Source organism: Agrobacterium tumefaciens, assembly GCA_025559845.1.
GTDB lineage: Bacteria > Pseudomonadota > Alphaproteobacteria > Rhizobiales > Rhizobiaceae > Agrobacterium.
Genome location: CP048470.1, coordinates 1,973,952 through 2,088,832 on the forward strand (window position 1 = coordinate 1,973,952; position 114,881 = coordinate 2,088,832).

General features: G+C 56.3%; 111 protein-coding genes and 1 pseudogene (2 of these 112 cut by a window edge). 79 read left to right on the forward strand and 33 right to left on the reverse strand.

The window, feature by feature from the left end; all coding sequences use genetic code 11:
* Positions 1-928, reverse strand: partial view of a preprotein translocase subunit SecA gene (secA, locus tag FY156_25400; GenBank protein ID UXS04785.1) — the 5' portion only. The gene continues 1,778 nt to the left of window position 1, outside the view; only the first 928 of its 2,706 coding nucleotides appear in the window; the start codon lies at positions 926-928; its stop codon lies beyond the left edge, outside the window.
* A 208-nt stretch (positions 929-1,136) separates the two neighbouring features.
* Here secA and FY156_25405 point away from each other — a divergent pair, with 208 nt between their 5' ends.
* From FY156_25405 to FY156_25430, 6 genes are all read left to right on the forward strand, one after another.
* Positions 1,137-2,033, forward strand: coding sequence for a peptidylprolyl isomerase (locus FY156_25405; GenBank protein ID UXS04786.1), 897 nt, complete (start codon positions 1,137-1,139; stop codon positions 2,031-2,033).
* 81 nt (positions 2,034-2,114) lie between these two features.
* Positions 2,115-3,356: a bifunctional glutamate N-acetyltransferase/amino-acid acetyltransferase ArgJ gene (gene argJ / locus FY156_25410; GenBank protein ID UXS04787.1), complete on the forward strand. Its 1,242-nt coding sequence runs from the start codon at positions 2,115-2,117 to the stop codon at positions 3,354-3,356.
* Between the two features lie 18 nt (positions 3,357-3,374).
* Complete coding sequence (locus tag FY156_25415; GenBank protein ID UXS04788.1) at positions 3,375-4,148, forward strand: GNAT family N-acetyltransferase; 774 nt, start codon at positions 3,375-3,377, stop codon at positions 4,146-4,148.
* Positions 4,145-4,558, forward strand: a complete 414-nt coding sequence (mutT, locus tag FY156_25420; protein ID UXS04789.1) for an 8-oxo-dGTP diphosphatase MutT — start codon at positions 4,145-4,147, stop codon at positions 4,556-4,558. The genes FY156_25415 and mutT overlap by 4 nt, the downstream gene beginning before the upstream one ends.
* 160 nt (positions 4,559-4,718) lie before the next feature.
* Positions 4,719-5,039, forward strand: coding sequence for a hypothetical protein (locus FY156_25425; protein UXS04790.1), 321 nt, complete (start codon positions 4,719-4,721; stop codon positions 5,037-5,039).
* Between the two features lie 115 nt (positions 5,040-5,154).
* Positions 5,155-5,331 carry a Flp family type IVb pilin gene (locus FY156_25430; GenBank protein ID UXS05247.1) on the forward strand — a complete coding sequence of 59 codons (177 nt, stop codon included), beginning with the start codon at positions 5,155-5,157 and terminating at the stop codon, positions 5,329-5,331.
* A 13-nt stretch (positions 5,332-5,344) separates the two neighbouring features.
* Here FY156_25430 and FY156_25435 read toward each other — a convergent pair whose 3' ends face one another.
* The gene (locus FY156_25435; GenBank protein ID UXS04791.1) at positions 5,345-6,226 is read right to left on the reverse strand and encodes a methyltransferase domain-containing protein; all 882 of its coding nucleotides are present in this window, start codon (positions 6,224-6,226) and stop codon (positions 5,345-5,347) included.
* Positions 6,227-6,321: 95 nt separating this feature from the next.
* On the opposite strand from FY156_25435, the gene FY156_25440 reads away from it, so the two are divergent.
* Genes FY156_25440 through FY156_25460 form a run of 5 tightly spaced genes read left to right on the forward strand, consistent with a single transcriptional unit; the run spans position 6,322 to position 9,296 of the window.
* Entirely contained in the window at positions 6,322-7,101 is a 780-nt protein-coding gene (locus FY156_25440) for a ComF family protein (protein UXS04792.1), read from the forward strand.
* Between the two features lie 59 nt (positions 7,102-7,160).
* Positions 7,161-7,415 carry a glutaredoxin 3 gene (gene grxC / locus FY156_25445; GenBank protein UXS04793.1) on the forward strand — a complete coding sequence of 85 codons (255 nt, stop codon included), beginning with the start codon at positions 7,161-7,163 and terminating at the stop codon, positions 7,413-7,415.
* A gap of 17 nt (positions 7,416-7,432) precedes the next feature.
* Positions 7,433-8,293, forward strand: a complete 861-nt coding sequence (locus FY156_25450; protein UXS04794.1) for a carbon-nitrogen hydrolase family protein — start codon at positions 7,433-7,435, stop codon at positions 8,291-8,293.
* The gene (locus tag FY156_25455; GenBank protein UXS04795.1) at positions 8,290-8,718 is read left to right on the forward strand and encodes a DUF1178 family protein; all 429 of its coding nucleotides are present in this window, start codon (positions 8,290-8,292) and stop codon (positions 8,716-8,718) included. Before FY156_25450 ends, FY156_25455 begins: the two co-directional genes overlap by 4 nt.
* A gap of 20 nt (positions 8,719-8,738) precedes the next feature.
* Positions 8,739-9,296: a DUF3291 domain-containing protein gene (locus FY156_25460; GenBank protein UXS05248.1), complete on the forward strand. Its 558-nt coding sequence runs from the start codon at positions 8,739-8,741 to the stop codon at positions 9,294-9,296.
* Positions 9,297-9,303: 7 nt separating this feature from the next.
* Here the strand turns inward: FY156_25460 and ubiG are convergent, their stop codons facing one another.
* Complete coding sequence (ubiG, locus tag FY156_25465; GenBank protein ID UXS04796.1) at positions 9,304-10,050, reverse strand: bifunctional 2-polyprenyl-6-hydroxyphenol methylase/3-demethylubiquinol 3-O-methyltransferase UbiG; 747 nt, start codon at positions 10,048-10,050, stop codon at positions 9,304-9,306.
* A gap of 269 nt (positions 10,051-10,319) precedes the next feature.
* On the opposite strand from ubiG, the gene FY156_25470 reads away from it, so the two are divergent.
* Positions 10,320-11,069 (forward strand): SH3 domain-containing protein, encoded by a 750-nt coding sequence (locus tag FY156_25470; GenBank protein UXS05249.1) that lies wholly within the window; start codon positions 10,320-10,322, stop codon positions 11,067-11,069.
* Positions 11,070-11,141: 72 nt separating this feature from the next.
* Here FY156_25470 and FY156_25475 read toward each other — a convergent pair whose 3' ends face one another.
* Complete coding sequence (locus tag FY156_25475) at positions 11,142-11,384, reverse strand: DUF2934 domain-containing protein (protein UXS04797.1); 243 nt, start codon at positions 11,382-11,384, stop codon at positions 11,142-11,144.
* A gap of 278 nt (positions 11,385-11,662) precedes the next feature.
* Between FY156_25475 and FY156_25480 the strand changes: the two genes are divergently transcribed.
* The 5 genes from FY156_25480 (at position 11,663) to FY156_25500 (ending at position 16,711) form a co-directional block, all read left to right on the forward strand.
* On the forward strand, positions 11,663-12,733 hold the full coding sequence (locus tag FY156_25480; protein ID UXS04798.1) for an enoyl-CoA hydratase/isomerase family protein: 1,071 nt from the start codon (positions 11,663-11,665) through the stop codon (positions 12,731-12,733).
* Positions 12,734-12,904: 171 nt separating this feature from the next.
* The gene (locus FY156_25485) at positions 12,905-13,891 is read left to right on the forward strand and encodes a sulfate ABC transporter substrate-binding protein (GenBank protein UXS04799.1); all 987 of its coding nucleotides are present in this window, start codon (positions 12,905-12,907) and stop codon (positions 13,889-13,891) included.
* Positions 13,892-13,967: 76 nt separating this feature from the next.
* Entirely contained in the window at positions 13,968-14,789 is an 822-nt protein-coding gene (gene cysT / locus FY156_25490; GenBank protein ID UXS05250.1) for a sulfate ABC transporter permease subunit CysT, read from the forward strand.
* 2 nt (positions 14,790-14,791) lie between these two features.
* Positions 14,792-15,676 (forward strand): sulfate ABC transporter permease subunit CysW, encoded by an 885-nt coding sequence (gene cysW, locus FY156_25495; protein UXS04800.1) that lies wholly within the window; start codon positions 14,792-14,794, stop codon positions 15,674-15,676.
* A gap of 3 nt (positions 15,677-15,679) precedes the next feature.
* Positions 15,680-16,711: a sulfate/molybdate ABC transporter ATP-binding protein gene (locus tag FY156_25500; GenBank protein ID UXS04801.1), complete on the forward strand. Its 1,032-nt coding sequence runs from the start codon at positions 15,680-15,682 to the stop codon at positions 16,709-16,711.
* Here FY156_25500 and FY156_25505 read toward each other — a convergent pair.
* Positions 16,708-17,814, reverse strand: a complete 1,107-nt coding sequence (locus FY156_25505; GenBank protein UXS04802.1) for a DNA alkylation repair protein — start codon at positions 17,812-17,814, stop codon at positions 16,708-16,710. The two genes, FY156_25500 and FY156_25505, sit on opposite strands and share 4 nt — an antisense overlap.
* Positions 17,815-17,938: 124 nt before the next feature.
* Entirely contained in the window at positions 17,939-19,375 is a 1,437-nt protein-coding gene (locus FY156_25510) for an NAD-dependent succinate-semialdehyde dehydrogenase (protein UXS04803.1), read from the reverse strand.
* Positions 19,376-19,815: 440 nt separating this feature from the next.
* Here FY156_25510 and FY156_25515 point away from each other — a divergent pair, with 440 nt between their 5' ends.
* The gene (locus FY156_25515) at positions 19,816-21,747 is read left to right on the forward strand and encodes a HAMP domain-containing protein (protein ID UXS04804.1); all 1,932 of its coding nucleotides are present in this window, start codon (positions 19,816-19,818) and stop codon (positions 21,745-21,747) included.
* A gap of 67 nt (positions 21,748-21,814) precedes the next feature.
* Here the strand turns inward: FY156_25515 and FY156_25520 are convergent, their stop codons facing one another.
* A complete protein-coding gene (locus tag FY156_25520; protein ID UXS04805.1) occupies positions 21,815-23,047 on the reverse strand; it encodes an acyl-CoA dehydrogenase in 1,233 nt (410 codons plus the stop codon).
* Positions 23,048-23,099: 52 nt separating this feature from the next.
* Between FY156_25520 and FY156_25525 the strand changes: the two genes are divergently transcribed.
* The 10 genes from FY156_25525 (at position 23,100) to FY156_25570 (ending at position 32,438) form a co-directional block, all read left to right on the forward strand.
* Positions 23,100-24,026, forward strand: a complete 927-nt coding sequence (locus FY156_25525; protein ID UXS04806.1) for a LysR family transcriptional regulator — start codon at positions 23,100-23,102, stop codon at positions 24,024-24,026.
* Between the two features lie 118 nt (positions 24,027-24,144).
* Complete coding sequence (locus FY156_25530; GenBank protein ID UXS04807.1) at positions 24,145-25,200, forward strand: LacI family transcriptional regulator; 1,056 nt, start codon at positions 24,145-24,147, stop codon at positions 25,198-25,200.
* On the forward strand, positions 25,197-26,219 hold the full coding sequence (locus FY156_25535; protein UXS04808.1) for an ABC transporter substrate-binding protein: 1,023 nt from the start codon (positions 25,197-25,199) through the stop codon (positions 26,217-26,219). The genes FY156_25530 and FY156_25535 overlap by 4 nt, the downstream gene beginning before the upstream one ends.
* Positions 26,220-26,389: 170 nt before the next feature.
* A complete protein-coding gene (locus FY156_25540) occupies positions 26,390-27,217 on the forward strand; it encodes an ABC transporter permease (GenBank protein ID UXS04809.1) in 828 nt (275 codons plus the stop codon).
* The gene (locus FY156_25545) at positions 27,214-27,993 is read left to right on the forward strand and encodes an ABC transporter permease (protein UXS04810.1); all 780 of its coding nucleotides are present in this window, start codon (positions 27,214-27,216) and stop codon (positions 27,991-27,993) included. Before FY156_25540 ends, FY156_25545 begins: the two co-directional genes overlap by 4 nt.
* Entirely contained in the window at positions 27,986-29,011 is a 1,026-nt protein-coding gene (locus FY156_25550; GenBank protein UXS04811.1) for an ABC transporter ATP-binding protein, read from the forward strand. Before FY156_25545 ends, FY156_25550 begins: the two co-directional genes overlap by 8 nt.
* A 2-nt stretch (positions 29,012-29,013) precedes the next feature.
* A complete protein-coding gene (locus FY156_25555) occupies positions 29,014-29,940 on the forward strand; it encodes a nucleoside hydrolase (GenBank protein UXS04812.1) in 927 nt (308 codons plus the stop codon).
* Positions 29,937-31,730: an adenine deaminase gene (locus tag FY156_25560; protein UXS04813.1), complete on the forward strand. Its 1,794-nt coding sequence runs from the start codon at positions 29,937-29,939 to the stop codon at positions 31,728-31,730. Before FY156_25555 ends, FY156_25560 begins: the two co-directional genes overlap by 4 nt.
* Before the next feature lie 142 nt (positions 31,731-31,872).
* Complete coding sequence (locus tag FY156_25565; GenBank protein UXS04814.1) at positions 31,873-32,250, forward strand: hypothetical protein; 378 nt, start codon at positions 31,873-31,875, stop codon at positions 32,248-32,250.
* Positions 32,247-32,438, forward strand: coding sequence for a helix-turn-helix transcriptional regulator (locus FY156_25570; GenBank protein UXS04815.1), 192 nt, complete (start codon positions 32,247-32,249; stop codon positions 32,436-32,438). Before FY156_25565 ends, FY156_25570 begins: the two co-directional genes overlap by 4 nt.
* Before the next feature lie 23 nt (positions 32,439-32,461).
* On the opposite strand, the gene FY156_25575 is transcribed toward FY156_25570, so the two are convergent.
* Positions 32,462-33,370 carry a LysR family transcriptional regulator gene (locus FY156_25575; GenBank protein ID UXS04816.1) on the reverse strand — a complete coding sequence of 303 codons (909 nt, stop codon included), beginning with the start codon at positions 33,368-33,370 and terminating at the stop codon, positions 32,462-32,464.
* 91 nt (positions 33,371-33,461) lie between these two features.
* On the opposite strand from FY156_25575, the gene FY156_25580 reads away from it, so the two are divergent.
* Positions 33,462-34,718: an MFS transporter gene (locus FY156_25580; protein UXS04817.1), complete on the forward strand. Its 1,257-nt coding sequence runs from the start codon at positions 33,462-33,464 to the stop codon at positions 34,716-34,718.
* Positions 34,719-34,735: 17 nt separating this feature from the next.
* On the opposite strand, the gene FY156_25585 is transcribed toward FY156_25580, so the two are convergent.
* Positions 34,736-35,908 (reverse strand): amidohydrolase, encoded by a 1,173-nt coding sequence (locus FY156_25585; protein ID UXS04818.1) that lies wholly within the window; start codon positions 35,906-35,908, stop codon positions 34,736-34,738.
* A gap of 195 nt (positions 35,909-36,103) precedes the next feature.
* Here FY156_25585 and FY156_25590 point away from each other — a divergent pair, with 195 nt between their 5' ends.
* From FY156_25590 to FY156_25630, 9 genes are all read left to right on the forward strand, one after another.
* A complete protein-coding gene (locus FY156_25590; GenBank protein ID UXS04819.1) occupies positions 36,104-36,787 on the forward strand; it encodes a phosphoribosyltransferase in 684 nt (227 codons plus the stop codon).
* Between the two features lie 207 nt (positions 36,788-36,994).
* The gene (locus FY156_25595) at positions 36,995-38,050 is read left to right on the forward strand and encodes a peptidase (protein UXS04820.1); all 1,056 of its coding nucleotides are present in this window, start codon (positions 36,995-36,997) and stop codon (positions 38,048-38,050) included.
* 35 nt (positions 38,051-38,085) lie between these two features.
* A complete protein-coding gene (locus FY156_25600; GenBank protein UXS04821.1) occupies positions 38,086-39,726 on the forward strand; it encodes an ABC transporter substrate-binding protein in 1,641 nt (546 codons plus the stop codon).
* 32 nt (positions 39,727-39,758) lie between these two features.
* The gene (locus FY156_25605) at positions 39,759-40,829 is read left to right on the forward strand and encodes an ABC transporter permease (protein ID UXS04822.1); all 1,071 of its coding nucleotides are present in this window, start codon (positions 39,759-39,761) and stop codon (positions 40,827-40,829) included.
* Positions 40,826-41,758 carry an ABC transporter permease gene (locus tag FY156_25610; protein UXS04823.1) on the forward strand — a complete coding sequence of 311 codons (933 nt, stop codon included), beginning with the start codon at positions 40,826-40,828 and terminating at the stop codon, positions 41,756-41,758. Before FY156_25605 ends, FY156_25610 begins: the two co-directional genes overlap by 4 nt.
* Positions 41,755-42,591 carry an ABC transporter ATP-binding protein gene (locus FY156_25615; protein UXS04824.1) on the forward strand — a complete coding sequence of 279 codons (837 nt, stop codon included), beginning with the start codon at positions 41,755-41,757 and terminating at the stop codon, positions 42,589-42,591. The genes FY156_25610 and FY156_25615 overlap by 4 nt, the downstream gene beginning before the upstream one ends.
* Complete coding sequence (locus tag FY156_25620; protein ID UXS04825.1) at positions 42,588-43,337, forward strand: ABC transporter ATP-binding protein; 750 nt, start codon at positions 42,588-42,590, stop codon at positions 43,335-43,337. The genes FY156_25615 and FY156_25620 overlap by 4 nt, the downstream gene beginning before the upstream one ends.
* A 93-nt stretch (positions 43,338-43,430) precedes the next feature.
* Positions 43,431-44,333 (forward strand): LysR family transcriptional regulator, encoded by a 903-nt coding sequence (locus tag FY156_25625; protein UXS04826.1) that lies wholly within the window; start codon positions 43,431-43,433, stop codon positions 44,331-44,333.
* Between the two features lie 136 nt (positions 44,334-44,469).
* Entirely contained in the window at positions 44,470-45,027 is a 558-nt protein-coding gene (locus FY156_25630) for a fasciclin domain-containing protein (GenBank protein ID UXS04827.1), read from the forward strand.
* Positions 45,028-45,122: 95 nt separating this feature from the next.
* On the opposite strand, the gene FY156_25635 is transcribed toward FY156_25630, so the two are convergent.
* Positions 45,123-45,914 (reverse strand): DUF4394 domain-containing protein, encoded by a 792-nt coding sequence (locus FY156_25635; protein UXS04828.1) that lies wholly within the window; start codon positions 45,912-45,914, stop codon positions 45,123-45,125.
* Positions 45,915-46,106: 192 nt separating this feature from the next.
* On the opposite strand from FY156_25635, the gene FY156_25640 reads away from it, so the two are divergent.
* From FY156_25640 to FY156_25675, 8 genes are all read left to right on the forward strand, one after another.
* On the forward strand, positions 46,107-46,658 hold the full coding sequence (locus FY156_25640) for a sigma-70 family RNA polymerase sigma factor (GenBank protein UXS04829.1): 552 nt from the start codon (positions 46,107-46,109) through the stop codon (positions 46,656-46,658).
* Positions 46,655-47,359 (forward strand): anti-sigma factor, encoded by a 705-nt coding sequence (locus FY156_25645; GenBank protein UXS04830.1) that lies wholly within the window; start codon positions 46,655-46,657, stop codon positions 47,357-47,359. Before FY156_25640 ends, FY156_25645 begins: the two co-directional genes overlap by 4 nt.
* Positions 47,360-47,524: 165 nt before the next feature.
* A complete protein-coding gene (locus FY156_25650) occupies positions 47,525-49,060 on the forward strand; it encodes an ABC transporter substrate-binding protein (protein UXS04831.1) in 1,536 nt (511 codons plus the stop codon).
* A gap of 177 nt (positions 49,061-49,237) precedes the next feature.
* Complete coding sequence (locus FY156_25655; protein UXS04832.1) at positions 49,238-50,188, forward strand: ABC transporter permease; 951 nt, start codon at positions 49,238-49,240, stop codon at positions 50,186-50,188.
* Entirely contained in the window at positions 50,185-51,006 is an 822-nt protein-coding gene (locus FY156_25660; GenBank protein UXS04833.1) for an ABC transporter permease, read from the forward strand. The genes FY156_25655 and FY156_25660 overlap by 4 nt, the downstream gene beginning before the upstream one ends.
* A gap of 62 nt (positions 51,007-51,068) precedes the next feature.
* Entirely contained in the window at positions 51,069-52,466 is a 1,398-nt protein-coding gene (locus FY156_25665) for an amidase (protein ID UXS04834.1), read from the forward strand.
* Between the two features lie 93 nt (positions 52,467-52,559).
* On the forward strand, positions 52,560-53,126 hold the full coding sequence (locus FY156_25670; protein UXS04835.1) for a DJ-1/PfpI family protein: 567 nt from the start codon (positions 52,560-52,562) through the stop codon (positions 53,124-53,126).
* A 73-nt stretch (positions 53,127-53,199) separates the two neighbouring features.
* Positions 53,200-53,550, forward strand: a complete 351-nt coding sequence (locus FY156_25675; protein ID UXS04836.1) for a ribbon-helix-helix domain-containing protein — start codon at positions 53,200-53,202, stop codon at positions 53,548-53,550.
* Between the two features lie 43 nt (positions 53,551-53,593).
* Here the strand turns inward: FY156_25675 and FY156_25680 are convergent, their stop codons facing one another.
* The 3 genes from FY156_25680 to FY156_25690 form a co-directional block, all read right to left on the reverse strand.
* A complete protein-coding gene (locus FY156_25680; GenBank protein ID UXS04837.1) occupies positions 53,594-54,514 on the reverse strand; it encodes an ABC transporter permease in 921 nt (306 codons plus the stop codon).
* Positions 54,507-55,517: an ABC transporter permease gene (locus FY156_25685; protein ID UXS04838.1), complete on the reverse strand. Its 1,011-nt coding sequence runs from the start codon at positions 55,515-55,517 to the stop codon at positions 54,507-54,509. The genes FY156_25680 and FY156_25685 overlap by 8 nt, the downstream gene beginning before the upstream one ends.
* Before the next feature lie 74 nt (positions 55,518-55,591).
* Complete coding sequence (locus FY156_25690; protein UXS04839.1) at positions 55,592-57,301, reverse strand: peptide ABC transporter substrate-binding protein; 1,710 nt, start codon at positions 57,299-57,301, stop codon at positions 55,592-55,594.
* Between the two features lie 309 nt (positions 57,302-57,610).
* On the opposite strand from FY156_25690, the gene FY156_25695 reads away from it, so the two are divergent.
* The 11 genes from FY156_25695 to FY156_25745 all read left to right on the forward strand — a co-directional run bounded on the left by FY156_25695 (position 57,611) and on the right by FY156_25745 (position 70,943).
* Entirely contained in the window at positions 57,611-58,774 is a 1,164-nt protein-coding gene (locus FY156_25695) for an amidohydrolase (protein ID UXS04840.1), read from the forward strand.
* Positions 58,775-58,822: 48 nt separating this feature from the next.
* Positions 58,823-60,673, forward strand: a complete 1,851-nt coding sequence (locus tag FY156_25700; GenBank protein UXS04841.1) for an ABC transporter ATP-binding protein — start codon at positions 58,823-58,825, stop codon at positions 60,671-60,673.
* 281 nt (positions 60,674-60,954) lie between these two features.
* The gene (locus tag FY156_25705) at positions 60,955-61,911 is read left to right on the forward strand and encodes a sugar-binding transcriptional regulator (GenBank protein UXS04842.1); all 957 of its coding nucleotides are present in this window, start codon (positions 60,955-60,957) and stop codon (positions 61,909-61,911) included.
* 142 nt (positions 61,912-62,053) lie between these two features.
* A complete protein-coding gene (locus tag FY156_25710; GenBank protein UXS04843.1) occupies positions 62,054-63,367 on the forward strand; it encodes a sugar ABC transporter substrate-binding protein in 1,314 nt (437 codons plus the stop codon).
* 173 nt (positions 63,368-63,540) lie between these two features.
* On the forward strand, positions 63,541-64,413 hold the full coding sequence (locus FY156_25715) for a sugar ABC transporter permease (protein ID UXS04844.1): 873 nt from the start codon (positions 63,541-63,543) through the stop codon (positions 64,411-64,413).
* A gap of 13 nt (positions 64,414-64,426) precedes the next feature.
* Complete coding sequence (locus FY156_25720; protein UXS04845.1) at positions 64,427-65,251, forward strand: carbohydrate ABC transporter permease; 825 nt, start codon at positions 64,427-64,429, stop codon at positions 65,249-65,251.
* Positions 65,252-65,266: 15 nt separating this feature from the next.
* Positions 65,267-66,265 (forward strand): ABC transporter ATP-binding protein, encoded by a 999-nt coding sequence (locus tag FY156_25725; GenBank protein UXS04846.1) that lies wholly within the window; start codon positions 65,267-65,269, stop codon positions 66,263-66,265.
* The gene (locus FY156_25730) at positions 66,262-67,038 is read left to right on the forward strand and encodes an L-iditol 2-dehydrogenase (GenBank protein UXS04847.1); all 777 of its coding nucleotides are present in this window, start codon (positions 66,262-66,264) and stop codon (positions 67,036-67,038) included. Before FY156_25725 ends, FY156_25730 begins: the two co-directional genes overlap by 4 nt.
* A gap of 63 nt (positions 67,039-67,101) precedes the next feature.
* Positions 67,102-68,586, forward strand: coding sequence for a mannitol dehydrogenase family protein (locus tag FY156_25735; protein UXS04848.1), 1,485 nt, complete (start codon positions 67,102-67,104; stop codon positions 68,584-68,586).
* Positions 68,587-68,591: 5 nt separating this feature from the next.
* Positions 68,592-69,308, forward strand: coding sequence for an HAD family hydrolase (locus tag FY156_25740; GenBank protein UXS04849.1), 717 nt, complete (start codon positions 68,592-68,594; stop codon positions 69,306-69,308).
* Between the two features lie 60 nt (positions 69,309-69,368).
* The gene (locus FY156_25745; GenBank protein UXS04850.1) at positions 69,369-70,943 is read left to right on the forward strand and encodes an FGGY-family carbohydrate kinase; all 1,575 of its coding nucleotides are present in this window, start codon (positions 69,369-69,371) and stop codon (positions 70,941-70,943) included.
* A gap of 7 nt (positions 70,944-70,950) precedes the next feature.
* Here the strand turns inward: FY156_25745 and FY156_25750 are convergent, their stop codons facing one another.
* A complete protein-coding gene (locus tag FY156_25750; GenBank protein UXS05251.1) occupies positions 70,951-71,784 on the reverse strand; it encodes a MurR/RpiR family transcriptional regulator in 834 nt (277 codons plus the stop codon).
* A 307-nt stretch (positions 71,785-72,091) separates the two neighbouring features.
* Here FY156_25750 and FY156_25755 point away from each other — a divergent pair, with 307 nt between their 5' ends.
* Entirely contained in the window at positions 72,092-72,817 is a 726-nt protein-coding gene (locus FY156_25755) for a sulfate transporter family protein (protein ID UXS04851.1), read from the forward strand.
* 54 nt (positions 72,818-72,871) lie between these two features.
* On the opposite strand, the gene nth is transcribed toward FY156_25755, so the two are convergent.
* Positions 72,872-73,654 (reverse strand): endonuclease III, encoded by a 783-nt coding sequence (nth, locus tag FY156_25760; protein UXS04852.1) that lies wholly within the window; start codon positions 73,652-73,654, stop codon positions 72,872-72,874.
* Between the two features lie 36 nt (positions 73,655-73,690).
* On the opposite strand from nth, the gene FY156_25765 reads away from it, so the two are divergent.
* Both FY156_25765 and FY156_25770 read left to right on the forward strand, forming a co-directional pair.
* Positions 73,691-74,167 carry a DUF2244 domain-containing protein gene (locus FY156_25765; protein UXS04853.1) on the forward strand — a complete coding sequence of 159 codons (477 nt, stop codon included), beginning with the start codon at positions 73,691-73,693 and terminating at the stop codon, positions 74,165-74,167.
* A 145-nt stretch (positions 74,168-74,312) separates the two neighbouring features.
* Positions 74,313-75,185: a methylated-DNA--[protein]-cysteine S-methyltransferase gene (locus FY156_25770; protein ID UXS04854.1), complete on the forward strand. Its 873-nt coding sequence runs from the start codon at positions 74,313-74,315 to the stop codon at positions 75,183-75,185.
* Between the two features lie 18 nt (positions 75,186-75,203).
* Here FY156_25770 and FY156_25775 read toward each other — a convergent pair whose 3' ends face one another.
* Positions 75,204-76,193, reverse strand: coding sequence for a sugar-binding transcriptional regulator (locus FY156_25775; protein UXS04855.1), 990 nt, complete (start codon positions 76,191-76,193; stop codon positions 75,204-75,206).
* A gap of 219 nt (positions 76,194-76,412) precedes the next feature.
* On the opposite strand from FY156_25775, the gene tal reads away from it, so the two are divergent.
* The gene (tal, locus tag FY156_25780) at positions 76,413-77,378 is read left to right on the forward strand and encodes a transaldolase (protein ID UXS04856.1); all 966 of its coding nucleotides are present in this window, start codon (positions 76,413-76,415) and stop codon (positions 77,376-77,378) included.
* A 113-nt stretch (positions 77,379-77,491) separates the two neighbouring features.
* Here tal and FY156_25785 read toward each other — a convergent pair whose 3' ends face one another.
* Positions 77,492-78,265 carry an IclR family transcriptional regulator gene (locus FY156_25785; protein ID UXS04857.1) on the reverse strand — a complete coding sequence of 258 codons (774 nt, stop codon included), beginning with the start codon at positions 78,263-78,265 and terminating at the stop codon, positions 77,492-77,494.
* 188 nt (positions 78,266-78,453) lie between these two features.
* Between FY156_25785 and FY156_25790 the strand changes: the two genes are divergently transcribed.
* The gene (locus tag FY156_25790) at positions 78,454-79,185 is read left to right on the forward strand and encodes an SDR family oxidoreductase (protein ID UXS04858.1); all 732 of its coding nucleotides are present in this window, start codon (positions 78,454-78,456) and stop codon (positions 79,183-79,185) included.
* A gap of 70 nt (positions 79,186-79,255) precedes the next feature.
* Here FY156_25790 and FY156_25795 read toward each other — a convergent pair whose 3' ends face one another.
* The 5 genes and pseudogenes from FY156_25795 to FY156_25815 form a co-directional block, all read right to left on the reverse strand.
* Complete coding sequence (locus FY156_25795; protein UXS04859.1) at positions 79,256-79,429, reverse strand: DUF1328 domain-containing protein; 174 nt, start codon at positions 79,427-79,429, stop codon at positions 79,256-79,258.
* A gap of 109 nt (positions 79,430-79,538) precedes the next feature.
* Positions 79,539-80,393, reverse strand: a complete 855-nt coding sequence (locus FY156_25800; protein UXS04860.1) for a metal ABC transporter permease — start codon at positions 80,391-80,393, stop codon at positions 79,539-79,541.
* Positions 80,390-81,250, reverse strand: a complete 861-nt coding sequence (locus FY156_25805; GenBank protein ID UXS04861.1) for a metal ABC transporter permease — start codon at positions 81,248-81,250, stop codon at positions 80,390-80,392. The genes FY156_25800 and FY156_25805 overlap by 4 nt, the downstream gene beginning before the upstream one ends.
* Positions 81,251-81,314: 64 nt before the next feature.
* A pseudogene (locus FY156_25810) lies at positions 81,315-82,172 on the reverse strand (manganese/iron ABC transporter ATP-binding protein).
* Positions 82,169-83,059, reverse strand: a complete 891-nt coding sequence (locus FY156_25815) for a metal ABC transporter substrate-binding protein (protein UXS04862.1) — start codon at positions 83,057-83,059, stop codon at positions 82,169-82,171. Before FY156_25815 ends, FY156_25810 begins: the two are co-directional and overlap by 4 nt.
* Before the next feature lie 311 nt (positions 83,060-83,370).
* On the opposite strand from FY156_25815, the gene FY156_25820 reads away from it, so the two are divergent.
* Entirely contained in the window at positions 83,371-84,267 is an 897-nt protein-coding gene (locus tag FY156_25820) for a hypothetical protein (GenBank protein ID UXS05252.1), read from the forward strand.
* Between the two features lie 129 nt (positions 84,268-84,396).
* Here the strand turns inward: FY156_25820 and lysS are convergent, their stop codons facing one another.
* From lysS to FY156_25845, 5 genes are all read right to left on the reverse strand, one after another.
* Entirely contained in the window at positions 84,397-85,896 is a 1,500-nt protein-coding gene (gene lysS / locus FY156_25825) for a lysine--tRNA ligase (protein ID UXS04863.1), read from the reverse strand.
* 19 nt (positions 85,897-85,915) lie between these two features.
* On the reverse strand, positions 85,916-87,370 hold the full coding sequence (locus tag FY156_25830) for a glutamate--tRNA ligase (GenBank protein UXS04864.1): 1,455 nt from the start codon (positions 87,368-87,370) through the stop codon (positions 85,916-85,918).
* 188 nt (positions 87,371-87,558) lie between these two features.
* Entirely contained in the window at positions 87,559-89,331 is a 1,773-nt protein-coding gene (locus FY156_25835; GenBank protein ID UXS04865.1) for an SLC13 family permease, read from the reverse strand.
* A 176-nt stretch (positions 89,332-89,507) separates the two neighbouring features.
* On the reverse strand, positions 89,508-90,266 hold the full coding sequence (locus tag FY156_25840; protein UXS04866.1) for a TerC family protein: 759 nt from the start codon (positions 90,264-90,266) through the stop codon (positions 89,508-89,510).
* A gap of 163 nt (positions 90,267-90,429) precedes the next feature.
* Complete coding sequence (locus tag FY156_25845; GenBank protein ID UXS05253.1) at positions 90,430-91,095, reverse strand: TetR/AcrR family transcriptional regulator; 666 nt, start codon at positions 91,093-91,095, stop codon at positions 90,430-90,432.
* Positions 91,096-91,201: 106 nt separating this feature from the next.
* Between FY156_25845 and FY156_25850 the strand changes: the two genes are divergently transcribed.
* From FY156_25850 to FY156_25900, 11 genes are all read left to right on the forward strand, one after another.
* Positions 91,202-92,455 carry an HlyD family secretion protein gene (locus FY156_25850; GenBank protein UXS04867.1) on the forward strand — a complete coding sequence of 418 codons (1,254 nt, stop codon included), beginning with the start codon at positions 91,202-91,204 and terminating at the stop codon, positions 92,453-92,455.
* Between the two features lie 21 nt (positions 92,456-92,476).
* Positions 92,477-94,060: a DHA2 family efflux MFS transporter permease subunit gene (locus FY156_25855; protein ID UXS04868.1), complete on the forward strand. Its 1,584-nt coding sequence runs from the start codon at positions 92,477-92,479 to the stop codon at positions 94,058-94,060.
* Positions 94,061-94,209: 149 nt separating this feature from the next.
* Positions 94,210-95,232, forward strand: coding sequence for a LacI family DNA-binding transcriptional regulator (locus tag FY156_25860; protein ID UXS04869.1), 1,023 nt, complete (start codon positions 94,210-94,212; stop codon positions 95,230-95,232).
* 38 nt (positions 95,233-95,270) lie between these two features.
* A complete protein-coding gene (gene xylB / locus FY156_25865) occupies positions 95,271-96,719 on the forward strand; it encodes a xylulokinase (GenBank protein UXS04870.1) in 1,449 nt (482 codons plus the stop codon).
* 141 nt (positions 96,720-96,860) lie between these two features.
* Positions 96,861-98,171, forward strand: a complete 1,311-nt coding sequence (gene xylA / locus FY156_25870) for a xylose isomerase (GenBank protein UXS04871.1) — start codon at positions 96,861-96,863, stop codon at positions 98,169-98,171.
* A gap of 234 nt (positions 98,172-98,405) precedes the next feature.
* Positions 98,406-99,779, forward strand: coding sequence for a beta-glucosidase (locus FY156_25875; GenBank protein UXS04872.1), 1,374 nt, complete (start codon positions 98,406-98,408; stop codon positions 99,777-99,779).
* A 159-nt stretch (positions 99,780-99,938) separates the two neighbouring features.
* Complete coding sequence (locus tag FY156_25880; protein UXS04873.1) at positions 99,939-100,568, forward strand: NAD(P)H-dependent oxidoreductase; 630 nt, start codon at positions 99,939-99,941, stop codon at positions 100,566-100,568.
* A 412-nt stretch (positions 100,569-100,980) separates the two neighbouring features.
* Positions 100,981-102,021 (forward strand): methionine ABC transporter ATP-binding protein, encoded by a 1,041-nt coding sequence (locus tag FY156_25885; GenBank protein UXS05254.1) that lies wholly within the window; start codon positions 100,981-100,983, stop codon positions 102,019-102,021.
* On the forward strand, positions 102,011-102,679 hold the full coding sequence (locus FY156_25890) for an ABC transporter permease (GenBank protein ID UXS04874.1): 669 nt from the start codon (positions 102,011-102,013) through the stop codon (positions 102,677-102,679). The genes FY156_25885 and FY156_25890 overlap by 11 nt, the downstream gene beginning before the upstream one ends.
* Before the next feature lie 44 nt (positions 102,680-102,723).
* A complete protein-coding gene (locus tag FY156_25895; protein ID UXS04875.1) occupies positions 102,724-103,503 on the forward strand; it encodes a MetQ/NlpA family ABC transporter substrate-binding protein in 780 nt (259 codons plus the stop codon).
* A 167-nt stretch (positions 103,504-103,670) separates the two neighbouring features.
* Entirely contained in the window at positions 103,671-105,914 is a 2,244-nt protein-coding gene (locus FY156_25900; GenBank protein UXS04876.1) for an EAL domain-containing protein, read from the forward strand.
* A gap of 103 nt (positions 105,915-106,017) precedes the next feature.
* Here the strand turns inward: FY156_25900 and FY156_25905 are convergent, their stop codons facing one another.
* The 3 genes from FY156_25905 to FY156_25915 form a co-directional block, all read right to left on the reverse strand.
* Positions 106,018-106,974 (reverse strand): rhodanese-related sulfurtransferase, encoded by a 957-nt coding sequence (locus FY156_25905; protein ID UXS04877.1) that lies wholly within the window; start codon positions 106,972-106,974, stop codon positions 106,018-106,020.
* Between the two features lie 112 nt (positions 106,975-107,086).
* Positions 107,087-107,995: a CHAD domain-containing protein gene (locus FY156_25910; GenBank protein UXS04878.1), complete on the reverse strand. Its 909-nt coding sequence runs from the start codon at positions 107,993-107,995 to the stop codon at positions 107,087-107,089.
* Positions 107,979-108,467, reverse strand: a complete 489-nt coding sequence (locus tag FY156_25915) for a CYTH domain-containing protein (GenBank protein UXS04879.1) — start codon at positions 108,465-108,467, stop codon at positions 107,979-107,981. The genes FY156_25910 and FY156_25915 overlap by 17 nt, the downstream gene beginning before the upstream one ends.
* A gap of 248 nt (positions 108,468-108,715) precedes the next feature.
* Between FY156_25915 and FY156_25920 the strand changes: the two genes are divergently transcribed.
* From FY156_25920 to FY156_25935, 4 genes are all read left to right on the forward strand, one after another.
* Positions 108,716-109,354, forward strand: coding sequence for a 2-dehydro-3-deoxy-phosphogluconate aldolase (locus tag FY156_25920; GenBank protein UXS04880.1), 639 nt, complete (start codon positions 108,716-108,718; stop codon positions 109,352-109,354).
* Positions 109,355-109,471: 117 nt separating this feature from the next.
* Entirely contained in the window at positions 109,472-110,167 is a 696-nt protein-coding gene (locus FY156_25925) for a DUF533 domain-containing protein (protein ID UXS04881.1), read from the forward strand.
* Positions 110,168-110,303: 136 nt separating this feature from the next.
* Entirely contained in the window at positions 110,304-110,990 is a 687-nt protein-coding gene (locus FY156_25930) for a GNAT family N-acetyltransferase (GenBank protein UXS05255.1), read from the forward strand.
* Positions 110,983-111,210, forward strand: a complete 228-nt coding sequence (locus tag FY156_25935) for an intracellular growth attenuator family protein (protein ID UXS04882.1) — start codon at positions 110,983-110,985, stop codon at positions 111,208-111,210. Before FY156_25930 ends, FY156_25935 begins: the two co-directional genes overlap by 8 nt.
* 42 nt (positions 111,211-111,252) lie before the next feature.
* On the opposite strand, the gene FY156_25940 is transcribed toward FY156_25935, so the two are convergent.
* From FY156_25940 to FY156_25950, 3 genes are all read right to left on the reverse strand, one after another.
* Positions 111,253-112,317: a nickel/cobalt transporter gene (locus FY156_25940; protein ID UXS04883.1), complete on the reverse strand. Its 1,065-nt coding sequence runs from the start codon at positions 112,315-112,317 to the stop codon at positions 111,253-111,255.
* Complete coding sequence (locus tag FY156_25945; protein ID UXS04884.1) at positions 112,311-112,952, reverse strand: DUF1007 family protein; 642 nt, start codon at positions 112,950-112,952, stop codon at positions 112,311-112,313. Before FY156_25945 ends, FY156_25940 begins: the two co-directional genes overlap by 7 nt.
* A gap of 78 nt (positions 112,953-113,030) precedes the next feature.
* Positions 113,031-113,924: a LysR family transcriptional regulator gene (locus FY156_25950; GenBank protein ID UXS04885.1), complete on the reverse strand. Its 894-nt coding sequence runs from the start codon at positions 113,922-113,924 to the stop codon at positions 113,031-113,033.
* Between the two features lie 534 nt (positions 113,925-114,458).
* Here FY156_25950 and FY156_25955 point away from each other — a divergent pair.
* Positions 114,459-114,881 carry the beginning of a type III PLP-dependent enzyme gene (locus FY156_25955; GenBank protein ID UXS04886.1) on the forward strand. The gene runs 711 nt beyond the window's last position, so the window shows 423 of its 1,134 coding nt (coding positions 1-423); its start codon is at positions 114,459-114,461; its stop codon lies off the right edge, out of view.

The following is a 114,881-nucleotide window of genomic DNA, read 5'->3' on the forward strand; positions in this document are numbered from 1 at the left end:
TGAAGAGCTTGTGAGCCTTCAGCGCGTTATTGATGTGATGAACAATCGCGACGTTTTCGATGTCGTAGAGCGATTCGCCCTTCAAAAGGCCGGCCTGTCGGAGCAGGTTTTCCAGCTTTTCGGTGCCATCCTCGGAGAAGTTGGCCGAACGCTGCTTTTCATCGATCTCATAGTCTTCTGGCGTCAGCAGCGGAATGAACGCGTCGATGGTGTTGTAAAGGTCGGAACGATCATCCAGGGGACCGGAGATGATGAGCGGTGTGCGCGCCTCATCAACAAGAATGGAGTCAACTTCGTCGACGATCGCGTAGTTATGGCCGCGCTGCACCATCTGGGCGCGATCATATTTCATGTTGTCGCGCAAATAGTCGAAACCGAGTTCGTTGTTTGTCGCGTAGGTGATGTCGCAAGCGTAGGCTTCACGGCGCTGGTCGTCGTCGAGGCCATGGACGATAACGCCCGTCGTGAGGCCAAGGAAACCGTAGAGGCGACCCATGATGCCAGCGTCGCGCTTGGCAAGGTAGTCGTTGACCGTAACGACGTGAACGCCCTTGCCGGACAAAGCGTTGAGGTAGACTGCGAGCGTTGCAACGAGGGTCTTGCCTTCGCCGGTCTTCATCTCGGCGATGGCGCCCTGATGCAGGATCATACCACCCGTCAACTGAACGTCGAAGGGACGCATGCCAAGCACACGGCGCGAGGCTTCGCGGGTAACTGCAAAGGCCGGGATCAGAAGATCGTCAAGAGACTTGCCATCGGCGAGCTGCTGGCGGAATTCCACAGTCTTTGCCGCGAGAGCTTCGTCAGAGAGAGCCTGCGTGGCTTCCTCCAGCTCGCTGATAGCGGCGATCTTGCTTCTGTACGAGCGGACGCGGCGATCGTTTGCCGAACCGAACAACTTGCGGGCGATACCGCCGAGACTGACCATCTTACTGGCCCTTTCTGAAATTCCGTTTTCCCGGGCTGTTCCGACTTTGCTGCTGGATATCACCAACAAATGACGGACTTCGCCCTGAAACGTATCTGGACGCGAGGTTGCGTGACAGATAAGAGGGGGGGCAAATGATGTCAACGGTTCTGCCCGTTACAGAATGGCCACAATCAGGTGTTTGGAAGTTTTTTCAGAGCCGGAAACCATGTCTGGAGCCGGCGTTGTCTCCGAAAGGTTCAATATGTTGCGCTATAATAAAATTGCGGCTGCGGTGATTGTGGCTACCCTCGGCCTTCAGCTTCCGGTTTTTGCACAGGAAGATGCAGTTGTTGCCAAGGTCGGCGATCTGGAAATTCACCAGTCCGAACTCGATCTCGCCATGAGCAATCTTGATCCTCAACTCGCGCAGCTTCCCGACGAACAGAAGAAGGTCGCCGCCCTTTCCGGCGCGATCGACGTGAAGCTTCTGGTAAAGAATGCCTCTGCCGAAGGGCTGGAAAAGACCGACGATTTCAAGAAGCGTATGGCCTTTATTCAGGACCGCGAGCTGCACAACGCCTACTTCCGTAAGCACGTGGTTGACGCCGTTACCAATGAAGAGGTGAAGGCCCGCTATGACAAGGAAGTCGCTTCTCTCCCACAGGAAGAGGAAGCGCATGCCCGTCACATCCTCGTAGCGACGGAAGACGAAGCCAAGGAAGTTATCAAGCAGCTTGATTCGGGCAAGGATTTCGCCGAAATCGCCAAGGAGAAGTCGACCGATTCCAACAAGGATGAGGGCGGTGATCTCGGCTGGTTCGGAAAAGGCCGCATGGTGCCGGAATTCGAAGAGGCCGCTTTTGGTCTTGAAAAGGGCGCCTACACCAAGACGCCGGTCAAGACCCAGTTTGGCTTCCACGTGATCAAGCTCGAAGACAAGCGCATCGCGCCTCCTCCGGCTTTCGAGCAGGTCGAGCCGCAGGTTCGTCAGCTTGTCATGCGTGACAAATATGTTGCCCTGATCGAAAAGGCGAAAGCCGACCAGAAGGTCGAGATCATGGATGAAGCGCTGAAGAAGGGCTATGACGAAGCCAGCAAAGAACAGCAGCAACCGCAGCAGTAATTTCCGATTTTTCAGGGCGGCCATTGGCCGCCCTGTTTCCATATCCGACAGTTCTTCCCAGAAAAACTTCAGGCGTCCCTAATGTCCGTTGCCGTTTCTCCGCTCGCTCCCAAATCCTATCCAGACATGCCGGCCCTGCGTGGCGTCCGCATGGCGACGGCTGCCGCCGGTATCAAGTACAAGAACCGTACCGACGTGCTTCTCATGGTCTTCGACAAGCCGGCTGCAGTGGCAGGCGTGTTCACGAAATCCAAGTGCCCGTCTGCGCCGGTGGATTTTTGCCGTGCAAATCTTGCTGGCGGTGTTGCCCGTGCGGTCGTTGTCAATTCCGGCAATGCCAACGCCTTTACCGGGCTCAAAGGCAAGGCGGCGACCGAACTGACTGCCAAATCTGCTGCCTCGGCAGTTGAATGCTCTGAGCGTGAAGTTTTTCTGGCATCAACCGGCGTGATCGGTGAGCCATTGGATGCGACGAAATTCGCCGGTGTTCTCGGTGATATGAAGGCTTCTGCCGCCGCCAATTTCTGGCAGGAAGCAGCCAAGGCCATCATGACCACGGATACCTACCCGAAGGTCGCGACCCGCACCGCAGAAATCGGTGGTGTAAAAGTCACGATCAACGGTATCGCAAAAGGCGCCGGTATGATCGCGCCTGATATGGCGACGATGCTTTCTTTCGTCGTCACGGATGCGGATATCGATGCGGCTGCGTTGCAGTCTCTTCTGTCAGCGGGAGTTGGACCAACATTCAACTCGGTAACAGTCGATAGCGACACGTCGACATCCGACACCCTGATGCTGTTTGCAACAGGTGCTGCAGCCGAGGATGGCCAACTCAAGGTCGTAAGTGCCGATGACGAGCGTCTTGGTTCGTTCCGGGCGGCGTTGAATGATCTTCTCAAGGAACTTGCGCTTCAGGTCGTTCGCGACGGCGAAGGTGCACGCAAGATGGTAGAGGTGACGGTTACTGGCGCCGAAAACGATGTCGCAGCCAAAAGGATTGCGCTGTCTATTGCCAACTCGCCGCTGGTCAAGACGGCGGTCGCGGGCGAAGACGCCAACTGGGGCCGCGTTGTGATGGCTGTCGGCAAATCAGGCGAAATGGCAGATCGTGACCGTTTGGCAATCTGGTTCGGCCATGTTCGCGTTGCGGTGAACGGGGAGCGCGACCCGGATTATTCTGAAGCTGAAGCAAGCGCGGTGATGAAGCTGGAAGATATTCCGGTGAAGGTGGATATCGGTCTTGGTAACGGCACAGCGACGGTCTGGACCTGTGACCTGACCAAGGAATATGTCGAAATCAACGGCGATTATCGGAGCTGACCGTTGGAGCCGAACAGAATGCATGAAAGTGCCGTCAACTTGCCGCTCGTTCGCCGTCTGGAAGCTGTCAGTTTCCGGGCATGGCCCGCTTCGTCAGTGATTTATGACGGTAGCTGGCAGATCCGCCTGACGGGATCTCATCCCTCCAAGCGAATTAACAGTGTTGTGCCGCTCGATCCATCCGACTACGGCAATTGCGCCATCAGGCTGGAAAAGGCACGCAAGCGTTTCGAGGATTTCGGGCGCCCGCTGGTGGTGCGTGAAACGACGCTGATGCCACCGCAACTGGCGGACTTTCTGATCGAAGACGGCTGGAACGTCTTTGAAGAGGTCAAGGTGATGACCGCTGACATCTCTGCTCTGGAGTTACCGGAAACTCTCGTAAGCCTGCCAAGTCACGATATCGGTCGTTTCGTCGAAGCGAGCCTCAAGGTCAGTGGCGGTGATCCTGCCCTTCGTCCTGCGGTTGCTGAGATCGTCAGTTCGATCAAGCCGACGCTTGGGTTGTTCATCAATGAAGAGGTCGAGGGCAGTCCCCTTGCGACCGCAATCTGCGTACAGGACAACGATCTCGCAGGCATTCTTTCGCTCGACGTTGCCAGCGGCCACCGGCGCAGCGGTCTTGGCACGCAAATGCTCGCATCGGCCTTGCGGTGGGCCCGTATCAGTGGTGCGAGAACGGCTTGGCTACAGGTCGTTTCCACCAACGCTCCGGCGATCGCGCTTTATGAAAAATTTGGCTTCACGCAGGCCTATACTTACCGCTATTGGCAGAAGGCAGGCGATAAGTGAGCGGAGCGGAGAGAAAAATCCTTCTTGTTGCTGCGTGCGCGCTTCTGGATCAGGACGGGCGTATTCTCTTGGCTCAAAGGCCGGAAGGTAAATCACTTGCAGGTCTCTGGGAGTTTCCCGGTGGCAAGGTGGAGCAAGGCGAAACACCCGAAGACACTCTTGTGCGCGAGCTGGAAGAGGAACTTGGTGTCAGCACGAAGGTCGCCTGTCTGGCACCGCTGACGTTCGCCAGCCACACCTATGAGACCTTTCACCTCTTGATGCCCCTTTATGTCTGCCGCCGTTATGAGGGCATTCCGCATGGTCGTGAAGGCCAGGCGATCAAATGGGTGAAGCCACAGGCTTTGCGCGACTATCCGATGCCGCCAGCCGATGAGCCTCTCATACCATTTCTTCAGGACTTGCTGTAACCGCCGAACGCGACATGGTCGCTAACGTAACAGCCTCGTGAAACGCCGGTTTTCCACAGGTTTGCCGTGCCAAAATGGGGCCTGCGTTAACAGATCATTCAGCACCATCTGGCAATTTCGTTCTGCATAAGCGGAAAATTGCACAGCATGAGGTTTGGCGATGAATGAGGATTTCTGGAAGACGGTTGAAGACCGTCATTCGTATTCCAATAAATCCCGCCGCACCGGCGTGCTTAATGTCGCTCTGCTATTCGGAACGGCTGCCATTGCGCTTTCCCTGATCCTGACGCCCATGCTTGCGGGTAAATCCTCGACACGGGTCGCACAGTATCCCGACAATATCGACATGATATCCACTGGATCTATCCGTAAGAACAATATCGATACGGGCAAGACGTATTCCATCCGTCGCAGTATCACCCAGCCTATGCCTGAAATGCCTTGCGTCGTCACAGGTTACAACAACGAGCGCGGCTGCTGATTTCTGCCAGATCGGTAACGAAATCCAAACGCAATGCCCCTAAGAATGACCGCGTTTGTAATAAGGCATATTACGTTTCGCGGGGGCGAGCCGGATGTTGGACGGTGAAAATCGACTGGCGGGATGTTTCCGCCGTTTCTTCAAAAATGAAAACGGTGCCACAATGGTCGAATATGGGCTGATTACGGCTCTGATTTCGGTTGGGATCATCGCGGGCATGCGCAGTATTGGCACCCAGATCGATGGCGTTTTTCAGATTATCATCGACACGTTCGCAGCCTATGTCAGCTGATTGATCGTTGCCTTCAGGACAGCTTGACCTCAGTGGTTTTCAGCGCATCGGCAAGCCGAACCTTGGCAGAGCCCGGTTTCAGCGGTTTCTGCTGGCTCTCATGCGGTGCCCAGCCAGAGACATAGATGATCGAAAATGTTGCTCTGATGCGGCCATCCGGATCTGAATAACGCTCCCCATAAAGCTCCGCAGCGCGCATGAAAAACGCGCGGTTAAGCGGTTTGCGACTGCGGTCCTTGAGTGGGTTTGCCATGCCCATGGCGCGCAGATCTCGCATCAGCGGAAAAATCGAATCGTAGCGAACCGTGTAGGATTCGGCATCCGTCACCGGGAGTGCAAAACCAGCGCGCTGCAACAGCGCGCCAACGTCACGCACATCAGCAAAAGGAATGACCCGTGGACTTGCGCCGCCAGTCAGTTCGGCCTCGGCGGCCAAGAGAACGTTTCGCAGCTCGTGAAGCGTACCGCTGCCCGGTATGGCAGCAAGAAAAAGACCATCCGGTTTGAGCGCCCTGCGGATCTGGATCAATGTGCCTGGAGTGTCGTTGGTCAGGTGCAAGGCCAGTGGTGATACGATGAGATTGGCGGACGCTTCCGTCAGCGGCAGGTGTTCCATCGAGGCAACCTGCGGCAGCTGTCCATCAAGTTCGAAACGAGCATCCGTCTCGATGCGCTGAATGCTGTCGATTTTGCCGGTTTCCGTCAGCCGTCTGGCAGTCACCCCGGTCGCGCCATGGAGTTCGATCGCGGTTTCGAACCGACGTTCGACGATGGCCAGGCGGTCAGCCAGTTCTTCCGCTGCCATATCGAGAAGAAACAAAGCCTTGTCGTCGCGCCTGTTCCACGCTCTCCGGCGGTTAGCTTCGATCAGCGCTTCGTCAAAAAGAATATCCATCGTCAGCCTGCTTCGGCTCTTTCGCCGTTTTATTCGGCAAGCCGTCTTTCATATCGCTCTCGCAAAGGCACCCGTTCGAAGCTAAAGTCAACCTCATGGGTGCTGGTGTACGGCTGTTTTCCATGTTCGGGACTGTTAAGGCGATGGGGCGATTTGCTCTTCGATCGGTCTTTCACATCGTCTGTCCGCCGACCTGTGCCGCCTGCGGCCGGATGACAGGTGCTGATGGCGCGCTTTGCCCCGATTGCTGGCGGGATGTGGGCTTCATAGAGCGCCCCTATTGCGAAGCTCTTGGAATTCCATTTTCCCTCGATCATGGAGACGGTGTTGTCAGCGGTGAGGCCATCGCCAATCCGCCGGCCTTTGACCGGTTGCGGGCGGTTGCGATCCACGATGGTGTCGCCCGCAAACTGGTCCACCGTCTCAAATATCAAGATCGGACCGACCTTGCTCCCTTCATGGCGTCATGGATGCTGCGGGCAAGTGAGGGGAGGGTGGGGCCATGCGATTACGTCATTCCGGTACCGTTGCATCGCCGAGATTTCACGCAGCGGCGTTTCAATCAGTCGGCGGAGTTGGCAAGACATCTTGTAAGGCTTGCCAAAAAGCAGTTGCTTGCGGGAACGCTTCTGCGCGTCAAGCCCACACAGCGGCAGGTTGGCCTTCCAGCGCGTGCACGGCAGGACAATGTGCGTGGTGCCTTTGCGATTGCGCCCGGTCATGAAACGGATGTCGTCGGAAAGCGCATTGTTCTCGTTGATGACGTTTATACAACCGGCGCGACGATGGCCGCTGCGGTCCGTGTTTTGAAGAAGGCCGGTGCCGCCGATGTGACCGTTTTGATCTTTGCAATGGCTGTTTCCGGCCCTATATGAATCACCAGTGAAAATGAAAACCGTGTGCTGTCGCACATCGGTTTGTGAGGCTGGAAAACATGGCATCGGTTACGATCTATACGCGAGATTTTTGCGGCTATTGCGCGCGCGCCAAGGCGCTGCTTGAAAGCAAGGGTGTCGACTACGCAGAATACAACGCCACCACCACGCCGGAATATCGACAGGAAATGATTGAGAAATCTGGCGGCACGACATTCCCGCAGATTTTCATAAACGGCCAGCATGTCGGTGGCTGTGACGATCTGCATGCACTGGATCGGGCCGGTAAACTTGACCCGATGTTGTCAAACTGATCCGAACGGAGGACGCGATGACATTCAAGGTTGCCGCTATCCAAATGCGTTCCGGTGTCGATCCGGTCAAAAACGCCGCCGACATGGAGCGTCTGATCCGTGACGCGGCCTCCCAGGGGGCGGTCTATGTGCAGACACCTGAAATGACGGGTGCTCTTCAGAAAAACCGACAGGAACTTCGAGCCGTTCTCAAAGACGAAGATGGTGATGTCATCGTTACGACAGCGGCTCGTTTGTCGCGGGAACTCGGCATCTACGTGCATGTTGGTTCGACGGCGATCGCCCGCTCCGATGGCAAAATTGCCAATCGCGGCTTCCTCTTTGCACCTGATGGCGCGCGGGTCTGTGCCTACGACAAGATTCACATGTTCGATGTCGATCTCGACAATGGTGAGAGCTGGCGCGAAAGTGCCGCCTATGAACCAGGTGGTGAAGCGCGCGTTGCCGACCTGCCGCTTGCCAAGTTCGGCTTCGCGATATGTTACGATGTTCGCTTCCCGCAACTTTTCCGCTCCGAGGCAATGGCTGGCGCCGAAGTGCTGACCGTTCCTGCAGCCTTTACCCGGCAGACCGGCGAGGCGCATTGGGAAATCCTGCTTCGCGCCCGCGCTATTGAAAACGGTGCATTCGTGATTGCTGCCGCGCAGGGCGGCGTGCATGAGGATGGACGCGAGACGTTTGGTCATTCAATCATTATCGATCCATGGGGCAAGGTATTGGCCGTGGCGGGCGGTGCGGGCGAGGAGATCATCTTCGCCGAGATCGATCCTTCTCTCGTTGCGTCGGCACGCGGCAAGATACCCAATCTTAAAAATGCCCGGGAATTCAGACTGGAAACCGTTGGCTATGAACGCCCGAGCGGAGGAGAGGCGGCGTGATACGCTATGCGCTGGCCTGTGATAAAGGCCATGAATTTGAAGGGTGGTTTGCCGGGAGCGAGGATTTCGACAATCAGTTGCAGCGCGGATTTCTCTCCTGTCCTGTCTGTAATTCGCTGAAAATATCGAAGCTTTTGATGGCCCCGTCGGTGTCGACTGCCCGCAAGAAGGACGAGCGGCAGTCATTGGCAATGGATACAGCACGCAAGGAGGCCATCGCCAAAATCAAGGAAGCCGTTGCCAACATCCGGGCCAGTTCGGAGGACGTCGGCGATAAATTTCCTGAAGAGGCGCGCAAGATACATTACGGCGAAGCTGATGAGCGTGGGATCGTCGGGCATGCTTCCATTCAGGAAGCCAAGGCACTTATCGATGAGGGCATCGAGATCGCACCGCTACCGATCCTGCCCGACGACGTGAACTGATCGCAGGGTTGCTGCTGGCAATCTATAATTTCGGGATACAGGTTGCACCATACGATGATCCCGCGGTCGTCGGTTTTGCCCGCCGAGAGCCGCTGAATTTCGAGGCTGCTGAGCGTGCCGAAGGCTTTGTGTCCAGATCTGGTTATGACGGTGCGCCTGGTCCTTATAGCTGGGGCAGGCAGATTTTTCCGCGCTTCCTTCAAGAAAACGGGGCCGTCAGCGGGGTGTCGTCACTTTCGATATGGCGCGATCCGGAATCGTTGATGGCCTATTCCTATTCGGGCGTTCACGCGGAAGCGCTGAAGCATGGTCGTAGCTGGAATGTGCCGCAGCGATGGCCGTCGCTGGTCCTGTGGTGGGTCGACGAAGGACACCATCCGACTTGGGAAGAGGCAGTACGGCGGTTTGAGCATCTGCATGACCAAGGCTCGTCACCTCATGCTTTCACCTTCAAACAGCCATTCGCCCCCGATGGTTCAGCCCTTGAAATAGACCGAGCCAAAGCAAAGGAAATTTCTGCAAGAAATGCACTTGGTCAAAAGGATCTGTTATCGGTCATAAAGTCGATCCCGGTCTGACGCGATCTCAGCCAGGCCGCTTCGCCAGCATCATGTAGTTCACGTCCATATCAGGCGACAGGTTCCACTTGTCCTGGAGAACGTTGTAGAACACGCCTGTGCGATGGATGATGTCCATGCCGCTCGCGACCATTGGCCTTTCCAGTTCCTCAGGGCGGACCAGCTTTTCATATTGATGGGTTCCGCGTGGCAACCATCGCAACACATTCTCGGCCGCAAAAATTGCAAGCGCGCGCGCTTTCAGGGTGCGGTTGATGGTCGCTGCGAACATCAATCCACCGGGGCGCACCATCTTGGCGCAGGTCGTTACGAAGAGGTCGACGTTGGCCACGTGCTCGACGACTTCCATGTTCAAGACCACGTCGAAGGTTTCACCTGCCTCCTGCAATTGCTCGGCAGTCACCGCACGATAATCAACAGCAACGCCACTTTCCTGCGCGTGTGTGGAAGCAATCCCAATGTTCTTTTCGGAAGGGTCTGCGCCAACCACGTCGGCACCCATACGTGCTACCGGCTCGGAAAGAAGTCCGCCGCCGCAACCAATGTCCAATATACGGAGGCCTTCCAGCGGCCGATGGGCCTTGGGATCTCGGCCAAAATTCTCGCAGATGCTGTTGCGGATATATTCGAGCCGCACAGGGTTAAACTTGTGCAATGGTCGAAACTTGCCTGTCGGGCTCCACCATTCGGCCGCCATTGCCGAAAAGCGGTCTACTTCGCTCTGGTCGACGGTTGTTTGTCCGGGTTCGCTCATGGGGCATGCTCCATCTTTTGTCTGACTGAAGTCGGATGAATGCCCTTTGAAGTCAAGGCCGGTCCCTCCGACGAGCAGTAAAAAACTGGGCGGTATGTCGTCGCAGGGAACTGAACGGGTCGGCATTTTGTTTCATGCTGTGTTCATGGTCGACCGGGTATTTTCGCTTTCGACAGTATCTGAATATGGCCGCTGTCCACCGGGCACGGTGAGGCTGAAGATGGCAAGGCGTGGCCTTGCCGGAGGAGAAGAACGTGAAGAAAAAACTTATGGGCGCAATCGCGATGCTGGCGATGCTTGCTGCTCCGGCGCTCGCCGAGGCTGCGACGCGCGGCTTCGCGACGGCCAATGTGAACATGCGCTCGGGTCCGAGCACGGCCTATCCGGCTGTTGTCGTCATTCCGGTCGGCGCACCGCTGGTGGTCAATGGCTGCCTTTCCGATGCCCCTTGGTGTGACGTTTCGTTCGCACGCGGTCGCGGCTGGGTTGCGGGTCGGTACATCGAGACCACCTACAGACAGAACCGGGTGTATGTCGAGCCGCGTTATTATCGCGACCTTGGCGTCCCGATCGTAACGTTTGAAGTCGGACGTTACTGGGACCGTTATTATCGCGACCGGGACTTCTACCGCGAGCGCGACCGCTGGCGTCGTCCACCGCCCTCCGGCGGCTACTGGAATGCGCCACCGCCGCGCGGAGACTGGGATCGCCCACGTCCGCGTGATGAATGGCGCGATGGTCGCCGTGACGAGTGGCGTGATCCCCGTCAGGGTGGTGGCCCAAACGATGGTCGCTGGGAGCAACGCTACGGTGACTGGAACCAGGATCAGCGTCCACGTCGTGACGATGACCGACGCGACGAATGGCGTCGCAGCGAGCAACGTCGCGATGAACAGCGTAACGATGATCGTGGCCAGGTTGAACAACAGCAACGCAACCGCAGCACCATGGAGTGGGATCTCAACAGAGACAAACCACCAAGGCCGCGGCTTTGCCCCGACGGTCAAAACTGCAACTGATCGATAGACAAGGCCCGACGCTTGCCCCGTCGGGCTTTCTTCATGAATTGCGCCGGAAGGTCGGCAGACAGCTTATTCTGCCGCAATCGCTTTTTTGGTACGTGTTTTGGATTTCGCAGCTGCTGTTGCGGCCACCTCTACCTTGGGAGCTGCTTTTTTGCGGGCAGCGGGTTTTGTCGCCTCGGACGTCTTCAGGAGCGCGTATTCGCTTTTGGCTTGCTCCCAATGTTCCGCGTCACGGCCATGCGGTTGGCCTTCTTTTTCCCACAGGGTGTAGGCTCGTTTGCTGATCCATTCGTGTTCCGAAACCTGCATGCTCGTCTCCCGTTGCTGTTAACAGCGCCTTGACAAGGCGGCACTCGCTTGGTCCGGCATACGCTCGACTGGACTCAATGCCGGCATTTCCGAGATCCATTACATGCCATGATTTCCAACGCGTCAAGCAAACATGCTGCGTTGCGAAATAGGTTTTCGAGCGTTTTTTGACAGATGCGAGGAAAATGCGGGAACGCAGGCCCTGCCGGAAGATCAACGTTGCGTGATCGTTCCCGCGCCGCCAAGATGCAAACAACAAAATTGGCAGGGAGGCACCGATGAATTCTGCAATACAGGCAGCGGAAAATATCCTCGTCGAAACAAGAGGCAAAGCTGGCCTTATTCGCCTCAACCGTCCCAGAGCGATTAACAGCCTGACGATTCCCATGGTTCTCGATTTTTCTCAGGCCCTTTCGAGGTTTGAGCAGGCGCAGGAAACGGTCTGCGTCATTGTCGCAGGAGAGGGAGAGCGTGGACTTTGTGCGGGCGGTGATGTCCGAATTATCCATGATCTGGGAAAGGCCAACGATCCCGATCTGTTGCGGTTCTGGCGCGAGGAGTTCCCGCTGAACTATCGCATTGCACACTTCTCGAAGCCTTACGTGGCGTTGATGGATGGTATCGTGATGGGTGGTGGGGTCGGGATTTCAGGGCATGGCAGTCATCGGATCGTCACAGAACGAACACGGCTGGCGATGCCGGAAACAGGGATCGGCTATTTTCCCGATGTCGGAGCAACCTGGCTTTTGCCGAAAGCGCCGGGCGAATGCGGTACCTGGCTCGGTTTGACGGGTAACACGGTGCTGGCTGCTGACGCGATCTACGCCGGGCTGGCAGATTGGTTCGTCCTTTCCAGTCAATTGCCGGATCTGGTTGAGGAATTGGCCTGGGTTGCCCATCAGGACGATATTGAGGACGTAATCCTGAAATATGCCGGAGACGCTGGTGAGAGTGTCCTCGAAGCCAATAGCAGCAAAGTCGACGCGGCATTCCGTTACGATACTGTCGAGGAGATTATCGACGCACTGAGAAAGAACGACGACACCTTCTCGCACGAAACAGTCGAGACATTACAGAAGCGGTCACCGACGAGCCTCAAGCTGACATTGCGACTGTTGCGAATGGGGCGTGAGAGCTCCAGCCTGATGGAATGCCTTGAGCGTGAATTTTCAGCGGGCGCTGAGGTTTTGCGTCAGCATGATTTTTACGAGGGGGTTCGCGCGGCAATTGTGGACAAGGACCGCAATCCGCACTGGTCGCCAGCGACGCTTGCAGACGTGACAGAAGACCACATTCGCACGTACCTGGACAAGCATGGTGTACGGCTCTTTCCTGACCACCGTCTTTGATGCTGCGCCGCAAAAGAAATTCCGTTTCAACTTTCAGAAGGAAATAACGTTTCGACAGACTGCTGTTTCAGGATGGAATTTCTCGTTGTTTGCAACGGAAAGAACGACTGTTTCTCGCGGCGCTGTCCGTCACCCGGTATTTTGTCGACCATTCGACTTTCGGGGGTATTCATGAAACGTCTTCTTATCATCGGCACTGCTATCGCCGCGCTTATCTCGGGTGTTGCGCAGGCACAGTCGCCGACAACCATTCTCAACGCGTCCTACGACATTGCGCGCGAGATTTTTGCCGCTGAAAACGAGGCTTTCATCAAGCTGCATCCTGGTGTCACAATTGACCAGTCGCATGCAGGAACATCCAAGCAGGCCCGCGCTATCGTTGAGGGATTGGCAGCCGATGTTGTGACGTTCAATCAGGTCACCGACATTGATTTCCTGGTGAAACAGGGTTTTGTCTCGGCTGACTGGCAGAAAGATTTTCCGAACGACGCGTCTCCTTTTTATTCCTTCCCGTCCTTCCTCGTCCGTGCCGGAAATCCAAAGAACATCAAGGATTGGGACGATCTCGTCCGCGATGACGTGAAAATTGTTTTCCCGAATCCCAAGACATCCGGCAATGCGCGTTACACCTATCTGGCCGCAACTGCGTTCGCGAAGGAGAAGTTCAACGGTGACGAGAAGAAGGTCGAGGAATTCGTCAAGAAGATCTTCGACAATGTTCCTGTGTTCGACACTGGCGGTCGCGCAGCGACCACCACATTCGTGGAGCGTGAAATCGGTGACGTCCTGATTACCTTTGAAGCGGAAACCCGCGGCATCGCCAAACAGTACGGCAAGGAAAAGGTCGAAGGTGTGGTGCCGTCCGTCAGCCTTTTGGCTGAGTTCCCGGTGGCTGTGGTGGACAAGGTGGTCGACAAGCGCGGCTCGCGCGAACTGGCCAAGAGCTATCTGGATTTCCTCTACACCGAGGAAGGTCAGCGGGTCGCAGCCGAGTTCGGTCACCGTGTTCATGATGAGAAGGTCGTCGGTGAATTCAAGGATCAGTTTCCGGCGATCCGTCTCGTCAATGTCAACGATGTGTTCGGTGGCTGGGAAAAGATCCAGAAAGAGCATTTTGCCTCTGGCGCCACGCTTGATACGCTGTACGGCAGCCGTTAATCGGTAATTCAATGAACGAAACACCAGGCCCGACGGGAAACCGCCGGGTCGCTTTTTCATGAGTGGGGGGCAAGGGTTGAAGCGCAATGTTCTGCCGGGACTGAAACTGTCCCTTGGCATCACCCTGACTTATGTCGCGATCATCGTCTTCTTGCCTTTGGCCGCATTGGTGTTCAAGGCGGCAAGCCTCGGCCCCACCGAGTACTGGTCCATCATCTCATCGCCACGTGCTGTCGCAAGTTATCGTGTCACCGTGCTTTGCGCGCTCGCCGCGACGTTGTTCAACGTCATTTTCGGATTGGCACTTGCGTGGGTTCTGACCCGCTACCGCTTCCCCGGCTGGCGTATTGTCGATGCAATCGTCGACTTGCCCTTTGCCCTGCCAACTGCTGTGGCTGGTATCGCGTTGACCGCACTGTTCGCTACGAACGGTTGGTTCGGCTCCATACTTGCACATGCCGGCATCAAGGTTGCCTATACACCGCTTGGCATTATGGTCGCGATGGCCTTCACCAGCTTGCCTTTCATCGTTCGCACAGTACAGCCTGTGCTCGAGGATCTCGATCCCGCGCTTGAAGAAGCGGCCCAGTCACTTGGCGGTTCGGACTTCGAAATCTTCCGCAAGGTGATCTTGCCGCTGTTGACACCAGCTTTGCTTGCTGGACTGTCATTGTCGTTCGCACGCTCCCTTGGCGAATTCGGCGCAATCATTTTCATTGCAGGCAACCAGCCTATGTCGACGGAAATCACCGCATTGCTGATCTTCATCAGGTTGGAAGAGTATGATTATCAGGCCGCCGCAGCCGTGGCGTCCGTGCTGCTGATCACAGCATTCCTCATGTTGGCTGTGACCAACTTTCTACAGGCGCGGGCGTTGCGCTACACGGTAAGGGGCTGATCATGGGCGCACACTCGAGCCATCCCAGGCCGCCGCGTGTCGGCGATAGCGCGCTTGTTCGCCGCAGTCTGATCGGTTTCGTGCTGGTCGTTGGGGCATTACTCGTTGTCGCCCCGCTTATCATCATCGGAGTTGAAGCGTTTTCACAAGGTTGGAAAGCCTATTCCGCGACGATCGCCCATCCCGATACCCGCCACGCTATCATGTTGACGGTGGTAACGGCGCTCCTTGCTGTCCCGATCAACACGCTTTTTGGGGTTGCCGCGGCCTGGTCGATTACCAAGTTCGATTTTCCCGGTAAACGCTTCCTGCTTGTGGTCATCGAAATTCCCTTTTCGATTTCGCCGATCGTGGCCGGTGTTGCCTATCTTTTCGTCTACGGTCTTCAGGGACTGTTCGGTCCCTATCTTGATGCGCATGACGTCAAAATCCTGTTTGCATTGCCCGGCATCGTGATTGCCTCGATGTTCGTCACAGCACCATTTGTAGCGCGTGAACTGATCCCGTTGATGCAGGCACAGGGACGCGATCTTGAGGAGGCGGCAACGTCGCTTGGTGCGTCAGGCTGGCGAACGTTCTTTTCGGTCACACTCCCCAATATCAAATGGGCCCTGCTTTATGGCGTGGTGCTTTGTAATGCCCGTGTGATGGGTGAATTCGGTGCTGTTTCTGTCGTCTCCGGCAATATTCGCGGCCAGACGAACACGTTGCCGCTGCATATCGAACTGCTTTACCACGACTACCAGACAGCTGGTGCGTTCGCTTCGGCTTCCATTCTCGCACTTCTTGCAGTCGTCACGATCATTGCCAAAGTGGCGTTGGAGCGACGCGGTGCTGGGCGCGGACGCAAGAAGACGAATAGCACAGCCACTGCTACGGAGACCTGATCCATGAAAATTCGCCTCGAAAACGTGGTGAAGACCTTCGATACATTTCGCGCCGTGCGTGACGTTTCGCTCGACATCGAAAGCGGAGAGCTTCTGGCGTTGCTTGGTCCTTCCGGGTCGGGCAAGACGACCATCTTGCGTATGGTCGCGGGCCTTGAATTTACTGATGGTGGGCGGATTTTCTTCGGGGATCACGACGCAACCGACATTCCGGTGCGTGATCGCGGTGTTGGTTTCGTCTTTCAGCACTATGCGCTGTTTCCACACATGACATTGAACGAAAACATAGCCTTCGGCATGAAGGTGTCAAAGGTGAAGCGCGACAAGGCGGCAATCGCGGCCCGCGTTGAAGAGCTTTTACGTCTCGTGAAGCTCGATGGTCTAGGGGATCGCTTCCCCGCACAGATTTCCGGTGGCCAGCGGCAACGCGTTGCTTTGGCCCGAGCGCTTTCCGTCGATCCGAAGGTCCTGCTTCTGGATGAACCTTTTGGTGCTCTCGATGCCAACGTGCGTCGGGATCTGCGGCGCTGGCTGCGAGAAATTCACGATGCGCTCGGTATCACGACGATTTTCGTTACCCATGACCAGGAAGAGGCGCTCGATCTCGCCGATCGCGTTGTCATTCTCAATCAAGGCGAAATAGTCCAGCAAGGTACGCCAAAAGACGTCTGCCGCCAGCCAAACAGTGCTTTTGTGATGAAGTTTCTGGGTGATGCCAACAAAGTCTCCGGCGAAGCTCGCGGTGGCAAGATTTACGTCGGTAAAAGCGAACTACCGTTTGCTTACGGTCAGGCGGATGGGGCGGTCGAGATTTATGCCCGTCCAGGTGATCTTGAATGGGACGATCTGCATGATGGCATTCCAGCGCGTGTCACCCGTGTTCTTGATAGAGCGGGCGAGCGCCGTGTGATTGCCAATACGGACAACGGGGATCAACTGGAATTCGATGTGCCGCCGGAAAGTAATGTGGAGGCAGGGGAACGCGGTTCGATCATCATCCGTCGTGCCAAGATTTTCCCGTCAAAGCAGGACTAGCTTTCCAGATCGAAGAACGTTTCCGCTACGGTTTGTCCGTTGACGATGAGATCAATCCTGTGACGTCCGGGATAGTGCTTACGGGTGGTAAAATCACGTATCGCGCGTTTTATCGTGAGCGAGGTACGCTCTTCCGACTGCAAGTTCATCTCTTTCCACTTGAAAACCTTTGCAGACGTTTCACCGTTTTTCTTGACGTAGTGGACGGCGTAGTCGACCACCAGTTTTTGCTGGCATTTCGCCAAGGAAACGAATGACGCCGTAATATCTACGGTGTTTCCAAGAGTGATTGTTTGCGGCGATACCGTAAACTCTTGTACTGCCATCTCGGCTGCCCCATCCGCGCCGAGATAGGCAAGAGCGGTGACGTCGCCCTTTTTGATCAGTGTACGTAGCGCCTGCCGCGTGATCCAGTTGGTATGTTTGTGATCTCTCGGCCAATCTTGCAACAATTTGAATACGAAGCCAGGATTGTCCTTCGTGATATCGTTCAGGTGGTTGGCAACCGATTTTCTGACATAGAGCGCGCCATCACTTTTCAGATTGCTGAGGATAGCAGCGACCGGCGAAGGATCTTCCACAAGGGCTTTGAGCTGGAACGACCAGGGGAGCCGCGGACGACAACCTTCGCTCGCCAACCTGCGAACGTGTTCATTTTCATCACGAGACCAGGTTTCCATGAAAGCGAGTGTCCGCGACATGTCCTCCTTCAGAAAATGCCGGACCGCAAATTCAGATGAGCCAAAACGGGTGAAATAATGCAGTGCCTGCATCGATAGCTCGAAATGGGCGCGCCCGTAGAGCGCCACGTATTCCGGCAATGAAATGGATGCAAAACCATGTCCGATGCGTGGCGCGAGGTCCGTAAGGATTTCAATGTTGCGTGCGTAGTCGCCGGGAAGCGTGGCGTGAAGGCTGGTCGCGACCTGCCGCATGCGCTGCATGATCCCAAGGCTGTCGAGATCGTTGGTCGCTAGCGCCATGAATGCAGAGACATCGAAAGGGGCGTGAACAGCTTTCGTTTGGACTGCGATATGCTGAAGGCGCTCGCGATTGAATATTTCCTTCAGCGCTGGTGCTGCCGTTTCGGTTGTCTCGCTCATTGTCGACCCACTGCGTTCATTGTTTGTTCTTTTATGTGATCAGGCAATGTTAGGCAAGCGGAAGGTTTGAACGAAAAAAAGACCCGGCAAAAGCTTTCCGGGTCTTGAATTACTGCGTGGCTGATCAGCTCATCTGGCTGACGAAGCGGGTTTCCAGATATGCCTGGACAGCTTCAGATCCGCCCTCGGTGCCGTAACCGGAATCCTTAATGCCACCAAATGGCACTTCCGGCAGAGCCAGACCATTGTGGTTGATCGTAAGCATCCCTGCTTCGACCTGGTGGCTCAGGGCATGTGCCGTTTTTACCGAGCCGGTGAAGGCATAGGAAGCAAGGCCGAAGGGCAGGCGATTGGCCTCGGAGACCGCATCGTCAAGCTTTGAGAAGCGGTTGATGATGGCAACCGGCCCAAAGGGCTCGTCGTTCATGATCTTGGCGGTCGTCGGTACGTTGGAGAGGACCGTCGGCTCAAAGAAATTACCCTTGTTGCCAATGCGACGGCCACCGGTCTTCAACTCGCCACCGCACGAAACGGCATCGTTGATCAGCTCTTCGAGTGCCGGAATGCGACGCTCGTTGGCGAGCGGACCCATGACAACACCGTCTTCAAGTCCGTTGCCAACCTTGATGGCCTTGGTTGCTTCTACGAAACCTTCGACGAAGCGGTCGGCAACACCCTCCTGCACAAGGAAGCGGGTGGGCGCGACACAAACCTGGCCGGCATTGCGGAACTTTGCCAGTGAGGTCACTTCAATGGCCTTTTCGATATCGGCATCATCGAAGATCATCACAGGTGCGTGGCCACCAAGTTCCATCGTGGCGCGTTTCATGTGCCTGCCGGCAAGTGCAGCAAGATGCTTGCCGATCGGAGTCGAGCCGGTAAACGAGATCTTGCGAATGACCGGGTGCGGGATGAGGTATTCGGAGATTTCGGACGGAACACCATAGACGAGCCCGATAACGCCGGCAGGTACACCGGCATCAACGAAGGCGCGGATCAGTTCTGCAGGAGAGGCGGGTGTCTCTTCCGGTGCCTTGACGATAATTGAACAGCCTGTTGCAAGCGCGGCAGATAGCTTGCGAACGATCTGGTTGATCGGGAAGTTCCATGGTGTAAAGGCCGCGACGGGGCCAACCGGGACCTTGATGGCGAGCTGCGATACACCGGTCGCGCGTGCCGGAATGACCTGACCATAGGTACGGCGGGCCTCTTCAGCAAACCAGTCTATTGTGTCGGCCGCGCCGAGAATTTCTCCCGCGGATTGTGCCAGTGGTTTACCCTGCTCGCGGGTCATCACATAGGCAATCTTGTCCTTACGCTCACGCAGCAGATCGGCAGCCCTGCGCATGATCTTGGAACGCTCGAACGGAGAGGTGTCTCGCCAGATTTTAAAGCCCTTGTCCGCTGCAGCGAGGGCGAGGTCGAGGTCCGCTTTTTCGGCATGCGCGATTGCACCAATGATCTCGTCGGTTGCGGGATCGGAAACAGCAATCGTCTTGCCGGAAACGGCGTCTTTCCATTCGCCATCAATAAGGAGTTTGATGTCGGGATAGCTGTGCATGATGTCCACTTTCGTTTTGGGAGGTGTAGACAGGGCCGGGGAGGAGGCCGGCTCTCGAATGATAGCGTCCTTGACGTAGGATAGATGGTGCCGACAATCAACGGTTTGACGAAAACTAATATCGGGCGCTGCGAGTGCCGTGGTGGTCGCAGTGTGTGTCGGAATGCATTCACCTGCCTTCGAGAAAAGATCCACCAAAAATTGAAAAATAATCAGTAATCCAACTAATTTGTAAGAGATTGTTTATGCTTCGAAATCATACGGGGAGCGCGGTGGTTGCATGCTTTCATGACTAATCGCTCCGGTTTGGAGCGTTTTTCGACCGGCTTGGCCCGAAGACGATGTCCCGCGTCCCAATGATTGGGTCACAACGTGCTCTGTCCATTTGACACAGGCGAACTTCGGCACGGGGAGGGCGTCTGGCTGGTTTGGAATTGATAATGACGCTTTTAGAAAAGACCGGAATCCGGACGAAGATAGTTGGGATCATTTTGTTGATGTGCGTGGCGGGTCTTGGCGCCGTTGCCCATATTTCCACGCAGTTCAATGCGTCCGACGAGGTCTATTTCGACTTCATCAGCAAGGATAACAGGGCGACAGTGGAACTGGCGCGTGCCAACCGCAATCTGGCCGGTCTAGCCTACACCGCCTATCAGATATCGACCTATGATCAGCAACACGAACGTTACCAGGTGATTTTCAAGGACTATGCGCCCACCAAAGCATTTGTCCTGAACCAGATTGCTGCTGCGGCCGATCTCTTTCCTCAGTATGCCGCAAAGCTTGAGGATTTCCTGGCTCGCACGCGTGTCGTTGTTTCCCTGACGGATGAGGCAGTCGAACTTGCATCGCGTGGCGAAGCTGCGCAGGCCAAAATAACGCTGCAAAGGGCCGACGCACTCATTATGCCCTTGAGTGACGATCTCGTCGGATTCCTGCTGGAGAGAATGGCTGACGTCGAGAAGCAGAGCAATCTGCTGACGACCAATAATGGCACGCTGATCGCGACAACGCTGATCATCGTCGGCGTCGCTTTTTTAGCTGTTATCGCTGCGGCGCTTTTCGTCACATCTCATGGAATAACAACACCGATCATGCGTCTTCGTGAACGTATGCTGTCGCTTGCCGCCGGTGATGCCGCGTCCGAAATCGACGGTATGGGCCGAAAGGATGAAGTCGGCGAAATGGCGAAGGCCGTTCAGGTGTTTCGCGAAAATGCCATCGAGCGGATGCGTCTTGAGCAGGAGACCGAGGCCAGCCGTAGCCTGTCGGAAAAAGAACGTATGGAACGCGAAAGGCAAAAGGCCGAGGACGCAGCAGCTGTGCAGTTTGCCGTCGACAGTCTCGCATCCGGCCTCTCGAAACTATCCAATGGCGATCTTGCCCACCGCATCACACAGCCGTTCACACAGAGCCTCGACGCGGTACGTGCCGATTTCAACCAGTCTGCTGAAAAGTTGCAAACGGCCATGGTGCAAGTGTCGAAAAACGCGCGGGGTATCGATGCCGGAGCCAACGAGATCAAGTCCGCGGCAGATGATCTTGCCAAGCGCACTGAGCAGCAAGCCGCCGCTGTGGAGGAAACTGCTGCGGCACTTGAGCAGATTACCACCACGGTGAGAGACGCTTCCCGGCGTGCGCAGGAAGCCGGTTCTCTGGTCGCGAAAACACGCCATGAAGCCGAGAATTCGGGCAACGTCGTTCGCCGCGCGGTTCTTGCCATGGAGAAGATCGAGAAGTCCTCGAGTGAGATCAGCAGTATCATTGGCGTCATCGATGATATCGCCTTCCAGACCAATTTGCTGGCGTTGAATGCGGGTGTCGAGGCAGCGCGTGCCGGCGAAGCGGGCAAAGGCTTTGCTGTCGTCGCACAGGAGGTGCGTGAGCTGGCGCAGCGCTCTGCAAATGCCGCAAGGGAAATCAAGACGTTGATAACCACATCGAACGAGCAGGTTCAGCAAGGCGTGGGACTGGTCGGCGATACCGGTAAGGCTCTGGAAAAGATCGTTGCCGAGGTGCAGGAGATCAACCGGCATGTGGCAGCGATCGTTGAATCTGCACAAGAGCAGTCGTCCGGGCTCCAGCAGATCAATGCTGCCGTCAACCAAATGGATCAGGACACGCAGAAAAATGCGGCTATGGTCGAGGAGTCCACCGCTGCGAGCCATGGCCTTGCGCGGGAAGCTTCTTCGTTAAACCACTTACTCGGTCAATTCAGGCTGGGAACTGAAACGCAATCGCCTGTGATCGTTGCTCGTGCGAACGACCGGCCCGTCGTATCACCGGCGCGCGCACTTGGCCGCAAGATCTCAGCTGCTTTCTCCGGGAGTGCCGCTATCGACACAAGCAAGGATGAATGGCAAGAATTCTGACGTTCTTTTTCAGGTGAAGCCATGAATTTGGTCCGGGCGTGCGTCGCGCCCGGACTTTTACGTGGTATCAGAAAAACGCCTGAATGCCGGTCTGTGCCCGGCCAAGGATCAAGGCGTGGACATCATGCGTACCCTCGTAGGTATTGACCGTCTCAAGGTTTTGGGCGTGACGCATGACGTGATACTCGATCTGGATTCCGTTGCCACCATGCATGTCTCGCGCCTGGCGGGCGATATCCAGCGCCTTGCCGCAATTGTTGCGTTTGACGATCGAAATCATTTCGGGCGCCATGCGATGATCGTCCATCAAACGGCCCACCCGCAAAGATGCCTGAAGGCCAAGCGCGATTTCGGTCTGCATGTCAGCTAGCTTCTTCTGATAAAGCTGCATGCCCGCCAGCGGCTTGCCAAACTGCTTGCGGTCAAGACCGTATTGCAGGGCACGGAACCAGCAATCTTCGGCGGCCCCCATCACGCCCCAGGAAATGCCATAGCGGGCGCGGTTTAGGCAGCCAAACGGTCCCTTCAGGCCCGAAACATTGGGCAGGAGCGCGTCTTCACCAACCTCGACGCCGTCCATGACAATTTCACCGGTGATAGAAGCGCGTAACGAAAGCTTGCCGCCGATCTTTGGAGCAGAAAGACCCTTCATGCCTTTCTCGAGCACAAAGCCTCGAATTTCGTTGTTATGCGCTTCCGATTTTGCCCAGACCACGAAAACATCGGCAATCGGTGCGTTGGAAATCCACATTTTCGATCCGCGCAGGCGGTAGCCGCCGGCAATTTTTTCAGCACGTGTTTTCATGCCGCCGGGATCAGAGCCTGCATCGGGTTCGGTCAGACCGAAACATCCGATGAGTTCGCCGGAAACAAGGCCGGGCAGATATTTCTTTTTCTGCTCGTCCGAACCGTAAGCAAAGATTGGATGAATGACGAGCGAGGATTGCACGCTCATCATGGAGCGATAGCCGCTGTCGATGCGCTCAACCTCTCGGGCAACAAGCCCGTAAGCCACGTAGCTGGCGTCGGCCGCACCGTATTCTTCAGGTAACGTCACGCCAAGCAGACCGGTGCGACCCATCAGGCGGAACAGTTCCGGTTCTGACGTTTCTGAAAGATAAGCGTCCTGGACGCGCGGCAGCAGTTCGGATTTTCCGAAGGCTGCCGCGGTGTCGCGGATCATCCTCTCGTCGTCCGTCAGTTGGTCTTCCAGCAGAAATGGGTCCTGCCAATTGAATGCTGCACGTTCGCTCACTTTTATGCCTCCGCAAATTCTGGCCGGATTATTGGTGCTTCGCATGTCGTGTACAAGCCATGTTTACTCATTTTCGCATTACCTGTAGTAATGACTGATGACCCCGCTCAGCCGCAAGCTTTTGCCGTCAACCAGCGCGCTCGCCGCATTCGATTCTGTCGCAAGGCTGGGCAGTTTTTCCCTTGCTGCCGATGAGCTCGCACTGACGCAAGGAGCGATAAGCCGGCAGGTTATGTCGCTGGAAGAGCTGCTCGGCGTTCGTCTCTTCGAACGTGGTGCACGCGGTGTTCGATTGACGTCAGAGGGTCAAACTTATGCCAAATCCGTCGCCGCCGCGCTTGGTGAAATACGTTCTGCCTCTTTGCAGGTCATGACGAAAACGCATGGCAATACCCTCAATCTCGCGATGTTACCAACCTTCGGCACGCGCTGGCTGCTGCCCCGCATTCCTGATTTCGTTGCCAGTCATCCTGAAATCACCATCAATTTTGCCACACGAATCGGTCAGTTTGATTTCGATCGTGAGCAGATCGACATGGCCATCCACATAGGTCAGGCGGACTGGCCGGGGGCTGAAAGCACTTTTCTGATGCAGGAAATGGTGGCGCCTGTCTGCAGTCCCGAGTTTCTCAATTCTCATCCTGTTGCGACCGGGAGGGATGTCGCAAGTCTGCCCTTGTTGCATATGGCGTCGCGTCCGGGTGCCTGGGATCACTGGTTCCAGAGTCTGGGATTGGCAATATCTTTACCGCAGGGTATGCGTTTCGAGCAGTTTTCCAGTGTCGCTCAGGCCTGTATCGCAGGGCTCGGCGTCGCACTCATGCCTCTGTTTCTTATCGAGAACGAACTGAAGTCGCGGCAATTGGTGAAGGCCTTCGATCATCCTGCCAAAAGCCCAAGTTCCTATTATGCTGTAGCGCCTTTATCTCGCGTCAATCACGGCCCCGTGATGCTTTTTCGTGACTGGCTGGTGCGTCAGGCGGAAGCTTATCGCGTGTCCAGCGATCCCTCGCTTCACAAATAATCGCACCGTTTTCGGCATTTAGACTTTGTTCCCCGGTTTTTGCCCCGCACGGACTCGACAGTGCACCGCCGGTGGACTATCGTGATTAAACGTTTAATCATCGAAATTCCGGATCGTCATGGCTTCTCCACGGCCTGCCACCAACCTGAGCGCAATTGCTGCGACACTCGGCGTGTCGGTAGCAACCGTGTCCAATGCGTTGTCCGGCAAGGGGCGTGTGTCGGTTGAATTGGTCGACAAAATCCGTAAGACGGCCAGTGATCTCGGTTATATTCCGAGCCTTGCGGGCAGGGCTCTCAGGACCGGTCGCAGCGGTGTCCTGGGTCTCGTCTTGCCAGATATCGCCAATCCACTCTTCCCGCAGATTGCACAAGCGATTGAAAAGGCCGCCGTCGCCGCCGGCTACGGCGTGCTGATCGCCGACTCGCGGGGCGAAATTTCCATGCAGACAGATGCGATCAACCGGCTGATCGAGCGCGGTGTGGATGGCATGGTCATCGTTCCGCGCCGAGGAACCCGCATTGCTGGCGTCGACTGTCCGGTCGCAGTGATCGACAGTCCGTCGACACCTGGCAATACGGTTGCGGCTGATCACTGGGATGGCGGCCAACAGCTCGGACGATATCTTGCCAGCCTTGGGCACCGCAAGATCGTACTGATCGGCAAGAACCGGGATTCCAACGTTCAGAACGACAGGCTTGGCGGCATTCGCGATGGCTTCGGAAGAGCCGGCGACATCGAGACGCTCTGGATTGACAGGATCGAAGCAAAGGATGGCGCGGGGTGTCGTCTCGGGCTTGCCGCCAAGGTGCAGGATGGTTTTACAGCCTTTGCCGCCGTTTCCGATCTGCATGCACTGCGTGCCCTGACCGAATTGCAGCGCGAAGGCGTCGAGGTGCCGGAGCAGGCAAGTGTTACCGGTTTTGACGATCTTATCTTTTCCGCGGTGGTGACACCGCCACTCACCACGATGCGCATGAATATGGTCCGTATTGCTGATCTCGCCATAGATGCATTGCTGCGCGTCATCGACGGTGAAGAGGGGGATACCGTTTCGGTCGCTGCCGATATTTCCAAAGTGCCGATGGAGCTGATGGTACGCGGCTCGACCGGCAAAACATCGCATAACGTCACTGAAGCCAAAAAAACGACAGCAGGAGAACTCACACCATGAAGAAGATCATTCTTGCATCGGGCACTGCCCTGATGCTGACGATGGGCGCTGCACAGGCGCAGGAAAAGACCCTGACGATCTCGGTCTACGCCTTCGCGCAGGACGAATTCAAGGAGCTGGTTTATACGCCGTTTGAAGCCAAGTGCGGCTGCAAGCTCGTGGTCGAAACCGGTAACAGCGTCGAGCGTCTCGCCAAAATGGAGGCCAACAAGGCGAACCCGGTTGTCGATCTTGCTATCGTTTCCATGGCAGATGCGCTTTCTGCTGCACGCAAGGACCTGATCCAGAAGATCGACGCCACGAAGGTGCCGAGCATCGCAAACCTCTACGACATCGCCAAGGACCCGAACGGTGATGGCATGAGCGTCGGTGTGAACTTCTATGCGACCTCGATCGTCTACCGCACGGACAAGATGAAGATCGAATCCTGGGGTGATCTCTTGAAGGAAGGCATCGTCGATCACGTTGCGTTCCCGAATGTTACCACCAACCAGGGACCGCCGGCGCTTTATATGCTTGGCAAGGCGATTGGCAAGGATACGCCCGATCTCGCCGGTGCAATCGAAGCCGTTGGCGAAAAGAAGGACGATATCGTTACGTTCTACGTCAAGTCCTCGCAGCTTGTGCAGCTTATGCAGCAGGAGGAGATCTGGGCAGCGCCGATCGGTCGCTTCTCCTGGGCGCCGTTTACCAAGCTTGATCTGCCGCTTGCCTGGGCAACCCCCAAGGAAGGCCAGACAGGCGGGATGAACGTTCTCGTCGTGCCTAAGGGTACGAAGAACGAAGACCTCGCACTGCAATTCATGGATTTCTGGCTTTCCACCGATGTTCAGAAGGCTTTGGCCGAAAAGCTGGTCGACAGCCCGACCAACAAGGAAGTCAAGGTTTCTGACGAGATAGCGAACAACATTACCTATGGTGACGAGACGGCAAAGAGCCTGCAGCTCATTCCGTCGGACGTAACGCTCGACAACCGCGACAAGTGGCTGTCGGAGTGGAACGCCAAGGTCGGTCAGTAAGTAGGTTCTCGTGTTACGGAACGGGCAGGTCTTCGTGTTTGCGACGACCCCGTTCCGGGAAAAGCGGTTTGGTCGTCCCCTGGCCGCTTTTCCACCTTTTCAAAACGGAGGCTGACAATTCAGCTTCAACGACATCGGTCGGCGACTGCGGCCGTTCAGGGAATAAGTGAATGTTTCAGAATCGGGCCGAAGCGCTGGCGCTTGCATTGCCCGCTGCTGTTTTCGCGGCGGCGGTCTTTCTTGTGCCGGTGTTCATGCTGTTGTCGGAAGGGTTCCGTACCGCTGACGGGTGGACGCTGTCCGCCTATGCCGATTTCTTTTCCGAGCCGCTCAATCAGACCGTTTTCCTGCGCACGCTGAAACTCGGGGCAATTGTCACTGTGGTATCGGCGGTCATCGGTTATGCGGCAGCTTTTGCCATCGTCAACCTTTCGGCCGGCTCAAAGGGACACGTCGTCAACCTCGTCGTTTTGCCTCTGATGATCTCGCCAGTCGCGCGTACCTATGCCTGGATCGTTATCCTGGGCCGCACCGGTATCGTCAATCAGGCGCTTCAGGCCGTGGGTTTGAGCGATGGACCGATACGCATTCTGTTTTCCGAAACGGCGGTTTTCATCGGCCTTCTCCAGCTTTTCCTGCCGCTGATGATTATTTCGCTGATCAGTGCGCTCGAGAACATGCCGAAGGATACGATTGCGGCGGCCCGCGTGCTCGGCGCAAACTGGTTTCAGGTTTTCTGGAAAGTCATCTTGCCGCTGACGCGGGAAGGGCTTGTGGTCGGTGGTACGTTGGTGTTCACCGGCTCGCTGACGGCTTACATCACCCCCGCAATTCTGGGTGGCTCCAAGGTCCTGATGCTCGAGACGTTGCTTTATCAGCAGGTCACGGTCTCGAACAATTTTGTTGCCGCCAGCGTCATCGCCTTCATCCTGATCTTCATGAGCTTTGCCGCCAACATCCTTCTGAAGCGCATTGCTACCGCAAGGAATAAGAAATGACCCGGCAGCTTTTCATTCCCCTGACACTTCTCCTCGTGGTCGGCTTTTTGATCGGGCCGTTTCTCATTATCGTGGCGGCATCGTTCTCGGCAGGCGATACACTTGCCTTTCCACCGCAGGGTTTTTCGCTGAAGTGGATCGCAAAGGTTTTCACGGTCGAGAGCTTCCGCGAAAGTTTCGCCATGTCGATGTTCCTTGCTATCGGAGGAACATTCACGGCGCTTCTTCTCGGGATTCCCGCGTCCTACGCGATGTCGCGTTATAAGCTTCCACTTTCCGAAACGGTACGCACCATCGTCTCCGCGCCAATCATCGTACCGGGTATCATCGTTGGTCTGGCGCTCCTGCGTTATTTCGTCGTGCCATTCGGCATCGGCATCACGCTGGCTTTGTTCCTTGCGCACACTGCGCTGATCCTGCCCTATGCGGTGCGTGTGGTTTCCGCCAGTCTGAACAATCTGCGTTCTGATATCGAGGAAGCAGCGGTTTTGCTCGGTTCTTCTCGTCTAGGCGCATTTTTCCGGGTCGTATTGCCAAACATTCGCGGCGGTATCCTCTCAGCCTTCATTCTCGGTTTCGTGACGAGTTTCAATCAGGTGCCGGTGTCGCTGTTCCTTTCCGGTCCCGGCGTTCGCACGCTGCCCATCGATATGCTGGGCTATATGGAAATCGTCTTTGATCCGTCCGTCGCAGCACTCTCCTCGCTGCTCGCCTTCCTTTCCATCGGCATCGTTTTCCTGGCCGAACGTTTTCTGGGGTTCTCCCGTTATGTCTGACGCAAATTACCTTTCGCTCCAAAAAATGTCGCTTGCATACGGCAACAACATTGCCGTCAAGGATCTCGACCTCGATATCCGCAAGGGTGAACTTCTGGCGCTGCTTGGTCCCTCCGGATGCGGCAAGACCACGACGATGCGTGCCATCGCCGGGCTTATGCCGGTGGCGGGTGGGCGCATCGGTCTTGATGGTGTCGATATCACCCGCGTTGCTGCCAACAAGCGCGCTGTCGGGCTGGTTTTCCAGTCCTACGCACTTTTCCCGCATCTGACGGTCTACGAAAATGTTGCTTTCGGGCTGAAGCTCAAGGGCATGAACGGCACGGCATTGGATGACAAGGTCTTGTCGGGCATCAAGTCTGTCGGTCTTTCGAATTTCGTGTCACGCAAGCCAGCCGAACTTTCTGGCGGTCAGCAGCAGCGCGTGGCTCTGGCGCGTTCCATGGTGATGGAACCGAAGGTGCTTTTGCTTGATGAACCGCTCTCCAACCTCGATGCACGGTTGCGTCTCGAGATGCGTACGGAGTTGCAGCGCGTTCAAAAGGAAACCGGCGTGACGATGATTTTTGTCACCCATGATCAAATTGAAGCTTTGGCGCTGGCTGACCGCATTGTTGTCATGAAAGGCGGCAAGATAGAGCAGATCGGCACGCCGGAGGAGATCTACAACGCACCGGTCTCTTCCTTCGTTGCAGATTTCGTCGGCTTCGAGAATATTTTCGCGCTGGAAAACGGCGCACTGAAAACCGCAAACGGTGCAACACCGCTTCCCGGACCAGTCCTTTCAGCATCCGGACTGGCCTGGCGGCCGCGCATGGTCACCCTCGGCTCAGGTCCTTTCGAGGGAACCGTGCGCGGCACATCCTTTGCTGGAAACACGCGTGAATATCTGCTTGATACGCCGCTTGGCCCGATCAAGGCAGAAACGGATGCGGCCCTCTCTACGCACGCCATTGGTGATCGCCTTGCCTTCGATCTGCCGGTGGATAAGGCTGCGACCCTCAAGGTGTTCAACTGACCATGGGTGTCTGGATCGATACTGATATGGGCTTCGACGATATCGCTGCCATCATGGTAGTCGATGCGTCTGGTATCATGATCGATGGTGTCTCGCTCGTATTTGGTAACGCGACAATGGCGGAGGTCTGCCACAACGCAGCAGGAGCGGTCGCTGCCTTCGGCTGGACGTTCCCGATCCATCAAGGCCGTGCGCAGCCGGTGTTCGGTATGCTCGAAACTGCTCAATCAATTCTGGGCGACAGCGGTATTCCAACGGTTGGCCTTTCCCTGCCTCAGACGGTGGAGGAGTTGGGTGAAAGCAGCAGCTTTCTTGCGCTATGCGACTGGCTTTGCGATGGAGCGGGAGAAAAGCGCATTCTCGCGTTGGGACCCCTCACCAATATCGCGGCGTTGTGCGTTGCGCGCCCGGACCTTGCGTTAAAAATTTCCGATCTGACCTGGATGGGGGGTGGCGTCACGTCTGGCAATCATACGGCATCAGCCGAATTCAACGCCTTTGCAGATCCTGAAGCCCTGGCAATCGTTCTCTCGCACGGCCTGCCGCTTCGAATGGTCGATCTCGATGCCTGCCGCAAGGTGACAGCTTCACCTGCGGATGTGCTGCCGATTCGTAATGCCGGCGGAAAGAATGCTGCGCTCATAGCCGATCTTCTCGAAGGGTTTATCGGTATCGCCACCAGTCGGGGTAGGGTTGCCATGGCACTTTACGACCCGGTTGCTGCTGTAGCGTTCTGCTCTGATCTTGTCGGTTGGCGCCATGCGCGTATCGATGTGGAGACTGCTGGTGCACTCACACGAGGGCGGACGGTCGTGGAAAGCAGGACTGGCAAGACAGGGGCGTTCAACGCCCATTTTGCCGAAACTGTTGAAGCGGATGCGGTCAAGGAGACAATCCTTGAGGCCCTTCGTAGAGAGGCTGCCCGATGAACTCAGCAACGTTTGCGCCACAACCTGCCGATTTGAATGACGAAGATTTGCGCACACGAGCCGTGGCTGCTGCAAGAGGGGAAGCGTCTTTCGATATCCTCATCACCGGCGGGACGTTGGTGGACGTGGTGACCGGCGAGTTGCGCGCCGCCGATATCGGCATTGTCGGTTCCTTGATTGCAAGCGTGCATGCGCAGGCGACCCGAAGTGATGCGGCCCGCATTATCGATGCCAAAGGTGCTTTTGTTTCTCCCGGGCTGATCGATACGCACATGCATATCGAAAGTTCGATGATCACGCCTGCCGCTTACGCCGCAGCCGTTGTCTCACGTGGTGTCACGACGATTGTCTGGGATCCACATGAATTCGGAAACGTCCACGGTGTCGAGGGCGTTCGCTGGGCCGCAAAATCGATTGAAAACCTGCCCTTACGAGCGGTTCTTCTTGCGCCATCTTCAGTCCCGTCTGCACCCGGCCTGGAGCGCGCAGGTGCCGATTTCGACGCCCTCGTGCTTGCGGACATGCTGGCCTGGCCCCAGATCGGCGGCGTTGCCGAAATCATGAACATGCGAGGTGTCATCGAGCGCGATCCGCACATGAGTGCTATCGTGCAGGCGGGTCTATTCTCGGGCAAGTTGCTATGCGGTCACGCCAGAGGTCTGAAGGGCGCCGAGTTGAATGCATTCATGACCGCGGGTGTATCCTCCGATCACGAACTGGTTTCTGCCGACGATCTGATGGAAAAGCTGCGTGCGGGACTGACCATCGAATTGCGTGGATCGCACGACCATTTGCTGCCGGAATTCGTGGCTGCGCTGAACGCGCTAGGCCATCTTCCCCAAACGGTTACGCTCTGCACAGATGATGTATTCCCTGATGACCTCGTGAACGGAGGTGGCCTTGATGACGTGGTACGACGCCTTGTCCGTTATGGATTGAAGCCAGAATGGGCTTTGCGCGCAGCGACACTGAATGCGGCGCAACGTCTCGGACGTCCCGACCTCGGCCTCGTTGCTGCTGGTCGTCGCGCTGATATCGCCGTGTTTGAGGATCTGAGCAGTTTTGCTGCCCGGCACGTTATTGCTGATGGTAAACCTGTTGCGGAAAACGGAGCAATGCTGGCTTCAATCCCGGCCTGTGATGCGACTGTACTCCAAGGCTCCATGAAGCTTCCATTGCGAAAACCGGACGACTTCAGGGTGGCGTCGAATGGACGCCGTGTGCGGCTTGCAACCATCGATCGTCCACGCTTTACCCAGTGGGGTGAAACGGAGGCCGATGTCGAGGATGGTTTTGTTGTCCCGCCGGAGGGCTCAACGATGATTTCCGTGACGCATCGTCACGGCAAAGCGGACGCTCTCACGAGAACCGGTTTTCTGACCGGTTGGGGCCGTTGGGACGGTGCTTTTGCAACCACGGTTGCACATGATAGCCATAACCTGACAGTCTTCGGTGGGAATGTGGATGACATGGCGCTCGCTGCAAATGCGGTGATCGAGGCTGGTGGCGGCATGGCGGCTGCATCAAACGGCAAGATCACGGCCTTGCTCCCCTTGCCGCTTTCTGGCCTGGTGTCGGAAGCTTCGGTTGAAGAGGTGGCGGAAGCCTTCCAGCATCTGCGTACCGCTGTCGGTGAGATAGTAGAGTGGCAACCGCCTTATCTCGTTTTCAAAGCGTGCTTTGGGGCAACGCTTGCCTGCAATGTCGGTCCTCACCAGACAGATAGGGGGATTGCCGACGTTCTGACCGGGACCGTGCTTGAAAGTCCGGTGATCTCTCTCATTGACTAAAATGGTTTGAGCTTTGGCAGGCGAAAGCCGCACGAGAGGCCGCTACCGCCTGTTTTCCCCCGACGGGATGCCCTTAGTGTGTAAAGCGTGCTTGACATTTCCTGTGACTGCGGTTGTAAAGGATGCTTTACAGGAGGCGGGTATGAATAAGCATCGTTTCGTCGTTGAGTTCAGCATCAGCATGATCGGGTATATGGTCATCCTGATCGCTTCCGTGTTGGTGCTCAACGCAGAGATGGTTGAGGGGAATTGGAAAACGATCGTCGCCCTAACCCCCATGGTTCCTGGGTTTGCTGTGGCATTTTCCGTCATGCGCCAAGTGAGAATATCTGACGAGCTCCAGCGCCGGATTCAGCTTGAAGCGCTATCCCTTGCTTTTGGTGGAACGGCATTGGTGACATTCAGTTACGGTTTTCTCGAAACTGTTGGGTATCCAAAACTCTCGATGTTTTTTGTTTGGCCGATCATGGCGGTCTTCTGGATCGTCGGTGGTCTCATAAGTGGCCGTCGTTTTCGATGAAAAACAGGCTGAAAGCCCTTCGTATCGAAAAAGGATGGTCGCAGGGCGAGGTGGCGTCCCGCCTTGACGTGTCACGCCAGACCGTAAACGCCATTGAAAACGAGCGCTATGACCCCAGCCTGCCGCTTGCATTCGCAATCGCTCGATTGTTCAATCGAGCGATTGAAGAGATTTTCGAAGAGCGATGAGGATTGGCACTCTAGAGCAGAGCCTAACTCGGTTGCCGCGTTTTACTGGCTGCATAGCGCGCGGCTAAAATGAAGTTCTTGACGACGGGAGAAGTCGTTCCTCTGCGATAGGCGAGGGATATGGACAGCCGGGGAGGTGGACCGCTGGCAGGGAGCAGGACGATGTTTTGCATTTTCACCTGAGCGACGGACTCCGGAACCAGCGAAACACCAAGTTCGGCGGCGACCAACGTCAGTATCGATGCGATATGCGGCGCCGCCGGACCAAGCCGCGGTGTAAACCCTGCATCTTCGCACGCCTTCAGCGAGGCGTCGTGGAGGCTGGTTCCAATGCTGCGTGGCGTAAGAATGAATGGATCGTCGCGCAGTTCGAGGAGGTCGATGGCAGTGCCTCGCCGTGCAAGAATGTGCGACGCGGGCAGGGCGATCAGGAGGGGCTCGTCAGTCAAGACTTCTTCGTTCAACGTGTCCGGCTCAGATTGCGACGGGCGCAATAGGGCGACGTCCAACCTGTCTTCAAGCAAGGCTGGTGTCAGCACAAGGGCGTTGGCTTCCATCACTTGAAGTTCGACATCCGGATATTTGTTCTTGTACGCGCGAATGCACGCGGGGACGAGCGGATTGAGAGCCGCCGTTCCCGTCACACCAATCCTCATGACGCCAGTCTCGCCGGCGGCTGCCCTGCGCGCAAGGCGAACGCCGTTGCTGACCTGATCGGGCACATTGGCAATTGCTGTACGAAAGGCTGTTCCCGCCGGTGTCAGTTCCACGCCGTGTGCGAGACGCCGGAACAACCGGGTGCCCATTTCCTCTTCCAGCACTTTTATCTGCTGGCTAAGAGGTGGCTGCGCTATGCCGAGATGTTCCGCTGCCCGGGTGAAGCTTCCTTCGCTGGCAATGGCAAGAAAATAGCGGATGTGCCGGAGCTCCATGATATTAGATCCAGATATAATGAAAGGCTGTTCCATATATTAGAGTGAAGATGCTGGGCGCGCTATAGATAAGTCCGAAAAGGATAAATCGATGCGTCAGCTCAGTAATCAGGATTTTACACCACCCATAATCAAGACGGCGAACCCCTCGGATGTTCTCTGGATCGAGCACGGCAGCAGCCGTTTCCGTCGAGCTAGCTGGGCGCTTTTTCTTGCCGGTTTTGCCAGCTTTTCACTGATTTATTGCGTTCAGCCGTTGTTGCCGGAATTCCCGGAAGAGTTTGGGATCAATCCTGCAACTGCTTCGCTTGCGCTTTCGTTGACAACCGGAACACTTGCCTTCGCCATCCTTCTCAGTGGGGCTTTCTCGCAGCTCTTTACACGTCGCCGTCTCATGTTCGTTTCCATGATGTTGGCTGCGGTCTGCAATATTATCGCAGCAAGTACAAACGGCTGGGAATGGCTGTTGGCAGCCAGGGCGTTGGAAGGCTTCGTGCTTGGAGGCGTTCCTGCCGTCGCAATGGCTTATCTTGCTGAAGAAATCGAGCCCGCCAGTCTTGGCAAGGCAATGGGCCTCTACGTCGGTGGAACAGCGTTTGGCGCCATGGCCGGGCGTGTCGGCATGGGGCTGGTATCTGCGTTTACCTCATGGCAGGTTGCGATGTACGCACTTGGAGCCATCTGTGTTGTCGCGGCGATCGGCTTCCTTATGCTGCTTCCTCCCTCGCGCAACTTCCGGCCGCAGCGCATGCCACTGAACATGCACCTGCGTATATCGGCTCAGCATCTGAAAAATCCCGATCTCCGGCGGTTTTATTTCATTGGTGCAATGCTCACCAGTGTCTTCACCACGGTCTTCAACTATTGTGCCTTTCGTCTGGTCGCTCCACCCTATGAACTCGGCCGGACCGCTGTCAGCATGATTTTTCTGACCTTTGCTCTCGGGATTGTTGCGTCTTCCTACGGCGGGACACTGGTCGACCGCTTTAGCCGACGGGTCATGCTGATCGTCGCCTTCTCATCCATCCTGGCGGGTATTTTTCTGACTTTTTCGTCGAGCATTATCCTGATCGTGATGGGGATTGCGGCGATCACGGTCGGATTTTTTATCGGTCATTCAGCGGCCAGCAGCGGTGTCGGTGCCAACGCAGGCACCTCCAAAAGCCACGCTTCGGCCTTGTACCTGTTGTTTTATTATTGTGGCGCGAGCATCACGGGCTGGATCGGCGGCTGGTTCTGGATACACGCGGGATGGCCGGGCATTATGGCCATCACTTCAGCCTGCGCCCTGGCTGGCATTGTTGCCAGCCTACCTCGTCCCGCTGGCGGGCCGCGGCCGGTCATCTGATCGGCCGAGGACAATGTTCATTCAGCTGACAATTCCTGTTCAACCAGCGTTGACCAGAACGCGACGCCGGAAACAATTGATCCGTCGTTGAAGTCATAAGACGTATTGTGGTGCAGCGCGCCGTCGACCGCAGGGCCGTTGCCCAACCAGACGTAGCAGCCCGGTGCCTCACCTGCAAAAAAGGCGAAATCGTCACCCGCTGTCGAGGGCGGGAACGCGGTGCGCGCCTTGTTGCCAAAGACCGATTTTGCCGCTCGCAGCGCACGCCTGGTGGCGTCTGCATCGTTGATCACCGGTGGGATGCGGCGAATGAATTCATATTTGGCTTCAATGCCGAACATGGCTGCCGTACCCTTGGCCAGCCTGCCGATCTCTTCTTCAAGCTGGTTACGGACATCAGCCGCATAAGCTCGAGCGGTGCCGCCAATCTCAACGATGTCCGGGATGACGTTGAGAGCCTTGGGATCGCCCGCCTGAACTGAGCAGGCGCTGACCACAGCGGGTTGCAAGGGATCAACAACGCGACCGACAATATTTTGCAGTGAGGCGAGGAATGTGCCGGCAGCCGTTATCGGATCACGGCCAAGATGCGGTTTTGCTCCATGCGTTCCAATGCCCTTGAATGTTACCCTCCAGCTATCGGAAGACGCAAGCTGCGGGCCTTCGACCACGGCAATCTCGTCAGTTGCAAGTCCTGGCATATTGTGCAGCCCATAGACGGCGTCGCAGGGGAAAATCTCGAAAAGACCGTCTTCGACCATTTTTTTTGCGCCGCCACGGCCTTCTTCCGCAGGTTGGAAGATGAAATGCACAGTGCCGGAAAAATCACGTGTCTTGGCAAGGTAACGGGCTGCGCCGATCAACATGGCCGTGTGCCCATCATGGCCACAGGCGTGCATTTTGCCTGGAAACCGAGACTTGTAGGCGCGGTCCGAAACTTCTGGCATGGCCAGAGCATCCATATCGGCGCGAAGGCCAATCGAACGTGTGCCATTCCCCACCTGCAAGGTGCCGACCACACCGGTGCCGCCCAGGCCGCGATGAACTTTCAGGCCGGCCCGTTCAAGCAGGTCTGCGACGATGGCACTTGTTCGTTCTTCCTCGAAGCCGAGTTCAGGATGAGCGTGCAGGTCGTGACGCAACTCCGTCAGAAATGGCAAATCTTCGCCGATCCGGTCCAGCAGTCTCATGGCAGGTTATCCTTGAATATGAGGAAAAGCCGCGCCATAGGTGGGCTCTTCCGAACGCATGTTGCCTGGCTCTTTCTAGCGTATACCGCATCTGAAATGAACCCGCGTACCTCTCTTCGGTTGTCGAAATGCATGACACGCGGTGTCACTCCTGTTCGATCACAGGCGAACGGTTCCGCAGCAAAGGAAAGAACGATGCAATCCGAGATTTTGCCGCACGAATTCTGGCAGGAAATCCTCAAGCCCGCCCCATTGGAGCCTACGGAGCCGCATTCGGCGTTTTTCCCTGCGACGCTGGATGACGGGCGACAGATCAGGTTGCCGATTCGTCCGCTTGCGGACGGAGAACATGCTTTGGCGTCTTTGATCGTCAATCAAGCCTCCTTCGAGGTGCTGGAGACGCTGGCTGCTGACCTTGCCAAAAAACTCGAGCCGTTTCGACCTGATGTGGTGGTGGGATTGCCGACGCTGGGGTTGACGCTCGCGGCGGCTGTCGCCCGCCATCTCGGTCATAAACGATACGTACCGCTCGGGACGTCCCGCAAATTCTGGTATCTGGAAGAGCTGTCGGTACCAATGTCATCCATCACCACCAAGCAGGAAAAGCGGCTTTACATTGACCCGCGTATGATGCCGCTTATTGAAAATCGCCGCGTCGCGCTGGTCGATGACGTCATTTCCAGCGGCACCTCGATTGTCGCCGGTCTTTCCCTCCTGGCTGCATCCAAAATCGAACCTGTCGTCGTGGGGGCCGCGATGCTTCAATCGGACCGCTGGCGGGAAAGGCTTGCCATTGAGGGTCAGCAGTGGCCCGATCGCATCCGGGGTGTTTTCGCAACGCCGCTGCTGCGAAAAGTGGAAGGCGGCTGGCAGGTTTGACGATGCGCAAAATCGATGTTGTTACGGAGTGGTGATAATTTCACCACTGCTTGATTTCGTCCTTGCGAAGCTTCGAAATATCGTCCTAAGATTGCCGCTGACAGAAAACAGGCGGCCGTGGCGTTTGCTCCGGTTGCCACCCGCTCGGTGTCATTCCGGCGTCTGCCGCCCCCTCCTTTTTGCGACTGATATTTGGAATCTCCTGACATGCATGCAGTTTTCGACGGTCATAATGATGTGCTGCTTCGTTTGTGGCGCAACAGCAAGGCCGGAGCGGACCCGGTTGTAGAATTCCGGGATGGAACACGCGAAGGCCACATCGATGCGCCTCGCGCAAAAGCTGGTGGACTGGCTGGTGGCATTTGCGCCATCTACATTCCCTCAGGAGACCTTATTCTCCAGGAACCGGACGAAAACGGCCATTATGTCACGCCGCTTGCCGCGCCGCTCACACGGCAGCCGTCGCTCGACATCGCCATTGAAAAAGCAGCGATTGCCCTCCGGCTGGATCAGGCCGGCGCTTGGAAACTCTGCCGTAAAACGGCAGACATTCGCAAGGCGATGGCCGACAACGTTTTTGCGGCCGTGCTTCACATGGAAGGCTGCGAGGCGATCGGTCCGGATCTTGATGCGCTGGAACTTTTTTATGCCGCCGGTCTACGGTCGCTTGGTCCCGTCTGGAGCCGCCACAATGTTTTCGGCCACGGCGTTCCCTTCGCCTTCCCCATGTCGCCGGATAGCGCTCCCGGTCTGACCGACGCTGGCTTTGCTCTGGTCAAGGCTTGCAATCGACTGGGTATCCTCATCGATCTTGCCCACATCACCGAAAAAGGTTTCTGGGATGTGGCAAAGACAACGGACCAGCCTCTCATCGCCAGCCATTCCAATGCACATGCGCTCACATCCGTTGCGCGCAATCTTACCGACCGACAGATGGACGCAGTCAAGGAGAGCAAAGGCCTTGTCGGCCTGAACTATGCGGTGACGATGCTGCGTTCTGATGCGCGCGATAATGCCAACACACCGTTGTCCGATATGGTACGCCACATCGACTACATGGTGGAACGGATGGGCATCGATTGCGTAGCGCTCGGTTCCGACTTCGACGGCGCGACTGTGCCGGTCGGAATTGCGGACGCCAGTGGCAATCACAATCTGGTTGCGGCGTTGAAATCTGCGGGCTACGGTGACGATGACCTTGCAAAAATCTGCCGGGAAAACTGGCTGCGCGTTCTATCCCAGGCATGGCACGAACCTGCCTGAAATCGAGTGAAATCAATAACAAAAGGGGAGATCCTATGATCAAATCGCTCAACAAACCCATGCGTGTTCTCGCTACCAGCGCGGCACTGTCACTTCTGATGCTGTCGGCTCCGCAAGTCTTCGCGGCAACGCCTGCGGACACCCTTGTCGAAGGCTTTGCCATCGATGATATCATCTCGCTCGATCCGGGTGAGGCGTTTGAGCTGTCGGCAGCCGAAGTGACCGGCAACACCTACAGCAAGCTGGTCTCCATCGATCTCAACGATACGTCCAAGGTTGTCGGTGACCTGGCTGAAAGCTGGACTACGTCTGAGGATGGTCTGACCTACACCTTCAAGCTGAAGTCGGGCCTGAAATTCGCGTCGGGCAACCCGATCACCGCTGAAGACGTTGCATTTTCATTCGAACGCGCCGTCAAGCTCGACAAGTCGCCGGCATTCCTCCTGACGCAGTTCGGCCTCACCGGCGACAACGTCGCCGAAAAGGCCAAGGCATCCGATGAACAGACGTTCGTGCTTACCGTCGACAAGCCTTACGCGCCTAGCTTCGTTCTGAACGTGCTGACTGCAACTGTCGCCTCTGTTGTCGACAAAAAGCTCATTACCGAAAAAGCAAAGCCCGTAACGCCCAGCGCCGATTACAAATATGACACCGATTTTGGCAACGAGTTCCTGAAAACCGGTTATGCCGGTTCCGGTCCGTACAAGGTCCTTGGCTGGAAAGCCAACGAGGCCGTGATCATGGAAGCCAACCCGAACTACTACGGTGAGGCGCCGAAGTTGAAGCGCGTCGTTTATCGCCACATGAAGGAAAGCTCTGGTCAGCGTCTCGCCCTTGAAAACGGCGATATCGACGTGGCTCGTAACCTTGAGCCGGGTGATATGGAGGCTGTTTCCAAGAAGGAAGGTCTTGCCGTTACCTCTGCACCAAAGGGTACCGTTTATTACTTCAGCCTCAACCAGAAGAATGAGAACCTGAAGAAGCCGGAAGTGATCGAAGCGTTCAAATATCTCGTGGACTACGATGCGATTGGCGCCACGCTTATCAAGGGCATCGGCGAAGTCCATCAAACCTTTCTGCCGAAGGGCCAGCTCGGCGCTCTCAATGAGAACCCCTACAAGCTCGACGTTGCAAAGGCCAAGGAACTGCTGGAAAAAGCCGGTCTGAAAGACGGTTTCACGGTCACCATGGATGTGCGCAACACGCAGCCGGTAACGGGTATCGCCGAAAGCGTGCAGCAGACGCTTGCACAGGCCGGCATCAAGCTTGAGATCATTCCTGGCGACGGCAAGCAGACCCTGACGAAGTACCGTGCCCGTACCCACGATATCTATATCGGCCAGTGGGGCTCGGACTATTTCGATCCGAACTCGAACGCGGAAACGTTCACGATCAATTACGACAACTCCGACGAAGGCAAGAACAAGACGCTTGCCTGGCGCAACGCCTGGGATGTTCCGGATCTGACCAAGGAAACGCAGGCTGCACTTCTGGAAAAGGATAGTGCCAAGCGTGCCGCGATCTACGAGAACCTTCAGAAAAAGGTTCTGGAGAGTGGTCCGTTCGTGATCATCTTCCAACAGACCGAAGTGGCAGGTTACTCCGCGAAGCTTAAGGGTCTCAAGCTCGGACCGAGCTTCGACACGAACTTCGTTTACACGATCTCCAAGGAATAGTCCGGTTTGACCGGCCCCTTGGGTATCGTTGAATGAGTACCGTTGAAGCGAACACCAAGGCGAGGCGGCGCGGCAAAAGCCGCGCCAACGCCCGCCTGAAAGCCGTCCTTGGCTTTTCCCTCACCGTCATCACCACTTTTTTGGGGTTGCTGGCGGTGACATTTTTCATTGGCCGCGTCGTCCCGATCGATCCGGCGCTGGCAATTGTCGGCGATCGTGCGCCTGCTCACGTCGTGGAACGTGTGCGGGAGCAGCTCGGCCTTAACCTGCCGCTCTGGCAGCAGTTTTTCATCTATCTCAAACAGGCGCTTTCGGGTGATTTTGGTACATCTGTGTTGACCACCAATCCGGTCATGCAGGATATCAAGCGCGTTTTCCCTGCGACCATTGAGCTTGCGACACTCGGCACGATTATCGGCTCGGTGTTCGGTATCCCGCTTGGCGTCCTTGCGGCCGTCAAACGCGGCAGTCTCGCCGACCAGATCGTTCGTGTCATTGGCCTTATCGGCTATTCCGTACCGATCTTCTGGCTTGGCCTTCTCGCGTTGCTGGTCTTTTACGCACGTTTGCAGTGGGTCGCCTATCCCGGACGGATGGATATCGTCTACGAATTCACCTTCACGCCCGTCACGGGCTTCTTTCTGATCGATGCCATCTGGCAACGGCAATGGGACGTTTTGTGGGATCTCTTCCGCCACATCATTCTGCCCGCCTGTCTGCTCGGTTACTTTTCGCTTGCTTATATCAGCCGCATGACCCGGTCCTTCATGCTGAATGAACTGAGCCAGGAGTATATCGTGGCGGCACGGGCCAAAGGTCTGTCGGAAACACGCATCATCTGGTTCCACGCGCTGCGCAATGCTGCCGTGCCATTGGTGACCGTCATTGCGCTGTCCTATGCCGGCCTTCTTGAAGGTTCGGTCCTTACCGAAACCATTTTTGCCTGGCCGGGGCTTGGTCTTTACATCACCAACTCCTTGCAGAACGCGGACATGAATGCCGTACTCGGTGGCACGATCGTAATCGGCGCCATTTTCGTCGGCATCAATCTTTTCTCCGACCTGCTTTACAGGACACTTGATCCGAGGACGCGAAGCCGATGACGACTTCGATCGAAACGTTAAAACCCTACAGCCGTGCATGGCTGCTTTCTGACCGGCCGGCGTCTCGCAAGCAGGCGAGGCTTGGCCGTGCATACGTCATCTGGCGGCGGTTTTCGGAAAACAGGCTGGCGCTTCTCGGCCTGGGCATCATCCTTGCCCTGCTGTTTGTTGCTTTGTTTGCAGATGTGCTGGCGCCCCACAATCCAGTGCAGGGTGACCTCCGCAATGCGCGGCTTCTCCCGCCCGGCACAGAAGGTTACTGGCTTGGAACGGATGATCAGGGACGCGATATTCTTTCACGTCTTATTCATGGCTCGCGATTGACGCTTTTTGTCGTTCTTCTCGTTGCAGTTATTGCCGCTCCAGTCGGCCTGATCGTCGGCACCGTCTCCGGTTATGCGGGGGGCTGGGTCGATGCGCTGCTGATGCGCATCACCGATATCTTCCTTGCATTTCCGAAACTTGTTCTGGCGCTGGCGTTGGTTGCGGCCCTCGGACCCGGCATCGAAAACGCAGTTCTGGCGATTGCACTTACCTCCTGGCCACCTTACGCCCGTATCGCCCGAGCCGAAACGATGACGTTCCGTAATTCGGATTTTATCGCTGCAGTGAAGCTGATGGGGGCATCACCGTTGCGCATCGTCCTGAAACACGTCATGCCGCTTTGCCTGTCTTCATTGATCGTGCGTGTCACTCTCGACATGGCGGGGATTATCTTGACGGCGGCGGGACTAGGCTTCCTTGGCCTTGGCGCTCAGCCGCCGCTTCCTGAATGGGGTGCGATGATCGCTTCAGGCCGCCGTTTCATTCTCGATCAATGGTGGGTGGCAGCCATGCCGGGTGCCGCGATCTTGATCGTCAGCCTTGGTTTCAACCTTTTGGGTGACGGTTTGCGCGACGCACTCGATCCCAAGGAGGCGGGCCAATGAGTACACCGCTTCTGACCGTCGATAATCTGCGTGTCAGCTTCCCCACTCGAACCGGGCTTGTGGAAGCGGTTCGCGGTGTTTCCTTCACACTCGGGCGAGAACGCCTTGGTATTGTTGGGGAATCTGGATCTGGGAAATCGCAGACCGGCCGTGCGATCATGGGTCTGACACCGAAAAGCGCGCGCATCGAAGCCGACGCCTTGCGCTTCGGCGATATCGATCTGTTGCGTGTCTCGGCCAAGGAACGGCGCATCATGCGCGGCAAGCGCATCGCGATGATCCTTCAAGATCCGAAATACTCGCTGAACCCGGTGATGACAATCGGTCGGCAGATTGTCGAGACGCTTCGTACCCATGAGAGGATCAGTGCTTCGAATGCCCGTAAGCGCACACTCGATATGCTGGAAGCCGTGCAGATTCGCGATCCCGAACGCGTGTTTGATCTTTATCCGCACGAAGTCTCCGGCGGCATGGGGCAACGTGTTATGATTGCCATGATGCTTGTATGCGGGCCCGAATTGCTGATAGCCGACGAGCCTACGTCGGCGCTCGATGTCACGGTCCAGCTTGAAGTGCTCGACATTCTCGACAAGCTGGTTCGCGATCGCGGTATGGGGCTTGTTTTCGTCAGCCACGACTTGCGACTTGTTTCCTCGTTCTGCGACCGCGTGCTGGTCATGTATGCGGGGAAGGTCGTCGAGGAGTTGTCGTCTGCCAATCTGAAGGATGCGAAGCATCCCTATACGCAGGGCTTGTTGAACTGCCTGCCACAGATAGGTGGTCATCGTCATCCGCTGCCCGTTCTGGATCGCAAGCCGGAGTGGCGTGCATGACAACTGTTCTTTCTGTTCGTGACATGGTCGTCGATTTCGACGGCTATCTGGCACTCGATCATGTCAGCCTTGATGTCGCGCAAGGTGAATCCTTCGGTATCGTTGGCGAATCAGGCTCTGGAAAATCAACGCTTTTGCGGGCAGTCGCCGGTCTCAACCACTTCGAAAGCGGTACCTTGATGGTCGAGGGGCGCTCTTACTCCGGCAAACGCCGTGACAAGAGTTTCTACCGCGATGTGCAGATGGTGTTCCAGGACCCTTATGGGTCGCTGCATCCCCGCCAGACGGTTGATGCCCTGTTGCTCGAGCCGCTGCTTATCCATGGTCTCGACAACCGTGAACAGCGGATTTCGCGGGCGTTGGATGAGGTGGGCTTGGGGTCCGGTTTCCGCTTTCGCTATTCACACCAGCTTTCCGGAGGACAGCGCCAGCGTATTGCCATCGCGCGTGCGTTGATTGTCGAACCAAAAGTGCTCTTGCTGGACGAACCGACATCGGCGCTGGACGCATCCATTCAGGCGGAAATCCTCAATCTTTTGGAACAGGCGCGTCGAGACCGTAACCTCACCTTCGTCATGGTGAGCCACGACCTCGGTGTTATCAGCCATATGTGCGACCGTCTTGCCGTCATGAAAAGCGGTCAAGTCGTGGAAATGCTGGCGGCAGAAGCTCTTGAAAGCCGCGATTTCACCGCAGACTACACCCGCCAACTGCTGGTCGCCAGCGAGGGCTTCAAGCGCGATTGACGGGACGCTACGGTCTCACCCATAAAATTCCCTGCCATTCCGGCTGAGCGCCGGAGCGGCGGGGCCAGTCGGATCGAGGCAAGGTATCAAACCATGCAATTACGCGCGTTGATGTATTTCGATGAGCTTGTTCGCACCAACTCCATGCGTGCGGCGGCCGAAAATCTTAACGTAGCGCCGACAGCCGTCAGCCGGCAAATCGAAAATCTTGAGTATTATTTTGGCTCCCCTCTCGTGGAGCGCTCCAGTCGCGGAGTGAAGTTGACCGCAGCGGGTGAATTGCTGGCCGCACGGGCAGGCAAGACCCTCCGCGAACTCGATCACGTTCATCAGCTCATTGATGATCTCAAGGGACTTCAGCGGGGACGCGTCACGATCTATGCCAACGGCGCGACGGTGGCCAACCTGTTGGCGCCGGTTCTGGCGCAATTCTCGCTAAAGTACCCGAAGCTTCGCTTTGAGGTCCACATCACCAGCGCGCGTCAGGCAATGGATGCTCTCGGCTCGGCAGAAGCCGATCTTGTTGTCGGGCTATTCGCACCCAAAGTTTCAGGCGTGAAAGTTCGCTCGCGTACCCGTATCAGTTACGATGTGGTCTTGCCGGTGGGACATCCGCTGGCGGACAAGCTGGAGATTTCTCTCAAGGAACTTGCTGAACTTCCACTTGCACTGCCGGACAAGAGCTTCGCTGCCCGCCAGGCGTTCGAAGCACTGTTTTTTGATGCCGGCGTAGAACTTGATCCAGTCTTCATCACCAGTTCATTGGAGATGCTGAAGGAACTTGTTCTTGGCAACGCCGCTGCAACGCTTCTTCCGGCTTTGTCGGTCGCCCGTGAGATCCGCAGTGGCCAGATGATTGCGGTTCCGCTCGCTGGCAAGAAGGGCATTCATACCCATATCGAGCTTTGTGTGGCGCCCGACCGGCAACTGTCTTTTGCGGCCTCAAAACTTGCCGATTTTATAGAACGCTTCATGCGCGACGCGACAGCCGCTTAGCCGATTCCGATCAAAAGCGAATATCCGTGAAACTAATTCTCTCGTTCCCTCGTCTGTTGCTCCGCCCCTTTTGATGGGCGCCGGGCCTTGTAAGGCGCAGTCCGCGCCTGGGCTTCAGGCAGGAGGAGAATTTATCATGTCAAGTCTCGCAATCCGTCTCGCCGCCTGTGCAGCCGTCGTCGTGATGGCTGGTACAAATACATTCGCCGCAAATCCCAAGGTTGGAGGCGCGGCGATGTTTGAAGACAAAAACATTGTCGAAAACGCTAGCCAATCGAAAGATCACACAACTCTGGTCGCTGCGGTGAAAGCTGCCGGCCTTGTCGACACCTTGGCCGGGAAAGGGCCGTTCACTGTGTTCGCTCCGACTAATGAGGCGTTCGCAGCACTGCCGAAAGGCACGGTCGACACACTTCTCAAGCCGGAAAACAAGGCGCAACTCACCAAGGTCTTGACCTGCCACGTTGTCGCTGCCGATGCCATGTCTGCTGCCATCGAGAAAATGATCATGGATGACAACGGGACACATGACGTCAAAACGGTCGGTGGCTGTGTACTGAAGGCGAAAAGCAGCATGGGTAAGATCACGCTGACGGACGAGAATGGCAATGTTGCCAAGGTGACGATCGCTGACGTCAAACAATCAAATGGCGTGATTCATGTCATCGACAAGGTTCTTTTGCCGAAGATGTAACCGAAATTATTTTGCCGTGAAGCCGCTCTAGCGAGCGGCTTCTGCATGGTAACGGATGACGGAAGGCGGGCTTTGCCCGCCATTTGTGGGGTGAATCACATTGCCGGCAAGATCGTGATGTCGCGGATATCCGTTTCAAGCCCACTCACCGCACCCACCTCAGTTGCTGCGCCACTTTCGAGATTGACGGTGTAAAGCGTTTTGTTCGCGATCAGGTAGGCGGTGTTCTTGCCGCCGTCCAGCCCTTGGACGTCGAAGGCGTAGGTCGCGGGCATATCCTTGATCCCAAGTTTGCCAATTGCCTTCAGTGTACCGTCATTCGGTTTCGTCTGCTGGATCAGTGCACCGATCTTGGCATCGATGTTGTACATCGCGGTCTTTTCCGGCTTCCCGATGGAGTTTGTGTAGGCCGCGGCGACGATTACGGGTGTCTCGCCCTTATGCATGTCGCCGTCTTCGTAGGCAAGCGAACCATCGACCGTCACGGCACCTGTGTCGGGGTGAACCCGGTGGTTTGTTGTACCGGTCATGAAGCGCAGGCGGTCTGCCATCGGATTGAAATCGACCACGACAGGTGCATCTGTCACCGTCAGCATCTTGTCCATTTTGGCAACCTCCGTCGCAGCGCCGCTGGCGAGATCGATGGTGACGATCCTGTGGTCGGGAGTGACGCCGACGACCGTCTTGTTTCCTGGCCGGAAATCGATACCAACCAGCTTATCAACACCAGTCACATCCATCGTCTTGCTGACGGCGGGCTTTTCCGTGTCGAACATGACAAGTGTCTTGTCTCCGGTCAGGCCAAGAACAGGGGCTGCAGACGCCGCAGCTGCGGAAAGAGTAAGTGCGGCAGTGGAGGCGATCAACGCGAAACGAAAGGTGTTCATATCTATCTCCCTTGGTTGGTTCATGAGAAGCTGTCCGGCGTGCGCCATTTTGGTGCTTCCAGTCTTAAGACACAGGAGAGGGGGTACTTGGATGCAGCGTTTAAAATTTTTTCTCGTGCATCCGAATGGCATCTCGAAACGTATAGGCTACAAATGGTTCAGGACGTGGAGGCAGGGGAGATTGTGCGATACATGCTGGTAGGATCGGCCCCGGAGGAACTTGAAGTCGCGCTCATGGCCTGTGCGAGAGGAGAGCGCGCGGGCTTGAAGCTGATCTATGATCGGGAGGCGGGACGCCTGGTTGCCGTCGCTGAGCGTATCGTGCGCCGCCGTGATCTGGCCGAGGAGATCGTTCAAGAGGCGTTTATCCGGATATGGACGCACGCGCATCAGTTCACACCGGAGCGCGGCTCGGCGCGAGGCTGGATCTACGCCATTGTTCGCAATCGGGCGCTCAATGTCCTGCGTGACGGCAAGCGTGAATTTACAGAGGAAGACATCGAGGCACTGCAGGATGCCGAGCAGGAGCATGAGGTCATGGCAGCATGGCAAAGGCTTGATCGGCAGTCGAGGTTACGTGAGTGTCTATCCTCTCTTGAAGACATCAAACGGCGCGGCATCCTGATGGCCTACATCGGCGGTTATACCCATGGCGAAATTGCAGGTCGGCTGAAAATCCCCCTTGGCACGGCGAAATCCTGGATCAGGCGTGGCCTTTTGATGCTTCGGGAGTGCATGGCATGAAAATCGACCGAATGGACATGCCCGCTCTGGCTGATGAATACGTGCTTGGTTTGCTGGATCGCGCCGAGGCGATCGAAATCGAGGCGGCTATGGAAACGGATGCCGAACTGATGGCGGCAGTGGCGGCAAGTCGCGACCGGTTTCTTCCGCTTGACACAACGGCGGAGCCCGTTGCCATTGGCGACGGACTGTGGACGAAGATCGCGGGTTCACTGCCGCCTCAGGTCACATCCTCCAAGTCAGCCGTAACACCTCCCGCCAATCAAAACAGCAAGAGCCGTTGGCGCGCCGCTGCCATTTCCGCTATGGCCGCTTGCGTGTTTCTTTCCGTAGGGCTGGCGCTCAGCCTGATGCGAACGGTCGAGCCGCTGGTCATTGCGGTTCTCGTGAATGAGGCAGGTGAGGTGCAGGCTGTTGTTGAGGATTTTGGAAACGAGAATGCCAGCGTCAGGCTTCTGGCGGATTTCACGGTACCCGATGACAAGATGATCCAGGTCTGGACGCTGCCGTCGCGTGACATGGGCCCGGTGTCACTTGGCCTGATCGAGAATGCACGCTCCGTCAGCCTTACCGGGCCTGCTTTGCCGAGGCCACAAAACGGGCAACTCTACGAGCTGACCCTCGAAAATGCGGGAGGGTCACCAACTGGCCGTCCGACAGGGCCCATCCTTGCGAAAGGCTTTGCAAAAATGCCGCGTTGATCTCACGGCGCGGGGTTTGTTTTCCATGATCTATCGTGTAGCGATTTCGGCTACGCACCGCACACAAAATTGACGATTGTGTGTGCGCATGCAACATGACACTGTTTTTGAAACGGGCGGTTTGGAAAGGGCAAAAATGCCTCGGCCGCCAGACAGGGGACATTGATGCTACGCAACTATTTCTCGCATTCGATGAATGTGACGCGGCGTGCCGCGCTGACGCTGGCGCTCGGAACGGCACTCGCCTTACCTTTTTCAACTGATAATGCGGAGGCTGCGCCGAAGAACACCCTCGTTCTGGGCATGGCCGTCGAACCTGCAGGTCTCGACCCCAGTATTGCAGCGCCTGTCGCCATTGGTCAGGTCACCTGGCAGAACGTGTTCGAGGGTCTCGTCACCATCGACAACAAGGGAAAGGTTAAGCCACAACTCGCTGAGAGCTGGGAGATTTCTCCCGATGGCAAGACATATACGTTCAAATTGCGTCAGGGCGTGACCTTCCACGATGGGGAAGCATTCGATTCATCCGTTGCCAAATTCTCGCTTGATCGTGCGCGTGGCGATGCTTCCGTCAATCCGCAAAAGCGGTTCTTTGCGTCCATCGACACCATTGAGACGCCGGACGCGGCAACGCTTGTGTTGAAACTCAAACAGCCTGCAGGCAGCCTCATTTATTGGCTCGGCTGGCCAGCGTCCGTCATGGTTGCGCCGAAGAGCGCTGACAACAACAAGACAACGCCTGTCGGCACCGGTCCGTTCAAATTCGCAAGCTGGGCCAAAGGTGACAAGGTCGAGTTGGAGAAAAATCCCGCCTATTGGGATAAGGCAGTGTCGGTGAAGCTTGAAAAGGCCACCTTCCGTTTCGTAACTGACCCGCAGGCACAGGCCGCAGCCTTGAAGTCGGGTGACATCGACGCTTTTCCGGAGTTCGGTGCGCCCGAACTGATGTCGTCCTTCGATGGCGATGCGCGCCTCGGCACCTTCGTCGGCAATACCGAACTGAAGGTGGTTGCAGGCATGAATAGCGCCCGCAAACCTTTTGATGACAAACGTGTCCGTCAGGCTCTGATGATGGCGGTTGATCGTAGCACGGTCATTGAAGGTGCCTGGTCGGGCTTTGGCACAGCTATCGGCAGCCATTACACACCCAACGATCGCGGTTATGTCGATACCACGGGTGTTCACCCTTACGACGTTGACAAGGCGAAGGCTTTGTTGACCGAGGCTGGTTATCCGGACGGTTTTAGTTTCACGATCAAAGCCCCGCAGATGGCCTATGCCCAGCGCACCTCTCAGATCTTGCAGGCCATGCTTGCCGAGATTGGCGTCACGATGAACATCGAAACCACCGAGTTTCCGGCGAAATGGGTGGCGGACGTTCTGAAGGGCGCCGACTACGACATGACGATCGTTGCGCACGCCGAGCCGATGGACATCGATATCTATTCGCGTGATCCCTACTACTTCAACTACAAGAACCCGGCCTTCAATGAGCTTGTCAAGAATGTCGAGCTGACTTCTGACGCAAGCGAGCAGGAAAAGCTCTACGGTGAAGCCCAGAAAATTCTCGCTGAAGATGTGCCCGCTCTTTATCTGTTCGTCATGCCCAAGCTTGGCGTATGGGACAAGAAAATCAAAGGGTTGTGGGAGAACGAGCCGATCCCGTCCAACGTCTTGACCGACGTTCATTGGGAAGAGTGAGCATTTCCGACAGATGCGGACTGGATCTGTCGTCCCGCCGGTGAACACGTTTCGCCAACAGAGCCTTGTCAGCCCAATAAGCGGGGCTGACCGGGTTTCGGCTCAAGGCCGGAAAAATGGAAATCGGCGGGCGGACAGCCCGTGGTAAATGGAAATGCTTGAGAGGACACACAGCCGATGATTGCCGTCATTCTGCGGCGCCTTGCCAGCCTCATCATTACGCTGTTTGCGGTGTCTCTCATCATCTACGTCGTCATGGGGTTACTTCCGGGTGATCCGGCTGCCATTATGCTTGGCACCTCCGCCAGCCCAGATACGCTGGCAGCGCTTCAGAAACAGATGGGTCTCGATCAACCGCTTGCCTTGCGGTACCTTCATTGGCTCGTTGCCGTCTTCCGTGGTGATCTTGGCCAGTCCTATACATATGGCGTCCCGGTTGCCGGCCTGATCCTTGAACGGCTTGCCGTAACATTGCCGCTTGCCTTGATGGCTGTCTGCCTGTCCATTCTCATCGCTATCCCGCTTGGTGTGGCTGCGGCACGCAACCGCAATGGTGTCGTTGATTTCGGTGCCGGTCTTTTCTCGCATGTCGGAATTGCAGTTCCAGGATTTTGGGTCGGCCTGCTCCTGATCCTTGTGTTTTCGACAATGCTGGGCTGGATGCCTTCAGGCGGATTTCCGGGCTGGCAGGCAGGTTTCGGCGTGGCTTTCACGGCACTGGTGTTGCCTGCTGTCGCCCTGGCGCTTTCGCAGGCCGGCGTCCTGACACGCGTTTGCCGTTCTGCGGTTCTGGAAGTGATGAATGAGGACTTTGTGCGAACCGCGCGTGCCAAGGGATTGAGCGAGCGAGTGGCGCTTTGGCGCCACGCGGTACCAAACGCGATGATCCCGGTCGTTACCATGATTGGCCTGCAATTCACGTTTCTGATTGCCGGTGCAGTCCTCGTGGAAAATGTCTTCAATCTGCCAGGACTGGGGCGGCTTGCCTATCAGGCACTTACCCAGCGCGACATCGTCGTCATGCAGGCGGTTGTGCTGTTCTTCTCCGGCCTTGTCATCGTCGTGAACTTCATTGTTGATATAGCCTATCTGTTCATCGATCCGCGGCTGCGGGCAGGTGCACGATGATGAAAATGATCAGCAGGCGCCCCGCCTTAGTTCTTGGTGTGACCGTTACCGCGTTCCTGGTGGCAATTGCGCTTCTCTCCCTTGTCTGGACACCGGTCTCGCCGACGAAGATGCAGATCGTCCAGAAACTCAAGTCTCCTGTTTCCTACGGTGGTCTCGGTACAGACCATTTTGGTCGTGACGTTCTTTCCATGCTCATGGTTGGCGCATGGAATTCACTGTCGACTGCTGTTGCCGCTGTCGCCATTGGAGCATTTATCGGTACATTGGTGGGTGTAACTGTTGCGGCTCTTCGTGGCGTCACAGAAACAGTGGTCATGCGGATCTGCGATATCATCTTCGCGCTGCCGCCGATCCTGTCCGCGATGATGCTCGGCGCATTCATCGGCACCGGCCGTTTCACTGCCATCATCGCAATCGCAACTTTCATGGTCCCCGTCTTTGCCCGTCTCACTCTTGGTGCAGCCTTGCAGATATGGGCGCGTGAATATGTCACTGCAGCAACCAGCATCGGCCAAAACCGGGCGAAGATATCGCTTTTCCATATCGTGCCCAACATCTCCAACCAGATCATTGTTCAGGTGACGATACAGCTCGGTCTTGCCATTCTTACCGAGGCAGGGCTGTCCTTTCTCGGGCTCGGCATGCCGCCACCCGCAGCGACGTGGGGACGCATGCTCGCCGATGCCCAGACCTATCTCGGTGTCGCTCCGTGGCTTGCCGTCATGCCGGGTCTTGCGATTGCCCTTGCCGTTTTCGGCTTCAATCTTCTCGGTGACGGTCTTCGCGACCTTCTTGACCCGCGCGATACTAGTTGAGGGCGGCGCAGCCCCGCGCATTTCACTCCATCTCCCCGTATGATTTTGACGAGACGAAGCACATGACCGATCTCCATCAACTCAACACGCTCGAAATTCTGGCGCTCTACGCCGAGAAAAAGCTGTCACCGTCGGAATATTGGCAATCGGTAGAAGCACGGATAGCGGCGTTCGAGCCAGTGGTGAATGCGCTTTATGCCTATGACCCGGAGGATGCTCAAAAACAGGCTGCAGCATCCACCGACCGTTGGCAAAAGGGCGAGACAGTCGGACCACTTGACGGAATTCCGGTGTCACTCAAAGAGTTGATCGCCACCAAGGGCCAGCCGATCCCGCTCGGTACCAAGGCCGTGGAACTGGTGCCTGCGGCCGAGGACGCTCCGGTCGCTGCGCGTTGCCGCGAGGATGGAGCCATCATTTACGCAAAGACGACGTGCCCCGACTACGGAATGCTGTCATCTGGCCTGTCGAGCTTCCACAAGTTAAGCCGCAATCCGTGGGACCCGAGCCAAAACCCGGGTGGTTCAAGCGCAGGCGCAGCCTCTGCCGGCGCAGCCAGCTACGGCACGCTGCATATCGGCACGGACATCGGAGGGTCGGTGCGCCTGCCTGCCGGGTGGACCGGTCTGTTCGGCTTCAAGCCAAGCCAGGGCCGCATTCCAGTCGATCCCTATTATACCGGTCGCTGTGCAGGTCCTATGACGCGTAGCGTTGTGGACAGTGCTTACGCCATGGCGACACTTTCTCGCCCGGACTGGCGTGATGGTACATCATTGCCGCCCAATGATATCAACTGGATGGACCTTGATGTTGATGTAAAGGGTCTCAAGATCGGACTGATGCTGGATGCCGGTTGTGGATTGGCCGTCGATGTCGAAGTGCGCGAGGCAGTCCTGGCTGCTGCAAAACTGTTCGAGGCGGCGGGTGCGATCGTCGTTCCGGTTGAGCCGGTTCTGACACGGGATATGCTGGATGGGCTTGACGACTTCTGGCGCGCAAAGTTCTGGGGCGATATTGTCACCCTGAGCGATGAGCGGCGCGCTTCAATATTGCCCTATATTCACGAATGGGCTGTCAAGGGAGCGGGTGTTTCCGGTGCACGAGCCGTCTTTGGTTTCAACCAGACGATGGAGATGCGCAAAAGCTGCGGACGGTTGATGCAGACGGTCGATGCCGTGATTTCGCCGACAAATCCTATTGTGTCCTATCCTGCCGACTGGGCATCACCCACCAATGATCCGCAACGGCCTTTCGAGCATATCGCCTTCACTGTGCCGTGGAACATGTCAGAGCAACCTGCTTCCTCGATCAATTGCGGATTTTCGACGTCGGGCATGCCTATCGGTTTGCAGATTGTTGGCCCTCGCTACGCTGACCTCCTGGTGCTGAAGCTTTCCAAGGTGTTTGAAGATTGGACCGGTGGTGTGACGAATTGGCCGGAGCCGCCACAGGCGCGCTGATTTGTCATTATTCTGCGTGTAGTAACGTCATAATACCCGCCTCGATGTTCCTCCTGTTAGCTTGCTCCAGGCATTCTTACGGGAGGAACATTCATGCCGAAAAAGATACTGATGATCGTTGGCGATTTCGCCGAAGATTACGAAACGATGGTTCCCTTTCAGACCCTTCTGGCTGTAGGTCATACCGTTCACGCCGCTTGCCCCGGAAAAAAGGTGGGCCAGTCCATCGCCACCGCCATCCATGATTTCGAAGGTGACCAGACCTACACGGAAAAGCGTGGCCATAATTTTGCGCTCAACGCGACTTTCTCTGAGATCAAGGTGGCTGATTACGACGCACTTGTTATTCCAGGGGGGCGTGCGCCGGAATACCTGCGTCTCAACGCGGATGTTCTCTCTGCGGTTAGACATTTCTTCGAAACGGACAAGCCGGTTGCCGCTGTTTGTCATGGCGCGCAATTGCTGGCGGCCGCCAACGTTCTGAAAGGGCGCACATGTTCAGCCTATCCGGCTTGTCGCCCCGAGGTTGAGCTTGCTGGCGGTACATATGCTGATATCGCCATCGATGCGGCTGTCACCGATGGCAAGCTGGTAACGGCACCTGCCTGGCCGGCTCATCCGGCGTGGCTCCGCCAGTTCATGACCGTTCTCGGTCAATAGACACGCGTCGGAACAGGGCTTTTACCGGCGCTGTTTCCCGTTTATCGTTCAGACTACGGTGAGGGAGGAAACCATGTGCAAGCTGTTCATCAAGGCAGATCCAGCGCTTTGGGAAAGCCACACCCGTTCGCTGCGGATTGATGGAATGGTCACAAGCGTCAGGCTTGAGAATTTCTTCTGGACGACACTGGATGAAATCGCCCGCAGGGACGGCATGAACAGTGTTCAGCTCATTGCCAAGCTTTACAATGAATCGATTGATGCGGGGCATGACCTCGGAAACTTTACCTCGTTCCTGCGTGTCTGTTGCGGTCGCTATCTCGCCCTGCAGTTATCCGGTGATATCCCGGCTCGTACGGATGTCGCGATCGCGGGACTGGACGCCGACAGCATTCTTGATTCCGAAAAGATCAATTACCACTGAGCGGCGTAAACGATGCGGCGCCGACAAGCGCCGCATCTGTTGCTCAGTTTTTCAGCGCGCGAGGGTCCAAGGCGTCTCGCACTGCATCACCGATATAGTTGACGCTCAGCACTGTGAGTGAGATCGCAAGTCCTGGCCACAGGACACGGGATGGGGTGAGCTGGAGAAAGTTTGCTCCATCAAACAACAGTCGACCCCATGTCGGGAAATCGGATGGGAAGCCGAGACCGAGGAAGGACAAAGCCGATTCCGTGATGATCGCCGAAGCGATGCCAAGTGTTGCGGACACCATGATGGAGCTCAGGACATTTGGCAGGATATGGCGCAGGATGATGCGGTATTCGCGCATGCCGCTCGACTTTGCTGCCAGAATGAACTCCTGGTTCTTGATTGTCAGCACATCGCCGCGAACGATACGTGCCGTGTGCATCCAGCTCGTTATTCCGATGACGAAAACGATCAGGATGAATATCCCGCTTTCCGGGCCGAATGCAGCCCGCAGCGTGTCACGAAACAGCATGATGATGACCAGTAGCAGGGGTAAAAGCGGCAGCGCCAGAAACAGATCGGTGAGGCGCATGAGCGGGCCGTCCAGTCTGCGGAAGTATCCCGACAGCACGCCCACCAGTGTACCAAGAACAAGCGCCAGCAGCATGGCGGTGATGCCAACCGCAAGCGAGATACGCCCACCAGCCAGGACTTGTGCGAGCATGTCCTTGCCAAGGTTGTCAGTCCCGAACGGGTGAGCCAGCGAAGGCCACTGGTTGCGGTCTTTCACATTGAGAGCATTTGGCGCGACTGTGTGGATGTAGGGCCCTACATAGACGGCGAGCAGAATGAACACAAAGACAATCAGTCCAACGACGCCGCCCTTGTGAGCCCTGAACTGTTTCCAGATATCGGCCAATGCTGATTGTGTTGGAGTGGCGGCAACGGCTGGCGCTGCAACGGTGGCGTCAGTCATAGCGTATCCTCGGATCAAGAATGCCGTAGAGAACGTCAGCAATCAGATTGAAAAGCACGATCAACACGGCAAAGATGAAGGTCAATGTCTGCACGAGCGGGATATCTGCACCCTGCACGGCGGTAATCAGCAGTTGACCAAGGCCGTTCACGCGGAAGATCTGCTCGGTGATGATTGCCCCCGAGAAGATTGTCGGAACGCCGAGTGCGATGACGGTAACGACCGGAATGAGGCTGTTTCGCAAGACGTGGACCAACAGAACGGCCTTTTCCTTTACGCCCTTTGCTCTGGCTGTGCGGACATAGTCCTGATGCAGGTTGTCGAGCATGGAAGCCCGTACAAAGCGGCTGATCTGTGAAACGTTGTAGAGCGTCAGCACCATCACTGGCAGGAACATCTGCTTTACCTGCGCCACGAAGCTTGCCCAGTCCGTGACCCTTAGGTTGGTGTCATAAACCGATGGAAACCACTGCAGATTGGAACTGAAGATGACGACAAGCAGAACACCTGTGAAAAAGGTCGGAACCGAATAACCGACCATTGAAACGAAGGTGCCGATCTGATCGAAGATCGAATATTGCTTGTAGGCGGAGATCACACCGATCGGGATCGCCAGCAATGCTCCGAACAGGTAGGCAAGTCCAACAACCCACAAGGTCTGTGGCATGCGCTGGATGACGAGATCAACAACAGGGCTTCGGGTTGCCCAGGATAAAACGCGAGTGCGGTTGCCGTCACCGATCTGCCAGCCAGTGAGCTGTTCGAAAAGGTTGAGAGGTTCGTTGATGAAGAACTGTTGCAGCCACAAGAGGTAACGGATCAGGAAGGGCTGATCGAGACCAAGGGAAGCCCGGATCTGTTCGCGAACTTCTGGTGGGATCGTGAGCGGCAGATCGCCGGTCGGATCGTTGGGCGCCAGATCCAGCAGTGCGAAAATCACAAAGCTGATGACGAGAAGCGTCGGCACGGCAAAAAGAAGCCGTCGGAGCGTAAAAGTAAACATCGGAAAGTCTCCAGACCTTCAAGGAAATGCAAAGCGCCAGCTCCCCCATTGGGGAAGCCGGCGCGTGTTGCATCTTACTTCTTGCGGGACCAGTCAGCGACGTTCCAGAGTTCGGAATCCCAGGCGTTCATGCGAACCCCTTCGAGTGTCAGCGAATGAGATGAGACGCTGCCTCGGTGGATCAGAGGAATGTGCGCACCTTCTTCCGTCAGCATGTCATTGGCCTGCTTAGAAAGTTCAGCGCGCTTTGCCAGATCAGCGGTTTTGGAGAGTTCGCCGACGAGTTTGTCATAGGCCGGGTTGCAGTAACGTGGAATATTCTGTCCCTGCCAGCCGGTTTCAGGAGCAGGGATCTTGTCGCAAAGCCACTCTGCCAGATATTTTTCCGCATCCGTGCCGTCGAAGTTGTTCGTGTACATTTCGACATCGGCATAGAATTTCTGGAAGGTGTCCGGGCTTGCAGGGTCGCCACCGAAGAAGACGGACGCCGAGACGTTGCGCAGTTCAGCGCCAACGCCAATCTGCGACCACATATCCTTGACCAGTTCCTGTGTTGCCTGGCGGACGGAGTTTGTCGATGTCTGGTAGAGGAAAGACAGCTTCACGCCGTTCTTGGCGCGGATGCCGTCGGAGCCTTTTACCCAGCCAGCATCATCAAGCAGCTTGTTTGCACCTTCGACATCCTGCTTGAGGCACCAGCTGTCGTTTTTGGTCGAGGCGATGGCTTCTGGAGCAGGAACAATGTTGCAGGTCGGTTTGCCGCCTTCTCCGTAACCGGCTTCGTCGATGATTTCACGATCGATGGCCAGAGAAAGCGCGCGACGAACAGCAGGATCGGAAAGAGCCGGGTGCGGGCCGGCCTGCTTGGTGGAGCGTTTGTCACCAAGCGATGGATCGGCATTGTACCAGTTGAGATTGATACGTTCGACCTGAGTTCCGAACGCCGTTTCCAGCTTGCCTTTACCGGCCGCCACCATGGTTGCGAGGATTTCCGGCTCGACTTGCATGTTCCAGGCATAGTCGTATTCGCCTGTCTCCAGAACAGCGCGGGCTGCAGATGCAGCATCACCGCCACCCTTCAAAGTCGCGGTCGCAAAGGCTGGTTTGCTCGGGTCGCGATAGTTGGGGTTGGCAACGTAGCTGATAACGTCGTTTGGCTTGAAGTCCTTGACGACGAACGGGCCCGTGCCGATCGGACCAAAGTTGGCTGACGTGCAACCCGGTGCCGCAGCACCAACGCAGTTTTCGAACTGCTTTTTCTGAATGACGGGTGACTGTGCGCCGACAAATGCCGAATAGGGGTAAGGCTTCGGCTCGGTGAAGATGATTTTTACAGTGTGGGGATCTACCGCTTCAACACTTTTGACGCCTTCGTATTGCGCAGCCTGGGCGCAGCCGCCATCTGGTGCGGTGCAATATTTCCAGGTGAAGATCACGTCTTCGGCCGTGAACGGCGTGCCGTCAGACCACTTCACGTCCTGCTTCAGCTTCCAGGTCATGCTGAGCAGATCTTTGGCGACGCCGCCATTGTCGATTGTCGGGATCTCGCTCACAAGCATCGGAACGAGCTCACCTTTTTCGTCGTAACGGGCAAGCGGCTCGATGACCATAGACGAGCTGTAGACCTCTTTCGTGCCACCCGAAAGATAAGGATTAAGCGTCGATACGGCCTGCCAGAACAGGATCTTCAGTTCGCCGTCGCTGCCTCGCTCGGCATGGGCGGCAGAGCCTGCCAGGGCCAGTGCCGCGACAGTGCTGGCAAATAGAACGCTGCGCTTTTTCATTGTATTTTCCCCTTTTTGGATTTTATCCGTTTGAATGTCTATGACGCCTTTCCTCAAGCGTCTTATGCAAAGCCTATTTATTTAAGTATTTGACTTTGCTAGGAAATACTCCTCGCATTCCCCATGATGCTATTGTTGGATTTTTTGAAATGCAACCCCCAAAGTTTCGGCGGTGAACAAAATTTGTGCCGTGAGGTTGAGGGCCTAATTTTCGCGCATGCAATAAAATTCACACTTGCAAAACTGAAAAATCCCATCGCAATATGCCGACCAACAATCCGGCGGGGAACAAAAAAAGGAAAAGCGGGAATGCCGATATTGAACCGAGTGGCCGAAATGCAGGAAGAAGTTGCCGGCTGGAGGCGCCATCTGCATCAGACTCCGGAACTGCTCTATGACGTTTTCGAAACGTCGAAATTCGTGGCCGAAAAACTGCAATCCTTCGGTTGCGATATTGTGGAAACAGGCATCGGCAAGACGGGCGTTGTCGGCATCATCAAGGGGCGTCATGGCGATGGCCCGACGATCGGTTTCCGTTCCGACATGGATGCGCTGCCGATCCTGGAAACCAGCGGCAAACCATGGTCTTCGAAGACCCCTGGCAAGGCCCATTCCTGTGGTCATGACGGCCATACTGCAATGCTGCTGGGGGCAGCCCAATACCTTGCCGAAACCCGCAATTTCAAAGGTTCGGTCGCCGTGATTTTCCAGCCGGCGGAAGAGGGTGGGGCTGGCGCGCTTGCTATGCTGAACGACGGCATGATGGAAAAGTTTGGCATTTCGCAGGTCTACGGAATGCACAATGAGCCGGGCATTCCAGTCGGCAACTTTGCCATCCGCAAAGGCTCGACGATGGCGGCAGCCGACAGTTTTGAAATCACCATCACGGGTAGGGGCAGTCATGCCGCCGCGCCGCACCTTTCGATCGATCCGGTACTGACGTCTGCACACGTCATCATCGCACTGCAATCAATCGTTTCGCGGGAGATGGACCCATTGAAGTCGCTCGTGGTGACGGTCGCGACGACGCATGGCGGAACGGCGTCGAACGTCATTCCGGGCGCTGTGACGTTGACGGGAACGGTGCGAACTCTTTTGCCGGAAACACGTGATTTTGCCGAAAAACGCTTGAAAGAAGTGGCTACGGCCACCGCGATGGCACACGGCGCCACAGCCGAAGTGAGATATGACCGCGGTTACCCCGTCACCTTCAATCACGCCGAAGAAACCGAGTTCGCGACCGGCGTCGCCATGGGGGTGGCAGGTAAGACGGCCGTCAACACCAACCCCAACCCTCATATGGGCGCAGAGGATTTTTCCTACATGCTTGAGGCACGTCCAGGCGCGTTCATATTCATCGGCAACGGTAACACCGCCGGTCTGCACAATGCCGCTTATGATTTCAACGACGATGCGCTGCCTTACGGCATCAGCTACTGGGTTTCGATGGCCGAAACCGCACTTGCTGCGTGAGACAACTGGCGGCCCCTGCGGCCGCCTTCTGCTTTTCAGGAGAACAGCATGCTTTTGGCGGCAACGTCCATGGAACAGACTGGCGGTTCAGTGAGCCCGGTCCTCTCCGTACAGAACATGACCACGTCCTTTCGCGTCGACGGCGCCTGGAAACCTGTGGTCCGTAACATGAGCTTCGAAATCGCACCGCGTGAAACGGTCGCGATCGTTGGCGAGAGCGGTTCAGGAAAAAGCGTCACCTCACTTTCGATCATGCGCCTTCTCGACAAGAAATCGAGCAGGATTGAGGGTAGGGTCATGCTCGGTGGTCGCGATCTCCTGGCATTGCCCGAAGAGGAAATGCGCAGGGTCCGTGGCAAGGACATCTCGATGATTTTCCAGGAGCCGATGACCAGCCTCAACCCGATCTTCCCGATCGGCAAGCAGATTGCCGAGGCATTGACCGTGCATCAGGATATTTCGTCGGCGGCAGCAAAGGCCGAGGTGATCCGTCTCTTGGAGAAGGTACGTATCCCGAATGCCAAGAATCGTTTCGATGAGTATCCACATCAGTTTTCGGGTGGCATGCGCCAGCGCGTGATGATCGCCATGGCGCTTGCCTCGAAACCGAAGCTCCTGATCGCTGACGAGCCGACGACCGCTCTGGATGTCACGATCCAGGGGCAGATCCTCGACCTTATCAAGACACTGCAGGAAGAAGAGGGCATGTCCGTTCTCTTCATCACTCACGACATGGGTGTTGTGGCAGAGGTTTCGGATCGTACGATCGTCATGTTCCGTGGCGATGTTGTGGAAACCGGTACGACCGACGACATTTTTCATCGCGGCAAGCATCCCTATACCCGCGCGCTTCTGTCGGCCGTGCCAAAGCTCGGTTCCATGAAGGAGCGCGAACTGCCTTCGCGTTTCCCGATCATCGATATCAAGACCGGTGAAAGCCAGCCTGTTATTGAGGTCAAGGACACCGTGTCGACGTCGAGAACGCCAATTCTGGCGGTCAAGGATTTGACCACACGCTTCGACATTCGCTCCGGACTGCTAGGGCGCAAATCTGGCGCGGTGCACGCGGTTGAAAAAGTCTCGTTTGATCTCGCTGAAGGTGAAACGCTATCATTGGTGGGAGAATCCGGTTGTGGAAAGTCCACCACCGGTCGCTCCATCACGCGCCTGATCGAGCCCACATCCGGCAATGTCATGCTGGATGGCTACGAGGTTATGAAGCTCGACAAGGCAACGCTACGCACCATGCGGCGCAGTGTGCAGATGATTTTCCAGGACCCGTTCGCCAGTCTCGATCCGCGCATGAGTGTCGGTGCGGCGATCATGGAGCCGTTCGTGGAACATCGTCTCGGCTCAAAGAGCGAAGCACGAGATAAAGCTGCCGACCTCATGGGAAAAGTTGGGCTGAGTGCGGATATGATGAAGCGTTTCCCGCATGAATTTTCAGGCGGACAGCGCCAGCGCGTGGCAATCGCGCGTTCGCTGATGCTCGATCCGAAGGTTATCGTTGCAGACGAGGCTGTCTCCGCGCTCGACGTGTCCATCAAGGCGCAGGTCTGCAATCTTCTCCTGGATCTGCAGCAGAACCTGAACCTCGCTTTCCTGTTTATTTCGCATGATATGGCGGTTGTTGAGCGGGTAAGTCACCGTGTCGCGGTGATGTATCTCGGTGAAATCGTCGAAATCGGCCCACGTGCGGCGGTCTTTGACAACCCGCAGCATCCCTATACGCGCAAGCTGATGTCGGCAGTTCCCGTACCCGATCCTGCACGACGGCAGATGAAACGCAACATGGCGACGGATGAGATCAAGAGCCCGATCCGACCAGTCGACTACGTTCCGCCTCAACGGAACTATCGCGAAGTCTCGCCTGGCCACCTGGTGCAGGAAGCAGCGTAACGCCGCAACGTGCTTTCGACGTTTGGAAAACCGTTCTCGACCGCAAGGCGGGGACGGTTACCGGTGTTGACCGCGCAATGGGTGTCTCCGTCAATCGACACATAAACATCTGCTTTGGCGGGAATATCCGTCTGAACGCTCTTCGGCGCTCTCCGGCTTTTGTGCTGTCCGCGGTAGTCATTCCCAAGTGACAAGCGCGTTTCGGGCCCCCTTCATGTGTTTGACACGTGATGGCAAATAATGTCAGCACATGTTTAGGCAATACGGACAAGGACAGCGAGATGGCCAAACGAAGCGAAGCAGCACATGGGCGGCTTGACGATGCGGCACGCGCCGGCTGGCTTTACTATGTCGCGGGCCGTACGCAGGACGAAATCGCTGCTGCCATGGGGATTTCGCGCCAGTCAGCGCAGCGCCTCGTCTCGCTTGCTGTTGCCGAACGGCTTATCAAAGTGCGGCTTGATCATCCCATCGCTGCCTGTCTCGAAAAGTCCGAGAGGCTAAAGGAGCGGTTTAACCTGAAACATGCGGAGGTTGTGCCGAGCGACCCTGCGGGCGTCTCTTCGACAGTGGGCATTGCTGAGGCGGGGGCGGCTGAAATCGAACGTTGGCTTAAAAGTGCTGAGCCGATCGTGCTGGCCGTAGGAACCGGGCGTACGCTGAAGGCGGCCGTGGACCAGTTGCCGCCGATGGAGTGCCCGCAACATCGGATTGTTTCCTTGACCGGCAATATAGGGCGGGATGGATCTGCGGCCTACTACAACGTCATCTTCTCGATGGCTGATGCGATCAAGGCACGACACTTTCCGATGCCGTTACCGGTCCTATGCTCGTCTGCCGAGGAGCGCGAGTTGCTCCATGATCAATCCATCGTGCGCTCTACGCTGGCGTTGGGTGCTACGGCATCCGTGACCTTTGTCGGGGTCGGGGAACTCGGTGAAAATGCGCCTCTCTGCCTTGATGGTTTTCTTGGGGTCGACGAGATGAAGGCTCTGATGGAAAACGGCGCGGTCGGGGAGATCTGCGGCTGGTTTTATGATGCTGATGGCAAGGTGCTGGATCATCCAGTCAATGAGCGGGTTGCCTCTGTTCCTATCCCTTCGCGAGACACTTGCACCGTTATCGGTCTAGCTCAGGGGCAGCGCAAGCAATCCTCGATTCTCGCTGCTTTGCGGGGAGGTTTGCTGAACGGCATCATCACTGATGAAGCGACAAGTGAATATTTGCTCACGCATTGAGCAAAAAATAATTCAATAAAATCAATGTTCTGTTTTTTTGATGTGCGCCGCAGCACAGGATGTTGCTTGACTTTTATCGCCTCCAGGTGAGTAAATGCTCCAGAGCAAAGCGAATGCTCAATATTTCTTCTGGGAGGAAGATATGACGTTGAAGACCATTTTGCTGGGCGCCTGCTCGGCTCTCGCCTTTTCCACCCTTGCTTCTGCTGAAACGCTGACGATCGCCACCGTAAACAATGGCGACATGATCCGCATGCAGGGGCTCACCTCCGACTTCACGGCCAAGAACCCTGACATTCAGGTAGAATGGGTCACGCTCGAAGAAAACGTTCTGCGTGAACGTGTGACAACGGATATCGCCACCAATGGCGGTCAATACGACATCATGACCATCGGCAACTACGAAGTGCCGATCTGGGCCAAGCAGGGCTGGCTGCTGCCGCTCGAAAAACTTGGCGACAAGTACGACGTGGACGATCTCCTGCCCGCAATTCGTGGCGGTCTGTCCAATGAGGGTAAACTTTACGCCGCTCCATTCTACGGTGAATCCGCGATGATCATGTATCGCAAGGATCTGTTCGATAAAGCCGGTCTGAAGATGCCTGAAAACCCGACCTGGGAATTCATCGGTGACGCGGCGCGCAAGGTTACCGACCGCTCTGCCGACATCAACGGTATTTGCCTGCGCGGCAAGGCCGGTTGGGGCGAGAACATGGCCTTCATCACGGCTCTGACGAACTCGTTTGGCGGCCGATGGTTTGATGAAAACTGGAAGCCCCAGTTCGATCAGCCCGAATGGAAAAATGCTCTGCAGTTCTACGTCGATCTGATGAAGGATGCCGGCCCTTCCGGTGCGTCGTCGAACGGCTTCAACGAAAATCTGACGCTGTTCCAACAGGGCAAATGCGGCATGTGGATCGATGCGACCGTCGCAGCATCCTTCGTGTCTAACCCGAAAGACTCCACTGTGGCCGACAAGGTTGGCTATGCGATCTTCCCAACGCAGGGCGAGTTGAAGAACCATGGCAATTGGCTGTGGTCCTGGAACCTTGCGATCCCGAAGAGCTCGCAGAAGTCTGACGCGGCCGAGAAGTTCATTGCCTGGGCAACCAGCAAGGAATACACGGACCTCGTCGCTTCCAAGGAAGGTTGGGCAAACGTGCCTCCAGGTACGCGCACCTCGCTTTACAAGAACGCCGAGTATGAAAAGGCGGCTCCATTCGCCAAACCGACGCTTGCCGCCATGGACGCTGCCGATATCACCAAGCCGACCGTCAAGCCGGTTCCCTATACCGGTGGTCAGTTCGTAGCGATCCCTGAGTTCCAGGCGCTCGGCACGACGGTTGGTCAGCTCTTCTCGGCTGTTGTCGCCGGTCAGTCGAGCGTTGACGATGCACTGGCAGGTGCTCAGTCCACCGCAACGCGTGAGATGACCCGCGCTGGATACATCAAGTAATCCTCCCGAAGATCGCTGTCCGGCAGGCTTGCCGGGCAGCGATATACTTCAGGGTTACAATTATGCCGGGCCGAGATAGTGGGCCCGGCTGTCATCCGATCCAATCAAGAACAAAAAACGGCCAGCGTGCTGCTTCGGCGACAACTGGCACAACCGGAATGTGGGAGGTTGCCATGGCGACGCGGAACACAAGTGGTTTGGCGCGGCTGATGCTTGCACCGTCTGTATTGCTGCTGCTGGTTTGGATGATCGTGCCTCTGGCGATGACGCTGTGGTTTTCGTTCCAGAACTACAATCTTCTGAACCCTGCCAATGTCAGTTTTGCTGGGCTCTTCAATTATCAGTTCTTCTACACCGATCCGGCCTTCTTCCAGTCCATCTGGAACACGCTCCTGATCGTCGGGGGTGTCCTGCTCATTACTGTCGTCGGCGGCACTGCCATCGCGTTGCTGCTTGATCAGGAGATTTTTGGACAAGGTATCGTCCGCATCCTCGTCATTTCGCCATTTTTCGTGATGCCACCGGTCGCCGCACTGGTCTGGAAGAACATGATCATGCATCCTGGCTACGGGGTACTTGCTGATCTAGCCCGCTTCTTTGGCCTGCAACCGGTCGACTGGTTCGCGCAATTTCCGCTTCTGTCCATCATCATCATCGTTGCATGGCAGTGGTTGCCGTTTGCCACGCTGATCCTCCTCACTGCCTTGCAATCGCTTGATGCTGAGCAGAAGGAGGCGGCGGAAATGGATGGCGCGAATTTCGTCAACCGCTTCATCTATCTGACGTTGCCGCATCTTTCCCGAGCCATCACGGTCGTTATTCTGATCCAGACGATTTTCCTGCTCGGTGTCTATGCAGAAATCCTCGTTACCACCAACGGTGGTCCGGGTTACGCCTCCACCAACCTCGCCTTCCTCATCTACCGCACCGCGCTGCTCGGTTACGACGTCGGTGGCGCATCGGCCGGCGGCATCATTGCTGTCATCCTCGCCAACATCGTCGCCATCTTCCTGATGCGCGCCGTCGGCAAGAACCTCGATCGCTAAGGGGATAAAGATCATGGCACGCAAAACATCAACCCGCTCCAAGATCGGCTTTTCTCTTGCCGCATGGGCCGTTGCCCTCATCCTGTTCTTTCCGATCCTTTACGCCTTCCTCACATCCATCAAGACGGAGCCTGAGGCGATCGCCGGGTTTAGCCTCATTCCTTCTGGAACATTGGAAAATTACATCACGGTGCAGACGCAGCGCGATTACTTCAAGCCGTTCATGAATTCCGTGGTCCTGTCGCTCGGTTCAACGATCATTGCACTTATGATCGCCATCCCGGCTGCATGGGCAATGGCCTTTTCTCCGACGAAGCGCACCAAGGACATCTTGATGTGGATGCTCTCCACCAAGATGATGCCGGCGGTTGCCGTTCTGGTGCCGATCTACCTGATTTTCCGCAATGCCGGCCTTCTCGATACCCGCATTGGCCTGACGATCATGCTGACCTTCATCAATTTGCCGATCGTCATATGGATGCTCTACACCTATTTTCGCGAAATCCCGGGGGAAATCCTTGAAGCGGCACGTATGGACGGAGCCTCGTTGTGGAACGAGATCATTCATGTCCTCACCCCGATGGCAGTTCCAGGCATAGCCTCGACACTTCTCCTGAACGTCATCCTTGCGTGGAACGAATCTTTCTGGACCATCCGGTTGACGACGACGAATGCAGCACCGTTGACGGCATTCATTGCCTCCTTCTCCAGTCCGCAGGGGCTTTTCTGGGCAAAGCTTTCGGCAGCCTCGATGATGGCGATCGCACCGATCCTTGTCATCGGCTGGTTTTCACAAAAACAACTTGTGCGCGGCCTGACCTTTGGCGCGGTGAAATAACAAGGAACGATAAAAATGGGCAGTATTTCGCTAAAAAAAGTCTCCAAGGTCTTCGGTGAAGCCAAGGTCATTCCCTCTATTGATCTTGATATCAACGATGGCGAATTTGTCGTGTTTGTCGGTCCTTCCGGTTGCGGAAAGTCCACGCTCCTGCGTCTCATTGCGGGTCTTGAGGATGTCTCGGGCGGGCAGATTGTCATTGATGGCAAGGATGTTACCGAAAAGGCTCCTGCCGAACGTGGCCTTGCTATGGTGTTTCAGTCTTACGCGCTCTATCCGCATATGAGCGTCAGAAACAACATCGCCTTTCCGCTGAAAATGGCCAAACTCGACAAGGCCGTGATCGACAAGAAGGTCGAAGATGCCGCACGCGTTCTCAATCTGACCGATTATCTTGAGCGTCGTCCTTCGCAGTTATCCGGTGGTCAACGCCAGCGTGTTGCCATCGGTCGCGCCATCGTCCGCGAACCGTCTGCCTTCCTGTTCGATGAACCGCTCTCCAACCTGGATGCGGCCCTGCGCGGCACAATGCGGCTCGAAATCTCCGAGCTGCACAACACCCTTAAGACGACGATGATTTACGTCACGCACGATCAGGTCGAAGCCATGACAATGGCTGACAAGATCGTCGTGTTGAACCGCGGCAATATCGAACAGGTCGGGTCTCCCATGGAGCTTTACCGCAGCCCCGCAAACCTCTTCGTCGCCGGCTTCATCGGTTCGCCGCGCATGAACCTCATCACGGGTGATTACGCGCGTGCCAAAGGTGCCGCAACCGTCGGTGTCCGTCCCGAGCATCTTTCGCTTTCCAAGGAAAACGGAGTGTGGAGGGGTACCGTGACCGTTGCCGAACATCTCGGCTCCGACACTTTCCTGCACCTCGACGTAGATGGCATCGGTCCGGTCACAGCGCGCGCCGATGGCGAATTTGCCTGCAAGCATGGTGACACGGTTTTCATTTCGCCAGACGAGACCAAGGTCCATCGCTTCAATGAAAAAGGCGTCGCATTATGAGTGGACGTCTGAACGGCAAGTCGGCCCTCATTACGGGGTCGGCTCGCGGCATCGGTCGCGCATTTGCCGAAGCCTATGTGCTGGAAGGCGCGACGGTTGCGATTGCCGACATCAATTTCGAGCGCGCTGCAAAAACTGCCAATGAGATCGGCGAGAATGCCTATGCGGTAGAGCTCGACGTCACGAAGCAGCATTCGATCGATACGGCAATCCGGACTGTGGAAAGCCGGCGAGGTGGCATCGACATTCTCGTGAACAACGCCGCACTGTTTGATCTGGCACCCATCGTTGAGATCTCGCGCGACAGTTACGATCGGCTGTTCTCCATTAACGTCTCCGGAACGCTGTTCATGATGCAGTCAGCGGCGAAGTCGATGATTGAGCGCGGCAACGGCGGCAAGATCATCAACATGGCCAGTCAGGCTGGTCGCCGCGGTGAAGCCCTCGTCGGCGTTTATTGTGCCACCAAAGCCGCCGTTATCAGTCTGACGCAGTCAGCCGGACTGGATCTCATCAAACACGGCATCAACGTCAACGCGATCGCACCCGGCGTGGTGGATGGCGAGCATTGGGACGGTGTCGACGCCCTCTTCGCAAAATACGAAAACCGGCCGCGCGGCGAAAAGAAGAAGCTTGTTGGTGAGGCGGTACCGTTTGGCCGCATGGGCCGCGCTGAGGATCTGACCGGCATGGCGATTTTCCTCGCCTCTGCAGAAGCCGAATACATCGTCGCCCAGACCTACAACGTGGATGGCGGCAACTGGATGAGCTGATTGCAGAATGCACAAGCATTCTCCTGTTGGCACGAACAACGTTTCCCTTTTGAGGATCGTCACATGACATGCAAACTCTCACTTGCAACACTCGATGAAGCCAAAAAAACGGCATCGGTTCCGGCCTATTCCCGTTCTGATCTCAGTGCCGGGATGGTGCACTTTGGTGTCGGCAATTTTCATCGTGCCCATCAGGCGGTCTATCTTGATGACCTCTTCAACATGGGGGCCGACCAGGATTTTGCGATCGTTGGCGCCGGTGTTTTGCCTTCCGATGAGTTGATGCGTGAGAAGCTTGCTACCCAGGATTTCCTGACCACTGTTGTGGAGCAGGACAACAATCGCACCGGCGCCCGCGTCACGGGCCCGATGATCGACATCCTGCCGGTGGGAGTTGCGCAGACCACGATCGAGGCGCTGTCCGATCCAAAGATCCGGATCGTTTCGATGACCATAACCGAAGGCGGTTATTTCATTGATGCATCAGGGGACTTCAATCCCTCCCATCCCGCAATTGTCGGAGATGCAAACAGCCCGTCGTCACCGAAGACGGTGTTCGGATTGATCGTTGCGGGATTGAAAGCCCGCCGCGACAAGGGTGTCCAGCCATTCACGATCATGTCCTGCGACAACATTCCTCATAACGGCAAGGTTACGAAAAACGCTGTTGTCGGGCTTGCGGCGCTCTCCGATCCTGCCTTTGCCACCTGGATTGGCGAGAATGTCTCGTTCCCGAACTCCATGGTTGATCGCATCACGCCTGCAACAGGTGAGCGTGAGCGCAACATAGCTCGCGATGAATTCGGTATCGAGGATAATTGGCCGGTATTTTGCGAAGAGTTCAAGCAATGGGTGATGGAGGACAAGTTTCCTGCAGGTCGACCGGCGCTTGAAAAGGCAGGGGTCCAGTTCGTGCCCGATGTCGCACCCTACGAGCATATGAAAATCCGCATCCTCAACGGTGGGCACGCGGCGATCGCTTATCCCGCTGCTCTTCTTGATGTCCATTTCGTACACGAGGCGATGGAGCACCCGCTCATCCGTTCGTTTCTCGCCAAGCTTGAGAAAGAAGAAATCATTCCGATCATTCCGCCTGTGCCAGACACGGATCTGAACGAATATTTCGATCTGATCGAACGCCGCTTTCTCAATCCGAAGATCGGGGACACTATTCCGCGTCTTGCGCAGGATGGCTCCAACCGCCAACCGAAATTCATCCTGCCATCCACGGCTGACCGTTTGGCCTCGGGCCAGGACATCGTCGGGCTGTCTCTCGTTTCCGCGCTCTGGTGCCGGTACTTCTACGGAACGTCCGACAGCGGCAAACAGATTGTGTTCAATGACGCCAGTGCCGAACGGCTTCAGGCTGCAGCCATCAAAGCCAAGGACGATCCGATGGCGTTCCTCGCCTTGCGTGACATCTTCGGTGAGGTTGCCGAATCGGAGCTTTTCCGTAAACGCTTCGCCCACGCGTTGGCGACGCTGTGGAAAGATGGTACCGCCAAGACGCTGCAACTTTATCTGGACGGCAAGCTGGCCGAGACGTGATGCGAATGTGCGACGGGAACGAACCTCTGCTGATTTTCGATTGCGACGGCGTCCTCGTCGATAGCGAGCCTGTTTCCATCGCAGTCCTGCTCGACATGCTTTCCCATCTCGGTCTGGAGATGGGAGAGGAGGAGGCCTATAACCGGTTCCTCGGCCGTAGCGTATCGAGCATGACGGCGACTTTGTTTGATGATTACGGCATCGAAACGGATATCGATTTTCTTGATCACATGCGCGCAACACTGTTCGAGCGGTTTCGAACCGAGTTACAGCCGATCTCCGGCATTGCCGAGACGCTGGACACGTTGTCTGCGCCGCGCTGTGTTGCCTCGTCCAGTCAGCCGGAGCGTATCCGCTATTCCCTTGGTTTGACGGGAATTCTTGACCGTTTTGAACCACATATCTTCAGCGCTACCATGGTGAAGAACGGTAAGCCAGCTCCTGATCTTTTTTTACATGCCGCGCGTGAGATGGGTGCCAACCCAGGTCAATGCATCGTCATCGAGGACAGCCCGGCAGGTATCGCCGCGGCAAAAGCGGCAGGAATGACCGTCTTTGCTTTTACGGGCGGTTCGCATGCACGTTTTCCCGCCTTTCGGGAAAAAATCGCTGGGCTCGGCGCAGATGCGGTGTTTGACGCGATGCCGGATTTGGTCCAACTTGTCGACGGTTATTTGGGGCGGGTTGGCTCTGGCAAGCAGGTGGAACGTGGTGCGCTCTGACGCGAACAATTCCATCTCCTGGTCTACGGTCGTCGCGCGAGGGATGGAAACCGAAACCTGATGCGTCATAATCTCGTCGCTGTCGATGTCGGTACGGGCAGCGCACGTGCCGGCATTTTTGATCCGGCCGGAAGGCTGCTTGCGCGTGCGACACATCCAATCGTCATGATCAGGCCGCTAGAAAACCATGCGGAGCATGACTCCACAGACATATGGGACGCGGTCTGTAAAGCGGTTCGTACAGCTCTCGCCGACGCTGCGGTTTCGGCCGAAAGTGTCGCTGCAATCGGTTTCGACGCGACCTGTTCATTGGTGGTACGCGGGCGTGATGGCCAGCCAGTATCCGTGTCGACAACAGGTGAGGATCGGTTCGACACAATTGTCTGGCTTGATCATCGAGCAATAGGAGAGGCGGACTTTCTCACCGATAGCAGGCACCGGGTTCTGGATTTTGCCGGAAAGAGCATGTCTCCGGAAATGCAAATGCCGAAACTGATGTGGCTTAAAAAGCATATGCCAGAGAGTTGGTCACGGATGGGCTATGCTTTTGATCTGGCTGACTTCCTGACCTGGAAGGCGACTGGATCGGCCCAGCGTTCCAATTGCACGTTGACAGCGAAATGGAATTTTCTGGCGCAGGAGAAAACTGGCTGGCAGACAGATTATCTTGCTGTGGCAGGGTTATCCGATCTCGTTGAACGGGCAGGCCTGCCTGAACTGACGGTTCAGCCGGGTGGCAGCATGGGCACCCTGACGCCGGATGCTGCCGCCGAACTCGGTCTTGACTGCCAGTGCCACGTCGCGCCAGGCATGATAGATGCCTATGCCGGTGCGCTTGGTGCGCTCGGTGGTTCTCTTCAATCGGACGTTGGCAGACACGTGGCGTTGATTGCCGGCACCTCAAGCTGCCTTGTCGCTTTGTCCGAAGAGCAGATGCCTGGACAGAGTCTGTGGGGGCCTTATTGGCAAGCGGTATTGCCCGATCACTGGCTGGTCGAGGGCGGCCAGTCTGCGACAGGCGCGCTTCTCGATCATATCGTCAGGATGCATGCTGCAGGTGGCGAACCAAATTCGCAATTGCACGGTCGTATCGTCAGCCGTGTCATGGAGTTGCGTGCCCGAGAAGGCGATAGTTTCGCCGATCGGCTGCATGTCTTGCCCGATTTCCACGGCAACCGGTCCCCCTTGGCCGATCCTCATGCGGTCGGTGTCATTAGTGGCCTGACCCTCGATACCTCCTTCGACAATCTGTGTCGGCTTTACTGGCGAACGGCGGTCGCGATAGCTCTCGGAGCACGCCACGTTCTCGATACGATGGAAGCTTTCGGCTACGTTATCGAGACACTTCATGTGACTGGCGGACATGTAAAAAATCCGCTCTTGATTGAGCTTTATGCTGACGTGACCGGGAAGCGCATCGTTGTTCCCAAAACTGCCGACGCCGTCCTGCTCGGAACGGCAATGACGGCGGCATCGGCCGGACATGTCTACGATGGCCTAGCAGCAGCGGGCGCTGCAATGTATCCGGGCGGAGACGAGGTTCCGGTGAGAGCGTCCGCAGCGAAGGGTTACGACAGGGATTACCGTCGTTTTCTTGCCATGCATCGTCACCGGCAGGAACTGGAAAGCCTTTGAGCCGCGGTCAGGCGCTGAGCGCACGTTTCAGGCTCGTCAGGTTTTTCAGTCGGGCCTTGCACACCTCGTCGGCGTTTGCCGCCAATGTGCACAGTGCAAACTCCATCAGTGAAACAAGTTGAAGCAGACCCTGCCCGCCACTTGGAACAAGCGGCATGGCGAGACAGATGTCGGCGCTTTCAGGCCCCCACTCATAGAAGCGCGTTGTAATCAGCAGCGTTCGATATCCGCTTTTGCGTGCGGTGGTTGAGAGCCGCTGCAATGTTGCCAGGTTGCCGCCGCCATCCATCATGATGAGCAGGGTGCTGCGTGGGTCGGAATCCCACAGTGACACGTAGGCAGAACTGTCGCTGCTGAGGTAATGAACGTTTTTGCGATATTCCAGCATGCGTCCATGGAAATATCGGCCGGCGCCTGACCCTTCTGACGAGGGAGCAAGAAAGACCTGAGGCGCGGCCGCAATCTCGTTCATGGCAAGTCGCCAGACCGGTTGCGATGTCATGTCGAAAGCGGTCTGAACGGCCTGTATTTGTTGCAGTAACAATTGAGAAAATGGGTTCGTATGGCTTTGTTCATTTTCCTTTGTCGAGACACGCTCAGCGCCAGCCGTTTCCTCCGCTTGCCTGAGATCGGCGCGGATATCGCTGAACTGGCGATATCCGAGTGATCGCAGAAAGCGACCGACTGTCATGGGGCTCAAGCCGAGTTTGGCGGCGAGCGTTGCGGCCGTTTCAAAGGGTAATTCGTCCAGGTGCTCGATCAGATATTTGGCGATCTTGCGTTCGGACGGTGTTCCGCCTTTCATGGCACGTGTCAAATTGAGTAGCAGCTTTTCCACCAACGCCTCATTCATTCGTGTTTAATGGACGATGTTATGTTTGTAAGGCTGCCGGCTGGAAAAGCCGGACAGGACGCTATTTCACGGTGACGAGCTAGCTGTTTCGGTCATGTCCTCCCGTGGACCGAAATATAATTTATTATGGGTTGTTTATTATATTTTAGCGGGGACTTTTATTCAAGCAAAATTCCATCCTTGATTTTATTTCGAAGGCTTGCCGTTCGGTGTTCTCCTTGTTGAAGACGACGGGCTTTCCTATCTGTTGTTTTGGATGAAATGGGGCTTGTGACGCCCAGATCGGGAGCAATTAATGATACTGGATGCTGCAAGGCGGGCTTTTGGCAATCTTTTTGCTGCCGAAACGCGATCTGTCTTTTGGAAGGTGCTTGGGATCACCCTTCTGGTGCTAACTGCCCTCTGGTTTACCATCCGCTCCGTTTTCATCTATTTCGCTCTACCCTGGGTGGATACGCTGATTCCCGGTATCCCCGACTGGGCTGGATGGCTTACCTTTGTTTTCGCCATTTTGGCGGGTATTGGGCTGGCGCTTGCGCTTGCGCTTTTGATATCGCCGGTAACGGCCATTATCGCCGGCCTGTTTCTCGATGATGTTGCTGAGGTTGTCGAGAAGAGAGATTATCCGGATGATCGGCCAGGCCATGCGTTGCCGCTGGGCGAAGCGATGCTGTCGTCGGTCAAGTTCTTCGGCGTCATTATTGCCGGCAACATCGTTGCGTTGTTCCTCCTGCTGGTCCCGGGGGTCAATCTCATCGCGTTCTTCCTGGTGAACGGTTATCTTCTCGGACGGGAATTCTTCGAATTCGCAGCCATGCGTTTTCACCCACCGGCAGAAGCAAGGGCTCTGCGCGTCAAACATCGGACAACCGTCCTCATGGCCGGGATGGTGATTGCCGGATTTCTGGCGGTGCCGTTCCTTAACCTGCTGACGCCGCTTTTCGCTGCCTCAATGATGGTTCATCTTCATAAAGCTGTGACGTCCCCAACAAGACGAACGGGATCTATTTTTGCAAGGTAGCCGGGGCCTTTGACGTCTCGTCGCGAGACGCGGCCTTCCTTTTGTTGTGTCGCCTCATTCGCCACTGGATGCGCCGAAAAGCTGGGCCGGCAGCTCAACGAGTGGAGCAGGGATGTCGAAGGTCTTTTCCGGTGACTTGCAAATATCGGCGATCACGCATCTTTCGCATTCCGGCTTGCGTGCCTTGCAGCAATATCGTCCGTGCAGGATCAGCCAGTGATGGGCGTGGAACAGGTAGGGTTCTGGAATGATCCTTACCAGCCGGTCCTCAACTTCGTCCGGGGTTTTCCCCGGCGCAAGACAGAGCCGGTTGGCAATACGAAAAACGTGGGTGTCCACAGCCAGCGTAGGGATTCCGAAGGCCATGGACATAACGACATTGGCGGTCTTGCGACCAACGCCGGGCAGCGTCACCAATTCATCGCGGCTTTTGGGTACAGAACCACCATAGTTGTCGATCAGCATCCGAGACAGAGCAATGACGTTCTTGGCCTTGTTGCGGTAAAGCCCGATGGTTTTGATATGGTTGATAAGCCGCTCTTCGCCAAGTTCAAGCATTTTCTCTGGCGTGTCGGCAATCTTGAACAAGGCGCGTGTTGCACGGTTGACCCCAACATCGGTTGCTTGCGCCGACAGAGCCACTGCGACCAGCAACGTGAATGGATTGGTATGTTCCAACTCACCTTTCGGCTCCGGCCGCTGGATTGAAAAGCGGCGGAAGATTTCGGTCAGCTCTTCTTTTGAGTAGAGCGTTTTCACGCGCCGAGAATTGCGGCTTGCAGCCGCATTTGACTTTTTAGGCGTTTGGGTGCTGGATCGTTTTCTGGCAACTTTCATGGGTCATCTATATCCAGAGGCCCTTGAGGAAACAACGTGGATACGCCTGAAGACAAGCCGATTTTCGCTGCTGAACTTGTTCCGTACCGATCACTTGGACGCAAGGGGTTTCGGATGTTGCTTGCAGTGTCTGGCCTTGTTTGTTTCTGCTACGGCATTTTCTTTCTGACGACAGGTGCCTGGCCGGTTGGACTGTTTTTCGGCGTGGATTTTCTCCTGCTCTATTGGGCTTTCCGCGCCAATTATCGGGCTGCCGACGCACGTGAGGAAGTCAGCGTCTCACGCTCCAGCCTGTCCATTCGAAAGTTCTCACCTGCCGGTCGCATGATTGAGCACCGCTTCAATCCATTCTGGGCGCGTTTTCGTGTGCGGCGACATGAAGAGATCGGCATTCTTTCCATGCATGTCACGGGCGAAGGGAAAGCAACCGATATAGGCTCATTTCTCAACCCCGATGATCGTGAGAGTTTCGCCAAGGCCTTCGGCAATGCGCTGGCAAAAGCGCGTCGCTAGATTTGATGGTCGAGCCACGGTTTTCGTGGAGGCGGATACGACGGTGGGTTTTCCACAGTCGTGGTGCCTTGCGAGGCTGTTCGGCAAGAAACGGGTGGAGAGACGGGCAATTGCATGGTTTTCTTGTCGGCCAAGGAGACAAGCGATGAACGCCAATATCACGTTGAAAGAAGATATCACACCGGTCGGGTCGGATTACGAAACCGTACGTCAGGTGATTGAAATCCTGACGCAGGATTATCGCGATCAGCCGTCACTTGACCATATCGCCGCAAAACTTGGTCAATCGCCAACGCAATTACAGAAAACGTTCACGCGTTGGGCTGGTCTTTCCCCAAAAGCATTCCTGCAAGCTGTAACGCTTGACCACGCCAAACGACTGTTGAGAGAAGAAGATTTACCGCTTCTCGAAACCTCGATTGAAGTCGGCATGTCGGGCCCTGGGCGCCTGCACGATCTGTTCGTCACCCATGAGGCCATGTCGCCGGGAGAGTGGAAGGCTAAAGGTAACGGCTTGACGATCCGGTTCGGATTCCATGCGTCGCCATTTGGTCTTGCCCTCGTGATGATTACCGAGCGTGGGCTTGCGGGCTGTGCCTTCGCCGATCCCGGCGAAGAACGTGCCTGTTTTGAAGATATGGCGCGTCGCTGGCCAAATGCAGAGTACGTCGAGGATCGCGAAGCGACAGCGCCTTACGCTGTCCGTATCTTCGAGCCGGCATTGTGGAATGCCGACCGCCCACTGCGTGTTGTGCTGCTTGGGACCGATTTTCAGGTTCGTGTATGGGAAAGCCTTCTTAAGATACCTATGGGTCGCGCCGTCACTTACTCTGACATCGCTTGCGACATCGGTCAGCCGACAGCCTCTCGCGCTGTTGGGGCCGCGGTTGGTGCCAACCCTGTTTCCTTCGTGGTGCCGTGCCATCGCGCCGTCGGCAAAAGCGGTGCACTTACCGGCTACCACTGGGGGCTGACGCGTAAGCGCGCAATGCTTGGCTGGGAAACAGGCAAGGTGTAATCAAACGCTGCTGTTTCGCTACGCGGGGGTGGACTGTGCGAGCTTAAGAAGGGCTGTCGCGGCTGCCTCATCCGTAATCAACGTGTTGCATCCGATGCGTTTTATCGTTGCGCGAATGGCGATGGCTCGGTGTGCGCCACCTGACGCAAGCACGATATGTTTTGCCTTGCGCAGGGTGTCGAGATCGATCGCCATGGCGCGTTCATTGATCGGGTGGTCGACAGAGCGACCTTCTGCGTCGATGAAATTGAACATGGTGTCGCAGACGCAGCCAGCGTCGATCAGTTCCTGCAACGTCTCCCTCGAGATGAAACCTTCGGAAAGCGAGGTCGAATGGGGCCCGATGTCACCGCAGGAGACGATCGCGAGGTCAAGGGTTTCGGCAAGATCGTAGAGCGTTGCCAAGCCGCATTTTTCGATCAGTGCCCGTTTGGTCGCGATGGAATCGACCAGAAGCGGTGCCAGGAACATGTAACATTCGGCGCCGAGAGCGCTTGCCAGCCGCCATGTATAGTCCAGCGGGTTCGTCTGGTGCACGGCAACGATGCCGCCAAGGAGTGAGACCACTTTGCAATTTTCACGACGTGGTGGGCGAAAGCTCGAAAGCGAGGCCGTCATCGTTCGGCCCCAGCCGACGCCGATCGTGGCATCGTTCGGCACGACTTCAGAGAGAAACTGTCCGAGCGCAAGTCCTACGGATTTTGCCGTGCCGTCTGCCGTTGCCTTGCCTGAGGAGGGGACGATGACCGCCTCATCGAGATCATATGCCGCCTCTAGGCTGCTCGCGAGACCTACGAAGTCTTCAATGCCTTCATTGATCCAAATCTGAACCTCAGATCGCTTCATAGCCTCGTCAAGCAACCGGATGACTGTGGAACGGCTGATACCGAGCCTTTCCGCGACATCCTTTTGCGTCATTCCCTGATTATAATAGAGCCACGCAGCACGAAGGCGTAGGGAAGCGGCTTCCGAGTAGGCTGTATGGGTTTCTCTTCTCAGTTTCGCCACGGTTTCCGCCATTGTCTGTACTGGGTATGGGATAGGGGGCGAGTATCGCAGGCGTGAAACTTATGTCAATTGCGATGCGCAAATGTCTTGACTTCCGGCCCCGCAGCTTGCGATAGTCGAGACCGGAAAGAACCGTGGTTTCGGCCTTGGGCGCACATAAGTGCGGGAACGAAAAGACGGCTGAATCAGTCTTAGAAAGATCATGAAGGATCACTCGGTATGACGTCTAAACTCGAACAACTCCGCGCCATCACCACCGTTGTTGCCGATACCGGCGACATTGAAGCTGTTGCCCGCCTGAAGCCGGTCGACTGCACCACAAACCCGACCATCGTTTTGAAGGCTTTGGGTACACCGGTCTTTGCGGACGCGGTAAAAGAAGCCGTTGCATGGGGTCGCAAGCAGGGCGGACAATCCGACGCTGTTGTTGGCGCCGTTGCTGACCGTCTCGCCATCTCTGTCGGCGCCGCTCTTGCCGGGCTCGTGCCTGGACGCGTTTCGACGGAAGTCGACGCTGACCTGTCATTCGATAGCGAAGCCTCCATTGCCAAGGCGCGTCAGATCATTGCGGCCTACAAGGAGCGCGGCATCGAGCGCGAACGTATCCTCATCAAGCTTGCTTCCACGTGGGAAGGGATCAAGGCTGCTGAAGTCCTTCAGTCCGAAGGCATTGACTGCAACCTGACGCTTCTCTTCTCCCAGGCCCAGGCGATAGCCTGCGCTGAAGCGAAGGCATTCCTGATCTCCCCGTTCGTTGGCCGTATCCTCGACTGGTACAAGAAGTCGACCGGTGAAAATTACACGGCTGAAACCGATCCGGGTGTTGTTTCTGTTCGCAGCATCTACAACTACTACAAGGCCAACGACATCAAGACTGTCGTCATGGGTGCCTCTTTCCGTAACGTCGGCGAAATTGAAGCGCTTGCCGGTTGCGATCGTCTGACGATCAGCCCAGCCCTGCTCGAAGAGCTGGATAAGGATTCCGGTACGCTGGAGCGCAAGCTCTCGCCTGAAAACATCAAGCCGGAGCCGTTTAAGTCTCTCGACGAGAAGGCATTCCGCTGGGCGCTGAACGAAGATGCAATGGCGACCGAAAAGCTCTCGGAAGGTATTCGTCTGTTCGCCAAGGATCTCGTGACGTTGCGCGAGATGGTTCGCAAGGAACTGGCTCTGGCTGCTGCCTGATCAAAAAAAGGGAACGCTTTGCCTGGTTAAAGCGTTTCTCTCTTATAAATCTCCAGTCATTGAAGGCGCTGCCGGACCCCTGTCGGCTGCGCCTTCTTTTTATTGCATGTCCGTCAGGCGCCTTGTTCGCCCGCGACCACCTCGGAAATCCGCCTTGCCGTGTCTCTTATCAGCGCTTCGCAATCTTCTCTGGAGGGAGCAGGGCCGCCGAGCGTGGTGATATAAGGGCACGTCACGACCGCAAGAGCGGTCCCGTCGAGTGTCAGGACGGGAGCAGAAATATTCCGCACACCCGCGGTCTGCAAGCTATCCATCGATTCATAACCGCTATCCCGTACCCTGAGGAGCCGTTCCTTAAGGTTTTCAGGCATGGCCTCGCTTCCGCCTCGCAATTGCTCGGCGATCATGATGTCCCGCTGGCCTTGCGTCTGGAATGCAAGCAGAACGAGCCCTGATCCCGTATGAAAGAGGCTCATTTGTGCGCCGACGCGTATCGACATGGCCCAATAGGTAGACGATTCCTGTTGAGCGATCACCACCACGCTGCCGCGGTCATAGACGGCGAGGTGGCAGGCCTGGCCCGCTTTCTGGGAAAAGTCGCGCATCAGGGGAGTGGCGAATGAAACCAGTCGCCGGACGGGTGCGTGGAAATGTGCCAGACCGAACAGTTTCAGCGTCAGAGAAAAGCGGTCACCCTCCTGACGCTGAACGTATCCGCGTCGCACCAGGCGGTCCAGCATACGGTAGAATTCGTTAGGGCTTTTGCCGATCGCCTTGGCGATTTCGATCTGCGTCAATCCACCATCGGTACGCGCCAGCAGCTCGAGAATGTCGAGCCCCTTGTCGAGCGCGGGTGCGCGATACCTTTCGCTGTCCTCTTCGGTCATCTGGCCTCGATCGTGTCTCGGTGAATGGTACATGATAACAGCAAACACACCTGACGATCCCGGTGGGTCGCGCTTGTTTGCTTGACGGCATATGAATACCCCGTTTACATATGAATTGTCGATCCATATTTGAGATCAAGCGGATTTGCGGCCAGTGACCATACGCGCTGGCCAAAGTGGAGGTTTTCATGGTGCAGGATTTTAGCGGCCGGACAGTGGTCATTACCGCGGCTGGTCAGGGCATCGGTCGCGCAGCGGCCGAACGTTTTGTTTCACTCGGCGGTCGCGTCATTGCGACAGATATAAACGAGCAGGCCCTCTCGACGCTGAAAGGCGCAGAAACCCGTGTCCTGAACGTGTTGGACGGTGATGCGGTCAAGGCTTTTGCGGCTGAGGTCGGTACGGCGGATGTCCTGTTTAACTGCGCCGGGTTTGTCCACGCAGGAACCATCCTCGACTGCGAGGAAAAGGACTGGGATTTCTCCTTCGATCTTAATGCCAAGGCCATGTACCGGACGTGCCGTGCTTTCCTTCCCGGTATGCTGGCAAAGGGTAAGGGTGCGATCGTGAATATGTCGTCAGTTGCGTCCAGCGTCAAAGGCGTTCCCAACCGTTTTGCCTATACCGCGTCCAAGGCTGCCGTCATTGGGCTTACGAAGGCGATCGCTGCGGACTATGTCACCAAGGGCGTCAGATGCAATGCGATCTGCCCCGGCACTGTCGACAGCCCGTCGCTGCACGATCGTCTGCGCGCCACGGGTAACTATGAACAGGCTCTTGCCGACTTCATCGCGCGCCAGCCGATGGGACGGATTGCCACTGCAGAAGAGATCGCTGCACTTGTCACCTATCTCGCGTCAGACGAGGCTGGTTTCACGACAGGCCAAGCCCATGTCATTGACGGCGGTTGGACCGGCTGACTAAAAGTTATACGGGAGAGAGGAGAAGCGACCGGCCTATGCCGGTCGCTTTTTTAATTGCAGTGTCCGGTTAAACCACGGCGCTGCCAGCCATCAGGGCGAGCACCAGGAACACCAGGAAGATCACCACAGCGATAAAGAACAGGATGCGTGCAACGCCCGCAGCCGCAGCGGAGATGCCGGTAAAACCGAAAACGCCCGCGACGAGAGAAATAATAAAGAAAATAAGGGCCCATTTCAGCATGGCGTCTCACCTTTCGCTCAGGTTTGCCGGGCCTGCAACTTTGCCGAAGGCCCGTGGAATTGACGCGCAAAAGGCGAAAATGTTCCGCGACTTACGAAAAAAGGTTCGTTTAGTTCATCTGTCGATTTTCCACATCTGTCTGTCGAGCCTTGATCGTCGTGCGAATGAAGGTCGCAACGAAAAACAGGCTCATGAAAAGGACGATTGTCGGTGCAGGCGCGCTGTCAATCAGGAAGCTCAGCCATATTCCTGCAAGCGATGCGACAACCGCGACCGAAATGGCCACCAGCAGCATGGAAGCAAACCGTCTGGTGAGCAAAAAGGCGATTGCTCCCGGTGCAACGAGCATGGCGACCGACAGGATGATACCGACGGCTTTCAATGCACCCACCACAGTCAGGGAAAGTACCATCAGCAGACCGTAGTGCAGCAGACGGACGGGGAGGCCAATCGCTCTTGCATGTTGCGCATCGAAGGCGTTGACCAGCAGGTCCTTGCGCAGAACCCCCAGGAACAAGGTGGCGAGGAGCGCAATCACACCTGTTTCGATCATGTCTGCGACGGATATTCCGAGCATGTCACCAAAAAGAATATGATCGAGATGGACGTCGCTCTGTACCTTCACGTAGAGCACCAGGCCGAGACCAAACATGCCGGAAAAAACAATCCCGAGCACGGTATCTTCCTTGATACGACTGTTTTCCTTGATGAAGCCGGTGCCGAGAGCACAGATCATGCCGGCGATGAAAGCGCCGATGGAAAGCGGAATGCCAACAATATAGGCGATAACCACGCCGGGAAGGACGGCGTGCGAGACCGCGTCTCCCATCAATGACCAGCCCTTCAGAACGAGAAGGCAGGACAGCATCGCCATGGGTATTGCGATCATCAGGGTGATGATGAACGCGTATTGCATGAAGGGTAGCTGGAACGGAAGAATCGCCAGCTCGAGGTATTCGCTCATTGCACGTCCTCCAGCGCTTCCCTGGCTCTTGCCCTTGCTGCGAGGAGCCCATGCTTGGGAGCGAAGACAAAGGCGGTGAGGAATATCGCGGTTTGAAGCACGACGATGACGCCGCCGGTTGCGCCATTCAGGAAGTAGCTGAGATAGGCACCGGTGAAACTTGTTGCCGCCCCGATGATGAAGCTCATCAGGATCAACCGTTCGAAGCGATCGGTCAGGAGGTAGGCGGTGGCGCCAGGGGTGACGACCATTGCCACCACCAGAAACGCACCGACAGTCTGTAATGCGGCAACGGTAGAGGCCGCAAGAAGCGTGAAGAATATGACCTTGAGGATTTCTGGTCGCAGCCCAATGGTGCGGGCATGATTTTCATCGAAGAACACAACCATGAAATCCCGCCATTTGAGTGCGAGAACCAACAGACTGATGCCGCCGATCAATGCGAGCTGAAGTGTATCCTCGGCCGTGATTGCCAGAATGTTGCCGAGAACAATGGTCTGAATGTTGATGGAAGTTGGCGAGAGCGAGACCATGAACAGGCCAAGGCCGAAAAACGATGTAAAAATCAACCCGATGATCGCGTCTTCTTTCAGACGCGTCTTCTGGTTTAAAAACAGCATGGCGCCAGCCGCCAGTCCACCTGACAAAAATGCGCCAAGAGAAAAGGGAAGGCCGAGCATATAAGCACCTGCTACACCCGGGACGATGGCATGGGAGAGAGCGTCTCCAATCAACGACCAGCCTTTCAGCATCAGATAGGCAGACAGAAAACCACATACCCCGCCCACAAGCGCGCTGACCCAGATCGCGTTCAGCATGTAGCCATATGTAAATGGCTCAAGAAGAGTGTCGATCATCACTCTTCTCCATTGTACTGTCATCTGGCGTTCTTTCTACTGGGTTGCGATCTGACGTCTTCTCGCCGTTGCTCCCATTTTTGCCATAGATCACGAAAGGCCGTTCATCATCGGTAATGACTTTCAGACGACGCGGATCGGCATCGTCGTGCAGGTCTTTGCCCCCGAGTATGAAATGCCGCAGGCTTCCGCCAAAGGCCTTCTGAAGGTTCTCCTCGGTAAAGGTATCTGCCGTCTTGCCAGATGCCAGCACCGTACCCTTCACAAATACGGCGCGATCACAGAACTCAGGTACACTGCCCAGATTATGGGTGGAAACCAGCATGATCCGCCCTTCATCGCGCAATGCCTTCAAGAGGGCGATGATCTGTTCTTCTGTTGTAACGTCGACGCCGGTAAAGGGCTCATCGAGAAGAATGACCTGGCCTTCTTGCGCGAGCGCTCGGGCCAGAAAGACCCGTTTTTTCTGACCGCCGGAAAGCTCACCGATCTGACGCTTGCGGTAGTCCAGCATGTTGACGCGTTTCAGCGCCTCTTCAACCATCTGGTGGTCGCGCCGGGACGGGATACGCAGGAAGTTCATGTGGCCATAGCGGCCCATCATTACCACATCTTCCACCAGCACCGGAAAGCTCCAGTCGACTTCCTCTGCCTGCGGTACATAGGCAACGAGATTTTTTCGGAGCGCATCGCGAACTGGCTGGTCAAAAATCGATACCTCGCCGGCTGCCAGGGGTACGAAACCCATGATCGCCTTGAAGATCGTCGACTTGCCCGCACCATTGACGCCGACCAGCGCAGTGATCGTGCCGCGTGGAATGGAAAAGCTGGCATTCCTTAACGCGGTATGGCCGTTACGATAGGTTACCGTCGCATTTTGAACGGAAAGGCCGCCGTCATTACGCTTGTTGCCCATCCTCATGACGACAGGCCTTTGGCAATAGTGTCGCTCGTTACCCGCAGAAGATCGAGATAGGTCGGAACGGGGCCGTCGGTCTCGCTCAACGAGTCGACGTAAAGCACGCCCCCGTAGGTGGCACCGGTTTCTTTGGCTACCTGTTTGGCTGGATCTGCGGACACCGTGCTCTCGCTGAAGATGACGTGAATGGCGTGTTCGCGCATCGCGTCGATAACGCCGCGAACCTGTTGTGGCGTGCCTTGGCTATCGGCATTGACCGGCCAGAGATAAAGTTCCTTCAGGCCGAAATCACGGGCGAGGTACGAAAAAGCGCCCTCGCTTGTAACCAGCCAGCGCTTGTCTTCAGGCAGAGAAGAAAGCTCTTCACGGATTGGCTCGATGGTCGCTCTGATTTTGTCGGAGTAGGTTTTTGCGTTGGTTGCGTAAACCTGAGCATTGGCAGGGTCGATCTCGGTCAGGCCCTTTCGGATATTTTCAACGTAGATCAATGCGTTATCCGGCGACATCCAGGCGTGCGGATTCGGCTTGCCCTCATAAGCGCCGCCACTGATCGACATCGGCTCGATGCCATCCGTAACTGTGACGCTCGGAACGCCGGAAAGGTTGGCGAGGAACTTTTCGAACCACAATTCCAGATTTAGCCCGTTGCGCAACACGAGGTCGGCTTTGCGGGCTTTCAGGATATCCCGTGGTGTCGGCTGATAGTTGTGAATCTCAGCACCGGGTTTGGTGATGCTTTCGACATCGGCTGCGTCGCCTGCAACATTGCGTGCCATGTCGGCAATGATCGTGAAGGTGGTAACCACCGTTGGTTTTTCGGCGGCAAGAGCTGCGCCGGGCAGAGAAAGTGCGAGAGCGAAAACAGCATGCCTGATAATTTGAAACGTCACGTCATTCACCGATCACTTGTTGCGATTAATTCGCAACACCATCTGGCATAAAAACAGCCTTGTCAATGCTATTGCAAATCATTCGCAATTTATGAATGTCCGGAAACGACGCATTTTTGCCCCGACGCCGCCCCGGCAATTAAACTTTTTTCAAGGAGAAGAGGTCAGTATCGGATGGCTGAGGCACGATTCGCCGTCGGCATTTTGCGTCCCGCGTGTGTTCCGCCTTCGTCGAGCCACCGCCCGGGACGAGGGCGATTGACGGGGTAATGAATGTCGGGATGTCGCGTGTGAAGGCTGTATTCAAACGAATGCGGTTTTCGCGCAAACTCGTTTTGATTGGAGGCGGTATCCTGCTCCTTGCGGGCGCGACCGGTTCTGCTGCCGTGTTGATCGGCAGCGAACGGTTGTTTGGTCCGTCCTATGCTTCCGTCAACGGGTTGACCTGCGACGTTGTTCAGACTGTCAACATTAAGAAAAACGGCTCACTTTGGGTTCGGAAATTCGTGCGCACGCAAGGTGGCGACGGAACAGAGCGCGTGAAGACGGCGCTGCGCGTCGCAAAGGCTGTCTACGACAAACAGAAACCTGACCTTGTCCAGGTGTCCGTTCTCGACAGGGATGGGCCACAACTGCGCTCTGAGATGCGTGGTCGTGCAATCGCAGCACAAGTCGTTTTTGTGCCCGACCAGACGAAGCTTCCCGAAGGTACTGAGAGCCAGCGGTATTCTGCCTATTATTATGATGGTCCCGCAAACGGGAGCGGCCAATTTTATGGTCTGCGTATCGATCTGCCGCTTGAAGATGCCGAGGAGATGGCAGCGAGCCTGACAGATGCCGCTGATTGCAATTCGCCGGTCGAGGCGCAGGACGCCGGACATGGTGCGAAAAAGCCCGCCGGCCACGGCGAAGCGAAAGACAGTGGTGGTCATGGAGAAGCACCAGCAGAGGCGGGCCATGACGAGCCGAAATCTGAAGGTCACGGGGAAACTTCTGCACCACAGGCGCACGGTGAAACCGACAGCGATGAGCTTTTGACCTCGACGCCCGTTGCAGAGAGCGAGAGCATGTTCAGTCTCGCTTACATCAAGACGCTGATTTTCGGAAAAGGCGCCACAACGGCCCAAGCAGCGGAAGAAAAATCCGCTGATCATGATGCTCCGGCCGCGGAACCATCACACGACGCGCCGGAAAAGGCCGGCCACTAACGGCAGCCATTGTCTCGACGCCGTCAACATCCCAAAGCATATCGCGCGTCGCCCGGAGCCAATGAAAAAGCCTCTCCGGAGAGAGGCTTAGTTTTCTGTCAAATTATCGACCGCTGAACAGCGAGGTTCTCAGTCCGCCTTGTTGCGGCGAGCCGGGAACAGGATCACATCGCGGATCGACGGAGCGTTGGTCAGCAGCATGATAAGACGGTCGACACCGATGCCGAGACCGCCGGCAGGCGGCATACCCTGGTCGATTGCGTCAAGAAACTCGTCATCGAGCTGCTTGTCTTTCTCGCCACGTGCATGAGCTTGCTCGAGTTGCTCGACCATACGTCGACGTTGTTCTTCCGGATCGTTAAGTTCCGAGAACGCGTTGCCGACTTCCCAGGCATTGCAATAGCTTTCGAAGCGCTCAACGAGGCGTGGTTCGCCCGGCACTTCCTTGGCAAAGGGCGAAATGTCCTTCGGGAAATGAGTGACATGGCTCGGCTGGATCAGCGTGCCCTCAACCTTTTCTTCGAAGATGAAGGCAAGGCATTCGCCCCAGGTCCAATCCTTCTCGACGGCGAAACCGGCAGCCTTGGCGGCGGCACGGGCTTCCTCATCCGTCTTGATGGCGAGGAAATCGATGCCGGTCGCTTCCTTGACGGCATCCGGCATCGGAACGCGCTTGAACGGTCCCTTGAAGGAGATGGTCTGGCCCTGGAATTCCACTTCCGTCGTACCGTGGATTGCAACGGCCAGGGTTTCGAATAGACGCTCCACAAGGCCCATGATGTCCTCGTAGTCCGCGTAGGCCCAGTAGCACTCCATCATCGTGAATTCAGGATTGTGACGGGTCGAAACGCCTTCGTTGCGGAAGTTGCGGTTGATTTCGAACACCTTGTCCGAAAGACCGGAAACCAGTGTGCGCTTCAGGAACAGTTCCGGCGCAATGCGCAGGTACATGTCCATCTTCAGCGTGTTGTGGAAGGTTTTGAACGGATCGGCCGTCGCGCCGCCGTAGACGGTCTGCAGCATCGGTGTTTCGACCTCGAGGAAGCCTTCGGCTTCCATGAAACGTCGGATGCCGGACACGATCTTCGAACGCTGCTGGAAGCGAAGCTTGGATTCCTCGTTGGAGAGAATGTCGAGGTGACGCTTGCGGTAGCGCAGCTCAATATCGGAGACGCCATGCCACTTCTCCGGCATGGGCAGCAGCGACTTGGTGAGCATGGTGATTTCTTCGGCGTTGATTGTCAGTTCACCGCGCTTGGTGCGGCGCACCTTGCCGGTCACGCCGATGATGTCACCAATGTCGATCATTGGCAGCAGCGCACGTGCAGATTCCGGGGTCGTATCTTTGTGCGAGAAAATCTGCACCTTGCCGGAGGCATCATGGATATCCATGAACATCCCGGAGTTACGCGAGGAATAAACGCGACCAGCCACGGTGACGGTATCACCGGTTTCGACGTCCGCTTCAATATCTGCGTATTTCTCCGCCAGTTCCGCATTGGTCAGCGTCCGATGGAAGTGCGCAGGGTAGACGTCGCCGATCTGCTCACGCAGCAGTGCAAGTTTCTGCCGACGGACCTCGGTGGCGTCGGAGGAAAGGGCTGTCGTTTCTGTCGTCTTGTCGTTCATTATCTTGTCTTTCCGAAACTCAGGCTGCACCGACCATGGAGGCCACGACGGCAATCGCGATCTTGAGGCGCTGGCGGACGACAGAGCGGCCAAGCAGCGCCATGGAATCGAACAATGGCAATGATCGCGACGAACCGGACATGGCCACGAACAGTGGCGGCGTCACGACGCGCAGCTTCTTGCCCGTACGTTCGGCTATATCGCGCAGTTCGGCCTCGATCGCTTCAACATTCCAGTCAGGCATCTTTTCGAGATCAGCGGCGACAGTCGTCAGGATCTCGTGGATTTCTTCGGGCTTGCTCTTGAGGCCTGCGAAGGACTGAGGCGTGAGACCGACATCACTGGAAAGCAGGAAACCTGCCAGGTTCGGCAACTCGCCCAGCCTTGAAATGCGGCTTTGGGAAAGCTTCAGACCTTCGGTCAAACGCTGATTTTCCATCGCCCATTCCAGAGAACGGGAAATGAATTCCTCCGGCGTGAGCTTTTCGCGCAGCCAGCGGCCATTCAGCCAGTCGAGCTTCTGGATGTCGAAAATTGCACCCGCTTTGGAGAGCGCGTCCGGATCAAACTTCTGCGCCAGTTCGTCCATGGTCAGAAGTTCTTCGCCCTCGGCGATCTGGATGAAGAACAGACCAAGGAAGTTCATCAATGCTTCCGGCAGGTAACCGAGAGCCGAATAGTATGAAATCGATGTCGGATTCTTGCGCTTGGAAAGCTTGGACTTGTCCGCATTGCGCATCAGGGAAAGATGCATGAACACCGGCTCCTGCCAACCGAAATAACGGTAAAGCAGGATGTGCTTCGGGACGGAAGCCAGCCATTCTTCGCCACGGGCAACGTGGGTGATCTTCATCAGATGGTCGTCGATGACGTTGGCCATGTGATAGGTTGGCATGCCGTCGGCTTTGATCAGCACTTGCATGTCGACGGCATCCCAAGGGATCGATACGTCGCCGTATACGCCATCTGTGAAGTCGCAGGAGCCTTCGGTCGGGATCTTCATGCGCACGACGGAGCTTTCGCCCGCATCAAGGCGCTTCGTCACTTCTTCGGCACTATAGCTGAGGCAGAGACCGTCATATTTTGGCGGCTTGCCGGCGGCACGCTGTCCTTCGCGCATCTGTTCGAGGCGCTCCGGTGTGCAGAAGCAACGGAAGGCATGACCCTTGTCCAGCAAATCCTGTGCGTAGGGCCAGTACATGTCCTTGCGCTCAGACTGGCGGTAAGGACCGTATGGACCGCCGACATCGGGACCTTCAGACCATTTCAGCCCGGTCCATTTCAGTGCTTCTAGCACCTTCTCCTCATACTCGCGCGTAGAGCGCGTCGCATCGGTGTCTTCGATGCGCAGAATGAACTCGCCGCCGTGTTTCTGGGCGAAGAGATAGTTGAAGAGGGCGATGTAGGCGGTGCCGACATGCGGCTCGCCTGTGGGAGAAGGGGCAATGCGGACGCGAACGCCGGAAGTGGTCATGAAATTCACTCGTCGTGACGTGACTGTGATAAGGGCGGTTTTGCCCAGTTATCAGCAAGATTTACGTTGAATGCGGCAGGAACGGCTGCAAACGGGCGCAATGAAGCGCATTTTGCAGTTTCCCATTCGGCTTGGGCTTAGGCCATATTATGCTGCAGGCGTCAAGGAAATAAGGATATTTCCCGCGGTCAGGAAACGGGCCAAACGTAGAGTAGCATGGGAATGCTAACGATGACGATCATGATCGACAACGGAAGCCCAAGGCGCGGATAGTCGCTAAAGCGGTATCCGCCGGGCCCCATGACCAGCGTATTGCACTGGTGGCCAATCGGGGTCAGGAAATCACATCCTGCGCCGATTGCCACCGCCATCAGGAAAGCCTCGGGGCGAAATCCGAGCGTCGTAGCGAAGCCTGCGGCAATCGGGGCCATGACAAGGACGGTCGCGGCATTGTTGAGGAACGGCGTGACGGCCATTGCCGTCAGGAGGATCATGCCGAGCGCCACGAATGGAGGCATACCCTGCGCAGCATGACCCAGCCATTCGGCAATGAGATCACTTGCGCCGCTGGTGCGCAATGAATCACTGACGGGAATAAGGGCTGCCAACATGACGAGAATTGGCCCGTCTATCGATTTGTAGACGTCGCTCAGCGGGATCGCTCCGACGACGATCATCAGGAATGCTGCCGCAAAAAAAGCGACCGCAACGGGTAGCAATCCGCTGCCGGCCGCAAGCATCGCTGCCGCCAGCACTATCACGGGGATCAACGCACGGCGTTGTGTGCCAAGCAGGATTTCCCGTTGTGCAAGGGGCAGGAGAGAAAATTCCTGCAGAACTTGCGGCAGATTCTTGCGACTGCCCTGAAGAAGGATGACGTCTCCTGCCTGAAGCGTCAGTTCGCTCAGTCGCTGGCTAACACGCTGGCCGCGACGTGAAACAGCAATCAAGTTGACGCCACGCGTGTAGGAAAGCGCGAGTTCGCGCGCAGATATGCCGCTCATCAGCGATTCATTGCTGATGACTGCTTCCATGGAAATGAGGTCGGCGGTTTTCTGGCCGTTTTCGGTCAGCGGCTTGCCGGAAAGCTGAAGCTTCGCCTGGGAAACAATGCGGTCCAATCCTTCCGGGCTACCTTCAAGAAGAACAGTGTCACCGGCTTTCAACTTGACGTCAGGGAAAGGGGAAATTCGTCTTGAACCACGCAGAATGGTACTCGCTATGACGTCGCCGTCGCCCTTTTTGAGAAGTTCCCGCAGCGCTGAATCAGAATACGCGCTGTCGGCAGGCAAGGTCGCTTCTGCTGTGTAGGCAGACTGGTCCAGTATGTCTTCCACCGATGTCTGCTGGCGCGCTCGCACCGGTAGAAGGCGGTATCCGAACGTGAGGAAAATGATGCCAATGACCGTCAACCCCGCTCCGACTGGCGTAAAGTCGAACATCGAGAAGCTTTGACCGGTCATCTCTTCGCGCAGTCGTGACACCACAATGTTGGGAGACGTGCCGATCTGCGTCATCAATCCACCCAGTAGCGCGGCGAAGGCCATTGGCATCAGGTAATATGAAACGGGACTTCCAGACTTGCGGGCAAATTGGAAGGCAACCGGCATCATGATGGCAAGCGCACCGATGTTCTTGATGAAGGCCGACATCACCGCGACAAGGATCATCAGAAATGCAAGCTGCAGGCCTTTTGAGTGCATTTCCGGAAAATACTTTTTGATCGTCATGTCGACGATACCGGAGCGTGCCACCGCCGAACTGACGATCAATGCGCTCGCAACGATAATGACAATGTCATCGGAAAAACCGGAGAACGCCTTTTCGAAGGGCACGACCCCCAGTGCCACGGCCACAAGAAGCGCGCTGCAGGCGACGACGTCATATCTCACCTTGTCCCAGATAAAAGCCAGCATCATGGCGGCGATCACGGCAAAGGCGAGGATCTGGTCTGTTGTCATGCTGTCTGTCGGCTTTCAGATGGGCGAGTGCGGTTTGGTCACTCTTGTCGGTGGGGCAGCCTGAGAACGCAAGGCGACTTGTCGGAGTTCCGCGAAAAAAGTGTCCCATGGAATGAAAAAGGCCCGCCGGGCGGCGGGCCTTAAAAGGAGGAGAGGAATGAAAATTCGCTCCAGGATCAGTGCGTATCGGTTGCGTCGGCTTTTTTTCTGCGACGCGCATTGCGCGCGAGCATGTTCAGGAGCTCGACCAGTGCCGAGAACGCCATTGCCGCGTAGACGTAGCCCTTTGGAACATGGAAGCCCATGCCCTCGGCGATCAGCGTCATGCCGATCATCATGAGGAAGGCCAAGGCCAGCATGACGATCGTCGGGTTGCGCTCAATGAAGTTGGCGAGCGGCGTTGCAGCAAGGAGCATGACAACGACGGCCACGACCACGGCGATAATCATGATCGGCAGGTGAGGGGTCATCCCAACGGCGGTGATGATACTGTCGACCGAGAAAACCAGGTCGAGTAGCAGGATCTGGCCGATAGCCGAGCCGAAATTCATCGTTACCGCTCCACCCACCATGTCTTCCTTATGATCTTCAGGATCGACATTGTGGTGAATTTCCTTCGTCGCCTTCCACATCAGGAAAAGGCCGCCGCCGATAAGGATCATGTCCTTCCAGGAGAACGCATGACCGAAGATTTCGAAGACGGGGGTCGTGAGCTGTACGATCCATGCGACAGTCCCAAGCAGTCCAAGCCGCATTACAAGCGCAAGCCCGATGCCGATGCGGCGGGCTTTTTCACGTTGTTCGGGTGGAAGCTTGTTGGTGAGGATCGAGATGAAGATCAGGTTGTCGATGCCGAGCACGACTTCCATGACAATCAGTGTGACGAGCGCCACCCAGGCGGCGGGGTCGGACAAAAGAGGGAGGACGGACTCCATCAGGGAAACTTTCCTTTCAGCAACGAGGCCAGCCGAACCATTCGGTTACGGAGATTTATAGCGTAATACGCGAGAAACAAGGCAGGAACGGCCTTGGTCTTCAAGATTTCATCGAAATTTCGCGTAAGCCGCGTATCGGCATTCGCGCCGTTGCTGAATGAGGTCAGGCCCGATCAGTTCCATAAGCGGCCATAAAGACCTTTATGGCGCTGTCGATGACCCGATTCAGTTCCTCGTCAGGGACAGGCCCTTCCAGCTCACCGAACAGTCGCATCTTGAAAAAGGTGCCGGTGGAGAGCTCTATGAATTGCCTTGCCGCAAGCTCCAGGTCATCGATCTTTAAGTGGCCTAGGGCAACGTGATGTTCGATGAAGTCCTGAAGCACTGTGCGGACATTGTTGGGTGCGGCGATGAAAAAACGCTGCGCCAGCTTCGGCATACGATCAACGACGCCAAGCACCGAGCGCATGGCTGGTATCATGTCAGAGCATATCATCTTGTTGGCGAAGGCGAGGCCGAACTGTTTCAGCCCGTCGCGAACTTCCTCGGTTCCAGCCAGAATGTTGCGCATCGAAGCTGCGAATTCCTGCCGATGCTGGTCGACCAGGGCGACGAAGAGGTCTTCTTTATTGGAGAAGTAAACGTAGATCGTCCCCTTGGAAACCCCTGCTTCCCGGGTGATATCGTTCATGCTGGCGGCATCGAAGCCCTTCAGTTTGAATACCCGCCAGGCGCCCGCCAGTATCTGCTCGCGCTTTGCCGGGTCTTCTCCTGCTGCAAAGCGCCCAACGGAATTTCCGGGACAGCCAGCGTCGGTATCTATCGCCATCGTCTCTTTTTCACCTGCCATCGTCTTTGAAACTGGAACCAAAAAAATTAACCGAACGTCGAACCAAACGGTTCGATAGGACTTGATATGTGTTAAAGAAGCGATTATGTCAATCGAACCGAACGGTTCAGTTCGAAATTCTTTCTTCAATCTATCACGGTACAAGCAAATGTCGGCCCAGAAGAATAGCGCTGTTCGCGCGGTCAACGATACGCAAGAGGCGGATGCCGTCGCCAAGGCCGAAGCCGCCCCGGCAAAGTCCGCGGAAGCGCCTGCATCCCAGTCTCCGGCTCCCAAGCAGAAGAAGCGGTCCAAGGTATTGCCTGTTATCGCGCTCGCGGTCCTCGCCGGAGCTGGATGGTACGGTTACGACTGGTGGACGGACGGCCGCTTCATGGTCTCAACCGATGATGCCTATATTCGCGGAGACATTGCTGTCATCGCGCCGAAGGTTTCCGGTTATGTTGCCAAGGTCAACGTTGTCGCCAACCAGGAGGTCAAGGCGGGTGATCCGCTCGTAACCCTGGACGATGGCGACTATCGTATTGCTCTTGATCAAGCCGAAGCGCAGATCCGCACAGAGGAACTGTCTCTGAACCGCATCGATGCGCAGATCGTTGGTGCTCAGTCATCGTTGCAGCAGTCGATTGCCCAGAAGGGTTCTCTGGATGCCGCATTGCGCGGTGCAGAAATCAACCAGAAGCGCGCCAGCGAGTTGCAGGCCAAGGATGTAGGCACTGTCGCATCTGCCGACAATGCACAGGTTGCACTCGACCAGGCTAAGGCCAACGCGGTTGCCGGTGACGCAGCTATTACCTCGGCCAGAGCAAATGTCGAATTGCTTCGCGCCCAGCGCACTGAAGCCGAAAGCACGATCCGGTCTTTGCAGCTTTCGCGTGACAAGGCAGCGCGTGACCTGTCGTTCACGGTACTGAAGGCACCATATGATGGCGTTATCGGCAATCTGGCTGTCCAGACTGGCGACCTCGTGTCTGTTGGTAAACGCCTGGCGTCCCTCGTGCCGATGAACGAACTCTACATCGATGCGAACTTCAAGGAAACGCAGCTAGCGCGCGTTGCACCCGGTTCGAAGGTTCGTGTCCACGTCGATGCGTTTGACGATGCAACGATCGAAGGAACCGTGCAGTCGATCTCGCCGGCTTCTGGCTCGATCTTCTCGATGTTGCCGCCTGAAAACGCCACCGGCAACTTTACCAAGGTCATTCAGCGCGTGCCGGTTCGGATCGTCTTTTCGAAAGAGGATCTCGCCAAGCATAATCTGCGTGCCGGCCTGAGCGTGGTTGTTGATGTCGACACGCGCACAGCACCCGAACACACCCAGACTGCTGAAGCGAAGTAACCGAGAAGCAAGGACAAGGCCATGGCGGCTACGGTTGTTGGAACAGGTGGGGCGACGGTCCCCGCCGACCCGCCTATGGACAAGCGCAGGCTGATCGCTTTTTTTGCGATGGTCTTCGGCATGTTCATGTCGATCCTCGACATTCAGATCGTTTCCGCCTCGCTTGCGGAAATTCAGGCCGGTCTCGGTGCAGGATCTGATGAGATTGCATGGGTTCAGACCTCGTACCTGATCGCGGAAGTCATCATGATTCCGCTTTCGGGAACATTGGCGCGCATTCTTTCGACGCGCGTTCTGTTTGCCACCTGCGCAGCCGGCTTTACGATCTCCAGTGCGCTTTGTGCGACTGCGACGAACATTGACCAGATGATCGTCTATCGCGCGATCCAGGGGTTCATTGGCGGCGGCATGATTCCGTCCGTCTTTGCTGCGGCGTTCACGATCTTTCCGCCGTCCAAGCGCTCCGTCGTGTCGCCGATCATCGGCCTTGTTGCCACGCTAGCGCCCACCATTGGTCCGACCGTAGGCGGTTATCTTTCCAACGCTTTTTCGTGGCATTGGCTGTTCCTCGTCAACATCATCCCTGGCATTATCGTCACGATCCTGACGTGGAGCTTCATAGACTTCGACAAGCCCGAAAGTTCGCTCTGGAAGAAGTTCGACTGGTGGGGTCTCTTGTCCATGGCCGTCTTTCTCGGTTCGCTGGAATACGTTCTTGAAGAAGGCAACAACAAAGACTGGTTCAATGACGAGCACATCGTCCTCGGCACCATTGCGATGGTTGTTGGCGCTGTCGTGTTCTTCTGGCGCGCCTTCAAGGTGGAGTTTCCCGTTGTCGACATACGAGCCTTCTCCGATCGGAATTTCTCGATCGGGTCGTTGTTCTCCTTCGTCATGGGTATCGGTCTTTATGGATTGACCTATCTCTATCCGCTCTATCTTGGGCGTGTGCGTGGCTATGACGCATTGATGATTGGCGAGACGATGTTCGTCTCTGGTCTTGCGATGTTCTTCACCGCGCCGATTGCCGGCAAGGTCTCGACCAAGCTCGACCCGAGAGTGATGATGGCGATCGGTTTTATCAGCTTCAGTGCCGGCACATGGATCATGACGCATGTCACGACCGACTGGGATTTCTATGAGCTGCTGATCCCGCAGATCCTGCGTGGTTTCGGTCTGATGATGTGCATGGTGCCGATCAACAACATCGCGCTTGGAACCCTGCCGCCCGCGCGAATCAAGAACGCGTCTGGTCTCTTCAACCTCACTCGAAACCTTGGTGGCGCTGTCGGTCTTGCGGTCATTAACACGCTTCTTTCCCAGCGCACGGACGATCATTACGTCCGGCTTTCGGAACATGTGACCTATGCCAATCCGGAAGCGCTGGAATGGTTGAACAGCGTCGGTGCAAACTATGATTCCTACGGGTTGGACGGTGCCTCCGTCGCAATCAAGAAGTTGGTCGGCATGGTATCCCAGCAGGCCTGGATATTGGCTTTCTCCGATATCTTCCTGCTGCTGACCGGCCTCTTCATCAGCCTGATCCTGCTGACCGTCCTGATCCAGAAACCAAAGGCTGCGCCACCACCCGATGCAGCACACTGAATAAACAAGAAGAAGCCCCTCCCAATCCACCGCAGAGCTGGGCCGTCGCAAATGACGGCCCATTTTTATTTGCGGGGTTTGAGGTACGTACATCATTTTTCGATTTACTGTGATGGCAAAGGCAGATATGCAGAGCTCCTGGAGGAGCCATGAAGCCAACTGTCCACGACATTGCTGCAAAGGCGGGCGTCAGTTTGGCCACCGTTGATCGTGTGCTGAACGTTCGTAAAGGTGTTCATGCAGCGACCCGCGCCAAGGTCGAAGCAGCGATTTCCGACCTTGGTTACGTGCGCGATATGGCGGCTGCAAATCTGGCCAAGGGGCGCAGCTATTCGCTGGTCTTCGTTGTTCCCGGCAACGACAACTCGTTCATGGCAACGCTTCGCGCCGAGGTTCGCGCTGCCGCATCCCGGTCGCACATAGAGCGCACCGCGATTCGTGTCATCGAGGTGCCACCGTTCGATGCGGCCGCGTTGACGCAGGCACTCGACGTGGCGCGGCAGGAAAGGCCGTCAGGCGTCGCTTTCGTCGCGATTGACTCGCACGATGTTGCCGAGGCGACGGAACGTCTGTCTGAAAGCGGTATCGCGACTGTGACACTGGTGTCGGACATTTCTGGAGCGCACCGCGATCATTACGCCGGCGTCGACAACGTCGCGGCCGGACGCACTGCTGCCAGTCTGCTCGGACGTTTTTTGTCTGGCAGGGGCGGGGAGGTTGCTGTCGTCGCCGGTTCGATGCTCGTGCGTGACCATCGTGAACGCCTGCAGGGATTTCGCGCCGTAATCGAGGCTGAATTTCCAGAGATACGCCTGTTGCCCGTTTTGGAGGGGCGCGACAATCCCCAAACCGTCGCAACTCTGGTCGGTGAAGCGCTTCAGAATACGTCGCTTTCTGGCATTTACAGCCTCGGCGCGGGTAACCGCGGGCTTATCCGTGCTCTCAAAGCGAATGTCGGAGACCGCTCAGTGTCCGTCATCGCCCACGAGCTGACGGAAAACACGGCCAATGCGCTGAGGGAAGGCGTTATCGACGCGGTTCTCAATCAGGATGCCGGGCATGAGGTGCGTAGCGCTATTCGTGTGTTGAAAGCGCGCGCCGATGGTCAGCAGGTGATTGCAGCCCAGGAGCGCATCCGCATAGACATCTTTCTCAGGGACAATCTGCCCTGAATTTTTAAGCCGCCGTGCGGCGGAAAATGGAGAAATACATGTATCTCGGTCTCGACCTTGGAACCTCTGGCGTTAAAGCCCTGCTGATTGACGGCGATCAGAAGATCATCGGTTCTGCAAATGGATCGCTCGATGTTTCGCGCCCACACCACGGCTGGTCGGAGCAAGACCCTGCTGCCTGGATCAAGGCGTCCGAAACAGCCGTCGCCGGGCTCAAGGCCAAGTTTCCGAAAGAGCTCGCAGCCGTCAAAGGCATCGGCCTTTCAGGACAGATGCACGGTGCGACGCTGGTCGATGACGCGGGCAAGGTTCTGCGTCCATGCATTCTCTGGAACGACACTCGGTCCTTTGCAGAGGCTGCCAAGCTTGACACTGACCCGCGCTTTCGGAAAATCACCGGCAACATCGTGTTTCCGGGTTTTACCGCTCCAAAGCTTGTCTGGGTTGCGAACAACGAACCTGAAATCTTCGCTAAAGTCGCCAAGGTTCTGTTGCCTAAGGATTATTTGAGGCTTTGGCTGACGGGCGAATACATTTCGGAAATGTCGGATTCCGCTGGCACCTCCTGGCTCGATACCGGCGCACGCAAATGGTCGCCGGAGCTGTTGGCTGCGACTGGTCTCGATGAAAAGCAGATGCCTTCGCTGGTAGAGGGGACCGATGAGGCGGGTGTCCTTCGTGCTGACCTCGCCGCTGAATGGGGAATTTCGGGCAAAGTCGTAGTTGCCGGCGGGGCCGGTGACAATGCGGCTTCTGCCTGCGGCATGGGAACCGTTGAAGAAGGCCATGCTTTTGTGTCGCTCGGAACGTCCGGCGTTCTCTTCGCAGCAAACGCATCTTATCTTCCGAAGCCTGAAAGCGCCGTGCATGCCTTCTGCCACGCGTTGCCGAACACATGGCATCAGATGGGCGTTATTCTCTCCGCGACTGACGCCCTCAACTGGTATTCGCGCCTGACCGGTCAGTCCGCCGCTGCACTGACGGCCGAACTGGGTGATGAGCTCCTAGCCCCGTCAGGTGTTACGTTTGCCCCCTATCTTTCGGGTGAGCGCACGCCACACAATGATGCTGCAATCCGTGGTTCCTTCATCGGTCTTGCGCACGAAAGCGACCGCAAGGCGCTGACGCAAGCGGTCCTCGAGGGCGTCACCTTCGCAATCCGCGACAACCTCGAAGCGTTGAAATCGGCAGGTACGTCGATTTCTCGCGTGACCGCCATTGGCGGCGGGTCCCGCTCGGCCTACTGGCTTGCGTCTATTGCCACATCGCTCGGCGTGCCGGTTGATATTCCGGCCGAAGGTGACTTCGGTGCCGCCTTTGGCGCCGCGCGTCTCGGCCTGATTGCTGCAACAGGTGCCGATCCCGTTTCTGTCTGCACCCAGCCAAAGACCGACAGCACGATTGAGCCTGTAGCGGCACTCGCGGGCGCTTATGAGGAAGCCTACGCGCGTTACCGTGCGCTCTATCCTGCCATCAAATCGCTCTGAGTTGCGGACCTCCTGCTTGAGGGCAGGTCTCCAACTGTGCGGCCGGGGTGAACCCAATATCTCACCCCTTTTACCCCATTCGGGCCTTTTGCCCGTCCCTCCCCATCCGGCGAGGGCGAATAAACCCAAGGAGGATCATTCGTGAGTACAGGTTTTTTCGGCGACATCAGCAAGATCAAATACGAGGGCCCGGACAGCACCAATCCGTTGGCTTTCCGTCACTACAATCCCGATGAGATTGTTGGTGGCAAGCGCATGGAGGACCATCTGCGCTTTGCCGTCGCCTATTGGCATTCGTTTGCCTGGGAGGGTAGCGATCCTTTCGGCGGACGTACCTTCGACCGGCCTTGGTTCGGGGACGATATGGCGAAGGCAAAGCTGAAAGCCGATGTGGCTTTCGAAATGTTCAGCCTGCTCGGCGCGCCCTATTATTGCTTCCACGACGCCGATGCGCGCCCGGAAGGAAAGAACTTTGCCGAGAGCACGAAGAACCTCAACGAAATCGTTGATTATCTTCAGAAAAAGCAGGAAGAAACCGGAGTTAAGCTCCTGTGGGGTACAGCAAACCTGTTTTCCAACCGGCGCTTTATGTCGGGTGCCTCGACCAACCCTGACCCGGATGTGTTTGCCTATTCGGCTGCGACCATCAAGACCTGCATGGATGCGACCATGAAGCTTGGTGGTGAAAACTACGTTCTCTGGGGCGGACGTGAAGGTTATGAGACGCTTCTCAATACCGACCTGAAACGTGAGTTCGACCAGATGGCGCGCATGCTGCACATGGTCGTCGAGTACAAATACAAGATTGGTTTCAAGGGTACGATCCTCGTGGAGCCGAAGCCACAGGAGCCGACCAAGCACCAGTACGATTACGACGTCGCCACCGTCTATGGCTTCCTGAAGAAGTATGGCCTTGAAAACGAGGTCAAGATGAACATCGAACAGGGCCATGCGATCCTTGCCGGGCACACATTCGAGCATGAGTTGGCATTGGCCTCGGCACTCGGCATCTTCGGTTCCATCGACATGAACCGTAACGACTACCAGTCCGGCTGGGACACCGACCAGTTCCCGAACAATGTGCCGGAAATGGCGCTTGCCTACTATCAGGTTCTGCAGGCAGGTGGCTTCACCACGGGTGGTACAAACTTCGATTCGAAGTTGCGCCGTCAATCTCTTGATCCAGCGGATCTGTTGATCGGCCACATCGGCGGCATGGATTGCTGCGCACGGGGCCTGAAGGCTGCGGCAAAGATGGTGGAAGATGGCGCCCTGTCGAAACCGCTTTCCGAGCGTTACGCCAAGTGGGATCAGCCTGAAGCACAAAAGATGCTGCGCGGCGAATTGAAGCTTGAAGATATTGCTGCCAAGGTCGAGCGCGAAAACATCAATCCTGAACCGAAGTCCGGTCGTCAGGAGTATCTCGAAAACGTCGTCAATCGTTACGTTTGATCTGCTAGTCCTATCGAACGATTTGAGAGGCGGGAGGATTTCCCGCCTCTTTTTCGTTTCGCCATCACGAACCGCCGACCCATTGTTCGATAACACCTGCAAGCGCTTTGGATATTTGATGAGGCAAATTTCTGAAACGTTGCAGAATTGCGTTGCTGTTGGCTGTACCTGCTTCCCAACATCGTCTAAACCTCCATCAACCTTCCTTTAGGCATGACAGAGAGGGCTTGTCCTATGACCGATCCCAAGGTGCTTGCAGCACGCTTCCCCGGTGACTTCCTGTTCGGTGTTGCGACCGCATCCTTCCAGATTGAAGGCGCCACGAAGGTCGATGGTCGAAAGCCGTCAATCTGGGATGCTTTTTGTAACATGCCGGGCCGCGTCTATAACCGCGATAACGGAGACGTCGCCTGCGACCACTACAACCGGCTGGAAGATGACCTCGATCTTATCAAGGCGATGGGTGTTGAAGCCTACAGGTTTTCGATTGCGTGGCCACGGATCATTCCAGATGGCTTTGGCCCGATCAATGAAAAAGGCCTGGATTTTTACGACCGGTTGGTCGACGGATGCAAGGCGCGCGGTATCAAGACCTACGCAACGCTCTACCACTGGGATTTGCCGTTGACGTTGATGGGTGACGGTGGCTGGACGGCGCGCTCAACGGCCCATGCATTTCACCGTTACGCCAAAACAGTGATGGCTCGCTTGGGCGACCGTCTGGATGCGGTTGCCACCTTCAATGAACCCTGGTGCGCGGTATGGCTCAGTCACCTTTATGGCATTCACGCACCGGGCGAGCGCAACATGCAAGCAGCACTCGCCGCCATGCACCATATCAATCTGGCTCATGGTCTTGGTGTCGAGGCTTCACGCCATGTCGCGCCTAAGGTTCCTGTCGGTCTGGTGCTGAACGCCCATTCCGTTATCCCCGCGTCGGACAGTCAGGCCGACCACAACGCTGCCGAGCGTGCTTTCCAGTTCCATAATGGTGCATTCTTCGATCCTGTCTTCAAGGGCGAATACCCCAAGGAAATGATGGAGGCACTTGGAGATCGCATGCCGATCGTCGAGGCGGACGACCTCTCGATCATCTCGCAGAAACTGGACTGGTGGGGTCTCAATTATTATACCCCTATGCGAGTTGCGGACGATGCGTCTGTTGATGCCGAGTTTCCTGCAACCAAAGCAGCTCCCTTTATCAGCGATGTCAAAACGGACATTGGCTGGGAGGTCTATTCGCCAGCACTTGCCTCGCTGGTGGAGGAGCTTTACGCGCGGTATGAATTGCCCGATTGCTACATCACCGAAAACGGCGCGTGTTACAATATGGGCGTTGAAGACGGGGAGGTGAATGACCAGCCACGTCTCGACTATTATGCAGATCACCTTTCTGTCGTGTCCGACCTTATCAAGGGCGGTTACCCCATGCGTGGCTATTTTGCCTGGAGTTTGATGGATAATTTCGAATGGGCTGAAGGGTATCGTATGCGGTTCGGCCTCGTTCACGTCGATTACGATACGCAGGTCCGCACACTCAAGAAAAGTGGCAAATGGTACAGTGCGCTGGCGTCTGAGTTTCCCAAAGGCAATCATCGGAAATCATAAGTAGACAAAATTATCAGTCTTGCTGATTTTTTTTGACGGTAACCTTTTGGTGCCTGCTTGTGCGGACGCGTCTTTGCCCTATCTCAGTCCGGCCACGACCAAACGTGGCGCCTTCGTACCGCCGGGCGAGGGTTGATCCTCCCAAGGGAATATACGGACATGCTTATCGAAAAACTCAACTGGCGTTACGCCACCAAGAAGATGGACCCCTCCAAGGCCGTTTCGGAAGACAAGGTGGAGCGTATCATTGAGGCAGCACGCCTTGCACCAACCTCAAGCGGCCTCCAGCCCTTCGAAGTCATCGTTGTCACAGACCCGGACGTGCGCGCAAATATTCAGGCGATTGCCTGGAACCAGGCGCAGGTCACGGACGGTTCGCATCTTCTCGTTTTCGCAGCCTGGGACAATTATACGACCGACCGCATCAACCATATGTTCGATCTGGTCAACGAAGAGCGCGGTTTCAGGAACGAGGGATGGGAAGCCTATCGCCAGAAACTGCTTGCTGCCTATCCGGACCGCGACGCGGAAGTGAATTTTGAACATGCCGCCCGCCAGGCTTACATTGCCTTCGGCATGGCCGTTGCTCAGGCGGCTTTCGAAGGGGTCGATTCAACCCCGATGGAAGGTTTTGATCCTGCCGAACTCGACAAGATTCTCGGCCTTCGCGAGAAGGGACTGCGTTCCGTGACGATTTTGCCGCTTGGTTATCGTCAACCGGACGGTGACTGGCTCGTTGATCTCAAGAAGGTTCGTCGTCCGCTCGATCAATTTGTCAGCCGCGTGTAACCAAGACAACGCTTCCAGCAAACACGGGCACTACAACTCCCTCGGAAACGTTGAAGGTGCCTCAAGCCTCTCCAAGGATACCTCGTTCGCACGGTCTTGGAGCTTTGCGGTAGATTTTTTCGTCCATGTGGAATAAACGAAAAATCATCCCTGTAAAAAGATGACGCATGCGGGCAAACATGCGTCATCCAAGTGCCGCTCTGCGGTATCGACAAGTGAAAGCCTGACGCAATGACCCGGAAAATCCTCTGTAATCGAATGTGCGCCGAAGTCGCATGAAGAACGCGGTACCGTCCGCGACAGGATTTTTTAAGACCCGATCCGTCAAGAGTTTTCACACCGAGAGTTTTCAATGAGTTTTGCAGTTCACGCGGCCATTCCCGCGCCCCCGGAGCAGGCGGTGTTGGACCAGATGGTCGTTTTCGAAGGTGTAACAAAAACCTTTGGCGCCACCGGCGGAAAAACCGGATTTGCCGCGCTTGCGGGAATTGACTACGTCGTTCCGAAAGGCTCGATCACCGGCATTATCGGCCGTTCGGGTGCTGGCAAGTCCACGCTGATCCGCTTGGCCAATGGGCTCGAAAAGCCCTCTACCGGACGTGTGGTTGTAGACGGTGTAGATGTATCCGCACTGGATGAAGCTGGTCTGCGCACGCTTCGGCGATCGGTAGGTATGATTTTTCAACACTTTAACCTGCTTTCTTCGCGCACCGCTTTCGACAATGTGGCGCTGCCATTGGAAATCGCCGGTGTTGGCAAAAAGGAAATTGAGGCCAAGGTTACGCCGCTGCTCGAACTCGTCGGTCTGTCCGATAAGGCAAAGCGTTACCCTGCGGAATTGTCCGGCGGTCAGAAGCAGCGTGTCGGTATCGCGCGCGCGCTTGCCACATCGCCGAAACTGTTGCTCTCCGACGAGGCTACCTCCGCTCTCGACCCGGAAACAACTCAATCCATCCTGGAGCTGCTGAAGCGCATCAATGCCGAACTTGGCCTGACTGTTCTTCTTATTACCCATGAGATGGAAGTGGTTAAGACCATTGCCTCTCAAGTCGCTGTTATCGACAAGGGTTTGATTGTCGAGCAGGGTCGCACTTTCGATATCTTCACCGCACCGAAGCACGAGACGACGCGTAGCCTGTTGTCGTCTTCGGTTGGCGTGAAACTGCCGCACTGGGTCACGTCAGGACTGAAGCCGCAACCGGCGGCTGGAGACCGGGTGCTGGTGCGTCTGGTGTTTTTTGGGGAAACGGCGTTTCAGCCGCTGACCGCCCGTCTCGTCAGCGAAATCGGCCCCGACGTCAATATTCTCGCTGGAACGATAGAGGAGATTTCCGGAGAACCCTTCGGGTCGCTCGTTGTGTCTTATCCAGCCTCACCTGAAGTGGCTGCACGCGCCAGCGCCTTTTATGCAGAAACCGGACTTCACACGGAGGTGCTCGGTTATGTCGCCTGAAATGCTTTTCAACCTTCTGTCCAAGGGGCTTCTGCAGACGCTGCACATGGTTGCCGTCGCAGGCATCGTCGGCTCGATCCTCGGTGTTCCGCTCGGTGTCTTCCTTGCCACCAGTGGCAAGGGCGAACTTTTTGCTGCGCCGATGTCAAACCGCATTCTCGGCCTGATCGTCAACGCGGCCCGTTCCACCCCCTTCATCATTCTCGTGGTTGCGATTATTCCATTCACCCGGCTCGTGGCCGGTACGTCCATCGGTACCAATGCGGCAATCGTGCCGTTGACGGTTGCAACCGTGCCATTCATCGCGCGTCTTGTCGAAGCGGCCATTCGCGAAGTTGACAAAGGGCTTATTGAAGCTGCCCGTGCCATGGGTGCGACCCCATTGCAGATTGTAATGAAGGTTTTGCTTGCGGAGGCAAAGCCCGGCATCACCTTGGCGCTGACCCTGACGCTTGTTAGCCTGATCGGTTATTCCGCCATGGTCGGTGCGGTCGGTGGCGGTGGGCTCGGCGACCTCGGCATTCGCTATGGCTATCAGCGTTTTATGCCGGACGTGATGCTGGTGGTCGTTCTGGTCCTGATCGTGCTCGTGCAGCTTGTCCAGAGCGCCGGCGACGCACTTGCCCGCAGCTTCGATAAACGCAACCGGAAATCCTGATTTCATTCATTAACTTATAACGACAAAACCCAAGGAGACACCCAATGAAAAAACTCATTATCGCGGCTTCGCTCGCAGCCTTGTTTTCGGCGGGCTCCGCGCTTGCTGAAACCATCAAGATCGGTGTGACACCGGCTGAACATGCCCAGATCATGGAGCAGGTGAAGACGATCGCTGCAAAGAAGGGTCTGGATCTCGATATCATCGAGTTCTCCGACTACGTGGTTCCCAACCAGGCCTTGGCCGATGGAGAGCTTCAGGCGAACTCTTTCCAGCACCAGCCTTATCTCGACAACCAGATCGCTGATCGCAAGTTCGATCTCATCAGCGTCGGTACCACGATCACCACACCAATGGGCGTGTATTCGAAGAAGGTGAAGAGCCTTGATGAACTCAAGGACGGTGCAACGATCGGTATTCCGAACGACCCAACCAATGGCGGTCGTGCACTTCTGGTTCTGGCCTCCAAGGGCGTGCTCAAGGTCAACCCAGACGTCGGTCTGAAGGTGACCCCTGCCGACATCACCGAGAACCCGAAGAACATCCAGATCATCGAACTGGACGCCGCACAGCTTCCCCGTTCGCTGGATGATACGGATGCCTCGGTGATCAACACGAACTATGCCACGGCAGCAGGCCTCAACCCGAAGAAGGACTCGATCGCGATCGAGAGCGAAAAGTCGCCTTATGCGAACATCATCGCAATCAACGCCAAGGACAAGGATGCACCATGGGTAAAGACCCTGGTTGAATCTTACCAGAGCCCGGAAGTGAAGGCTTTCATCCTTGAAAAGTACAACGGTACGGTCATTCCGTCCTGGTAATAGCTGATCCGGTATTCGCCGGATGACAACTGCGACGAACGAAAACCTCCCCCGCGATGCGGGGGAGGTCTTTCTTTGCGCTGATCGGGACGGGTATGCACTGAGACTACCGTTTTGTACCTGTGTTTTTTTGGGTCGCGGTCGTCGCGCGGTTTAACCGGTTTTGAATGTTTCCTTCGCAAGATGATGCTTTCGAAGGGGAAATTATGCGGATTGTACCGCGGGGGATAGTCAGACACTTGCGCATTGGCCGACGGGCAGCCGTTGGAGCCGTGTTGTTTGCGTTCGCCCTGGTTCTTTTCGTCGTGACCGCCCTTGTGTTGTCTGCTGTCGGCCAGATCAAGGATCAGGCGAATGCGCTGGACAATCTACGCCTGAAAGAGACGACATCAGGCGCATTGATGACGCTTCGCAATCAACTTGATGCAACATTGACAGATTATGCCGTGCGCAATGACGCTGCCGAGTTTGTCTATGCCCCTGACAGGTTCGATTGGCTTGCAAGCAATTACGGCAAGGCAAGTGGGCCGGGGAAACTGTTCGATACGGCCATCGTGCTCGATCAGGACGGCCGTGTGCGTATGGCCTATCACGATGGCATGCCGATCTCCTGGCCGGAAGAAAGTTATCTGCCTGGAGGTTGGGGGAAGATGCTCGCTCAGGTGCAGGAAATGCGTCCCGGTCACTGGTCTCAGATGTCCGGGTTCGTCAAGACCGACCATGGCATCGCGGCTGCCGGCGTTGCGCTGATCCGGAACAAATCCGGTGAGTTGCCCTCAGCCGAAAATGAGCGACGGTATCTTCTTCTTGCCCGCCATTTTACAAAGCCGCTGGTCGATAGGCTGGCTCGGACCTACGTCGTCGATGGCCTCGAACTTGAGCCCACCAATGTCGAAGGCGCCAACGCTGTCGATATCGTCAATCCGCTCGGCGAGATCGTGGCCAAGATGGGCTGGCGTTCACGATTGCCGGGTGATGTCAGTTTCCACGGTGCGCGACCTATAATCTTCACCGCACTTGGAGTCGTAGGCACCTTTTTTATTGTACTGCTCATCGTTGGTTCGACGACACTTGACCGTCTGAAGGCCGATGAGGCGGCTGCGCGCGATGAGGCACTCCGTGATCGACTGAGCGGGTTGACGAACCGAAACGGCCTGTTTCTCAAACTCGCCCGCATGGTCCGCTCTGCTCGTCATCACAGGACGGATGTGCTGCTTCTTTATCTCGATCTCGATGGCTTCAAGGAAATCAACGATTCCTATGGTCATGCTGCCGGTGATCGTCTTATCAAGGGCGTCGCAGCAGCCTTTGAGGTTCTCGTCCCGGAGCACGCCGTCCTGGCGCGATTGGGCGGGGACGAATTTGCCATCGCAATTCAGGGCGGCGACGTGCGCGAGGACGGGCGAAAGCTCTGCCGTTCCATACTCGAGCTTTTTACCGAGCCTTTCAGCATCGGCGAGCGAGTAGCGAGCATTGGCTGCAGCATTGGTATTTCAATTTCGACCGCCGGTGAGATCGACGGCGAGGAACTTGTGCGTCGCGCCGATATGGCCATGTATCAGGCAAAGGAGGGCGGACGCGGGCGCTATGTTGCCTATGACGAGAAAATGGACGCACTGCGGGAAGAAAAGCTGCAGCTCGAAGCCGATCTCAGACGAGCAATTGGTAACGGGGAAATTTCTCTGGTCTACCAACCTGTCGTCAACGCCGCGACCCGGACGATCACGAGTGTCGAGGCGTTGGCACGTTGGAACCGTCCAGGCGTCGGGCCTGTCGCACCCGATATCTTCATCGCAGCCGCCGAGACAAGTGGTCTGATCGACAGGCTTGGTCTTTTTGTCTTGCAACGTGCCTGTGAGGCTGCGCAGCAGTGGCCATCGATAAGGCTGTCGGTCAATATATCGCCTGTGCAGTTCCGCAATCCGGCTTTCGCAGGGTATGTCGCTGACATATTGAAGCACACCGGCACGACGCCAGATCGGTTGCGGCTGGAATTGACGGAAGGCTATTTCATCCAGCATCCAGAACGGGCGAACGTGGCGATCGACAAGCTGAAACAGCTTGGTATCAGTATCGCACTCGACGATTTCGGAGCTGGATTTGCCAGCGTCGGCTATCTTCGTCGTTTCGGCTTCAATCGTATGAAGATAGATCGTTCGCTTGTCATGGCGTTGGAGCAGGGCGGCCGGTCACTCGACATGTTGCAGGCAACCGTTGCATTGGCACGCTCCCTCGACATTCCCGTTACGGCTGAAGGCGTTGAAACCGAAGAACAGGCCGCGATCCTGCATCTGTGCGGTTGTGACGAACTGCAAGGCTATCTGTTTTCGCGGCCCGTTAGCGGTGAAAGAATCCGCGAACTGCTCCATGAACAGGATGCGCCGGTGGCCGAGATACGCCTGAAGGCCTAATTGCTTAAACGCGCATGATCGGGCTTGCAGACACGATCTGTCTCATCCGTGACGACGGCCTGCCTTACATGAGGCCGGAACGATGCTGACGTTCCAGTCTGTCTCAGCGGCCCAGGTGCTTTTCGCCACGCTTCTTTGCGAGATCAATCTGTTGCTGGCGGTCACGGAAGCGCTGACGGTCATCGTCCGTCCTGTCATCATAACAACTCGGGCAGGATACACCTTCCTCGAACAGTGGTGACTGGCGCACTTCAGGGGTGATCGGATTACGGCACGCATGGCAGAGCTTGTGATCGCCTTCTGCAAGGCCGTGGACGACCGAGACGCGCTCGTCGAAGACGAAGCACGCGCCTTCCCACAAGCTTTCCTCCTCGGGCACTTCTTCCAGGTACTTAAGAATGCCGCCCTTTAGGTGGTACACCTCTTCGAAGCCTTGCTCTTTCATGAAGGCGGTTGCCTTCTCGCAACGAATGCCGCCTGTACAGTACATGGCGATCTTTGGCTTGTTGTGCAGGCGGGGGTTGTTCTTTACCCAGTCTGGAAACTCACGAAACGTTTTTGTCTGTGGGTCGACAGCGCCTTTGAAAACGCCGATGGCTGTTTCATAGTCGTTGCGCGTGTCGATCAAGATTGTATCTGGGTCGGAGATAAGGGCATTCCAGTCCTGCGGAGCGACATACGTGCCAACAATTTGGTTGGGATCGATGTCCGGCACACCCATCGTGACGATCTCTTTTTTGAGCTTCACCTTCATGCGCACGAAGGGCATCTTGGATGCACGGCTTTCCTTGTGTTCAAGCGCGGTAAACTCCGGCTGGGCGCGCAGGAACGACAAGATGGCATGGATGCCTGCATCAGGCCCGGCGATCGTGCCGTTGATACCTTCCGCTGCCAGCAGCAACGTTCCTTTCACGCCGTTTTCCTGGCAAAGCCGGAAAAGCGGATCGCGCACGCTTTCGAACCGCGGGAAGCGGGCAAAATGATAAAGCGCAGCCACGAGAAAATCGCCAATGGCTCCCGGTGCGGCTTCCGGGCGAGAAGGAACAATGGTGTTGGTCATGGGCGCTGAAATACAGCGATGACGTCCGCAAAGCAATCCAAATCCACCTTTTAGAGGGCATTTGGCGGATTTTGAAATTCGTCAAATTTCCTGGACTGCGGGCGTTGCCCACCTACTTTCCCGCACGACGCCACAACACAGCGGCAATGCTGCTTTCTGTACGCGCGGATTCCGAAAAGACCTCGCCTGCAAGCGCAAGGCTGTTTTTGCGCAACACCTGTTGCTGGCGAATGATCGCCTCAAGGAGAAAAGCCTGCCGGTCGCCGTTACCAAAAAGCTCACCTTCGCGGTCGGCAAGCGCTGCCAACACGGAAAGATCGTGCTCGCGCCCCAGCAAATCCACCAGACGCTTGGCATCTGCACGTTTGCTGCGCATCGCCGACGGCCAGAGGCGACGCAGAAGGCCCAGATGCATCCAGTAGATTTGCCCCGCCTTACGCAGATCGTGAAAATGCTCAACGTCGGCGTGCGCGTGGCAATCGCTCAGTGCCTCTAGCGCTTTTCTGCGTTGTTTTGCCCAGCTTTTGCGGATCAGTCTGGCCGCACCTTTCGCATCATCCGGCAAGCTGAGCGCATCTAGTTGCGCGCGGCCCTTTCGGCATTGCGCAATGGCGGTCTTGATCGTGCTGTCGAGGTCGACTTCATGCTCTATTGCATGGTCGCGTCGCTCCTCAAGCGTGACTGTTACGGATTGTAAAGCGACGCTTTGCGCCTCTGAACGCGCAAATTCTTCAAGGTAACCGGCGGTCTCGACCAGAGCGGTGGCGTCGCGCGCAAAGGCGAGTGATTGGGCGATTTGCCGAAACCTGGCGTTTTCCTCACGTCGAAAGCCGGCGTTGGCGGGCTGAATGAGTCGATAGAGCGCGCGGATGCGTTTGAACCGTTTGCGTGCGTCATGGACCGCCTCATGTGAACCGTCCGGCTGGTTTTCCAGGATCTCAATTGCCTCGTCGATCAGCTCCAGCCCGGCGCGGCGTATTTCATCGTCGAAGGGCTTTCTTGGATCAATCCTGAAGGGCATTCAGCAACTCTTTTCGCAGGTTCTGGGTTGCGAGTGACTGGTTCGAAAAACGGTGATCGCCCGTTACTTCCTGACCAAGCCATTCTGGCAGCGCAGGTTGAGCATTCTCATCATCCATTTCCACCTCGGCCACGACAAGGCCAGCATAGTGCCCCTGGAAGACATCGATTTCCCAGGTGAAGCCCGCATGTTCAACCGTGTGACGGGTCTTCTCTATGACGATCCCCAACGCACTTGCCATCAACTCATCTGCGTCCGTCAGCGGGATGGCATATTCGTATTCGTCACGCACCAATGCGCTGGTACCGATCTTGATTGTCAAAGTGGCTTTTCGATCATCCACGATTCTGACGCGGACAGAGCGATCGTCCATGGATGCAACATAGGCCTGTCTAAACGACTTGCTTGACGTGACTTTATCGCGCCATTCTTCATGTGCGACAAGAAACTTGCGTTCTATCTCTTTTGCCATCTACTTCTTTTGCCAAGCAATTTCTGAAAAACCGACAATTGAGCTTATTACAAGCATATGTCATGAAAAAGCGAATTGTTTGAAGTATCTAGGGCTTGGCGGTAACTTCAATAAGATCGGCCGGTGACTTAACTCCTCAGGCCGAGGAGAACTGAAATACACATCTTGCGCCTCGACATGGTCGCGAAGGCAGGCTAATTCCAACGTCGGTATTTCAATCGTTTCAAACGTGCAAGGGAGGCTCACACTTGGCCCAGGACTCCGAAAAATTGCTCTCCATTCTCAAGCTGCAGCCGGTCGTGCCGGTGTTGATCGTGGATGATGCGGCATCTGCCGTGCCCTTGGCGCGGGCTCTGGTCGCAGGTGGTCTCAAGGCAATCGAGATTACGCTTCGCACACCTGCCGCTCTCGACGCCATTCGTGCGGTCGCAGCGGAAGTCGAGGGAGCGAATGTCGGTGCAGGCACAATCCTCAACGCCAAGGACTATGAAGCCGCTGCAGACGCTGGTTCGACCTTCATCGTCAGCCCAGGCCTCAACAAGAGCGTTCTAGAAGCGGCTCGCGCTTCCAAGGTACCTTTGCTTCCCGGTGCCGCTACGGCAAGCGAAGTCATGGCGTTGCGCGATGAGGGATACAAGGTCCTGAAGTTCTTCCCGGCCGAACAGGCTGGTGGTGCTCCGTACCTTAAGGCCCTGGCATCGCCGCTTGCCGGGACAGTCTTTTGCCCGACAGGCAGTGTTTCTCTCAGGAATGCCAACGATTATCTGTCGTTGCCGAATGTCGTCTGCGTCGGCGGCTCATGGGTTGCCCCGCGCGAACTGGTCGCAACAGGTGACTGGGCAGGGATTACCAAGCTCGCGGCCCAAGCCGCAGCATTGCGCGGTTGATACCGTCCCAGCTGCGTCATCGGACACACCTGTTCACGAAGGCGTGAGCGGTTCAGGTTTGTATTCGTAGCATAGTTTCCTATCTCCTGTGGGATTGAACCCTCACAGGAGATTTTGATGTTCGACGCCAAGAAACTTCTTGAACAATTCCTCGGCTCGCAAGTGCCGGGCCTTTCTGGAAGTGTCCGCGACAGGGCTGGACAGGCCGCCGAAATCGCAAAAAACAACCCTATGAAGGCCGGCGCACTTGCTGCGGCAATTCTCGGGACGAAAACGGGCCGCAAGCTCGCTGGCAATGCCGCGACTGTTGGCGGTATCGCTGCCATCGCCGGGCTTGGTTATCTTGCATACAAGAACTACAAGTCAGGCCAGGCGCCGGAGGCGGCACCGAAGCCGCAACCCGAACTCATCGCTCCACCGGCTGATTCAGCCTTTCATCCGCAGTCACCCGCACTCTCAAATGATTTCGCCCTGAAGCTTATCCAGGCCATGATTGCGGCAGCGAAGGCGGATGGTCATATCGACGCGGAAGAGCGAGCCCGTATCATGGAGCGCGTTCAGGTGTCGGGACTGGATACGGAAGCGGAGCAATTTATCGAAAAAGAACTGGCGGATCCGCTTGACGTCGACGCTCTGGTGGCGTCTGCCCGCACGGAAGAGCAGAAGGTGGAGCTTTACACCGCCTCGCGCCTTGCGATTGAGGCGGACACGCGCGCGGAGCGCGGCTATCTCGATCTTCTCGCCGGGCGCCTTGGGCTCCCCGATGCGCTGGTCGATCATATCGAAGCAACGGTTACTGCTGCCAAGGTGTGACATCCTTCAGACGTCGTCGGAAAGCCGGCTACGTCGTATCGGAAGATTGGTCACGGCGCGCTCGCGCCGTGTATTCATCCTTTTGACATCCATCGACGGCTCGCCTAATTCTTTTCCATCGAATATGGGGAAGAGAATGCGCGATCTGACTGAATTCAAGGGATGCCCAGCACCTGTAGCTGTGACGCTCAAGGGGCGATACGTGACAGCCGAGCCGTTTGATCGCGACAGGCATTTAACCAAGCTCTGGGATGCGCTTGGCGGTGAGGGGACCAATGATCTCCTGAAATATTTCCCCCAGGACCGCTTCTCCGGCGCCGATGATTTTGGTGACTGGCTCATCGGAGCAGGCTCGAAATTTAACTGGGTGACGCTTGTGTTCGTTGAAAACACGACGGGTGATGTCGTCGGCATGGCAAGCTACATGCGACCCGACCCTGCCAACGGCGTTGTCGAGGTTGGGTCGGTGGCCCACGGCGCCAAGATGAAACGTTCGCCACTTTCGACAGAGGCTCATTATCTGATGGCAAAGCACGTATTCGACGATCTTGGTTATCGCCGCTACGAGTGGAAATGCCATAATGACAACGAACCTTCGAAAATCACGGCGAAGCGTTACGGCTTCACGTTTGAGGGGGTGTTTCGCCAACACATGATTTCAAAGGGACAAAACCGCGATACCGCTTGGTTTTCCATGATCGACAGTGAATGGCCGCGGATCGGCAGGGCCTTCGAAACCTGGCTCGCGCCGGACAATTTTGATGCGGGTGGTGCCCAGCACCGAAAGCTTGAAGACATCCGCGCGGAGCTCTCCAATGTCTGAGCAGCGCGGACTTAAGGACAAGGGACGTTCGCCAGCCATTGCCGCTGCGTTAATTATGCTGGGGTTCGGCCTGATTTTTTTAGTCATGCCAAAGATCATGCTGTGGCTTGGGGACTATTCACCGTGGCTTGCGGCTGCCTTCGGTACCGTGGCAGTCCTGTGCTTTTTCCTGCTTTTTTGGCTACGAGCACGATACCAGCGCAGACGTGATGGCCTCTGAGCGTTGCGGTGCTTCCCTTTCCCTACTGAGCTCCTGCATAGATCAGGCCTGAAGCGAGGCTCCGAGCAGGGCAAGCCCCATCAGAAGAACGAATAGCGCCCCGGCAATCTCGATGGCATGGCCAATCCCCGCAGCCTTTCGGCTGCCTGGGCCTGCGAAGCGAATTGCGAGCCCCTTGGCTGAAACCGCCAAGGCCGCAAGCGCCGAGACCGTGATGGCGGTGCCAAGCGACATCGCCAGTACGGAGAGCGTGCCACCAAGCAGCAGTCCGTTTAAAACCGCAAAACTCATGACAATGATTGCGCCGGAGCAGGGGCGAAGGCCGACCGCGATGATCGCAGACCATGCTTCGTGCAGACTGAATTTTTTCGCTCCGAGCAGGGATGGATCAGGTGCATGCGATTGACCGCAGGAAACGCAGAGATCGCCATTGCCGCTATGCTCGTGGTCGGCAAAAACAGGCTTACCCTGAAAGCGTAAACCCGTGCCCATTCCCGTCCTGGGTGCTCTCACGGTGCTGTTGGAGACGGCGATGTCTGGAGCCGTGGCGAGAACTTGAACGCTTTGAGAACGTGGCCGGAATGACCAGAGCTTACGGGCCAGAAGCCAGCCGCCAAACAAGGCCACCATCGCGAAACTTGCGACTTCCATTGTCTGGGTAGCCTTGGTCATGGTGATGGAGGTGCCGCGCAGCAGTTGCCATGCCGCTCCGACCAATCCAATGGCAACCGCGCCCTGAAGAAACGATGAGAGGAAGGAGATGATGATGCCACGCTTGAGCTGCGTTTCGTTGGCGATCATGTAGGAAGAGATCACCGCCTTGCCGTGGCCGGGTCCCGCCGCATGGAAAATGCCGTAAGCAAAGGAAAGGCCGATCAGCGAGGCCAAAGCCCAGTTGTCCTCACGCATTGCCTTCAGTGCACCTGTCAGGGAGCGATAAAACATCTGCTGATGGACGTTGATCCATTGCAACAGTGGACCAAAGGGACCGCCAATCGAAAAAGACGGTTCCGCTGAGCCGATACCGAGCGGGGATTGGGCATGGGCGGCAACAACTAGAAGCGGCAACGTGACAGCAGCAAAAAAGCAGGTCTTTCTGCTCAGCATGACAGCTCCAGCCGCGTCGCGAAAAGCTTCGTCATGTCCGTTCCGGTCGGATCGTTGAAGAAGGCATCTGTCAGCGTGTTCTGGTTCTGGGAAATGACCTCGTCGGGATCCGGGCGCACGACTGAGTGCTTGCATGCCGCAAGATCCTTGCCCTCCGTAGCCAGGTCATCGTCCTTGGCAAAGTCAATTGCGGTGTACATGGTCGGGTCCCAAGCCCCGAAGCTAAGTTTGCCCTTGGCATGCAGTGGCGTCTTTGGCTTGACCGAGAAGAACATCAGGATTTGCTGATCCTGGTAATCGACGTGGATTGCGTCCGGCTTCTGGAAGTCGACGGGTTTCCCGTTGGCGGTGATGTAGGTGTAATAGGAATACTCCGAGAGCGATTCCAGGACCGTACTACCGATCTCAGCCAACTCATCCTTGTCGAGTTTGAGATCGCTGTTCTTGTCGTAATCCATGACGACGCTTGCTGAGAACATTTCGTCGAAGCGCCAGATGTTGCGCACTTCCTGGATGGTGCCATCCTTGCCTTCGACGATTTCCATACGTGCATCGGCAAAGATGTGTGGATGTGCATTTGCAACTACGGGGATACAGGCCAGGCAGGCCGCGAGCGACAAAAATTTTCTGTTCATTCTTCCCTCAGTCCCGCCTTCGAATCTCGATCCGGACTTTAGCAAAAAATGGGACAGAATTTCGACCTGCCTTCGTTCTCAACCGTTCTTGCGGAACCAGTTAGAGAGAAAATCGACGAAACTGCGGACCTTGGCGGGTAGGTAGCGGCGATGTGGATAGACGGCGTAGATACCGCGATCCTTGGAGATGTAGTCATCGAACAGGGTCACCAGTTCGCCAGACTGTATATAAGGCCGGGCGATGAAATCCGGCACCATGGCAATCCCAAGTCCCGCGCGGGCAGCGCGCAGGGTTGCCTGCGGACTGTTGACCTCGATTGGGCCGCTGATGGCGACTGAGTTTGACCCGCCGTCAGGTTCGAAGTAACGCACGGAATTATGAAAACGCGTATTGGTGTCGATGATGAAGGGAACGCGAGCAAAGTCCTGGGGTCCGTTGAGGGGGCCATGCTGCGCGACGAAATCCGTGGTAGCGACCGCATAGACCCGAAAATCGGAGAGCTTGCGGGCAATAAGGCCTGAGTCTTCCAGACGGGTGATTCTGACGGCGAGGTCAAAGCCTTCCTCAATCAGGTCGACGAACCGGTCTTCGGCAACGATCTCAAGCGAGAGCTCCGGATTTTCCTTGGCAAAATCGATCAGGCTCTGGCCAACATCCGCATCGATAAAGGTGCGTGGAACGGAAATCCTGAGTTTGCCTTTGAGGTCGGCGTTCTTTTCGCGCACGAGATCGGCGAGATTGTCGATCTCCTTCAGGATGTCGGAGGCAGTGCGATAATAGGTATGTCCCGCTTCAGTCAGCGAAAACTGGCGCGTCGTACGATTGAGAAGGAGCGCGCCGAGGTCGTCTTCCAGTTCTCGGACGTATTTTGAGAGCAGCGCTTTCGAGCGGCCGGTCTTGCGCGCCGCAGATGAAAAGCCCTCGGCCTCCACGACATCGATAAACGCTCGGATGCGGGTCAGTGTGTCCATGGAAACCTCCGTTTGTTCGGCATAATTGAACGATGAGGTTGCGATGTTCAATAAGAAAATAAATGATGAAAAAATCCGCGTCTGCTGAAAAAAATCTCTTGATTATGACCGCGAATATTCTTATTTCCCGGCTTGCCCAAAGTCGCACGTGCCCATGTGTGTCCGCCGAGTCCTCGATGTGGTGAGGAGTTCGGTAAGGTACCTGGAACTAACCCCTCCAGTCGCTATTCCGGCCAACCGGGAAATGCGAGGACATATGAAGCAACGACGGTGCGGGCCTTTCTGGTTCTCTGCCGGCTTTCCATCAGCCGGGGTACTGAAGAGGCACACCATCATTGCCGGAAGTGCGGTCGGGTCAATCCCTCCAATCAATGGCAGACAAAGCCGAATGATGCTCTGGCAGGGCGTCGTTCACATTCGCGCCTTGAGCGTATGTTATCGAATCTGCGCCTCCACCGGCTGATTCGCATACATATCTCGAGCGTTCTTTGTCCTCCGGAATTTCCGGAGCTGGATTTAACAGGGAATAGACCGATGACGACTGCACGCATTCTCGACTTCATCAAGACCCGACGTCCCGAAGGCCCATGCCTCGTGGTTGATCTCGACGTCGTGCGCGACAACTACAACGCATTCCGGCACTCCCTGCCGAACAGTGCAATCTATTATGCCGTCAAGGCAAACCCGGCTCCCGAAATCCTCAAGCTGCTTGCTTCGCTTGGCTCCAACTTCGATTGCGCCTCCGTGGCCGAAATCCAGATGGCGCTTGACGCGGGTGCGACGTCAGACCGTATCTCCTTCGGCAATACCATCAAGAAGGAGCGCGATGTCGCTCGTGCGCATGCACTCGGCATTGATCTCTTCGCTGTGGACAGCCACGAAGAAGTTGAAAAGGTTGCTCGTGCAGCTCCGGGCGCACGCGTGTTCTGCCGCGTTCTGACGGACGGTGAAGGTGCC

Excerpts from the sequence above, each read along its gene's own strand:
- FY156_25405 (UXS04786.1), top strand. The coding sequence starts at position 1,137 with ATGTCTGGAGCCGGCGTTGTCTCCGAAAGGTTCAATATGTTGCGCTAT.
- FY156_25610 (UXS04823.1), top strand. The coding sequence starts at position 40,826 with ATGACGACTTCGATCGAAACGTTAAAACCCTACAGCCGTGCATGGCTG.
- FY156_25755 (UXS04851.1), top strand. The coding sequence starts at position 72,092 with ATGATACTGGATGCTGCAAGGCGGGCTTTTGGCAATCTTTTTGCTGCC.
- FY156_25425 (UXS04790.1), top strand. The coding sequence starts at position 4,719 with ATGAATGAGGATTTCTGGAAGACGGTTGAAGACCGTCATTCGTATTCC.
- FY156_25625 (UXS04826.1), top strand. The coding sequence starts at position 43,431 with ATGCAATTACGCGCGTTGATGTATTTCGATGAGCTTGTTCGCACCAAC.
- FY156_25785 (UXS04857.1), bottom strand. The coding sequence starts at position 78,265 with ATGACCGAAGAGGACAGCGAAAGGTATCGCGCACCCGCGCTCGACAAG.
- FY156_25840 (UXS04866.1), bottom strand. The coding sequence starts at position 90,266 with ATGGAGTCCGTCCTCCCTCTTTTGTCCGACCCCGCCGCCTGGGTGGCG.
- FY156_25790 (UXS04858.1), top strand. The coding sequence starts at position 78,454 with ATGGTGCAGGATTTTAGCGGCCGGACAGTGGTCATTACCGCGGCTGGT.
- FY156_25720 (UXS04845.1), top strand. The coding sequence starts at position 64,427 with ATGGCACGCAAAACATCAACCCGCTCCAAGATCGGCTTTTCTCTTGCC.
- FY156_25530 (UXS04807.1), top strand. The coding sequence starts at position 24,145 with ATGGCTTCTCCACGGCCTGCCACCAACCTGAGCGCAATTGCTGCGACA.
- FY156_25905 (UXS04877.1), bottom strand. The coding sequence starts at position 106,974 with ATGACCAACACCATTGTTCCTTCTCGCCCGGAAGCCGCACCGGGAGCC.
- FY156_25600 (UXS04821.1), top strand. The coding sequence starts at position 38,086 with ATGATCAAATCGCTCAACAAACCCATGCGTGTTCTCGCTACCAGCGCG.
- FY156_25950 (UXS04885.1), bottom strand. The coding sequence starts at position 113,924 with ATGGACACACTGACCCGCATCCGAGCGTTTATCGATGTCGTGGAGGCC.
- FY156_25690 (UXS04839.1), bottom strand. The coding sequence starts at position 57,301 with ATGAAAAAGCGCAGCGTTCTATTTGCCAGCACTGTCGCGGCACTGGCC.
- FY156_25900 (UXS04876.1), top strand. The coding sequence starts at position 103,671 with ATGTTTCCTTCGCAAGATGATGCTTTCGAAGGGGAAATTATGCGGATT.
- FY156_25645 (UXS04830.1), top strand. The coding sequence starts at position 46,655 with ATGAAAATCGACCGAATGGACATGCCCGCTCTGGCTGATGAATACGTG.
- FY156_25520 (UXS04805.1), bottom strand. The coding sequence starts at position 23,047 with ATGCGAAGCACCAATAATCCGGCCAGAATTTGCGGAGGCATAAAAGTG.
- FY156_25485 (UXS04799.1), top strand. The coding sequence starts at position 12,905 with ATGAAACGTCTTCTTATCATCGGCACTGCTATCGCCGCGCTTATCTCG.
- FY156_25590 (UXS04819.1), top strand. The coding sequence starts at position 36,104 with ATGCAATCCGAGATTTTGCCGCACGAATTCTGGCAGGAAATCCTCAAG.
- FY156_25670 (UXS04835.1), top strand. The coding sequence starts at position 52,560 with ATGCCGAAAAAGATACTGATGATCGTTGGCGATTTCGCCGAAGATTAC.
- FY156_25640 (UXS04829.1), top strand. The coding sequence starts at position 46,107 with ATGCTGGTAGGATCGGCCCCGGAGGAACTTGAAGTCGCGCTCATGGCC.
- FY156_25730 (UXS04847.1), top strand. The coding sequence starts at position 66,262 with ATGAGTGGACGTCTGAACGGCAAGTCGGCCCTCATTACGGGGTCGGCT.
- FY156_25500 (UXS04801.1), top strand. The coding sequence starts at position 15,680 with ATGAAAATTCGCCTCGAAAACGTGGTGAAGACCTTCGATACATTTCGC.
- FY156_25470 (UXS05249.1), top strand. The coding sequence starts at position 10,320 with ATGGGCGCAATCGCGATGCTGGCGATGCTTGCTGCTCCGGCGCTCGCC.
- cysW (UXS04800.1), top strand. The coding sequence starts at position 14,792 with ATGGGCGCACACTCGAGCCATCCCAGGCCGCCGCGTGTCGGCGATAGC.
- FY156_25795 (UXS04859.1), bottom strand. The coding sequence starts at position 79,429 with ATGCTGAAATGGGCCCTTATTTTCTTTATTATTTCTCTCGTCGCGGGC.
- FY156_25715 (UXS04844.1), top strand. The coding sequence starts at position 63,541 with ATGGCGACGCGGAACACAAGTGGTTTGGCGCGGCTGATGCTTGCACCG.
- lysS (UXS04863.1), bottom strand. The coding sequence starts at position 85,896 with ATGAACGACAAGACGACAGAAACGACAGCCCTTTCCTCCGACGCCACC.
- FY156_25595 (UXS04820.1), top strand. The coding sequence starts at position 36,995 with ATGCATGCAGTTTTCGACGGTCATAATGATGTGCTGCTTCGTTTGTGG.
- FY156_25585 (UXS04818.1), bottom strand. The coding sequence starts at position 35,908 with ATGAGACTGCTGGACCGGATCGGCGAAGATTTGCCATTTCTGACGGAG.
- FY156_25655 (UXS04832.1), top strand. The coding sequence starts at position 49,238 with ATGATTGCCGTCATTCTGCGGCGCCTTGCCAGCCTCATCATTACGCTG.
- FY156_25925 (UXS04881.1), top strand. The coding sequence starts at position 109,472 with ATGTTCGACGCCAAGAAACTTCTTGAACAATTCCTCGGCTCGCAAGTG.
- FY156_25510 (UXS04803.1), bottom strand. The coding sequence starts at position 19,375 with ATGCACAGCTATCCCGACATCAAACTCCTTATTGATGGCGAATGGAAA.
- FY156_25545 (UXS04810.1), top strand. The coding sequence starts at position 27,214 with ATGACCCGGCAGCTTTTCATTCCCCTGACACTTCTCCTCGTGGTCGGC.
- tal (UXS04856.1), top strand. The coding sequence starts at position 76,413 with ATGACGTCTAAACTCGAACAACTCCGCGCCATCACCACCGTTGTTGCC.
- FY156_25835 (UXS04865.1), bottom strand. The coding sequence starts at position 89,331 with ATGACAACAGACCAGATCCTCGCCTTTGCCGTGATCGCCGCCATGATG.
- FY156_25535 (UXS04808.1), top strand. The coding sequence starts at position 25,197 with ATGAAGAAGATCATTCTTGCATCGGGCACTGCCCTGATGCTGACGATG.
- ubiG (UXS04796.1), bottom strand. The coding sequence starts at position 10,050 with ATGAGCGAACCCGGACAAACAACCGTCGACCAGAGCGAAGTAGACCGC.
- FY156_25930 (UXS05255.1), top strand. The coding sequence starts at position 110,304 with ATGCGCGATCTGACTGAATTCAAGGGATGCCCAGCACCTGTAGCTGTG.
- FY156_25710 (UXS04843.1), top strand. The coding sequence starts at position 62,054 with ATGACGTTGAAGACCATTTTGCTGGGCGCCTGCTCGGCTCTCGCCTTT.
- FY156_25880 (UXS04873.1), top strand. The coding sequence starts at position 99,939 with ATGCTTATCGAAAAACTCAACTGGCGTTACGCCACCAAGAAGATGGAC.
- FY156_25630 (UXS04827.1), top strand. The coding sequence starts at position 44,470 with ATGTCAAGTCTCGCAATCCGTCTCGCCGCCTGTGCAGCCGTCGTCGTG.
- FY156_25540 (UXS04809.1), top strand. The coding sequence starts at position 26,390 with ATGTTTCAGAATCGGGCCGAAGCGCTGGCGCTTGCATTGCCCGCTGCT.
- FY156_25890 (UXS04874.1), top strand. The coding sequence starts at position 102,011 with ATGTCGCCTGAAATGCTTTTCAACCTTCTGTCCAAGGGGCTTCTGCAG.
- FY156_25560 (UXS04813.1), top strand. The coding sequence starts at position 29,937 with ATGAACTCAGCAACGTTTGCGCCACAACCTGCCGATTTGAATGACGAA.
- FY156_25525 (UXS04806.1), top strand. The coding sequence starts at position 23,100 with ATGACCCCGCTCAGCCGCAAGCTTTTGCCGTCAACCAGCGCGCTCGCC.
- FY156_25745 (UXS04850.1), top strand. The coding sequence starts at position 69,369 with ATGCGTCATAATCTCGTCGCTGTCGATGTCGGTACGGGCAGCGCACGT.
- FY156_25800 (UXS04860.1), bottom strand. The coding sequence starts at position 80,393 with ATGAGCGAATACCTCGAGCTGGCGATTCTTCCGTTCCAGCTACCCTTC.
- FY156_25675 (UXS04836.1), top strand. The coding sequence starts at position 53,200 with ATGTGCAAGCTGTTCATCAAGGCAGATCCAGCGCTTTGGGAAAGCCAC.
- FY156_25910 (UXS04878.1), bottom strand. The coding sequence starts at position 107,995 with ATGCCCTTCAGGATTGATCCAAGAAAGCCCTTCGACGATGAAATACGC.
- FY156_25680 (UXS04837.1), bottom strand. The coding sequence starts at position 54,514 with ATGACTGACGCCACCGTTGCAGCGCCAGCCGTTGCCGCCACTCCAACA.
- FY156_25660 (UXS04833.1), top strand. The coding sequence starts at position 50,185 with ATGATGAAAATGATCAGCAGGCGCCCCGCCTTAGTTCTTGGTGTGACC.
- FY156_25805 (UXS04861.1), bottom strand. The coding sequence starts at position 81,250 with ATGATCGACACTCTTCTTGAGCCATTTACATATGGCTACATGCTGAAC.
- FY156_25885 (UXS05254.1), top strand. The coding sequence starts at position 100,981 with ATGGTCGTTTTCGAAGGTGTAACAAAAACCTTTGGCGCCACCGGCGGA.
- xylB (UXS04870.1), top strand. The coding sequence starts at position 95,271 with ATGTATCTCGGTCTCGACCTTGGAACCTCTGGCGTTAAAGCCCTGCTG.
- FY156_25735 (UXS04848.1), top strand. The coding sequence starts at position 67,102 with ATGACATGCAAACTCTCACTTGCAACACTCGATGAAGCCAAAAAAACG.
- FY156_25575 (UXS04816.1), bottom strand. The coding sequence starts at position 33,370 with ATGGAGCTCCGGCACATCCGCTATTTTCTTGCCATTGCCAGCGAAGGA.
- FY156_25440 (UXS04792.1), top strand. The coding sequence starts at position 6,322 with ATGGGTGCTGGTGTACGGCTGTTTTCCATGTTCGGGACTGTTAAGGCG.
- FY156_25875 (UXS04872.1), top strand. The coding sequence starts at position 98,406 with ATGACCGATCCCAAGGTGCTTGCAGCACGCTTCCCCGGTGACTTCCTG.
- FY156_25685 (UXS04838.1), bottom strand. The coding sequence starts at position 55,517 with ATGTTTACTTTTACGCTCCGACGGCTTCTTTTTGCCGTGCCGACGCTT.
- FY156_25550 (UXS04811.1), top strand. The coding sequence starts at position 27,986 with ATGTCTGACGCAAATTACCTTTCGCTCCAAAAAATGTCGCTTGCATAC.
- FY156_25845 (UXS05253.1), bottom strand. The coding sequence starts at position 91,095 with ATGGCGATAGATACCGACGCTGGCTGTCCCGGAAATTCCGTTGGGCGC.
- FY156_25605 (UXS04822.1), top strand. The coding sequence starts at position 39,759 with ATGAGTACCGTTGAAGCGAACACCAAGGCGAGGCGGCGCGGCAAAAGC.
- FY156_25635 (UXS04828.1), bottom strand. The coding sequence starts at position 45,914 with ATGAACACCTTTCGTTTCGCGTTGATCGCCTCCACTGCCGCACTTACT.
- FY156_25620 (UXS04825.1), top strand. The coding sequence starts at position 42,588 with ATGACAACTGTTCTTTCTGTTCGTGACATGGTCGTCGATTTCGACGGC.
- FY156_25480 (UXS04798.1), top strand. The coding sequence starts at position 11,663 with ATGAATTCTGCAATACAGGCAGCGGAAAATATCCTCGTCGAAACAAGA.
- FY156_25935 (UXS04882.1), top strand. The coding sequence starts at position 110,983 with ATGTCTGAGCAGCGCGGACTTAAGGACAAGGGACGTTCGCCAGCCATT.
- FY156_25945 (UXS04884.1), bottom strand. The coding sequence starts at position 112,952 with ATGAACAGAAAATTTTTGTCGCTCGCGGCCTGCCTGGCCTGTATCCCC.
- FY156_25830 (UXS04864.1), bottom strand. The coding sequence starts at position 87,370 with ATGACCACTTCCGGCGTTCGCGTCCGCATTGCCCCTTCTCCCACAGGC.
- argJ (UXS04787.1), top strand. The coding sequence starts at position 2,115 with ATGTCCGTTGCCGTTTCTCCGCTCGCTCCCAAATCCTATCCAGACATG.
- FY156_25895 (UXS04875.1), top strand. The coding sequence starts at position 102,724 with ATGAAAAAACTCATTATCGCGGCTTCGCTCGCAGCCTTGTTTTCGGCG.
- FY156_25415 (UXS04788.1), top strand. The coding sequence starts at position 3,375 with ATGCATGAAAGTGCCGTCAACTTGCCGCTCGTTCGCCGTCTGGAAGCT.
- FY156_25770 (UXS04854.1), top strand. The coding sequence starts at position 74,313 with ATGAACGCCAATATCACGTTGAAAGAAGATATCACACCGGTCGGGTCG.
- FY156_25700 (UXS04841.1), top strand. The coding sequence starts at position 58,823 with ATGCTTTTGGCGGCAACGTCCATGGAACAGACTGGCGGTTCAGTGAGC.
- FY156_25820 (UXS05252.1), top strand. The coding sequence starts at position 83,371 with ATGCGGTTTTCGCGCAAACTCGTTTTGATTGGAGGCGGTATCCTGCTC.
- FY156_25565 (UXS04814.1), top strand. The coding sequence starts at position 31,873 with ATGAATAAGCATCGTTTCGTCGTTGAGTTCAGCATCAGCATGATCGGG.
- FY156_25555 (UXS04812.1), top strand. The coding sequence starts at position 29,014 with ATGGGTGTCTGGATCGATACTGATATGGGCTTCGACGATATCGCTGCC.
- FY156_25915 (UXS04879.1), bottom strand. The coding sequence starts at position 108,467 with ATGGCAAAAGAGATAGAACGCAAGTTTCTTGTCGCACATGAAGAATGG.
- FY156_25580 (UXS04817.1), top strand. The coding sequence starts at position 33,462 with ATGCGTCAGCTCAGTAATCAGGATTTTACACCACCCATAATCAAGACG.
- FY156_25850 (UXS04867.1), top strand. The coding sequence starts at position 91,202 with ATGTCAATCGAACCGAACGGTTCAGTTCGAAATTCTTTCTTCAATCTA.
- FY156_25855 (UXS04868.1), top strand. The coding sequence starts at position 92,477 with ATGGCGGCTACGGTTGTTGGAACAGGTGGGGCGACGGTCCCCGCCGAC.
- FY156_25860 (UXS04869.1), top strand. The coding sequence starts at position 94,210 with ATGAAGCCAACTGTCCACGACATTGCTGCAAAGGCGGGCGTCAGTTTG.
- grxC (UXS04793.1), top strand. The coding sequence starts at position 7,161 with ATGGCATCGGTTACGATCTATACGCGAGATTTTTGCGGCTATTGCGCG.
- FY156_25725 (UXS04846.1), top strand. The coding sequence starts at position 65,267 with ATGGGCAGTATTTCGCTAAAAAAAGTCTCCAAGGTCTTCGGTGAAGCC.
- FY156_25665 (UXS04834.1), top strand. The coding sequence starts at position 51,069 with ATGACCGATCTCCATCAACTCAACACGCTCGAAATTCTGGCGCTCTAC.
- FY156_25705 (UXS04842.1), top strand. The coding sequence starts at position 60,955 with ATGGCCAAACGAAGCGAAGCAGCACATGGGCGGCTTGACGATGCGGCA.
- FY156_25615 (UXS04824.1), top strand. The coding sequence starts at position 41,755 with ATGAGTACACCGCTTCTGACCGTCGATAATCTGCGTGTCAGCTTCCCC.
- FY156_25450 (UXS04794.1), top strand. The coding sequence starts at position 7,433 with ATGACATTCAAGGTTGCCGCTATCCAAATGCGTTCCGGTGTCGATCCG.
- FY156_25570 (UXS04815.1), top strand. The coding sequence starts at position 32,247 with ATGAAAAACAGGCTGAAAGCCCTTCGTATCGAAAAAGGATGGTCGCAG.
- FY156_25515 (UXS04804.1), top strand. The coding sequence starts at position 19,816 with ATGACGCTTTTAGAAAAGACCGGAATCCGGACGAAGATAGTTGGGATC.
- FY156_25940 (UXS04883.1), bottom strand. The coding sequence starts at position 112,317 with ATGCTGAGCAGAAAGACCTGCTTTTTTGCTGCTGTCACGTTGCCGCTT.
- FY156_25505 (UXS04802.1), bottom strand. The coding sequence starts at position 17,814 with ATGAGCGAGACAACCGAAACGGCAGCACCAGCGCTGAAGGAAATATTC.
- FY156_25475 (UXS04797.1), bottom strand. The coding sequence starts at position 11,384 with ATGCAGGTTTCGGAACACGAATGGATCAGCAAACGAGCCTACACCCTG.
- FY156_25740 (UXS04849.1), top strand. The coding sequence starts at position 68,592 with ATGTGCGACGGGAACGAACCTCTGCTGATTTTCGATTGCGACGGCGTC.
- nth (UXS04852.1), bottom strand. The coding sequence starts at position 73,654 with ATGAAAGTTGCCAGAAAACGATCCAGCACCCAAACGCCTAAAAAGTCA.
- FY156_25650 (UXS04831.1), top strand. The coding sequence starts at position 47,525 with ATGCTACGCAACTATTTCTCGCATTCGATGAATGTGACGCGGCGTGCC.
- FY156_25695 (UXS04840.1), top strand. The coding sequence starts at position 57,611 with ATGCCGATATTGAACCGAGTGGCCGAAATGCAGGAAGAAGTTGCCGGC.
- FY156_25435 (UXS04791.1), bottom strand. The coding sequence starts at position 6,226 with ATGGATATTCTTTTTGACGAAGCGCTGATCGAAGCTAACCGCCGGAGA.